Origin of the sequence: Pseudogulbenkiania subflava DSM 22618 (assembly GCF_900177275.1) — a bacterium.
Taxonomy (GTDB): Bacteria; Pseudomonadota; Gammaproteobacteria; order Burkholderiales; family Chromobacteriaceae; genus Pseudogulbenkiania; species Pseudogulbenkiania subflava.
The window spans coordinates 110512-223652 of sequence record NZ_FXAG01000001.1 but is presented as its reverse complement, the minus strand read 5'-3'; the positions used below and the strand labels follow the sequence as shown (position 1 = coordinate 223652).

Annotated in this window: 106 protein-coding genes and 1 pseudogene (2 of these 107 only partly in view); 69 read left to right on the top strand and 38 right to left on the bottom strand. The window is 66.3% G+C overall.

Features of this window, described 5'->3' with window-relative positions; translation table 11 throughout:
• The 3 genes from B9N72_RS01060 to edd all read right to left on the bottom strand — a co-directional run.
• Window positions 1-89, bottom strand: partial view of a response regulator transcription factor gene (locus B9N72_RS01060; protein WP_085274602.1) — the 5' end (the start) only. 595 nt of this gene lie to the left of the window's left edge; 89 of the gene's 684 nt are visible here — the first part of the coding sequence; its start codon is at window positions 87-89; the stop codon falls past the left edge of the window.
• Between the two features lie 169 nt (window positions 90-258).
• Window positions 259-885, bottom strand: coding sequence for a bifunctional 4-hydroxy-2-oxoglutarate aldolase/2-dehydro-3-deoxy-phosphogluconate aldolase (locus B9N72_RS01055; RefSeq protein ID WP_085274601.1), 627 nt, complete (start codon window positions 883-885; stop codon window positions 259-261).
• A 5-nt stretch (window positions 886-890) separates the two neighbouring features.
• Window positions 891-2726, bottom strand: a complete 1836-nt coding sequence (gene edd / locus B9N72_RS01050; protein WP_085274600.1) for a phosphogluconate dehydratase — start codon at window positions 2724-2726, stop codon at window positions 891-893.
• Between the two features lie 254 nt (window positions 2727-2980).
• Here edd and zwf point away from each other — a divergent pair, with 254 nt between their 5' ends.
• The 5 genes from zwf to pgi all read left to right on the top strand — a co-directional run bounded on the left by zwf (window position 2981) and on the right by pgi (window position 8938).
• Complete coding sequence (gene zwf, locus B9N72_RS01045) at window positions 2981-4453, top strand: glucose-6-phosphate dehydrogenase (RefSeq protein WP_085274599.1); 1473 nt, start codon at window positions 2981-2983, stop codon at window positions 4451-4453.
• A gap of 339 nt (window positions 4454-4792) precedes the next feature.
• Window positions 4793-5470: a 6-phosphogluconolactonase gene (pgl, locus tag B9N72_RS01040; RefSeq protein ID WP_085274598.1), complete on the top strand. Its 678-nt coding sequence runs from the start codon at window positions 4793-4795 to the stop codon at window positions 5468-5470.
• Window positions 5451-6434: a glucokinase gene (locus B9N72_RS01035; RefSeq protein ID WP_085274597.1), complete on the top strand. Its 984-nt coding sequence runs from the start codon at window positions 5451-5453 to the stop codon at window positions 6432-6434. The genes pgl and B9N72_RS01035 overlap by 20 nt, the downstream gene beginning before the upstream one ends.
• Window positions 6427-7278: a transcriptional regulator HexR gene (gene hexR, locus B9N72_RS01030; protein ID WP_085274596.1), complete on the top strand. Its 852-nt coding sequence runs from the start codon at window positions 6427-6429 to the stop codon at window positions 7276-7278. Before B9N72_RS01035 ends, hexR begins: the two co-directional genes overlap by 8 nt.
• Window positions 7279-7288: 10 nt before the next feature.
• Window positions 7289-8938, top strand: coding sequence for a glucose-6-phosphate isomerase (pgi, locus tag B9N72_RS01025; protein ID WP_085274595.1), 1650 nt, complete (start codon window positions 7289-7291; stop codon window positions 8936-8938).
• Window positions 8939-9203: 265 nt separating this feature from the next.
• Here pgi and B9N72_RS01020 read toward each other — a convergent pair whose 3' ends face one another.
• Both B9N72_RS01020 and B9N72_RS01015 read right to left on the bottom strand, forming a co-directional pair.
• Window positions 9204-9527 carry an MGMT family protein gene (locus tag B9N72_RS01020; RefSeq protein WP_085274594.1) on the bottom strand — a complete coding sequence of 108 codons (324 nt, stop codon included), beginning with the start codon at window positions 9525-9527 and terminating at the stop codon, window positions 9204-9206.
• On the bottom strand, window positions 9527-10177 hold the full coding sequence (locus B9N72_RS01015) for an MBL fold metallo-hydrolase (protein WP_085274593.1): 651 nt from the start codon (window positions 10175-10177) through the stop codon (window positions 9527-9529). The genes B9N72_RS01020 and B9N72_RS01015 overlap by 1 nt, the downstream gene beginning before the upstream one ends.
• Before the next feature lie 178 nt (window positions 10178-10355).
• Between B9N72_RS01015 and siaA the strand changes: the two genes are divergently transcribed.
• Genes siaA through siaD form a run of 4 tightly spaced genes read left to right on the top strand, consistent with a single transcriptional unit; the run spans window position 10356 to window position 14124 of the window.
• Window positions 10356-12380 (top strand): biofilm regulation protein phosphatase SiaA, encoded by a 2025-nt coding sequence (gene siaA, locus B9N72_RS01010; RefSeq protein ID WP_085274592.1) that lies wholly within the window; start codon window positions 10356-10358, stop codon window positions 12378-12380.
• Window positions 12381-12389: 9 nt separating this feature from the next.
• The gene (siaB, locus tag B9N72_RS01005) at window positions 12390-12932 is read left to right on the top strand and encodes a biofilm regulation protein kinase SiaB (protein WP_085274591.1); all 543 of its coding nucleotides are present in this window, start codon (window positions 12390-12392) and stop codon (window positions 12930-12932) included.
• A 10-nt stretch (window positions 12933-12942) separates the two neighbouring features.
• Entirely contained in the window at window positions 12943-13320 is a 378-nt protein-coding gene (gene siaC, locus B9N72_RS01000) for a biofilm regulation phosphoprotein SiaC (RefSeq protein WP_085274590.1), read from the top strand.
• A gap of 15 nt (window positions 13321-13335) precedes the next feature.
• Window positions 13336-14124, top strand: coding sequence for a biofilm regulation diguanylate cyclase SiaD (siaD, locus tag B9N72_RS00995; protein WP_085274589.1), 789 nt, complete (start codon window positions 13336-13338; stop codon window positions 14122-14124).
• A gap of 395 nt (window positions 14125-14519) precedes the next feature.
• Here siaD and B9N72_RS00990 read toward each other — a convergent pair whose 3' ends face one another.
• From B9N72_RS00990 to B9N72_RS00960, 7 genes are all read right to left on the bottom strand, one after another.
• Window positions 14520-15482 (bottom strand): PA2778 family cysteine peptidase, encoded by a 963-nt coding sequence (locus tag B9N72_RS00990; protein WP_085274588.1) that lies wholly within the window; start codon window positions 15480-15482, stop codon window positions 14520-14522.
• 3 nt (window positions 15483-15485) lie between these two features.
• The gene (locus B9N72_RS00985) at window positions 15486-15881 is read right to left on the bottom strand and encodes a PA2779 family protein (RefSeq protein ID WP_085274587.1); all 396 of its coding nucleotides are present in this window, start codon (window positions 15879-15881) and stop codon (window positions 15486-15488) included.
• 194 nt (window positions 15882-16075) lie between these two features.
• Entirely contained in the window at window positions 16076-17320 is a 1245-nt protein-coding gene (locus B9N72_RS00980) for a maltoporin (protein ID WP_085274586.1), read from the bottom strand.
• A gap of 349 nt (window positions 17321-17669) precedes the next feature.
• Window positions 17670-17954, bottom strand: a complete 285-nt coding sequence (locus B9N72_RS00975; RefSeq protein ID WP_085274585.1) for a GIY-YIG nuclease family protein — start codon at window positions 17952-17954, stop codon at window positions 17670-17672.
• Between the two features lie 168 nt (window positions 17955-18122).
• A complete protein-coding gene (ccsB, locus tag B9N72_RS00970) occupies window positions 18123-19265 on the bottom strand; it encodes a c-type cytochrome biogenesis protein CcsB (protein ID WP_085274584.1) in 1143 nt (380 codons plus the stop codon).
• Window positions 19265-21289 (bottom strand): cytochrome c biogenesis protein ResB, encoded by a 2025-nt coding sequence (locus tag B9N72_RS00965; protein WP_085274583.1) that lies wholly within the window; start codon window positions 21287-21289, stop codon window positions 19265-19267. Before B9N72_RS00965 ends, ccsB begins: the two co-directional genes overlap by 1 nt.
• Window positions 21290-21359: 70 nt before the next feature.
• Window positions 21360-21977, bottom strand: a complete 618-nt coding sequence (locus B9N72_RS00960; RefSeq protein ID WP_085274582.1) for a c-type cytochrome — start codon at window positions 21975-21977, stop codon at window positions 21360-21362.
• 92 nt (window positions 21978-22069) lie between these two features.
• On the opposite strand from B9N72_RS00960, the gene yihA reads away from it, so the two are divergent.
• Entirely contained in the window at window positions 22070-22693 is a 624-nt protein-coding gene (gene yihA / locus B9N72_RS00955) for a ribosome biogenesis GTP-binding protein YihA/YsxC (RefSeq protein ID WP_085274581.1), read from the top strand.
• A gap of 210 nt (window positions 22694-22903) precedes the next feature.
• Here yihA and B9N72_RS00950 read toward each other — a convergent pair whose 3' ends face one another.
• The 3 genes from B9N72_RS00950 to B9N72_RS00940 are packed head-to-tail and all read right to left on the bottom strand — an operon-like array spanning window position 22904 to window position 25031.
• A complete protein-coding gene (locus B9N72_RS00950; protein WP_085274580.1) occupies window positions 22904-23779 on the bottom strand; it encodes a septal ring lytic transglycosylase RlpA family protein in 876 nt (291 codons plus the stop codon).
• A gap of 37 nt (window positions 23780-23816) precedes the next feature.
• Window positions 23817-24281 carry a tRNA (uridine(34)/cytosine(34)/5-carboxymethylaminomethyluridine(34)-2'-O)-methyltransferase TrmL gene (gene trmL / locus B9N72_RS00945; protein ID WP_085274579.1) on the bottom strand — a complete coding sequence of 155 codons (465 nt, stop codon included), beginning with the start codon at window positions 24279-24281 and terminating at the stop codon, window positions 23817-23819.
• A gap of 39 nt (window positions 24282-24320) precedes the next feature.
• Window positions 24321-25031 carry a ComF family protein gene (locus tag B9N72_RS00940; RefSeq protein WP_085274578.1) on the bottom strand — a complete coding sequence of 237 codons (711 nt, stop codon included), beginning with the start codon at window positions 25029-25031 and terminating at the stop codon, window positions 24321-24323.
• 399 nt (window positions 25032-25430) lie between these two features.
• On the opposite strand from B9N72_RS00940, the gene bioB reads away from it, so the two are divergent.
• The 8 genes from bioB (at window position 25431) to B9N72_RS00895 (ending at window position 35269) form a co-directional block, all read left to right on the top strand.
• Window positions 25431-26414: a biotin synthase BioB gene (gene bioB / locus B9N72_RS00930; RefSeq protein WP_085274703.1), complete on the top strand. Its 984-nt coding sequence runs from the start codon at window positions 25431-25433 to the stop codon at window positions 26412-26414.
• Window positions 26415-26498: 84 nt separating this feature from the next.
• The gene (gene bioF / locus B9N72_RS00925; RefSeq protein ID WP_085274577.1) at window positions 26499-27647 is read left to right on the top strand and encodes an 8-amino-7-oxononanoate synthase; all 1149 of its coding nucleotides are present in this window, start codon (window positions 26499-26501) and stop codon (window positions 27645-27647) included.
• Window positions 27648-27981: 334 nt separating this feature from the next.
• Window positions 27982-30816 (top strand): EAL domain-containing protein, encoded by a 2835-nt coding sequence (locus tag B9N72_RS00920; protein ID WP_234985853.1) that lies wholly within the window; start codon window positions 27982-27984, stop codon window positions 30814-30816.
• A 97-nt stretch (window positions 30817-30913) separates the two neighbouring features.
• On the top strand, window positions 30914-31570 hold the full coding sequence (locus B9N72_RS00915) for a class I SAM-dependent methyltransferase (protein WP_085274575.1): 657 nt from the start codon (window positions 30914-30916) through the stop codon (window positions 31568-31570).
• A gap of 23 nt (window positions 31571-31593) precedes the next feature.
• On the top strand, window positions 31594-32358 hold the full coding sequence (gene bioH / locus B9N72_RS00910) for a pimeloyl-ACP methyl ester esterase BioH (RefSeq protein ID WP_085274574.1): 765 nt from the start codon (window positions 31594-31596) through the stop codon (window positions 32356-32358).
• Window positions 32355-33269 (top strand): malonyl-ACP O-methyltransferase BioC, encoded by a 915-nt coding sequence (gene bioC / locus B9N72_RS00905; protein ID WP_085274573.1) that lies wholly within the window; start codon window positions 32355-32357, stop codon window positions 33267-33269. Before bioH ends, bioC begins: the two co-directional genes overlap by 4 nt.
• A gap of 301 nt (window positions 33270-33570) precedes the next feature.
• Window positions 33571-34482 (top strand): patatin-like phospholipase family protein, encoded by a 912-nt coding sequence (locus B9N72_RS00900; protein ID WP_085274572.1) that lies wholly within the window; start codon window positions 33571-33573, stop codon window positions 34480-34482.
• A 130-nt stretch (window positions 34483-34612) separates the two neighbouring features.
• Complete coding sequence (locus tag B9N72_RS00895) at window positions 34613-35269, top strand: glutathione S-transferase family protein (RefSeq protein ID WP_085274571.1); 657 nt, start codon at window positions 34613-34615, stop codon at window positions 35267-35269.
• Window positions 35270-35357: 88 nt separating this feature from the next.
• Here the strand turns inward: B9N72_RS00895 and dinB are convergent, their stop codons facing one another.
• From dinB to B9N72_RS00875, 4 genes are all read right to left on the bottom strand, one after another.
• Window positions 35358-36437, bottom strand: coding sequence for a DNA polymerase IV (gene dinB / locus B9N72_RS00890; RefSeq protein ID WP_085274570.1), 1080 nt, complete (start codon window positions 36435-36437; stop codon window positions 35358-35360).
• Window positions 36438-36456: 19 nt separating this feature from the next.
• Window positions 36457-36762, bottom strand: coding sequence for an Rdx family protein (locus B9N72_RS00885; RefSeq protein WP_085274702.1), 306 nt, complete (start codon window positions 36760-36762; stop codon window positions 36457-36459).
• Window positions 36763-37040: 278 nt separating this feature from the next.
• Window positions 37041-39803 (bottom strand): bifunctional diguanylate cyclase/phosphodiesterase, encoded by a 2763-nt coding sequence (locus B9N72_RS00880; protein WP_085274569.1) that lies wholly within the window; start codon window positions 39801-39803, stop codon window positions 37041-37043.
• A 262-nt stretch (window positions 39804-40065) separates the two neighbouring features.
• Window positions 40066-40524: a copper chaperone PCu(A)C gene (locus tag B9N72_RS00875; protein WP_085274568.1), complete on the bottom strand. Its 459-nt coding sequence runs from the start codon at window positions 40522-40524 to the stop codon at window positions 40066-40068.
• A gap of 153 nt (window positions 40525-40677) precedes the next feature.
• On the opposite strand from B9N72_RS00875, the gene B9N72_RS00870 reads away from it, so the two are divergent.
• The 5 genes from B9N72_RS00870 (at window position 40678) to B9N72_RS00850 (ending at window position 44203) form a co-directional block, all read left to right on the top strand.
• On the top strand, window positions 40678-41325 hold the full coding sequence (locus B9N72_RS00870; RefSeq protein ID WP_085274567.1) for a MarC family NAAT transporter: 648 nt from the start codon (window positions 40678-40680) through the stop codon (window positions 41323-41325).
• A 130-nt stretch (window positions 41326-41455) separates the two neighbouring features.
• Complete coding sequence (locus tag B9N72_RS00865; protein ID WP_085274566.1) at window positions 41456-42310, top strand: AraC family transcriptional regulator; 855 nt, start codon at window positions 41456-41458, stop codon at window positions 42308-42310.
• A 43-nt stretch (window positions 42311-42353) separates the two neighbouring features.
• The gene (locus tag B9N72_RS00860; RefSeq protein ID WP_085274565.1) at window positions 42354-43055 is read left to right on the top strand and encodes an AzlC family ABC transporter permease; all 702 of its coding nucleotides are present in this window, start codon (window positions 42354-42356) and stop codon (window positions 43053-43055) included.
• Window positions 43052-43366, top strand: a complete 315-nt coding sequence (locus tag B9N72_RS00855) for an AzlD domain-containing protein (RefSeq protein WP_008954684.1) — start codon at window positions 43052-43054, stop codon at window positions 43364-43366. The genes B9N72_RS00860 and B9N72_RS00855 overlap by 4 nt, the downstream gene beginning before the upstream one ends.
• 291 nt (window positions 43367-43657) lie before the next feature.
• The gene (locus B9N72_RS00850; protein WP_085274564.1) at window positions 43658-44203 is read left to right on the top strand and encodes a hypothetical protein; all 546 of its coding nucleotides are present in this window, start codon (window positions 43658-43660) and stop codon (window positions 44201-44203) included.
• An 8-nt stretch (window positions 44204-44211) separates the two neighbouring features.
• Here the strand turns inward: B9N72_RS00850 and rodA are convergent, their stop codons facing one another.
• From rodA to B9N72_RS00825, 5 genes are read right to left on the bottom strand one after another with little or no spacing between them, the layout of a single operon-like run.
• On the bottom strand, window positions 44212-45306 hold the full coding sequence (gene rodA / locus B9N72_RS00845) for a rod shape-determining protein RodA (RefSeq protein ID WP_085274563.1): 1095 nt from the start codon (window positions 45304-45306) through the stop codon (window positions 44212-44214).
• Window positions 45287-47284, bottom strand: a complete 1998-nt coding sequence (mrdA, locus tag B9N72_RS00840; RefSeq protein WP_085274562.1) for a penicillin-binding protein 2 — start codon at window positions 47282-47284, stop codon at window positions 45287-45289. Before mrdA ends, rodA begins: the two co-directional genes overlap by 20 nt.
• Window positions 47285-47298: 14 nt before the next feature.
• The gene (gene mreD, locus B9N72_RS00835; RefSeq protein WP_014085608.1) at window positions 47299-47802 is read right to left on the bottom strand and encodes a rod shape-determining protein MreD; all 504 of its coding nucleotides are present in this window, start codon (window positions 47800-47802) and stop codon (window positions 47299-47301) included.
• Window positions 47803-47804: 2 nt separating this feature from the next.
• Window positions 47805-48692, bottom strand: coding sequence for a rod shape-determining protein MreC (gene mreC / locus B9N72_RS00830; RefSeq protein WP_085274561.1), 888 nt, complete (start codon window positions 48690-48692; stop codon window positions 47805-47807).
• A 43-nt stretch (window positions 48693-48735) separates the two neighbouring features.
• Window positions 48736-49779, bottom strand: a complete 1044-nt coding sequence (locus B9N72_RS00825; RefSeq protein ID WP_008954690.1) for a rod shape-determining protein — start codon at window positions 49777-49779, stop codon at window positions 48736-48738.
• Window positions 49780-49996: 217 nt separating this feature from the next.
• Between B9N72_RS00825 and gatC the strand changes: the two genes are divergently transcribed.
• The 22 genes from gatC (at window position 49997) to B9N72_RS00715 (ending at window position 73326) form a co-directional block, all read left to right on the top strand.
• A complete protein-coding gene (gene gatC / locus B9N72_RS00820) occupies window positions 49997-50284 on the top strand; it encodes an Asp-tRNA(Asn)/Glu-tRNA(Gln) amidotransferase subunit GatC (protein ID WP_085274560.1) in 288 nt (95 codons plus the stop codon).
• 105 nt (window positions 50285-50389) lie between these two features.
• Window positions 50390-51841: an Asp-tRNA(Asn)/Glu-tRNA(Gln) amidotransferase subunit GatA gene (gene gatA, locus B9N72_RS00815; RefSeq protein ID WP_085274559.1), complete on the top strand. Its 1452-nt coding sequence runs from the start codon at window positions 50390-50392 to the stop codon at window positions 51839-51841.
• Between the two features lie 66 nt (window positions 51842-51907).
• Window positions 51908-53335, top strand: coding sequence for an Asp-tRNA(Asn)/Glu-tRNA(Gln) amidotransferase subunit GatB (gene gatB, locus B9N72_RS00810; protein WP_085274558.1), 1428 nt, complete (start codon window positions 51908-51910; stop codon window positions 53333-53335).
• A gap of 310 nt (window positions 53336-53645) precedes the next feature.
• Complete coding sequence (gene mraZ / locus B9N72_RS00805) at window positions 53646-54092, top strand: division/cell wall cluster transcriptional repressor MraZ (protein ID WP_085274557.1); 447 nt, start codon at window positions 53646-53648, stop codon at window positions 54090-54092.
• Entirely contained in the window at window positions 54089-55051 is a 963-nt protein-coding gene (rsmH, locus tag B9N72_RS00800; RefSeq protein WP_085274556.1) for a 16S rRNA (cytosine(1402)-N(4))-methyltransferase RsmH, read from the top strand. The genes mraZ and rsmH overlap by 4 nt, the downstream gene beginning before the upstream one ends.
• Window positions 55048-55320 carry a cell division protein FtsL gene (gene ftsL, locus B9N72_RS00795; RefSeq protein WP_085274555.1) on the top strand — a complete coding sequence of 91 codons (273 nt, stop codon included), beginning with the start codon at window positions 55048-55050 and terminating at the stop codon, window positions 55318-55320. Before rsmH ends, ftsL begins: the two co-directional genes overlap by 4 nt.
• Window positions 55320-57068: a peptidoglycan D,D-transpeptidase FtsI family protein gene (locus B9N72_RS00790; protein WP_085274554.1), complete on the top strand. Its 1749-nt coding sequence runs from the start codon at window positions 55320-55322 to the stop codon at window positions 57066-57068. The genes ftsL and B9N72_RS00790 overlap by 1 nt, the downstream gene beginning before the upstream one ends.
• The gene (locus B9N72_RS00785) at window positions 57065-58558 is read left to right on the top strand and encodes a UDP-N-acetylmuramoyl-L-alanyl-D-glutamate--2,6-diaminopimelate ligase (protein WP_085274553.1); all 1494 of its coding nucleotides are present in this window, start codon (window positions 57065-57067) and stop codon (window positions 58556-58558) included. Before B9N72_RS00790 ends, B9N72_RS00785 begins: the two co-directional genes overlap by 4 nt.
• Window positions 58542-59903: a UDP-N-acetylmuramoyl-tripeptide--D-alanyl-D-alanine ligase gene (locus B9N72_RS00780; protein WP_085274552.1), complete on the top strand. Its 1362-nt coding sequence runs from the start codon at window positions 58542-58544 to the stop codon at window positions 59901-59903. The genes B9N72_RS00785 and B9N72_RS00780 overlap by 17 nt, the downstream gene beginning before the upstream one ends.
• Window positions 59904-59915: 12 nt before the next feature.
• Window positions 59916-61001 (top strand): phospho-N-acetylmuramoyl-pentapeptide-transferase, encoded by a 1086-nt coding sequence (gene mraY / locus B9N72_RS00775; RefSeq protein WP_085274551.1) that lies wholly within the window; start codon window positions 59916-59918, stop codon window positions 60999-61001.
• Window positions 61002-61010: 9 nt separating this feature from the next.
• Entirely contained in the window at window positions 61011-62378 is a 1368-nt protein-coding gene (gene murD, locus B9N72_RS00770) for a UDP-N-acetylmuramoyl-L-alanine--D-glutamate ligase (RefSeq protein WP_085274550.1), read from the top strand.
• The gene (gene ftsW / locus B9N72_RS00765) at window positions 62375-63532 is read left to right on the top strand and encodes a putative lipid II flippase FtsW (protein WP_085274549.1); all 1158 of its coding nucleotides are present in this window, start codon (window positions 62375-62377) and stop codon (window positions 63530-63532) included. The genes murD and ftsW overlap by 4 nt, the downstream gene beginning before the upstream one ends.
• A gap of 401 nt (window positions 63533-63933) precedes the next feature.
• Window positions 63934-65004: an undecaprenyldiphospho-muramoylpentapeptide beta-N-acetylglucosaminyltransferase gene (gene murG / locus B9N72_RS00760; RefSeq protein WP_268808228.1), complete on the top strand. Its 1071-nt coding sequence runs from the start codon at window positions 63934-63936 to the stop codon at window positions 65002-65004.
• Window positions 65005-65047: 43 nt separating this feature from the next.
• Complete coding sequence (gene murC, locus B9N72_RS00755) at window positions 65048-66439, top strand: UDP-N-acetylmuramate--L-alanine ligase (protein ID WP_085274547.1); 1392 nt, start codon at window positions 65048-65050, stop codon at window positions 66437-66439.
• A gap of 54 nt (window positions 66440-66493) precedes the next feature.
• The gene (locus B9N72_RS00750; protein ID WP_085274546.1) at window positions 66494-67405 is read left to right on the top strand and encodes a D-alanine--D-alanine ligase; all 912 of its coding nucleotides are present in this window, start codon (window positions 66494-66496) and stop codon (window positions 67403-67405) included.
• On the top strand, window positions 67395-68123 hold the full coding sequence (locus B9N72_RS00745; protein ID WP_085274545.1) for a cell division protein FtsQ/DivIB: 729 nt from the start codon (window positions 67395-67397) through the stop codon (window positions 68121-68123). The genes B9N72_RS00750 and B9N72_RS00745 overlap by 11 nt, the downstream gene beginning before the upstream one ends.
• 42 nt (window positions 68124-68165) lie before the next feature.
• A complete protein-coding gene (ftsA, locus tag B9N72_RS00740; protein WP_232503556.1) occupies window positions 68166-69380 on the top strand; it encodes a cell division protein FtsA in 1215 nt (404 codons plus the stop codon).
• A 112-nt stretch (window positions 69381-69492) separates the two neighbouring features.
• On the top strand, window positions 69493-70683 hold the full coding sequence (ftsZ, locus tag B9N72_RS00735; protein WP_085274544.1) for a cell division protein FtsZ: 1191 nt from the start codon (window positions 69493-69495) through the stop codon (window positions 70681-70683).
• A 100-nt stretch (window positions 70684-70783) separates the two neighbouring features.
• Window positions 70784-71695 carry a UDP-3-O-acyl-N-acetylglucosamine deacetylase gene (gene lpxC / locus B9N72_RS00730; protein WP_200810860.1) on the top strand — a complete coding sequence of 304 codons (912 nt, stop codon included), beginning with the start codon at window positions 70784-70786 and terminating at the stop codon, window positions 71693-71695.
• Between the two features lie 37 nt (window positions 71696-71732).
• Complete coding sequence (locus B9N72_RS00725; RefSeq protein ID WP_085274542.1) at window positions 71733-71915, top strand: hypothetical protein; 183 nt, start codon at window positions 71733-71735, stop codon at window positions 71913-71915.
• A gap of 234 nt (window positions 71916-72149) precedes the next feature.
• Window positions 72150-72623, top strand: a complete 474-nt coding sequence (moaC, locus tag B9N72_RS00720) for a cyclic pyranopterin monophosphate synthase MoaC (RefSeq protein WP_085274541.1) — start codon at window positions 72150-72152, stop codon at window positions 72621-72623.
• 7 nt (window positions 72624-72630) lie between these two features.
• Window positions 72631-73326: a ParB-like protein gene (locus tag B9N72_RS00715; RefSeq protein WP_085274540.1), complete on the top strand. Its 696-nt coding sequence runs from the start codon at window positions 72631-72633 to the stop codon at window positions 73324-73326.
• A 45-nt stretch (window positions 73327-73371) separates the two neighbouring features.
• On the opposite strand, the gene B9N72_RS00710 is transcribed toward B9N72_RS00715, so the two are convergent.
• From B9N72_RS00710 to B9N72_RS00700, 3 genes are read right to left on the bottom strand one after another with little or no spacing between them, the layout of a single operon-like run.
• Entirely contained in the window at window positions 73372-74292 is a 921-nt protein-coding gene (locus B9N72_RS00710; RefSeq protein ID WP_234985852.1) for a DMT family transporter, read from the bottom strand.
• A 40-nt stretch (window positions 74293-74332) separates the two neighbouring features.
• Window positions 74333-74848, bottom strand: coding sequence for a CNP1-like family protein (locus B9N72_RS00705; RefSeq protein ID WP_085274538.1), 516 nt, complete (start codon window positions 74846-74848; stop codon window positions 74333-74335).
• Complete coding sequence (locus B9N72_RS00700; protein WP_085274537.1) at window positions 74845-75624, bottom strand: NRDE family protein; 780 nt, start codon at window positions 75622-75624, stop codon at window positions 74845-74847. Before B9N72_RS00700 ends, B9N72_RS00705 begins: the two co-directional genes overlap by 4 nt.
• Before the next feature lie 128 nt (window positions 75625-75752).
• On the opposite strand from B9N72_RS00700, the gene B9N72_RS00695 reads away from it, so the two are divergent.
• The 9 genes from B9N72_RS00695 (at window position 75753) to oppF (ending at window position 87850) form a co-directional block, all read left to right on the top strand.
• Window positions 75753-75983, top strand: a complete 231-nt coding sequence (locus B9N72_RS00695; RefSeq protein ID WP_008954716.1) for a sulfurtransferase TusA family protein — start codon at window positions 75753-75755, stop codon at window positions 75981-75983.
• Between the two features lie 102 nt (window positions 75984-76085).
• Complete coding sequence (gene pyrC, locus B9N72_RS00690) at window positions 76086-77114, top strand: dihydroorotase (protein ID WP_085274536.1); 1029 nt, start codon at window positions 76086-76088, stop codon at window positions 77112-77114.
• A gap of 307 nt (window positions 77115-77421) precedes the next feature.
• Window positions 77422-78516 carry an efflux RND transporter periplasmic adaptor subunit gene (locus tag B9N72_RS00685; protein ID WP_085274535.1) on the top strand — a complete coding sequence of 365 codons (1095 nt, stop codon included), beginning with the start codon at window positions 77422-77424 and terminating at the stop codon, window positions 78514-78516.
• A 5-nt stretch (window positions 78517-78521) separates the two neighbouring features.
• On the top strand, window positions 78522-81554 hold the full coding sequence (locus tag B9N72_RS00680) for an efflux RND transporter permease subunit (RefSeq protein ID WP_085274534.1): 3033 nt from the start codon (window positions 78522-78524) through the stop codon (window positions 81552-81554).
• A gap of 304 nt (window positions 81555-81858) precedes the next feature.
• Window positions 81859-83481, top strand: coding sequence for a peptide ABC transporter substrate-binding protein (locus B9N72_RS00675; RefSeq protein WP_085274533.1), 1623 nt, complete (start codon window positions 81859-81861; stop codon window positions 83479-83481).
• A 508-nt stretch (window positions 83482-83989) separates the two neighbouring features.
• A complete protein-coding gene (oppB, locus tag B9N72_RS00670) occupies window positions 83990-84910 on the top strand; it encodes an oligopeptide ABC transporter permease OppB (protein WP_085274532.1) in 921 nt (306 codons plus the stop codon).
• A gap of 13 nt (window positions 84911-84923) precedes the next feature.
• The gene (locus B9N72_RS00665) at window positions 84924-85841 is read left to right on the top strand and encodes an ABC transporter permease subunit (protein ID WP_085274531.1); all 918 of its coding nucleotides are present in this window, start codon (window positions 84924-84926) and stop codon (window positions 85839-85841) included.
• A gap of 13 nt (window positions 85842-85854) precedes the next feature.
• Window positions 85855-86859: an ABC transporter ATP-binding protein gene (locus tag B9N72_RS00660; RefSeq protein WP_085274530.1), complete on the top strand. Its 1005-nt coding sequence runs from the start codon at window positions 85855-85857 to the stop codon at window positions 86857-86859.
• Between the two features lie 4 nt (window positions 86860-86863).
• A complete protein-coding gene (oppF, locus tag B9N72_RS00655) occupies window positions 86864-87850 on the top strand; it encodes a murein tripeptide/oligopeptide ABC transporter ATP binding protein OppF (protein ID WP_085274701.1) in 987 nt (328 codons plus the stop codon).
• A 58-nt stretch (window positions 87851-87908) separates the two neighbouring features.
• On the opposite strand, the gene B9N72_RS00650 is transcribed toward oppF, so the two are convergent.
• Entirely contained in the window at window positions 87909-88340 is a 432-nt protein-coding gene (locus B9N72_RS00650; RefSeq protein ID WP_456107091.1) for a transposase, read from the bottom strand.
• Between B9N72_RS00650 and B9N72_RS21315 the strand changes: the two are divergent.
• From B9N72_RS21315 to B9N72_RS00625, 6 genes and pseudogenes are all read left to right on the top strand, one after another.
• Window positions 88312-88452 (top strand): annotated as a pseudogene (locus B9N72_RS21315) (tRNA threonylcarbamoyladenosine dehydratase); the annotation flags it as partial. The gene B9N72_RS00650 and the pseudogene B9N72_RS21315 sit on opposite strands and share 29 nt — an antisense overlap.
• Before the next feature lie 214 nt (window positions 88453-88666).
• Entirely contained in the window at window positions 88667-90523 is a 1857-nt protein-coding gene (locus B9N72_RS00645) for a M24 family metallopeptidase (protein ID WP_085274529.1), read from the top strand.
• Window positions 90524-90620: 97 nt separating this feature from the next.
• A complete protein-coding gene (locus B9N72_RS00640) occupies window positions 90621-91226 on the top strand; it encodes a helix-turn-helix domain-containing protein (protein WP_085274528.1) in 606 nt (201 codons plus the stop codon).
• Window positions 91227-91241: 15 nt separating this feature from the next.
• Window positions 91242-91577: a hypothetical protein gene (locus B9N72_RS20505; protein ID WP_143477721.1), complete on the top strand. Its 336-nt coding sequence runs from the start codon at window positions 91242-91244 to the stop codon at window positions 91575-91577.
• A 152-nt stretch (window positions 91578-91729) separates the two neighbouring features.
• On the top strand, window positions 91730-92479 hold the full coding sequence (locus B9N72_RS00630; protein ID WP_085274526.1) for a substrate-binding periplasmic protein: 750 nt from the start codon (window positions 91730-91732) through the stop codon (window positions 92477-92479).
• 176 nt (window positions 92480-92655) lie between these two features.
• Window positions 92656-93399, top strand: a complete 744-nt coding sequence (locus tag B9N72_RS00625; RefSeq protein WP_085274525.1) for a M48 family metallopeptidase — start codon at window positions 92656-92658, stop codon at window positions 93397-93399.
• Window positions 93400-93596: 197 nt separating this feature from the next.
• Here B9N72_RS00625 and B9N72_RS00620 read toward each other — a convergent pair whose 3' ends face one another.
• Both B9N72_RS00620 and B9N72_RS00615 read right to left on the bottom strand, forming a co-directional pair.
• The gene (locus B9N72_RS00620) at window positions 93597-94382 is read right to left on the bottom strand and encodes a tRNA threonylcarbamoyladenosine dehydratase (RefSeq protein ID WP_085274524.1); all 786 of its coding nucleotides are present in this window, start codon (window positions 94380-94382) and stop codon (window positions 93597-93599) included.
• 236 nt (window positions 94383-94618) lie between these two features.
• Window positions 94619-95500 carry a LysR family transcriptional regulator gene (locus tag B9N72_RS00615; RefSeq protein ID WP_085274523.1) on the bottom strand — a complete coding sequence of 294 codons (882 nt, stop codon included), beginning with the start codon at window positions 95498-95500 and terminating at the stop codon, window positions 94619-94621.
• Window positions 95501-95596: 96 nt separating this feature from the next.
• Between B9N72_RS00615 and B9N72_RS00610 the strand changes: the two genes are divergently transcribed.
• The 7 genes from B9N72_RS00610 (at window position 95597) to B9N72_RS00580 (ending at window position 102579) form a co-directional block, all read left to right on the top strand.
• Window positions 95597-96529, top strand: a complete 933-nt coding sequence (locus B9N72_RS00610; protein ID WP_085274522.1) for a DMT family transporter — start codon at window positions 95597-95599, stop codon at window positions 96527-96529.
• A complete protein-coding gene (locus B9N72_RS00605) occupies window positions 96466-96669 on the top strand; it encodes a 2-hydroxymuconate tautomerase family protein (protein WP_014085639.1) in 204 nt (67 codons plus the stop codon). The genes B9N72_RS00610 and B9N72_RS00605 overlap by 64 nt, the downstream gene beginning before the upstream one ends.
• A 116-nt stretch (window positions 96670-96785) precedes the next feature.
• Window positions 96786-97019: a hypothetical protein gene (locus B9N72_RS00600; protein WP_085274521.1), complete on the top strand. Its 234-nt coding sequence runs from the start codon at window positions 96786-96788 to the stop codon at window positions 97017-97019.
• 329 nt (window positions 97020-97348) lie between these two features.
• Window positions 97349-98377 (top strand): low-specificity L-threonine aldolase, encoded by a 1029-nt coding sequence (gene ltaE / locus B9N72_RS00595; protein WP_085274520.1) that lies wholly within the window; start codon window positions 97349-97351, stop codon window positions 98375-98377.
• A 111-nt stretch (window positions 98378-98488) separates the two neighbouring features.
• A complete protein-coding gene (locus B9N72_RS00590) occupies window positions 98489-99265 on the top strand; it encodes an alpha/beta hydrolase (protein WP_085274519.1) in 777 nt (258 codons plus the stop codon).
• 66 nt (window positions 99266-99331) lie between these two features.
• Window positions 99332-101491 carry a prolyl oligopeptidase family serine peptidase gene (locus B9N72_RS21310; RefSeq protein ID WP_085274518.1) on the top strand — a complete coding sequence of 720 codons (2160 nt, stop codon included), beginning with the start codon at window positions 99332-99334 and terminating at the stop codon, window positions 101489-101491.
• Between the two features lie 272 nt (window positions 101492-101763).
• The gene (locus B9N72_RS00580) at window positions 101764-102579 is read left to right on the top strand and encodes a hypothetical protein (RefSeq protein WP_085274517.1); all 816 of its coding nucleotides are present in this window, start codon (window positions 101764-101766) and stop codon (window positions 102577-102579) included.
• Between the two features lie 69 nt (window positions 102580-102648).
• On the opposite strand, the gene B9N72_RS00575 is transcribed toward B9N72_RS00580, so the two are convergent.
• The gene (locus tag B9N72_RS00575; protein ID WP_085274516.1) at window positions 102649-103176 is read right to left on the bottom strand and encodes a YfaZ family outer membrane protein; all 528 of its coding nucleotides are present in this window, start codon (window positions 103174-103176) and stop codon (window positions 102649-102651) included.
• Between the two features lie 61 nt (window positions 103177-103237).
• The gene (locus tag B9N72_RS00570) at window positions 103238-103867 is read right to left on the bottom strand and encodes a YceH family protein (RefSeq protein ID WP_085274515.1); all 630 of its coding nucleotides are present in this window, start codon (window positions 103865-103867) and stop codon (window positions 103238-103240) included.
• A gap of 215 nt (window positions 103868-104082) precedes the next feature.
• Between B9N72_RS00570 and B9N72_RS00565 the strand changes: the two genes are divergently transcribed.
• Window positions 104083-104856, top strand: coding sequence for a TlyA family RNA methyltransferase (locus B9N72_RS00565; protein WP_085274514.1), 774 nt, complete (start codon window positions 104083-104085; stop codon window positions 104854-104856).
• 81 nt (window positions 104857-104937) lie between these two features.
• A complete protein-coding gene (locus tag B9N72_RS00560; protein WP_085274513.1) occupies window positions 104938-105252 on the top strand; it encodes a hypothetical protein in 315 nt (104 codons plus the stop codon).
• 277 nt (window positions 105253-105529) lie between these two features.
• Here B9N72_RS00560 and B9N72_RS00555 read toward each other — a convergent pair whose 3' ends face one another.
• From B9N72_RS00555 to rng, 6 genes are all read right to left on the bottom strand, one after another.
• On the bottom strand, window positions 105530-106879 hold the full coding sequence (locus tag B9N72_RS00555; RefSeq protein WP_085274512.1) for a glutamine synthetase family protein: 1350 nt from the start codon (window positions 106877-106879) through the stop codon (window positions 105530-105532).
• Window positions 106880-106957: 78 nt separating this feature from the next.
• On the bottom strand, window positions 106958-108673 hold the full coding sequence (locus B9N72_RS00550; RefSeq protein ID WP_085274511.1) for a tetratricopeptide repeat-containing response regulator: 1716 nt from the start codon (window positions 108671-108673) through the stop codon (window positions 106958-106960).
• A gap of 34 nt (window positions 108674-108707) precedes the next feature.
• Complete coding sequence (locus B9N72_RS00545; protein ID WP_085274510.1) at window positions 108708-110855, bottom strand: UvrD-helicase domain-containing protein; 2148 nt, start codon at window positions 110853-110855, stop codon at window positions 108708-108710.
• Between the two features lie 149 nt (window positions 110856-111004).
• Complete coding sequence (locus B9N72_RS00540; RefSeq protein ID WP_085274509.1) at window positions 111005-111847, bottom strand: isopenicillin N synthase family dioxygenase; 843 nt, start codon at window positions 111845-111847, stop codon at window positions 111005-111007.
• 206 nt (window positions 111848-112053) lie between these two features.
• Window positions 112054-112836 (bottom strand): serine O-acetyltransferase, encoded by a 783-nt coding sequence (cysE, locus tag B9N72_RS00535; RefSeq protein ID WP_085274508.1) that lies wholly within the window; start codon window positions 112834-112836, stop codon window positions 112054-112056.
• Window positions 112837-113024: 188 nt separating this feature from the next.
• Window positions 113025-113141: the 3' end of a ribonuclease G gene (rng, locus tag B9N72_RS00530; protein ID WP_085274507.1), read on the bottom strand. It continues 1380 nt past the right edge of the window; the window shows 117 of its 1497 coding nt (coding positions 1381-1497); its start codon lies beyond the right edge, outside the window; its stop codon occupies window positions 113025-113027.

Sequence of the window (113141 nt, the reverse complement as noted above, 5' to 3'; positions counted from 1 at the left end):
GCGTGCGCGGTGTCGAAGCCGAGCTGGGTGAGGCGGGTGAGCAGGGCGTCCGCCAGGACGGCGTCGTCTTCGGCCAGAAACAGTTTCATGCGTGCTAATACCCCGGTCGCTCTGAGAGATCACGCTGCGATGTTAGAAGTTGCGGCGGCGCTTGGCGAGGGGGAGAGTGGCCGCCGCTGACATGGCGCATAAAAAAAGGGCCTGTCCGGGAGAGTCGGCAGGCCCTGCAAGGAAGCAACAAGCAACAAAAACGGGGGGTCAGCGCACCGCCAGCGCGCTGGCTTCGCGGGCCAGCTGGGTGATGCGTTCCCAATCCTGGGCGGCGAGGGCGTCGGCCGGGGTCAGCCACGAGCCGCCCACCGCCAGCACGTTGGGCTGGGCCAGGTAGGCCGGCGCATTGCTGGCGTCGATGCCGCCGGTCGGGCAGAAGCGCAGCTCCGGCAGCGGGCCGGCCAGCGCCTTGAGCAGTTTGATGCCACCCACCGCCTCGGCCGGGAACAGCTTGAGGATGTTGAAGCCTTCGTCCTGGGCGCGCATCGCCTCGGACGGCGTGGCCACGCCCGGGATGAACGGCACGCCGGAGGCGCGCGCGGCGGCGGCCAGCTCCGGGGTCAGGCCCGGGCTGAGGCCGAACTGGGCGCCGGCGTCGAGCGCGGCTTCCAGGTGGGCGCGGGTGCGCACGGTGCCGGCGCCGACCAGGGCGTCAGGCACTTCGTCGCGGATGCGGCGCATCGCGGCCAGCGCGGCCTTGGTGCGCAGGGTGATTTCCAGGGTGCGGATCCCGCCGGCGACCAGCGCACGGGCGAGGTCGACCGCCACCGCGGCGTCGTTGACCACGATCACCGGCATCACCGGGCTTTGGCGTAACAGAGTCAGTGCATCCATTGCTTTCAATCTCTCCACAGGGGGTGGTGGAAGGTCATCGCGCCGTGTTCGGCGACGTCGGCCAGGGTGCGCATGCCGGCGAACAGTTCGCGGCCGACGCCGAAATCGTTGCTTTCCAGGTTGGCCGAAACCACCTCGCGCGCGGCCCATTCGGCCTCCGCCACCAGGGCGGTCAGCTCGCCGCTGTTGGCGTCGACGCGCACCAGGTCTCCGTCGCGCAGCTTGGCGATCGGGCCGCCGGAAACGGCCTCGGGCGAAACGTGGATCGCCGCCGGCACCTTGCCGGAGGCGCCGGACATGCGGCCGTCGGTGACCAGGGCCACGGCAAAGCCGCGCTCCTGCAGCACCGCCAGCGTCGGCGTCAGCTTGTGCAGTTCCGGCATGCCGTTGGCGCGCGGACCCTGGAAGCGGATCACCGCGACGAAGTCGCGCTCCAGCTCGCCACGCTTGAACGCGGCCAAGAGTTCGTCCTGCTCGTGGAAGATCACCGCCGGCGCTTCCACCACGCGGTGCTCCGGCTTGACCGCTGAAACCTTGATCACCGAGCGGCCGATATTGCCCTTGAGCACGCGCAAGCCGCCGTCGGCCGAGAACGGTTCCGAGGCAGGGCGCAGCACGCCGCTGTCGTGGCTGGTGGTCGCTGCCGGACGCCATGCTGCCACGCCGTTATCGAGCCATGGCTCCTCGGTGTAGGCGCGTAGACCCTGACCCATAATGGTGGTGACGTCCTCGTGCAGCAGGCCGGCGTCGAGCAGTTCGCGGATCAGGAAACCCATGCCGCCGGCGGCGTGGAAGTGGTTCACGTCGGCCTTACCGTTGGGGTAGACGCGCGCCAGGAGCGGAATCACCGCCGACAGCTCGTCGAAGTCGTCCCAATTGATGTCGATGCCGGCGGCGCGGGCGATCGCCACCAGGTGCAGCGTATGGTTGGTCGAACCGCCGGTGGCCAACAGGCCGATGATGCCGTTGACCACGGCCTTCTCGTCGACGATGCGGCCCACTGGGGTGTAGTGCTCGCCGCCGGGGCAGATCGCCACGGCACGGTGCGCGGCGGCGCGCGTCAGCGCTTCGCGCAGCGGCGTGCCCGGGGTGACGAAGGCGGTGCCCGGCAGGTGCAGACCCATGATCTCCATCAGCATCTGGTTGGAGTTGGCGGTGCCGTAGAAGGTGCAGGTGCCGGGACCGTGGTAGCTTTGCGCCTCCGATTCCAGCAGCACGTCGCGGCCGACCTTGCCCTCGGCGTAGAGCTGGCGGATGTGCGCCTTCTCGTCGTTGGACATGCCGGTGGTCATCGGCCCGGCCGGCACGAACACCGCCGGCAGATGGCCGAAGGTCAGCGCGCCGATCAGCAGGCCCGGCACGATCTTGTCGCACACGCCCAGGTAGAGCGCGGCGTCGAACATCTGGTGGGACAGCGCCACGGCGGTGCTCATCGCGATCACGTCGCGCGAGAACAGCGAGAGCTCCATGCCGGCCTGGCCCTGCGTCACGCCGTCGCACATCGCCGGCACGCCGCCGGCGAACTGGGCGGTGGCGCCAGCCTTGAGCGCCTCGTCCTTGATCCAGGCCGGAAACGCCTCCAGCGGCTGGTGCGCCGACAACATGTCGTTGTAGGCCGAGACGATGGCGAGGTTGGGCCGGCTGGCCTCCTTCAGATGAATCTTGACCGTGTCCGGCATGGCGGCGAAAGCGTGCGCCAGGTTGGTACAGGACAGCTGGGTGCGCTCCACGCGGCCGCGTTTGGCGGCGGCGTCGAGATGCTGCAGGTAGGCCGCGCGGCGCGGCTGGCTGCGGGCAACGATACGGGCGGTGACGTCGGCGATGACGGGATGTAAGGCCATGGTGTAATCCCGGTGGGTAATGTGCGATGAATGGTAGTTTTACTACAGTCAAAATGCAATACGTTGCAGCGGGTTTCTCGGTGCGGCTGTGGTGCAAATGCTGAAAACCATTGCTTATAAAGGATTTTCGTTGATTTTCATGTTGCTTTGCAGCATCGAAATTGTTGTCTTTGGCCGCGTAATTGCCGTAGACAGCGGCACATCGAATGGTAATATAACTACATCACAACCCACTGTGCGAGAGAACACTCAGGATGGACAACGCTAATCTGCACACCCCGGCCTTCGACATGGTGCTGTTCGGGGGCACCGGCGACCTGGTCATGCGCAAACTGCTGCCGTCGCTGTACCAGGCTCATGCCGCCGGCCTCTTGAACGAAGAAGGCCGCATCCTGGCGCTGGGTCGCCGCGACATGGCGCGCGAAGACTACCTGGCTATGGTGGAAAAGAGCGCGCGCATCCATATCAAGGAACACTTCTCCGACGCCGCCTGGCAGGGTTTTCTCGCGCGCGTGGACTACCTCAAGGTAGACGCCGCTACGCCGGAACACTACCCGGCGCTGGCCGAGGTGCTCCAGCAGCACAGCGAGCGTGTCGCCGTCTGTTACCTCGCCACCGCGCCGGACCTGTTCGAGGGCATCTGCGACAACCTGGCGGCGGTCGGCCTGAACCACGACAAGGTGCGCGTGGTGCTGGAAAAGCCGCTCGGCCACGACCTGGAATCGTCCAACGAGATCAACGAAGCGGTGGCACGCCACTTCAAGGAAGAACAGCTCTACCGCATCGACCACTACCTCGGCAAGGAATCGGTGCAGAACCTGCTGTCGATCCGCTTCGCCAACGCGCTGTTCGAACCGCTGTGGCGCCGCGAGTGGATTCACGACGTGCAGATCACCATCGCCGAAGAACTCGGCGTCGGCACGCGCGGCGACTTCTACGATAATACCGGCGCGCTGCGCGACATGGTGCAGAACCACCTGTTGCAGCTGCTCTGTATCGTGGCGATGGAACCGCCGGCCAACCTCGGCGCCGACGCAGTGCGCGACGAAAAGCTCAAGGTATTGAAGGCGCTGCGCCCGTTCAGCGAACAGGACGTTGCCAACAAGACCGTGCGCGCCCAGTACAAGGCCGGTGCTGCCGGTGGCCAGCCGGTGGTGGGCTACCTGCAGGAGCAGGGCATCCCGGCCAGCAGTCAGACCGAGACCTTCGTCGCCATCAAGGCCGAGATCGACAACTGGCGCTGGGCCGGCGTGCCGTTCTACCTGCGCACCGGCAAGCGCATGCAGGAACGTCTGGCCGAGATCGTGATCAACTTCCGCGACGTGCCGCACCACCTGTTCCCGAGCCCGCTCGGCAGCCATACCGCCAACCGCCTGGTGATCCGCCTGCAACCGGAAGAAAGTATCCGGCTGTACTTCCTGTCCAAGGAGCCGGGCGACACCCAGCGCCTGCAGCCGGTGCACCTCAACCTCGACTTCCACGAATCGTTCAAGGTGCGCCGCGCCGACGCCTACGAGCGCCTGCTGCTCGACGTCATCCGCGGCAAGCTGGCGCTGTTCATGCGCCGCGACGAGCTGGTCGAGGCCTGGCGCTGGGTGGAACCGATCATGGACCACTGGCAGCACAGCACCACGCCGCCCAAGCAATACACCGCCGGCAGCTGGGGCCCGGCCGCCTCCAGCGCGCTGTTGTCGCGGGATGGGGTGTCGTGGCACGAGGAGAGCTGAAATCCCATCCCATTAGGTGGCTGCGCCTTCGCATCTTGAGCGCCGGCAGTGCTCGGAATCCTCATGGACCATGTGTCCATTCCGGTTCCTGTGCGCTGGCGGCACTCAACCTGCCTTGGCTCGCTCACCTACTGGGATAGACTTTAAGAAGTTGCCAGCTATTTAGAGCCGCTAACAAAACCCAGTGCAACGGTCTTGGCTAGGCGCGTGTCCGCAGAAAACGAGGCGTAGCCGAAGTTTCTGCGAAGCTACATGCAAGTAGTACGGCAAGGCCGCGCAACAACGCCAAGAGGGTTTTGTTAGCGGTTATTAAAGAGTGAAATAAAGAAGAGACGACACATGCAATGGTTTGAATTCGACTCCGCGCCTGCCGCCGCCGCCGCGTTGGCCGAGGCGGTGAGCAGTGCGCTGGCTACGGTGATCCGCGAACGTGGCGAAGCGGTGCTGGCGGTGTCCGGCGGACGCTCGCCGGTCGCCTTCCTGCAACGCCTGGCCCAAAGCGACCTCGACTGGTCGCGCCTGACGGTGACCCTGGTGGACGAGCGCCTGGTGCCGGAAGACCACGCCGACAGCAACGCCGCGCTGGTGCGCCAGCACCTCCTGACCGGAGCCGCCTCCGCCGCACGCTTCCTGCCGCTGGCCATCGTGCCCGCCGACGCTACCGCCAGCCTGGCTGCCGCGCGCGCCGCTTACCGCCAGCCCGACGTCACCGTCCTCGGCATGGGCGACGACGGCCACACCGCCTCGCTGTTCCCGGATGCCGCGGAACTTGCCGCCGGCCTTGCCCTGCCTTCGGACGAACGGCTGATCGCGGTCACCCCGCCGGCCGCGCCGCACCAGCGCCTCAGCATGACGCTGGCCGCGCTGCTGGCCTCCGGTCGGCTGTTCCTGGCGATCCAGGGTGAGACCAAGCGCCGGGTCTTCGAACAAGCGCGGCAGGCCGTCGACGACGCGCTGCCGATCAGTCATGTCCTGCACCACACGGAGGTACCGCTCGATGTTTACTGGGCGTCCTGATAGCTTTCCCTGGCTGGTCGCCGATATCGGCGGCACCAATGCCCGTTTCGCGCTCTACACCGGCGGCGCCGAACCGGAACAGATCAAGGTCCTGGCCTGCGCCGACTACCCGACGCTGGAAGCGGCGGTGCGCGCCTACCTCGCCGACACCGGCGCCACGGTGCGTCATGCCTCCATCGGCATCGCCAACCCGGTCACCGGCGACTGGGTGCAGATGACCAACCACCACTGGGCGTTCTCGATCGAGGCCACGCGCCAGGCGCTGGCGCTGGACTCGTTCCTGGTGATCAACGACTGGGCGGCGATGGCGCTGGCGCTGCCGCACCTGCCGGCCGATGCGCTGATCAAGGTCGGTGGTGGCGAGGCCGTGCCCGGCGCGCCGTGTGCGCTGATCGGCCCCGGCACCGGACTCGGCGTCTCGGCGCTGGTGCCGCACGCCCACGGTGCCACCCCGGTGCCGGGCGAGGGCGGCCACGTCAGCTTCGCCCCGTTCGACGAGCGCGAGGCGCAAATCTGGCACTTCGCGCGCGCGCGCTACGGCCACGTCTCGGCCGAGCGCCTGCTGTCCGGCCCCGGCCTGGTGCTGATCTATCAGGCGCTGGCCGCGCTGGCGGGCGAGGAAGCCGAAGACCTGCGCGCCGCCGACATCTCCGCCCGCGCCCTGTCCGGCGAGTGTCCGCGCTGCCGTGAGACCCTGGACGCCTTCTGTGCCATGCTCGGCACCGCGGCGGCCAACCTTACCCTGACCCTGGGTGCGCGCGGCGGCGTCTACCTCGGCGGCGGCATCGTGCTGCGCCTGCTCGACTACTTCCAGAGCTCGCCGTTCCGCGCCCGTTTCGAAGACAAGGGGCGCTTCTCGGGCTATCTCGCCGCGGTGCCGGTGTATATCATGACGCACGCCATGCCGGCGCTGTTGGGCGCCACCGCGGCGCTGGCCGCGCACCTGGAGGAGCAGCATGCTTGAACGAATCCGCAATCAGCTGGGCAGCCTGTCGGCGGCCGAACGCAAGGTCGCCGACCTGGTCCTGGAACAGCCCTATACCATGATGCAGGCGGCGGTGGCTGACATCGCCGCCAGCGCCGGGGTGAGCCAGCCTACGGTGATCCGCTTCTGCCGCTCCATGGGGTGTACCGGCCTGCCGGATTTCAAGCTCAAGCTGGCGGGCAGCCTGGTCACCGGCGTGCCCTATGTGCATTCCAGCGTGCGACCGGAGGACCCCACCTCCGAGATCGCCGCCAAGGTGTTCGACAACACCGTGTCGGCGCTGATCAAGTGCCGCAACGACGTCAACCCGGTAGCGGTCAACACCGCGCTCGATCTCCTGGCCAATGCCAACCGCATCGAGTTCTACGGCCTGGGCAACTCCGGCATCATCGCCGCCGACGCCCAGCACAAATTCTTCCGCTTCGGCATTCCCACCGTCGCCTACGCCGACACCCACACCCAGATCATGGCGGCCTCGGTGCTGGGCGAGGGCGACGTGCTGGTGGCCATCTCCAACTCCGGCCGCACCGTCGAGCTGCTTGACGCGGTCGAGGTGGCGCTCCACGCCGGCGCCAAGGTGGTGGCGATCACCGCCAGCGGCTCGCCGCTGGCGAAGCAGGCCACGGTGACGCTGGTGGCCGACGCCCCGGAAGACACCGAGACCTACAGCCCGATGATCTCGCGCATCGTGCACCTGGTGCTGATCGACATCCTCGCTGTCGGCGTGGCGCTGCGGCGCGGGCCGGGCGTGATCGACCAACTGGAAAAAACCAAGCTGAGCCTGCGTCCGAAACGGCAGGGCAGCCGGCACGAAGACTACTGAGGGGGATGGCATGAGCGAACTGACCCGACTGCCCGCCTGGCAACAGCTGTGGGAGCACTTTGCCGAAGCGAAGCAGCTGCACATGCGCGAGCTGTTCGAGAGCGACCCGGAACGCGCCGAACGCTACGCGCTGGAAGTGGGCGGGCTGTTGCTCGACTACTCCAAGAACCGCCTCACCGACGACACCCTGCAACTGTTGATGCAGCTGGCGCGCGAAGCCGGCCTGCCGGCGCGTATCAAGGCCATGTTCAAGGGCGAGAAGCTCAACGTCACCGAGAGCCGCGCCGTGCTGCACGTGGCGCTGCGCAACCGCACCAATGCGCCGATCCTGGTCGACGGCGACGACGTCATGCCCAAGGTCAACCGCGTGCTGGAGCGCATGGGGCGCTTCGCCCACGCCGTGCGCTCGGGCGAATGGCTGGGCTACACCAACCAGCCGATCACCGACATCGTCAACATCGGCATCGGCGGCTCCGACCTGGGCCCCCTCATGGTGTGCAGCGCGCTGCGCCCGTACGCCCACCCGCGCATGAACATGCACTTCGTCTCCAACGTCGACGGCGCCCAGCTCAAGGAAACGCTCAAGCGCGTGCACCCCGAGACCACGCTGTTCGTGATCGAGTCGAAGACCTTCACCACGCAGGAAACCCTGACCAACGCGCTGACCGCGCGCGACTGGTTCGTCCAGCGCGCGCGCGACGAGAAGGCGGTCGCCAAGCACTTCGTCGCGGTGTCGACCAACCAGCAGGCGGTGGCCGACTTCGGCATCGACCCGGCTAACATGTTCGAATTCTGGGACTGGGTGGGCGGACGTTACAGCCTGTGGTCGGCGATCGGCCTGCCGATCATGCTCTACCTCGGCGAAGAGAACTTCGTCGAGCTCTTGAACGGCGCGCACCTGATGGACCAGCACTTCCGCAACGCACCGCTGGAAGCCAACATGCCGGTGCTGTTGGCGATGATCGGGGTGTGGTACATCAACTTCTACGGCGGCGGCTCGCACGTCATCGCCCCGTACGACCAGTACCTGCACCGCCTGCCGGCCTTCATCCAGCAGCTCGACATGGAGTCCAACGGCAAGCAGGTGATGCTCGACGGCAATCCGGTCGATTTCGAAACGGCGCCGATCATCTGGGGCGAGACCGGCATCAACGGCCAGCACGCCTTCTTCCAGCTGTTGCACCAGGGCACGCACATCTCGCCGATCGACCTGATCGCCTCGCTGGAGAACCGCTCCAGCCTGCCCGGCCACCACGAGATCCTGCTCGCCAACGTGTTCGCCCAGGCCGAGGCCTTCATGCGCGGCAAGACGGCGGACGAGGTGCGCGAAGAACTCACCGCGCAGGGTGTGACGGGCGAGGCGCTGGAAAAGCTGGTGCCGCACAAGGTGTTCGGCGGCAACCGCCCCACCAACACCCTGCTCATGAGCCGCCTCGATCCGCGCAACCTGGGCTCGCTGATCGCGCTCTACGAGCACAAGATCTTCGTGCAGGGCGTGATCTGGCACATCAACAGCTTCGACCAGTGGGGGGTGGAGCTGGGCAAGCAGCTCGCCAAGACCATCCACGCCGAGCTCTCCGGCAAGAGCGGCCCGGCGCCGCACGACAGCTCCACGGCGCGGCTGATTGCGGCGTACAAGCAGGCCAACGGGCGTAACTGACCGCCTATCCCATTAGGTGGCTGCGCCTGCGCATCTTGAGCGCCGGCAATGCGCGGAATCCTCATGGACTCCGTGTCCATTCCGGTCCCTGTGCGTTGGCGGCACTCAACCTGCTTTGGCTCGCTCACCTACTGAGATAGGCTCCAAGCCTTACCTGTGTAGGTTGGGCAGAACATCGTGAAGCCCAACAACACGTTGCCCCTAGCACAAACGCCACCATCAACACGGTGGCGTTTTGCTTTTCAGAGGTTGGCCGAAGCCGGGGTCAGTCCTGCTCGTCCGCCGTCGGCCAGCCATAGCGCTTAAGATCGACGCGGCCGGACGCCGTCAGTTCGACCCCCTCGTATTCCAGCAGCAGGCGCTGCTGGTCGGCACCCGGCGTGCCGGGGCGGGCGATGCGGCCGCCGGCACCCACCACGCGCTGCCACGGCGCGCTGACGCCGTCCGGCAGATGGCCGAGCAGGTGCCCGACGTGGCGGGAGTGGCGCGGCCAGCCGGCCAGTTCGGCCAAGGTGCCGTAGGTACTGACGCGGCCTGGCGGGATGCGCGCCACCAGCGCCAGCACCGCGCGTGCGAACTCCGGCGGCATCAGCGGTAGCGCGCGTCGGCGACGAAGGGGTTGTGGCGCTTCTCATCGCCGATGGTGGTGTAAGGGCCGTGGCCCGGCACCACCACGGTCTCGTCCGGCAGCACGAACAGCTTGCCGCGGATGGCATCGATCAGCTGCTGATGGTTGCCGCGCGGGAAGTCGGTGCGCCCGATCGAGCCCTGGAACAGCACGTCGCCGGCGATCAACAGGCCGGCCGCCGGGCTGTAGAACACCACGTGGCCGGGGGTGTGGCCCGGGCAGTGCAGCACCTCCAGCGTTTCCTCGCCGAGCGTCACGGTATCGCCTTCCTCCAGCCAGCGGTCGGGCGTCACCGCCTCGGCCGGCGGGAAGCCGAACATCTGCCCCTGGTTCGGCAACTGATCGAGCCAGAAGCTCTCCTCGCGCTGCGGCCCTTCCACCGGCACGCCGAGCCGGCGCGCCAGCGGCATGGTGGCCCCGGCGTGGTCGATGTGGCCGTGGGTCAGCAGGATCTTGACCACCTTGAGGTCGCGCGCCGCCACCTCGGCCAGGATACGTTCGATGTCGCCGCCCGGATCGACGATGGCGGCGTTCAGGGTAACGTCGCACCACAACAGCGAGCAGTTCTGGGCGAACGGGGTGACGGGAACGGTGTGCAGTTTCAGGCTCATGGGTGGGCGGTGATGACGTCAAATGGCAATGATGCATTGTGCCATGGCGTCAAGTAGCAGGGTACCGGCCCGGGTGACATGTCATACCAATTGTGCATGACGCCGGATAGCACCCTGGCGTAACATGCGGCATTGGCCGTCGACGATGCTGTGACGGTAATCTGCGGAGTAGTGTCACTTGAGCTTGAGATGGAAATCGGCGCTGGCGCTGGCCGCGTTGTTCGCCGTGCTGTTGGTGCTGGCGCTGTTTGCCGGCAACCTGGCGGTGCATTCGATCCGCCAGCATTACGGCGCCGCCTTCGCGCGCGACCATGCCCTGCTGCAAAAGCAGACCCTGGTGACCCAGTTGTCGCGCGAGCTGGCGCTGTCGCAGCGCCTGGCCGGGCTGGAAGCCACGCGCGACTGGCTGCGCGACGAGCAGGACTCGGCCAAGCGCCGGGCCTTCTTCCGTGAGGCCGAGAATTTCCGCGAGGCCTTTGCCGACCATTCCTTTTCCGTCATCGCCGACCGCTCGCTCAACTACTATTTCAGCGACGACAAGCAGGCGGCCAACGCCGCCGAGCCGCGCTACCGCCTCAAACCGAACGACGCCGAGGACGGCTGGTACTTCGCCACGCGCCAGAACGTGCGCGACTACGCGCTCAACGTCAACGTGGACGGCAAGGTGCGCGTCACCAAGGTGTGGTTCAACGTGATGATCCGCGACGGCGACGAGGTGCTCGGCATGGCCGGCACCGGCCTCGACCTGTCGCGCTTCCTGCGCGACCTGGTGGCCTCGCACCAGCGCGGCGTCAGCAACATCATCGTCAACGGCCAGGGGGTGATCCAGGCGCATCCGGACGCCCGCCTGATCCAGTACGCTTCCGTCTCCTCCCTGAATTCCGCCAAGACCGTGTACCGGTTGATCCGCACCGAGGAGCAGCCCGGCCTGGCCGGCGCCCTGGCCGCGCTCAAGGCCACGCCGGAGGGCACCCAGACCGCCAGCGTCACGCTGCAAGGCCAGCCGCGGCTGCTGGGCATTTCGTACATCCCCCAGCTCGACTGGTACGTGATCAGCGCGGTCGACCTCTCCACCGCCGCGGTGCTGGACGAACGCCTGCTGGCCACGCTGGCGGCAGGCGGCCTCGTGGTGTTGCTGGCACTGGGGCTGCTGGTCATCTTCGGCCTCGACCGCCTGGTGCTGAACCCGCTGGCGCGCCTGCACCGCTCGGTCGCCCAGCTCTCCGCCGGCGACTACCACATCGAACTGCGTTCGCGCCGCGACGACGAACTGGGCGACCTGACGCGCGCCTTCAACCACATGGCGGGTGAGATTCGCGTCCACACCGAGAAGCTGGAACAGCGCATCGAGGAGCGCACGCGCGATCTGGCCCAGGCCAACGAACAGGTGCTGCAGGCGCACCGTGCGATGCAGGACAGCATCCGCTACGCCAGCCTGATCCAGAACGCCATCCTGCCGCACGGCCCGCTCAGCGAACTGTTGGGCGAGCAGCACTTCCTGCTGTGGAAGCCGCGCGACGTGGTCGGCGGCGACTTCTTCGTGTGCCGTACCGGCCCCGGCCGCTGCCTCTTGGGCGTGGTCGATTGTGCCGGTCACGGCGTGCCCGGCGCTTTCATGACCATGATCGCGCAGACCGCCTTCGACGTCGCCGTGAGCGAACTCGGCCTCGCCGACCCGGCGGCGCTGCTGGAACGCATGGATCAGGTGGTGCGCGCCATGCTGCGCCACGAAACCGGGGCGCGCCATCTTGCCACCAGCATGGACGCCGGGTTGTGCGCGGTCGACCTGATCAACAACACGTTGACGTTTGCCGGGGCACGGCTGTCGCTGCACTGGAGCGACGGCGCGCAGGTCGGCGAGGTGGCCGGCGAGCGCGGCGGTATCGCCGACCGCAAGCCGACGCCGTTCCGCAACCACGTCATGACGCTGCGCCCGGAGGTCAGTTACTACCTCACCACCGACGGTTTCCTCGACCAGTCCGGCGGCGACAAGGGCTTCGGTTTCGGCCGGCGCCGCTTCGCCGAGCTGCTGCGCCACCACGCCCAGCTGCCGGTGGCCGAGCAGCACGAGGCGTTCCAGCAGTGCCTGGCCGAGTATCAGGGCGAGCGCGCCCAGCGCGACGACATCACGGTGCTGGGGTTCCGTTTCGGTCGGCAGGGTGAGGCCGATCAGCCCGCGTCGCCGGGCGATTACGACAGATAAGGAGAGTCCATGGAGCAGGTCGATGTACTATCGCTGAGGGCAGCCTTCATCCAGCAGGGCATCATGCTGTGTTTCAACGGCCCGTTCTCGGCAATGTTGATCGAAGAGATCGGCCAGGCCCTGCGCAAGCACATGCAGGGCTTGCAGGAATCGCAGTCGGCGGTGACCGACGTGTTTTCGGTGTACATCGAGCTGACCCAGAACATCCGCCATTACACCGCCCTGCGCGGCCTGGAGGGGGCCGACGCGCACGCCACGCTGATCGTGTCGCGCTCGGAGGACGGCCGCTACGTGGTCAGCGCCGGCAACGTGGTGCTGCCCGCCGACGGCGACGCGCTGGTGGAGCGCATCGCGGCGCTGGCGCGGCTCGACAAGGCCGGGCTCAAGGCCGAGTACAAGAACCAGCTGCGCCAGCCGCGCGATCCGTCCGCCAAGACCGGCGCCGGGCTCGGCCTGATCGACCTGGCGCGCCGCGCCTACGAGCCGCTGCAGGGCTCGCTCACCGCACTGGATGGCGGTTTGGCTTTTTTCAGTTTACGCGTAGTGATTTGACGAGGTTGACATGCAAGATCTGATCGTCGAGGGGACCGGTTCGATTCCGGCCATCCGGGCAGACTGGGAAGCAGGATGTGTGGTGATGAAAGGTGACTCCTACCCGGAAAACGCCTTCGAACTGTACCAGCCGGTCATCGACTGGATCGAGGCCTTCCTGGCACGCGAGGACCGCCCGCTGCGGCTGCAGCTGCAACTGCTCTACCTCAATACCAGCAGCATCCGCGCCATGATGGACATGCTCGACCAATTGCAGGGCGCATTCGACGGCGGCCGCACGGTCGGCGTCGAATGGCGCTACGAGCGCGAGAACGAACGGGTGGCCGAACTGGCCGAGGAGTTCCGCGAGGACTACACCTTCCCGTTCGATATCCTCGCCCACGACTGAACCCGCGGAGCCGCGATGAAACAGCACGAGGAGCTGGAAAGCCGCATCGAAACCCTGCTGGCAGACCCGGCCTACGCCGGCCATCCGCTGCACGAGGCGCTCGCCTCGCTCTTCGAGTGCTATCGCGAGCAGACCCGGCAGATCGAGCGGGTGAGTCGCATCGCCGACCGCTACCAGGATGCCGAGCGTGACCGTGGCCTGAGCTACGCCGCGCGCTATCAGCGTCAGCTACGCCAGGTCGAGAAGATCGTGCGCATCAGCGACCGCTATCAGAACATGCTGCGCGACATGAACCAGCGCCTGCACTGGCTGTCGAGCCGCGACGAGCTGACCGGCCTACCCAACCGCCGCCATGCGTTGGTCCGCCTGCGCGAGGAATTGCAGCGGCTTGGCCGCAGTGGCGGCCAGTTCTGTCTGACGCTGGCCGACGTCGACCACTTCAAGAGCATCAACGATGGCTACGGCCACGACGTGGGCGACCGCGTGCTGGCGGCCATCGCCCATGGCCTGTCCGAAGGGGTGCGCGACTACGATGTCTGTGCGCGCTGGGGCGGCGAAGAGTTCCTGCTGCTGTTCCCGCATTCCAGCATCGAGGAAGTGCAGAGCGTGCTGGGGCGTCTGCGGCGCCAGGTGGCGGTCCAGAGTGGTGAGCTGTTGCCGGCCGGCGCTGCCGGACTGACGCTGTCGTTCGGGCTCACCCTCTGCAGGGACGCCGCCGAACCGCTCGACGCCATCCTGCAGCGCGCCGACCAGGCGCTGTACCAGGCCAAGGGGCAAGGGCGGGATTGCGTCGTCATCGGCTAAGAACCTGTTCCCGATCAGTCGCGAGCAGCCCTCAGCGGGGTGAAGAGCAGCGCAGGAACCGGAATGGTCTGGAGTACATGAGGATTCCTGATCGCAGAGCACATGCGCCCCGATCAGGGAGGCGCAGCAAGATCGGGAACAGGTTCTAAGCGCCCCGCATCAGCGGCTGCCCCCGTCCATTTCGGGCACCGGCGCACGGCGTGCCTTCTCGCACCGGGCCACCCCCGCTTCCAGCTGTTTAGATTTACCTTGTGATCGATCGGCACGCCGGGATTGGCCCGGTAATGCGGCGCCCTCCGGGACGCCGTGCCCCTTCCGGCTCCGGTCGTCCCCAACCTTCTTAAGGCCCGCTTGCCGGGCGATTCTCGACGTCTGGACCCGCTCCGGCAGTCGTCCTAGCGCACGCCAGGCTTGGCCGCCTTCTTCTCGATCTCCTGCAAGGTGGCGCGTGCTGTCTCCTGCCACGGCCCGCCCAGCGCCAGCGCCCGTTCGGCGTGGCGGCGTGCCTGTTCCAGCTCGCCCTGATCGGCCAGCACCACGGCCAGATTGTTGTGCGCGGCGGCGTTGTCCGGCTGCGCCGCCAGCGCCTGTTCCAGCGCGCGGCGCGCGGCGGGCAGGTCATGCATGGCGTAGGCGGTGTTGCCCAGGCCGATCGCAAGCATCGGGTTGTTCGGCCAACGTTTGAGCGCCGAGGCATAGCCGCTGCGCGCATCGGCGCGCGTGGCGAGACGGTCGAACGCCACCAGCGCCGCCGTCGTGCCGGCCTCGTCGGCGCTGACCGGCAGCGTGTCCGGCGGCAACACGGCCACCGCCCAGTGCTCGCTGCGCGCCCAGGTGTTCTCGAAGGCGGTCAGACTCATCAGTTGGCGCCGGAAGGTGCCGGAGCGCAGCACCATCTCGTCATGCTCCAGGTTGTAGCCCACCACCACCGCGTAGTGCCACGACGGCCACCACGACAGTCCCAGATTCTGCATCACCAGCACCGGGTGGCCGGCGCGCACCTCGTCGAGCAGCGCGTCCAGCCGTGGCGGCAGCACGGTCGCCACCCGGCCGTGGCGGCGCGCCGCCGCCAGCATCTCGATCTGCAGGCTGCCCTGACGTGCCGGCACGTAGACCTGGTTGGTCAGCTCGTCTGGCGCCACCGTCTTGCCGGACGCCGTCAGCACCGTGGCCAGCGCCGCCGGGCCGCACTGGTACTCCTCCTGCGGGAAGAACGGCGTGTCGGCGAGCTCGATCTGGCGCGGCAGGTCGGTGCGCGCCAGTTGCTGCCGCGCCACCGGGGTGGCGCAGGCGGAGAGCAGCAGCACGGCCGCCAGGAGCAGGCCACGCCACGGCGGAATCGACCAAGAGCGCGCCATCGTTTAGCGGATGGAGCGGGTGAACGGGAAGATCTTGGTGAGGCCGAGGATGTCGGTCAGGAGCAGCACGAAGAACACCAATAGCACGGCGCCGACGATGTCGCCGCCGGCCGGAGCCTTGGCGGCTTTCTCCGCCAGCAGCGCGGCGTCCTTGTCGCTCAAGGCGGCGATGCGTTCGCGGGCCTGCTCCGGCGACACGCCCTGGCGTTCCAGCTCGGCGACGACGTCGGCGCGGCTGAGGGTTTCCAGGATGCGGGCGCGGTTGGCGTCGCCGGCACTGGTGGCAGCCTGATTGAGCTGTTCCACGCCGATCATTGCCGCCTGGGCGGATTGGGTGATGCCGACGAAACCGATCGACAAGGCCAGCGAGGTGGCGATAAAGGTTTTGCGTGCGAGCATGGTGTGTCCTTTGCAGATGTGGGGCGACAAAGGTGAGAGCGGGGGCAGGCCGGATAAGTTCTTTAACAGATATGCACGCGGGGAGAGGAAGTCAACCCGGGCACTCCGCCGGGCTGTTCGATCCGTCAAATGAAAACCGCCCCGGGGCACGAGGCATCCCGGGGCGGTTGCGCGGCGTCAGGCCGGTCGGCGGCTTACCACCAGCTTTCCACCTGCAGGCCGACGGTGGAGCCGTGGCGGCGTGAGCCGAACACGCCGCTGCTCGACAGCGGGTCGTTGGCGTTGTCGCCGGCGGCATCCTGGGCGGCCTGGTTCCACTGCGCGTAGGTGTAGAACAGGCGCAGCTCCGGGCGGCTCCAGAACGACTTGCCCATGGCCAGGGTCGGCGCGATGGTGAACTTGGTCAGGGTGCGGGTCGGGCCGCTGGCCGGCTGTACCCGGTCATGACCCAGCTCGGTCACCAGCTTGAAGTGCTCGGTGAAGGCGTAGCTCGGGCGAATGCCGAACGACATCCACTTCTGCGTGCCGCTGTCGGTGCGATCTTGCTGGTACAGCCCCACCAGCTGGCCGCCGAAGTTCGGCGTGGCTTGCCAGTCGAAGGCGTCCAGCACGCGCCAGCTCTTGTCGCTGCTGTCGTTGGTGATCGGGCCGACGGTGCCGGACAGGCTGGTGCCGCTGCCGGTGCCGTACTGCAGCGCGAGCTTGTTCTTGCCGCCCAGCACGCCGCTCTGGACGTGCTGCACGGTGTACGCCCAGCCGCTGTGCGGGTCGACCTTCTGGCCGTTGATGTCCACCTTGCCGGACGGGTCCATGTAGCTCACGCCGAGTTGCAGCTCGCCGCCGGGGTTGACGTCGATGCCCGACAGTTGCAGGTCGTGGCGGTTGGAGTCGTACTGCTGGAAGATGCCGTCGTTGCGGAAGAAGGCGTAGCTCAGCTTGAGCTTGTCGCCGATGGCGAAGTTCTCCAGACCGGCGCCGAGACCGCTCGGGTTCCAGTAGAAGAAGTCATTGATGTGCACGTCGTTACGACGGTAGAAGATGCGGCCGGCCCACAGGCGCGCGCCCGGCAGGCCGGGAATGTTGGTCAACTGCAGGTAGGACTGCGGCAGGCGGATGCTGCCGTTGTTGCCCTCGCTGTTGTGGAAGGTCGGGGTGCGGTCGTTTTCGTTGTACAGGCTGACCATGGCCAGGCCTGACAGTTTCATGCCGCTGTCGAACTGGACCAGATCCTGCTCGCCGGTCAGTTCGCTGTAGATTTCGCATTCGTTGCCCAGACGGTACTTGCTCTGGGCGCCCGCCAGCTTGAAGCAGGCCTGGCTGTCGCCATCGCTGCTGCCGACGCCGGCGCGTACGTATCCGTGAAAATCGAAGGCCTGCGCCGGGGCGAGGGCGCCGGCCAGCAGGGCTGCGCCTAGCAGGCTTGCCGAGATGTGCTTCATGATGTCTCCTGATTGTAGTTTTGCTACTTATTGTGTGGTGCTTCACCCCTCCCGGCTCTGATGGCCGGTGCGTTGCCGTGGGGTGGTCCGTCATCGCGGCGAGGTGATGCGTCCCCGTGGTGCGATGAGATCCGGTGCTTAGGCGGATTTCAGCGCGGCCGTCCTCGGTGGCGGGTCTTTGCCACGGTGCGGAATGCCACCGTCGCGATCGTGCCACGGCGGGGCACCGAGGTGTGTTGGATCATGACAAAACTTTATGTTGTCGCAAAATTACATTGTAAGAAATTGTAAGGAAATGTCGTTTTTCTTCCACGCCCGGCAGGGGCGGGGAGTGCGACGAGGGGGGAAATCAGCAGGGGAGGTGGTCCGGCGTGGCGTCGGCTGGGGTGCCGTGCGCCGCGCACAGGGCGCGCTTTTGTGCCGCGGTGAGCTGCTTGACGGCGTATTCGGCCTTGAGCGCGGCCGACTTGTCGTCGAATGCCAGCACCAGGGCGATGCGTTCGGGAGGATGCAAGCGGGTGTAGCGCGCGCCCTTGCCGGCGGCGTGCGCGGCGTAGCGTCGCGCCACGTCGGTGGTGATGCCGGTGTAGAGACTGCCGCCGCGGCATTGCAGCATGTAGAGAAACCAGCTCATTCGGGGTTGCCAGGACAAGACTCCGCTACGCTAGCGCAGCGTGGCGTTTTGGCCAAGCGCTTGGGCCGCCCGTCGCGCCCATCGCTCACACGACAACGCCCGGCACGGGGCCGGGCGTCGGGGGAGAGGAATGGCCGCGGCGGGAGGGCTTCGGCCAACCTTCAAAGATTACAGCGTGCCGTAGGAGTGCAGGCCGGACAGGAACATGTTGACGCCGAGGAAGGCGAAGCTGGTGACGAACACCCCGATCACCGCCCACCACGCCAGCGGCGTGCCGCGCCAGCCCTTGACCAGACGCACGTGCAGCCAGGCGGCGTAGTTGAGCCAGACGATCAGCGCCCAGGTCTCTTTCGGGTCCCAGCTCCAGTAGCCGCCCCAGGCATCGGCGGCCCACATCGCCCCCAGGATGGTGGCGATGGTGAAGAACAGGAAGCCGACCGCGATCGCCTTGTACATCACCTCGTCCAGCATCTCCGCCGAGGGCAGCTTGTCCTTCAGCCAGCCGTAGCGCACCAAGAGCTGGGCGATGCCGAGCATGGCGGCGATCGAGAACGAGCCGTAGCCGACAAAGTTGGCCGGCACGTGGATCTTCATCCACCACGATTGCAGCGCCGGGATCAGCGGCTGGATCTCGTGTGCCTGGCGGTCGAAGGTGTACCACAGGATGAAGCCCACGGCGGCCGAAATCACCAGCAGCACGAAGGCGCCCATCTGGCGCGCGGCGAACTTGGCCTCGTAGTACAGGTACATCAGCGCGGTGATCAGGCAGAACAGCACGAACACTTCGTACAGGTTCGATACCGGGATGTGGCCGATATCGCTGCCGATCAGGTAGCTCTCGTACCAGCGCGTCAGCATGCCGGCAAAGCCCAGCACGGCCGCGCTCCAGGTCAGCCCGCTGCCCATGCGGCCGAGCAGCGCCGAGCGTGTCAGGAGGCCCATCCAGTACACCGCGGTGGCGAGGAAGAACAACGTGCACATCCACATGATGGCGGACTGGCTCGACAGCACGAAGCGCAGCCAGAACGCGCTCTGGCCGCGCGCCAGGTCGCCCTGGTAGAGCTGGATCGCCAACAGCGCGATGGCGCCGGCGAGCGGCAGGAACAGGCGCCAGGCCTTCCAGAACCAGCCCAGCGCGATCAGGCCGACAGTGCTGCCGGCCAGGATGCCCTGCTCGTAGACGTCCATGTAGGCGCCGTAACGGTAGTAGGTGACCCCGGCCGCCACCACCAGCAGCGCGGCGAACAGCCAGTCCGCCAGGTTCAGCCGCTGCCACAGCGGCCGTTCGTCAAAGGAATAAGCGAGTTCCATCAGGCACCCCGTACAAGCTGTTGAATGGCGTCGCGGTGACGCCGGAAATCCTCGTCCAGATCGCGGTTGTGACGATTGGAGGTCATCGCCAGCCGCACCCGGCCATTGCCCAGCCTAATCCACAGTCGCACTTCGCGGATATAGAACATCAGTACGATACCGATCACCAGCATCAGCGAGCCCAGGTAGACCAGCGTCTTGCCGGGCGAGCGCGTCATCTGCAGACCGGAAGCTTGGACCTGGGTAAAGCCGTCGAGTTGCAGGAACACCGGCACACCATAGTCGTTGAGGCTGCTCGCCGCCACCAGGCTGTCGAGCAGGAAGCGGTAGTGGCGGCCGTCCTGCGTCAGCGGCTTGGCGCCGGCGCGTTCGTTGGCCACCGCCATCACGTCCACCACCGCCCCCTGCAGGATCTTGATATAGGTCTGCGCCACCGCCTGGCGCTTGTCCGCCGGCACGCGCTGGTCCAGGAACTGCTCCAGCGCGCTGAAGCCGCCTTCGCCGAAGCGCGCCAGAATCCACTTCACGCTCTCCTCGAACTGCTGGCGCATCGCCGGGCTGATCGCCGATCCCTGCATCGCCTTGGCGGTGCTGCGCCGCGCGATCTCGTCGTACAGCGCCGGGTTCTTCAGCGCCGCCCTGAGGCGCATGAAGGTGTCGATCTTCAGGTCGTCGTCGAGCGGGAGGCGCAGGTACTGGAACGGCTCCGCCACCGTCTTGCGCATGCCGGCGATCAGGTAGCTGGCACCGTCCTGCTCGATCGGGGACATGTAGTGGTGGTACTCGCGCGCCTGGCCCTGCTCGTCGCGCAGCTTGAAGGTGATCGACGGGCCGACGTTCTTCAGGTTCTTGTCGCGTTTCACCTCGCGCGCGTCGTGCATGCGCTCAGTCAGCGACTTGGCGCCCTCGGCCTTGCTGCGCTCCATGTTCTCGATGTTGAACTGGCGGAATTCGCCGAACTCCAGCTGGTACGCCTTGCCGTTGGCGCGCAGCGGTTGCGAACTCAGCGACACGCCCTCGATCTTGGCCGGCGCCATTTCGGGCGACGCCAGGTTCCACGCCTTGAAGTTGAGCGGCGAACCGCCGTCGCCGAAGCTGGCCTGGTAGATCGCCACGCCGTCGACGATGAGCGGGTGGTTCACTTTCACCGTGGCCGGCGTCTCCTTGCCGGTGGCCTTGTCGGTCACCACGATGTCGCTGGCGAACAGCTTGGGCATGCCGTTGCTGTAGTAGTCGACGTGGAATTTCTTCAGCGTGACGATGAACGGCAACTCCTGCACCAGGTAGCCGTTGCCGGAGTTGATGAACACCACGTCGGCGCTCTTGTTCTCGGCCACCGTGACGTTGCCGCGGAACGACAAGTTGCGGGTGGAGAGCCGGCTCTGCTCCGGAATCTGCGATTGCGGCAGGTCGCGCGTTTCCGGCACCACCCGGCCGAACAGCTCGCCCAGTTTCAGCGGCAGGTTGCCGTCCAGCAGGCCGCCCAGGCAGATCACCACCATGGCGATATGGGCGAAGAAGTAGCCCAGCTTGTTGGCGGCGCCCTTCTTGGCGGCCAGCACCAGGGTGCCGTCGTCGCGGCGGTGCTGGCGCAGGCGGAAGCCCTTGGCCGCGAGGTAGCCTTGCAGTTGCTCCGGCGAGGCGTTGGCCGCCTCGAACTCCTCGCTGTGCTGCATGGCGGCCAGCGAGCTGTCGGTGGCCTTCTCGCGGAACGCCTTCATGTCCTTGATGAAGCCGGGGCCGTTGCGCAGGATGCACAGGCTGGTGGAGATCACCAGGAAGGCCAGGATGGTCAGGAACCAGGCCGAATGGTAGACGTCGTACAGGCCCAGCCAATCGAAGGCGACGAACCAGAACTGGCCGAATTCGAAGGCGTAGTTGGGGTAGGGCTCGTTCTGCTTGAGCACGGTGCCGATCACCGAGGCGATGGCGATGATGGTCAACAGCCCGATGGCAAAACGCATCGAGCTCAACAGCTCGTACAGGGAATAACTAAAGCTGGCGTGGCGGCTTGGTTTTTTCATGGGTTTCACATACAAAAAGGGAAGCCGTCAAGGCTTCCCTTTTGAGTAAGGCATGAGGCGGAAGTTGCGCTTAGCGCAGGCCGGAGATGTAGTCGGCCACTGCCTTCATCTCGGCATCGCTCATACGGGAAGCCACGTCCGACATGGTCGGATGCTGGCGGTCGGTGCCGGCCTTGAAATCGTTCAGCTGCTTGAGGATGTAGCCGGCGTGCTGGCTGCCTACGCGCGGGAACTGGTCCGGCATGCCGGCGCCGTTCGGGGCGTGACAGGCCATACAGGCCGGAACGCCGGTGACCGGGTTGCCGACGCGGTACACTTTCTTGCCCAGCGCCTGCAGGCTCTTGTCCGCCGCTTCGCGCGGCTTGATCTTCTGCTGGCTGAAGTAGGCGGTGACGTTCCACATGTCGTCGTCGGACAGCGGCGCCGCCATGCCCATCATGATGGGGTTCTTGCGGGTGCCGGCCTTGAACGCCTTGAGCTGACTGTACAGATACTTCTGGTGCTGACCGGCCAGCGTCGGGTTGGCCGAAGCCACGCTGTTGCCGTCCGCGCCGTGGCAGGCGGCACATACCTGATCGACGATCTGCTTGCCCTTGACCGGGTCGCCCTTGCCTACCGGGGCGGCGGCGGCCAGTGCACTACCGGCCAGGGTCATGGCAGCCAGCGCCAACAGCATCTTGCGTTTCATGGTCGCTCCTCAGAGAGAGATTTCGTAAATATCTGTAAAAGTGGCAATTTCAAACCTGTTATTCTATACCAACTGCTTACACCGTTACTACTATGACGATTTTCCAGAACGCGCGCTTTTATACAACCGTCAACCACCTGAAGGATTTGCCGCCCACTCGCGCCGAGGTGGCCTTCGTGGGGCGTTCCAACGCCGGCAAGTCGAGCGCCATCAATACCCTGGCCAATCGTACCCGTCTGGCATTCGTTTCCAAGACCCCGGGGCGGACCCAGCACATCAATTTCTTCGACTTGGGCGAAGAGCGCTATCTCGTCGACCTGCCGGGCTACGGCTACGCCGAAGTGCCGGAGGCGGTGCGCACGCATTGGGTCGCCTTGCTGGGGCGTTACCTGCAGACCCGGCAGAGCCTGGTCGGCCTGATCATGATCATGGACAGCCGTCACCCGCTGAAGGAACTCGACTGGAAGATGCTGGAGTTCTTCCGCGAGACCGGCCGGCCGGTGCATATCCTGCTGTCGAAAAGCGACAAATTATCGCGGATGGAACAGCAGAAAACCTTGGCCTCGGTCAAAAAAGCGTTGGCCGACTACCCGGCGGTGAGCATCCAGCTGTTCTCGAGCCTGAAGAAGACCGGCGGCGAGACGGTGGAAGAGGTGGTGGAGCGCTGGTTCGATGCCTACCTGGCACAGGGGCAGGACGAGATGCCGTCGGCGTGACGGAACTTTGCCCTGGGTGGCAAGCCTAACCGGCAGGTGATCTCACCTCCCGCTTGCCTCCCTGAGCGGGTGCCTTTTGCTGACACTAAAGGCTGTTTACCCCGGCACCCAGGTGCCGGGGTTTTTTATTGCCGGCACCCGGCCGGGGACGCCAGGCAAACAAAAAGGCAGGGCGGGCGCCCTGCCTTCGGATCGGTTTCCCGCGCGGTGTCAGATGCCGCCGCTGATCACCGTGCTCTCCACGTTCAGCGCTTCGGCCACGGTACGGGCGGCCTTCTGCGAGCGGAACGGTCCCAACTGCACGGTGTAGCGGCCGTTGCGGTTGACGATGCCGAGCTTGGCATCGTTCTTGGCGTCCAGTTCCTTCTCGATCTTGCTCATGCGTGCCTCGGCCTGGGCCAGGCGGCTGTAGCTGCCCAGTTTCAGGTAGCTGTCGTCGCCGCTGGCCTTGAGCGCACGGCTCGGTGCGGTGGCGGCGGCGGTATCGTCATTACCATCCGGCCATACGCGTTCCACCTTGATCGGTGCGCTGCCCTGATGCACGAAGCCCAGCTTGTAGGCGGCGGCGTAGGACAGGTCCATCAGGCGCCCCCTGTGGAACGGGCCGCGATCGTTGATGCGCACGATCACCGCCTTGCCGTTCTTCAGGTTGGTGACCCGGGCGTAGCTCGGGATCGGCAACGTCGGATGGGCCGCGGTCATGGCGTACATGTCGTAGGGCTCCCCCGAGGTGGTATGGCGGCCATGGAACTGCTTGCCGTACCACGAGGCGCGCCCCTGAGCCTCATAAGGCTTGTCGCTGGTGTCCGGGTGGAAGCTCATACCCAGCGCCGAGTAGGGCAGGTTGGCCGCCTTGATCAGCGGCTCGTCCTGCGGCACGGCATCGGGTACCAGAGCCAGGTTGGCCGGAATGCGGTCGGCCGGACCATCTTGTTGGAAGTACTTGCCGGTGTTGCTGGCAAGCGGCTTTTTGGTCGAGCGGATCGACGCTTGTTGACTGGTTGCGCTGGCGTTTCTGACGGTGGAGCAGGCCACCAGCGCGAGACTAATAAACACTAGCCACAGCCATCGGAATACAGGTTTCATTAGACCTCCCTATGCTGTTGGGCCAACAGGTGAACGCTCAGCTTCCTCCCGCAAAATCGTTCTGCCGCCACGCTTCGAACACCATGACGGCGACCGCGTTGGACAGATTCATGCTGCGTGACTCGGGTTGCATCGGCAGGCGGACACGACGGTCGGCTGGAAATGAATCCAGGACTTCCTGCGGCAGGCCACGCGATTCGGGGCCGAACAACACTACATCTCCGGGTCGGAAAGCTGTCTGGTCATGCCGCGTCGCTCCCTTGGTGGTGGCCGCGAAGATTCGGCGGCCGGAGAGGGCGGTGCGGCAGGCTTCCCAATTCTCGTGGACGACCAGGCGAGCGTACTCGTGGTAGTCGAGACCGGCGCGACGCAACTTGGCGTCGTCCAGTGGGAAACCCAACGGTTTGACCAGGTGCAGTTCACAGCCGGTGTTGGCACATAATCGAATCACATTGCCCGTGTTGGGCGGTATTTCCGGCTGAAAGAGAACAACTGTGAACATCGTTGGCAGGCGGATTGTTCCAAGGAATCAAAAAGTTGGTCAAGTTTTTAGGCTGATTGCCCGTGCCAGCACCCAGGCTTCGACCCGTTTCGCCCCCTGTTTTTTGAGGGTGGCGGCGAGCGCGGAGAGGGTGGCGCCGGAGGTCGCCACGTCATCGACGATGGCGATGCAAAGCCCGTCCAAGCAGCGTTTTACGCCAAATGCATGTTTCATGTTGCGGTGCCGTTCGGCACGGTCAAGCGTGGTCTGACTGCGAGTGTTGTATTTTCGCCAACACAGGTTGGCGTCAAACCGTGCTTGCATTGTAGCAGCGAGTGCTTGTGCCAGCTCGTGACTTTGGTTGAAACCGCGTGCGGCAAGTCGTTCTTTTGCCAGTGGAACGGGTACGATCAGGTCGATGGCAGGGGCGGAAAGCGGGGCTTTTTCGGCCAGCAGACGGCCCAGCGCACCGGCCATTTCCAGCCGTTTTCCGTACTTGAAGGCGTGAATCAGGCCGTCCAGGGGGTAGTCAAAACGGTAGGAAACGTGTAGCGCGTCGAAGGCCGGCGGATGGCGCTGACACGCCCCGCACAGACTGCCGGCGGCGACCGGTTCGGCGCAGTGCGGGCAGCGTTCCGCCGGCAGGCGCGGCAGGCTGGCGTGACACGGCGGGCACAGGCCGTGGTGTGTGCCGGGGGTGCCGCATAGCAGGCAGGGTTGATTAAAAAATAATCTATTGTCAATTAATCGGCCAAAAAGGTTTGACAGCATGGCGACCCCGCGACAAGATGCGTTCAACAAAAATCTAGGGCGTGTCATCCATTGTTTCCCATCCCCCGCGCCGGAGCCTGTTTTTACGCGCGGCAAGGCACGAGGCGCGATGTTTGGTTATTCCAAACAAGTGCCGAGAAACGCCGCGGCGCGTAAAAACAGGCCCGGCCCGAAGGGGGGCGCCGCGAAAACGGTTATGCGGCGTTGCCGGCCTTGGCAAGGGGGGCGCCATTGCCTGCGCCTTGCCTGACCGCTTTCGCGGCAGCAACGCGGAGGGGGAAACAATGGATGACACGCCCTGGTGATCTTCACCCTATGTCAGCCGCCGCCGGGCGGGAAGAGAGCGCGGTCGATCGCGCTTCCCCGCCGACGCCGTGCCGGCGCTACGGAATAGAGCCCATGCAACCGTCTACCATCGCATTCCAACGCCCAGCCACCCCGCATCCCGAGTCCGCTACCTGGACCGTGGACGAAATCGAGGCGCTGCTGGCACTGCCGTTCATGGAACTGGTGTTCCGTGCTGCCGAAATCCACCGCCAGTTCTTCGATCCGACCAAGGTCCAGCTCTCCACCCTGGTGTCGATCAAGACCGGCGGCTGTCCCGAGGACTGCGGCTACTGTCCGCAGTCGGTGCATCACGATACCCCGGTGGAAAACCAGCCGATGATGACGGTGGACGAGGTGGTCGAGGCCGCGCGCCTGGCCAAGCAGAACGGCGCCGGCCGTTTCTGCATGGGGGCTGCCTGGCGGGGTCCGAAGGACGCCGATCTGGACAAGACGCTGGATATGGTGAAACGGGTCAAGGCGCTGGGTCTGGAAACCTGTGCCACTTTCGGCCTGTTGAAGGATGGCCAGGCGGAAAAGCTCAAGGACGCCGGCCTCGACTACTACAACCATAATCTGGATACCGCGCCGGAGAAGTACGGCGACATCATCCAGACGCGCGAGTACGAAGATCGTCTGGACACGCTGGGCAAGGTGCGCGGCGCCGGCTTGTCGGTATGCTGCGGCGGCATCGTCGGCATGAACGAGACCCGTACCGACCGGGCCGGGCTGATCGCCCAGCTGGCCAACCTCGCACCGCAGCCGGAGTCGGTCCCGGTCAACAATCTGGTCAAGGTGACCGGCACGCCGCTGGACGGCGCCGAGCCGCTGGACTGGACCGAATTCGTGCGCACCATCGCGGTGGCGCGCATCACCATGCCGAAGAGCTACGTGCGTCTGTCGGCGGGCCGGCGCGAGATGCCGGAGGCGATGCAGGCGCTGTGCTTCATGGCGGGCGCCAATTCCATCTTCTATGGTGACAAGCTGTTGACCACCGGCAACCCGGATGTCGACGCCGACCGTGCGCTGATGGAGAAGCTGGACCTCACTCCGCTCTAAGCCGTTCTTCCCATGCACAACGTTGGCCGAAGCCGTGCGGATCAGATGCCGCCGCCTTCGGCCATGCCTTTATATGGAGTTGCCATGCAGCCACAGCAACTGTCCGCCGCCCTGGCGGAACTGGACGCCAGCCACAGCCGGCGGACCCGACTCATGCTGGAGAGCCCACAGGGGCCGCTGATCCATGTCGACGGACGCGATTACCTGGCGTTTGCCAGCAACGATTACCTGGGGCTGGCCAATCACCCGGCGCTGATCGAGGCGACCCGTGAAGGTCTCGCGCGCTGGGGGCTGGGCGGCGGCGCCTCGCACCTGGTCGCCGGACATTTCGGTGCGCACCAGCAGGCCGAGAACGAACTCGCCGCCTTCGTCGGCACCCCGGCCGCGTTGCTGTTCGGCTCCGGCTACGCCGCCAACCTGGCGGTGATCACCAGCCTCATGGGGCGCGATGACGCCGTGTTCGCCGACCGGCTCAACCACGCCTCGCTGAACGATGCCTGCCTGCTGTCCCGCGCTGCCTTCAAACGCTTCCGCCACAACGATCTCGACCATCTGGAAAGCCTGCTCAAGAGCACGCCGGCCAAGAGCCGGCTGATCGCGGTCGACGCGGTGTACAGCATGGACGGCGACGAGGCGCCGCTGGCCGAGCTGCTGACGTTGGCCGAGCGCTACGACGCCTGGCTGTATCTGGACGACGCGCACGGCTTCGGTGTGTTCGGCGACGGTCGCGGCAGCATGGCGGAGCAGGGTATCGCCGGGGAGCGGGTGATCTACATGGCCACGCTAGGCAAGGCCGCCGGCGTCGCGGGCGCTTTCGTCGCCGGGTCGGCGGAGCTGATCGACTGGCTGGTCAACAAGGCGCGTACCTATATCTTCACCACCGCCCAGCCGCCGGCATTGGCCGAGGCGGTACGGACCAGTCTGGGGCTGATTGCCGGCGAGCCGTGGCGACGCGAGCGACTCGCACAGCATATAGAAATGCTACGGCATACCCTTTCTGGCGTTAAATATCCATTACACGCTTCCCGCAGTCCGATCCAGCCGCTTATGATAGGCGGCAACGAGCAGGTCATGACATTATCCGCCCGGTTGCGCGAGGCAGGTCTGTGGGTGCCGGCGATCCGCCCGCCCACCGTGCCGGAAGGGAGCGCCCGATTGCGGATTTCGCTGTCGGCCGCGCACGAGGCCGGACAGGTGCAACGTCTGGCTGAGGCCATCGTCGCCATGTCATGAGGTTTTAGAGCCTGTTCAAGGTCTTTTTGCGACGGCGGCCGGGCACTGCCGGATGCAGCGCTAGAAGAGAGTCCCTCCGCAGTGTCATTCACTGCCAGGGACGAACGACAACGCGATGCGCCGGCAGTACTCGGCCCCGAAGGGATGGCCCGGTAAACGGCCCTCTGCGGTGTTGGACGGCTTGACCTTAGAATGACTAAGGCCTGCGCCGTCCGCCTAGCAGCTGACCATTTGCCGGGGCAGCGCAGCCGGAAAAAGACCCTGAACAGGCTCTCTAGGGGGCACCTGCCGTGTTTTGCCGGATATCCCGGCCGATACCTACTACGATAATGACATGAATAGCACGGTAGACTATCTCTATGCGCCGCAGGCCGCCGCCGAGGCGGCCCTGGCCCTGTTAGGTGTGCACCAGCGCCCGCTGCAGGTGGCCGTCTGGGCCAAGGTCGGCACGGTGTGGCAATGCCTGGCGTGGCGCGGTGCCGTCGACGGCTTGGTGTCCCCTGATGAGCTGCAGCGGGGACGGCTGCCCGGGCCCGATGGCGGGGCCGAGCCGCTGAAGAGCGGCAGCGAGCTGTTGGGCTGGCTGATCTGGCGCGGCCCGCGCCCGGACAACTGGTCTCCCGTGGCGCTGCTGCTCACCGGCCACTTGCTGGCCGCGCGCTTGCATTCGGATCAGGCCATCTCCCGCATCACCCACGAAACCATGCTCGAGATGAGCCGGCTGGCCAGCGAATGCGCCAGTCTGGAGGCTTTTCTGCCGGGCCTGCACCGTCTCCTCGGGCGCCTGCTGGATGCCCGCAACTTCTATATTGCGCTGTTGGACGAACAGGCCAACGCGCTCAGTTTTCCGCTTTATGCCGATCTGCGCGAGCCTGCCAGCGAGTGGCCGCAGCCGGAGCAGCGCTTCCCGATGGGCGGCCAGCCGCCGTCGCTCACCGCCTATCTGATGGCCGGTGGCAAGCCGCTGGTGCTGTCGCGGCGTATGCTGGAAACCCTGCAGCAGAACGGCGACATCCAGATTCACGGGCCGATACCGGAGAGCTGGATGGGGGTGCCGCTGAACAATATCGCCGGCCAGCCGATCGGCGCGGCGGCGCTGCAAAGCTACCAGGCCGGGCACAGCTACAGCCCGACCGAGCAGTCGCTGTTCCAGTTCGTCGCCCTGCATATCGGCCACGTGCTGGCGCGCGTGATGGTGCGCAACCAGCTGGAGCAGCAGGTGTGGTTGCGAACCTGCGAGCTGGAAGGGGCCAACACCCGGCTGCGCAACGAAGTCGCCGAACGCCAGCTGGCCGAGAAGCGTCAGGGTGTGCTGTTCCTGATCGCCGAACTCTCCAATACCAGCCTGTCGCTGGAGGCCTTCCTGGGCGGCGTGCACCGCCTGCTGGGAGAGTTGCTGCCGGCGCGTAATTGCCTGGTGGCGCTGTACGACAAAGATCACGACCTGATTTCCTTCCCCTACTACCAAGACGAGCGCTGCCCGTCGCACAAGGCGCGCAAGCCCGGCAAGGGCTACATCGAGCAGGTGCTGTACAGCGGCCAGGCGCTGCAGGTGAACTCCTCGCGCGCCAGCGGCGACGATGCCACGCTGCCGCGCAGCTGGCTGGGGGTGCCGCTCTACCACGGCCACGAGCTGCTCGGCGTGCTGGCGGTGCAGAGCTACGACGAGCAGGTGCAGTACGGTTTCCGCGAGCAGGAGCTGCTGGAGTTCGTCGCCAACAACATCGGTGCCGCGCTGGCGCGCATCCATGCCATGGAAGCGCTGCAGGCGGCCTACCTGGAGCTGGAGGAGAGGGTGCGCGAGCGCACCAGCGAGCTCGACGCCGCCAATGCCCAGCTCGAGTTCGACAGCCTGCACGACCCGCTCACCAAGCTGCCCAACCGCACCTACTTCGCGCGCGCGCTGCGCCGCAGCTGGGAGGCCTACGTCAACGGCAGCGGCGAGCGCTTCGCCGTGCTGTTCATCGACCTCGACCGCTTCAAGCTGGTCAACGATACGCTGGGCCACCTCGCCGGCGACCACCTGCTGTTCGAGGCCGGCGCGCGCATCCGCAGCTGCCTGCGCCACAGCGATTTCGTGGCGCGGCTGGGGGGCGACGAGTTCGCCGCGCTGCTGTTCGGCATCGAGGCGCCCGGCTGCGAGCAGACCGCGCGCATGATCGTGGGCGAGTTCGACCGTCCGGTGGTGCTGATGGGGCGGGAGGTGTTCACCACCGCCAGCGTCGGCGTGGTGATCGCCGACAAGTCCTACTATCAGCGCTCGGAAGACGTGTTGCGCGACGCCGACCACGCCATGTACCGCACCAAGCAGCAGGGGCGCCACGGCTACACCCTGTTCAACCACGAGCTGCGCCTCAACCAGGCCGACCAGCTGGCGCTTGAGTCGGAGCTGCGCCGCGCGCTGGAGGTGGACGACCAGCTCACGCCGTTCTTCCAGCCCTTCATCGACGCCAAGAGCGGCGCGTTGCAGGGCTTCGAGGCCCTGGTGCGCTGGCAGCACCCGACGCGCGGCCTGATCTCCCCGGCCATCTTCCTGCCCATGGCCGAGGAGAGCGGCCTGATCATGCGCGTGGACCGCTACATGATCGAGGCAGCAGCGCGCCAGCTGCGCCAGTGGATGGACGAAGGGAGACTGACCGACGGGGTGTCGCTGCACATCAACCTGTCTTCGGCCAACTTCCACGACCCGGAGTTGCTGAACTGGATGCAGGCGCTGATCCGGCGTTACGCGTTGCCGGCCGGCATGCTGCATCTGGAAGTGACGGAAAGCGCGCTGATCGACGTGCCGGACGTGGCGGCCGAGGTGATCCAGGGGCTGCACAACATGGGCGTGCGGCTGGCGCTGGACGATTTCGGCACCGGCTATTCGGCGTTGTCCTACCTGCACCGCTACCACTTCGATGTGCTCAAGATCGACCAGTCCTTCGTCGCCGACCTCGACCAGAAGCAGGAGTCGGCCGCCATCGTGCGCGCCATCCTGGCGTTGGCCGAAGCGCTCGACCTGGACGTGGTGGCCGAGGGGGTGGAAACCGGCATGCAGCTGCGCACACTGCGCGACATGGGCTGCAGCAAGCTGCAGGGGTTCTACTTCGCCACTCCGGCACCGGCCGCGCGCATCGACTGGGACCGCCTGGCCGGTTTCGCCAGCAGCTTCCGCCAGGTTGCCTGAGCCCGGATGATGATCCGCCGCGAGGGCTTTACCGTACGTCGATCCGAGGCGCAGATGGCCGTAGCAAGAGAGTGCGCCTCGGGATATCGAGCCAGCCATGAGCGGTGAGCCGGGGCGCTTCCCCAGGCCGGAGGGCGGCGCCGGGTTTGCCACCCGCTACAACCGCTGGCGCTACAACCTCTACGCCCCGGTCTACGACCGCGTTGTCGCCGCGTTCTTTGCGCCGCGCCGGCGCCGTGCCATTGCGCTGTTGGCGCCCCGCCCGGACGAACGCATCCTGCTGCTCGGGGCCGGCACCGGGCTTGACCTCGACTACCTCCTGGGCTGCCGCCGGCTGACCGCCATCGACGTCTCCGACGGCATGCTGGCGCGGCTGCACCGCCGGGCCGCCCGGCTTGGCCTCGAGGTGGAAGCGAGCGTGATGGACGGCCAGCGGCTGGCGTTTCCCGACGCCTGCTTCGACGCGGTGATCCTGCACCTGATCCTGGCGGTGATTCCCGACCCGGTGGCCTGCCTGCGCGAAGTCGAGCGCGTGCTCAAGCCCGGCGGGCGCGTCGTGGTGTTCGACAAGTTTCTGGCCGACCACCAGCGACCCGTCTGGTGGCGTGCGGCAGCCAATCAGCTCACCCGGATCATCGCCACCGATATCAACCGTCAGCTCGGCGTCATCGTCAGTCCGACCACTTTGCACATCGAGCATGACGAATCGGCCGGGATGGGTGGTTTCTTTCGCATCGTACTCTTGCGAAAATAGCGTTTTCCCTCATCTGAACTCGCATGAGTCTGTACATTGAATCGCTCGGACGCGGCCCGGACGTCGTCATGCTGCACGGCTGGGGCCTGCACGGCGGCGTGTTCAGCCGCGTCGCCGAGCGCCTGGCCGGGCGTTATTGCCTGCACCTGGTCGATCTTCCCGGGCACGGCGCCTCCGCCAGCCGTCATCCCTTCGACGCCGACGATATCGCCGACCTGTTGGCGGCGCAGTTCCCCTGGCCGGTGCACGTGGTCGGCTGGTCGCTCGGCGGCCTGCTGGCCCAGCACTGGGCGGCACGCCACCCCGAGCAGGTAAAGAGCCTGGCGCTGATCGCCACCAGTCCGCGCTTCGTCAAACAGGACGGCTGGCCGTACGCCCAGGACAAGAAAGCCATCGAGGGCGTCGGCACCAGCCTCGACAGCGCCTTCGAGCAGACCCTGGAGCGTTTTCTGGCGCTGCAGATGCTGGGCGCCCCCGGCGCCCGCGACACGCTCAAGGCGCTGCGCGAGGAGCTGTTCGCGCACGGCCGGCCGCAAGGCCTGCTGCCGGCGCTGGAACTGCTGCTGATGGCCGACGCGCGCGCGCTGGCGCCCGCCATCCACTGTCCGGTCGGGCTGTTCTTCGGCGCCAAGGATGCCATCACCCCGATCGGTGCCGGGCGCTGGCTGGCCGAGACGCTGGCCGATGCCACCCTTTACGAATTCCCGCAGGCCTCGCACGCCCCCTTCCTGTCGCACGAGGAAGAGTTTGTGACGAAGCTTGCCGCCCACCTGGACCAACACGCATGAGTGAAGCGTTTTATACCGACAAGTCCCGCGTGCGCGCCGCCTTCGAGCGCGCCGCGCCGAGTTACGACTCGGCCGCGGTGCTGCAGCGCGAGGTGTCGGATCGCATGGCGGCCCGCCTCGACTACATCAAGTTCAGTCCCAAGGTGATCCTCGACGCCGGCAGCGGCACCGGCTACGGTTCGGCCGAGCTGCGCCGCCGCTATCCCGAGGCGCGCGTCATCGAACTCGATCTGGCCGCCACCATGCTGCTGGCCTCGCGCGAGAAGCAACAGACGGGTGGCGGCCTGCTGGGCAAGCTGTTCAAGCGTGCCCAGCCTTGGCAGCTGTGTGCCGACGTCGAATGCCTGCCACTGGCCGACGCCAGCGTCGACATGATCTGGTCCAATCTGGCGATCCAGTGGGTCAACATTCCAGACGGCGTGTTCGCCGAATTCCAGCGCGTGCTCAAGCCGGAAGGCATGCTGATGTTCTCGACGCTGGGGCCGGACACGCTGTTTGAGCTGCGCCAGTCCTTCGCCGGTGTGGACGGCGCCACCCACGTCAACCAGTTCATCGACATGCACGACCTGGGCGACGCCCTGCTCAAGAGCGGCTTCGCCGAGCCGGTGATGGACATGGACAAGATCGTGCTGACCTACCCGCGCGTGCGCGACGTGATGCAGGACCTGAAGGCCATCGGCGCGCACAATGCCACGGCCGGGCGCGGGCGCGGCCTGATGGGCAAGCACAGCTGGCAGAAGGTCGAGGCGGCGTACGAACTGCGCCGCCAGGACGGCGCCTTGCCGGCCACCTACGAAGTGGTGTACGGCCATGCCTGGAAGGGTGAAACCAAGAAGAAGGCCAATCTGCTGCCGGATGGCCGCCAAGTGATCGAATTCATGAAACCCGGCGAGCGTCCGGGCGTCAAATAGGGCGGGCTCTGTGTCGGAAGGGTTGTTTCCGCCCCAGCGTGTCGACGTCCCCTTGCGAGCGTAGCGAGGCTCCCTTGCAGGGCAAGGGCGGACTGCGTGCCAATCTATCGCTGGGCCAATCGAAGATTGGCACGCAGAGATTGGCTCAGCGAGGGATTGGGAATAGATGATGGGCTGCGGAATCGACGACCGAGGTGGAAAGGCCCGGCTTTGCCGGGTCCTGTAAGAACGCATCAAAGCATGTTGTCAGCAGCCTGTCGGGCGGTCTTGCCGCCCGTTTGTTTTGAATATGAGGTAAAGGATGATTGCACGTCGAACCCTGCTCCGGCTCGTGCCACTGCTGGCGCTGGTCTCTCTGAGCGCCTGCTCCGTGGTGGGGCCGGCCAAGCCCGAGGTCGCCGTGCCGGCCAAGCCGCTGCCCAAGCCAAAAATCGCCCTGGCACTCGGCGGTGGTGCGGCCAAGGGTTTTGCCCATATCGGCGTGATCAAGGTGCTCGAGTCGCATGGCATCGTGCCCGACATCGTCACCGGCACCAGCGCCGGGAGCGTGGTGGGCAGCCTGTACGCCGCCGGTTACAACGGCCTGCAGCTGCAGAGCATGGCGATCAAGCTGGACGAGAGCAATCTGACCGATTTCACCTTGTCCACCAGCGGTTTCATCAAGGGTGACAAGCTGGCGGCCTTCGTCAACCAGGCCGTGGGCAACCGTCCGCTGGAAAAACTGGGCAAGCCGTTCGGCGCGGTGGCCACCGAGCTCGACAGTGGCCAGCGCGTGGTGTTCCGCCAGGGCAACACCGGCCAGGCGGTGCGCGCCTCGGCCAGCATCCCCAACGTGTTCCTGCCGGCCGTGATCGCCGGCAAGCGCTACGTCGACGGCGGCCTGGTCAGCCCGGTTCCGGTCAGTGCTGCACGCGAGATGGGGGCCGACTTCGTCATCGCGGTGGACATTTCCGCCCGGCCACGCGCCGGTTCGGCCACCGGTTTCCTGTCAATCTTCGACCAGAGCATCAACATCATGAACGTCACCGCGCTGGCGCAGGAGCTGAAGCAGGCCGACGTGGTGATCCGGCCACAGGTGCAAAACATGGGTTCGACCTCGTTCGAAGATCGCCACCAGGCCATCCTCGAGGGCGAAAAGGTCGCGCTGCAGGCGCTGCCGCTGATTCAGAAGCTGGTGCAGCAGAAGTCGGTGGCGATGGCGGCCGCCCGCTGAGGGCGGTGGGGTGGCGCACGCGGCTCGCCCGCCTGGGCAAATGGCTTCATAATGACTGCTGCATGGCCGCGGTCGCGGCCATGGGCATCACCGCTGTTTCCACTCGCCCGCCCGACGACAGGAGAATCCGATGATCACGCTCTACGGTGTCGCCCTCTCTCCGTATTACAACAAGGTCAAGATCGCCCTGATCGAAAAAGGGGTGAACTTTCGCGAGCAGCCCGCCGCGCCGGCGCAGACCCCCGAGGTGCTGGCGTTGAGCCCGATGGGCAAGATTCCCTACGTCGATATCAACGGCCACGCCCTGGCCGAATCCGGCGCCATCCTGGAGTGGCTGGAAGATGCCTACCCGACCGCCGCGCTGTTGCCGCCGACGCCCAATGGCCGGGCTCACGCCCGCGAACTGGCGCTGTTGCTGGAGCATTATGTGCTGACACCGGCCAAGCCGTTGTTCGACCATGTGCTGTTCGGCTCCGCGCTGGGCGAGGCCGAGCGCGAGCGTGCCGGTGGCGCCATCGAGTCCGGCATTGCTGCCGTGATGCGTCGCGCGCGGCTGACGCCGTGGCTCAGCGGGGCCGAGTTCAGTCATGCCGACATCAGCGCCGCCGCGCTGTTGCCGTCGGTGTCGCTGGCGTGTCGCCGTACGCTCCAGCGCGACCCGGTGCAGGCGGTGCCGGAGCTGGCGGCCTACCTGAAGGCGCTGGCGCAGCGCTCGAGCGTGGCACGCACCTGGCAGGAGCGCGACGTCGCCGTCGCCGCGTTCCAGGACGCACGGCAGGGCGGCTGAGCCGCCACAGCTCCTTACTTCCCGCTGCCGAGCCGTGCCCGGGCGATCCCGCCCGTTGACGGTTCGGCTTCGGCCAACCCTGGCCTGCTCAGCCGGCCTGCTCGTCGCCATGAAACAGCGCCAGCTGACGCGGTTCGGTGTCGTCCGCGGCGAGCCGCACGCCCACCCCCAGCAATCTGACCGGTTGCGCCCCGCGGGCGTGGCCGACCTGCAGCAGCGCCGCCAGCGTGTCGCTACTCAACTGCTGCCCGGCCTGCTCCACCGTGGTCTGACTGAAGTCGGCGAACTTGAGCTTGACGCTCAGGCCGCGGAACGCAGGCTGGCCCGCGCGCTCCAGCCGGTGCGCGAGGCGCTCCAGCAGTTCCGGCAATTTGGCCAGGCAGGCAGCGAGGTCGGGCAGGTCCACCGCGTAAGTTTCCTCCACGCTGATCGACTTGCGCAAACGCTCGACGCTGACCGGGCGGGGGTCGATGCCGCGTACCAGGGCGTGCAGGCGCTCGCCGAAGCGGCCGAAGTGACGCACCAGTTCCGCCAGTTCCCAGCCGCGCAAGTCTTCACAATGCCGCACCCCGAGAGCGTGCAGACGTGACGCGGTGACGGCACCGACGCCGGGAATCTTCTCCACCGGCAGGGCGCGGACGAAGGCGTCGACGTCCTCGGGCCGGATCACGAACTGGCCGTCCGGCTTGTTCCAGTCGCTGGCAACCTTGGCGAGGAACTTGTTGGGGGCGATGCCGGCCGAGGCGGTGATGCCGACCTCGTCGCGGATGCGCCGGCGGATCGCCTCCGCCATCAGCGAGGCGCTGCCCTGGCAGTGCGGCCGGCCGCTGACGTCGAGGTAGGCCTCGTCGAGCGACAGCGGTTCGATGAGCTCGGTGAAGTCCTGATAGATCGTCAGGATCTGCTGGCTCGCCGCCTTGTAGCGGGCGAAATCGGGCGGCACGATCAACAGCGACGGGCACAGGGTGAGGGCGCGCACCGAGGACATCGCCGAGCGTACGCCGTAGCGCCGCGCCAGGTAATTGCAGGTGGCGATCACGCCGCGGCTGTCGGGCTGCCCCCCCACCGCCAGCGGGATGTCGCGCCAGGCGGGCTGGTCGCGCATCTCCACGGCGGCGAAGAAGCAGTCGCAGTCGACGTGGATGATCTTGCGTTGCGGCAGGGCCATGCTGCGGCCAACCTCGCGGTCAGAGCGGCGGGGTCGGCACGGCGTCGCTGTGGCCGAGCGATTTGTCCGGGGCGACACGGTCGCGTACCCGCTGCTTCAGTTCCTTGATGTCGGGAAAGCCGCCGTCGGCCTTGCGGTCCCACAGTTGCTCGCCGTTGAGGGTGATGCGGAACACGCCGCCCGAGCCCGGCTGGAGCGCCACTTCGGCCAGTTCCTTCTCGAAGGTGGTCAGCAGTTCCTGAGCCATCCACGCGGCGCGCAGCAGCCAGCGGCAGCCGGTACAGTACTGGATGGCAAGGCGGGGGAGTCGATCCGGGGTAGTCATGGTGGGCGTATCGGGGTGATGGAATACGCCGTACAGCATAGCGGAAAGTGCTGTCTTCAAGGAGGGAAAGCCGCCGGTCCCGCGAGTCGCTTTATTGTATGACGGGCCCTTGGGGCCCGCTCCTCCATCTTAGACTTCTGTCGGGTGCAAACTTGACGCTGCGGTATATGTGGGGACCGGCGGTTTTGATTCCCTCGGCGAGTGTGCCCATTAATGGGGCATCGGTAAAGCGAAATGGCCTTTCGACATTTTTTGTTGCACTGCAATGTGTCACATAACTACAACGTTGTCGGCGTTTGCTGGCCGTTCGACGCCGCGACGGCGTTATGCGACAGGTAACGGCTCATGGCGTGCTGCTCCAGCGGCTTGCTCAGGTGGAAGCCTTGCGCGTAGTCGCAGCCGATCTCGGCGAGGAAGGCCAGTTGCCGTTCGTTCTCGATGCCTTCGCCGGTGATCATGGCGCCGAGCGAATGCCCCATCGCCACGATCATGCGCACGATGGCGGCATCCTGGTGGTTGTCCGGTACCTGATCGAGGAACTGCTTGTCGATCTTGATCTTTTCCGCGGGGAAGCGGCGCAGGTAGCTGAATGAGGCGTAGCCGGTGCCGAAGTCGTCGATCGCCAGGCTCACCCCCAGCGCCTTGAGGCGGCGGATATTGTCCTCGATGCTGCCCGACTGGCGCAGCGCCAAGGTCTCGGTGACTTCCAGCTCCAGGGCCGAGGGGGGGAGGTGGGCGGTGGCCAGGATGCCCGCGACCAGATCGGCGAAGTGCGGGTCTTCCAGTTGCAGCAGCGAGACGTTGACCGAGATGGTGAACTCGGGCTGTCCCCCCTGCCGCCACTTGGCGGTCTGCTGACAGGCTTCGCGCAGCGCCCACTCGCCGAGCGGTACGATCACGCCGCTGTCCTCGGCCAGCGGGATGAACTCGCCGGGGGAGATGAAGCCGTGCTCGGGGTGGTGCCAGCGCAGCAGTGCCTCGGCGCCGCGCGTGCGGCGGGTTTTCAGGTCGTGGTAGGGCTGGTAGCAGAGGAACAGCTGGTGCGTGCCGATGGCCTGGCGCAATTCGTTGATCAGCAGGTGGCGGCGGTGCCAGTCGGTGCTCATGTCTTCGTGGAAGCGCACCCAGCCGCCCTGGATCGAATTGCGCGAAATCTGCATCGCCAGCTCGGCGTGTTCCAGCAGGCGCAGCGGTTCTTTGCTGTCTTGCGGCGACAGCGCCAGTCCGGCGCTGACGCGCACGCCGATCAGCTGGGCGTTGACGTCGAGCGGCAGGTTGAGCGTTTCGTTGATGGCGGTGACGCGGCGGTTGATGTTGCTTTCGTCCTTGCCCAGCAGGATCAGGCAGAAGCGGTTTTCCGCCACCCGCGCCACCAGTTCGCCCGGTTCGGCCAGGCGCGCCAGGCGCTCGCACAGCAGCAGGATGACCTGGTCGCCGGTGTCGTGGCCGTACAGTTCGTTGAGGTTGGGCAGGGCGTCCAGCGCCAGGATCAGGCAGCCGAACACCGGGTTCTCGCTGCGATTCTGCGCCAGTTCGTCTAGCTGCATCAGCAGCCGGGCCCGGTTGGGCAGGCCGGTGAAGCGGTCGTAGTAGGCGTGGCGGTGCAGTTCGCCCTCGGCCTGCAGCCGTGCGCCCGATTCCATCATCAGCGCCACCACGTCGGCGCTGGAGCAGACGAAGTTGATCTCGTCGGGATGCCAGGCCTCGCGTTTGTTGCGGTCTTCCACGCAGATCACGCCGTAGTGGGTGCCGGCCAGCGTGACGGCTGCGTCCAGCATCGAGCAGATGGTGTGTTCCAGCAGGTAGTCCCGCATGCTGGCCAGGCGCGGGTCGCTCGTGGCGTTGCTGGCACTGAGGTAGCGCTCCCGGTGCAGCGCGGAGAAATAGTCGGGGTGGGCGGAGAAGTGCAGCAGGGCGCCGGCGAAGTGGTGATCGGCGTCGCGGTCGATGCCGATCAGACACTCCAGCTCCTGGAGATCGGGCTGGTAGCGCCAGACGCTGACGCGGGAGACGTCCAGGGTGGCGGCCAGTTTCTGGCACAGCAACTTCAGGTAGGCGTCGAGCGGGTCGCTCTTGTCTTCGCGTTCGGCAACCAGTTCGCGCAGCACTTGCCCCTGGCTGATCAGGCGTGCGGTGGTGCGCTGGTGGTGCAGCGTCAGCTGGCGCGATACCCGCAGCAGCAGCAGCGCGATGGCGACCAGCACCAGCAGCAGCAGGAGCGCGCGTGGCAGCAGTGCTGTTTGCAGATGGCTGCCGGGCAGCTCCTGCTGCCAGGTGAGGTAAGCCAGTGTCTGCCCTTCCGGACCTTGTACCGCGAGCGCCCCGGGGGGCTTGGCGGCGGCGGTGAAGTCAACCTGCAATTGCTCCAGGCGCAGGTCGCCTGCGATGTCTTCCAGCTGCGCAGGACCGATGTCTTTGGCAAACAGCAAGTAGCGTGCCGGGAGGGCGGCGTCCGGTTCCGTGGTTTCCGGCACGATGCGCTGCAGCGCCAGCATCAGCAGACGCGGTTCAGTCTGGTGGGTGAGCGGGTTGGGTACGGTGTCGCGGAAAAACGCGGTGGGGTAACCTTCGTTGCCGAGCGGCTCGAAGCGGGCGGCCATCTGCACCAGGTGCTGCCATTGCCGGGCGCTGAACGGCAGCGTCAGGTTCGGCGTTTCCTCGATGGCGCCGTTGCGCACGGCGTACAGCGGCTTGCCCTGGGCATCGGTGATGACGCTGAGCTGGATATCGAGGGTGCGGTAGATCGATCCGGTGAGATTGGTGCGTAGCCAGGCGATATTGAGAGAGGGGCCGCTGACCGCGTGGTACATGTCGTCCCAGGCGTTGTATTCGGTCAGGTTGTGGCCCAGCGTGTTGCGCTGTTTGAGCAGGTTGCGCTCGAGCAGTTTGCCGGTCAGCTGGAGATAGCCCCGATCGCTTTGCGCGATGGTGCTGTCCAGCAGGCGCCAGGTGCCGACCAGCCCCAGTACCATGAGCAGCGTCATGAGCAGGGTTGGGTTGCCTAGACCGTGTGCTAGTCGCATCAGTAGGCGTCGCAGCATGGATATCCACTCTTGATGTGTAAGCACATGTGAATAATAAGACGCTTTTATTTAACAGTAAAAGTCGTTTTTACCCGATTCGGCTTCATGGTCAGCGCAATGTCATTTTTTTGATACGTTGACTGTAGCAGGGCTACCTGGGAGGGGGGAGCGAAGGTGGTGGGCCGGGCCGCGGGCGATGGGGGGAGGAGAGGGCCATGTCGGGACACGGCGGGGGCGTCGGACGCCGTGCGGGCGTCACGACGCGGTGGGCGATGCCACTTCAGGGGGTGGGCATCATGCCTTCTTCGATCTTGACCTCGACCTCGATCGTGCCGGCGCGGGCGAAGCGCAGCGTCAGAGGGAAGCGTTCGCCAGCCTTGAGCGGCGCGGTGAGCCCCATCAGCATGATGTGCGTCCCGCCCGGTGTCAGCGCGATGCCGCGGCCGGGGGGCAGTTCGATCCCTTCGGGCAGCGCGCGCATGCGCATGACGCCGTGATCGTTGAGGTTCTGGTGCAATTCGGCACTGGCGGCGCGTGGGGTGCTGACCGCGAGCAGGCGGTCGGCGCTCTTGCCCTGGTTGTCGAGCTTCAGGTAGACCGCGCCGCTGCTCATCATGGCCGGCATGGCGCGGCTCCACGGGTGGCCGATATGCAGTGTGCCGAGCACGTAGTGGTGGGCCAGTGCCGGTAGGGCGAGCAGGCCGAGCAGGAGAGCGGTCAGGATGCGGGGGTGTTTCATGGCTGGTATGGGTGCGGTCTCGAAGAACGAACCGTAGCATAGCGTCGACCGGGCGTGGCTGCGACAGATTGTCGCAGTGGCGTGCCACGCCGCGCTGGCAAGCCGGCCGCAAGCGGGTAGAATGGCGACCCCCGATATTCCCGGCTGTTTTCCATGCTGAAAGACCTGTATCTGCAGTTTCTGTTTGGCGGCCTGATCAGTCTGATCACCATCACCAACCCGCTGTCGAAGATTCCGTTGTTCATCACGCTGACGCGCGACATGAGCGACGAGGGGCGGGCGCATCAGGCGCGGCGCGCCTGCCTGTTTGCCGCCGGCATCATGCTGGTGTCGCTGCTGGCCGGCAACCTGATCCTGGCGCTGTTCGGCATTTCCTACGGCGCCCTGCGTATTGCCGGCGGTCTGGTGGTGGCGGTGCTGGGTTACCGCATGCTGTTCCTGTCGCAGGACCCGGGCATGGCGCCCAAGACCTCGGACGGCAAGGAGGATTACGCTTTCTTCCCGCTGGCCATGCCCGGCATCAGCGGGCCGGGGACCATCGCCGTGGTGATCGGCATCGCCACCGAGATCGCCGAATTGCACGGCGTGCCGGCCAAGGCGCTGGCGATGGCGATGACGGTGCTGGCCATCTTCCTGACCTGCCTCGGCACTTGGCTGGTGTTGCGCTCCTCGACGCTGATCGCGGAGAAGCTGGGCCGTTCCGGGCGCGAGGTGATGACGCGGCTGATGGGCTTCTTGCTGATCTGCGTCGGCGTGCAGTTCATCGGCTCGGGGGTGCGCACCTTCCTCGCCGGTTCCTGAGGCGGCGCGCTGGGCATCACGACCGCCCCGTCCACCGGCGGGGTTTTTTGTCGCCGCGAGTCGCGGTTTCGGCCTGTCGCGTTGGCGCGCTTGCCGTCATAATCGACGTATCGTTCCCGACGCCCCCGCCATGAGTCATTCCGCCGCCGAGTATGCCCGTTTTTTCCGCGCCGACGACATCGCGCCGCTGGAGTGCCTGGACGCGCGCTACGTCGAGCATGTGTTTGCACCGCATTTCCACGAGGAATACGTGGTCAACACCCTGATCCAGGGCTCCCAGCGCTATCATTACCACGGTAGCGCGCATCAGGCCGGGCGCGGTCAACTGATCGTGATCAATCCGGGCGAGGTGCACACCGGCGAGGCGGGCGAGGAGAATGGCTGGGCCTATCGTGGTTTCTATCCGTCGGCGGCCTTCATGCGCCGGCTGGCGCAGGAAATCAGCGGCCGAGCCGATGCGGTGCCGTATTTCCGGGCCACCGTGCTGCACGACGCCGATCTGGCCGAGCGGCTCAATCAGCTGCATCTGCTGCTGAGCGCGAGCCAGGACCGGCTGCAGCGCGAGTCGGCGCTGTACACGGTGTTCTCGACGGTACTGAGGCGGCACATGAGCGTCGCCAGCCAGCCCTTGGCATCGCACCCGGTCGCGGTGGAGCGGGTACGGGCGCTGCTGGCCGACCGCCTGGCGGACAACCTGTCGCTGCAGCAGCTGGCGGACGCCGTCGAGCTGTCCCCCTATCATCTGAACCGTCTGTTCCGGCAGCACCTCGGCCTGCCGCCGGTGGCGTGGCGTAATCAGCTCAGGGTGGCGCGGGCGCGCACGCTGCTGGGGCGCGGCTGGCGGCCGTCCGATGCCGCCGCCGAGTTGGGCTTTGCCGACCAGGCGCATCTGACGCGGGCTTTCCGCCATGCGCTGGGCGTGACCCCGGCGGCCTACCAGCGTGCCGTCGGCGCAAGATCGTTCAAGACCGGCGACGACGCTTGAGCCAGACTGGGATCGTCACCCACTTCCCTCGCGATCCCATCCGATGAAACCTTTCGCTCTGGTTCTGGCCGGTGCCCGCGACAGCCTGCCGATGCTGGTCGGTGCCGCGCCGTTCGGCGTCATCTTCGGCACGCTGGCGGTCGGTGCCGGGCTGTCGGCCGGCGCCACGCTGGCAATGTCGGCCTTCGTCTTCGCCGGCTCCTCGCAGTTCGTCGCGGTCAGCCTGATCGGCGCCGGCGCGGCGCTGCCGGTGATCTGGCTCACCACCTTCGTCGTCAACCTGCGCCACGCACTGTACAGCGCCACGCTGCTGCCCTACGCGCGCGACTGGAACGCGCGCTGGCGCTGGCCGCTGGCGTTCTGGCTCACCGACGAGACCTTCGCCGTGGTGGAGCATCGCTTCCGTTCGCAGGGGGCGGCTGGCGGGCAGTGGTACCAGCTCGGCTCCTCGCTGGCGATGTACCTCAACTGGTTCCTGTGGAGCGTGGTGGGGGTGTGGCTCGGCAAGGCGGTGCCGGGTCTGGCCGGCTGGGGACTGGACTTCGCCATGGTGGCGACCTTTACCGCCATCGTCGCGCCGCAGCTGAAAAAGCGTCCGGCGCTGGCGGCGGCGGCGGCGGCCGGCGCGGTGGCGCTGCTGGCGCGCGGCCTGCCCTACAAGCTCGACCTGATGCTGGCGGCGCTGGTCGGCGTGCTGGCTGGGGTGGCGTGTGAAAAGTTGGCCGAAAGGAGGGTGGCGGCATGACGATCTGGCTGACGATTGCCGGCATGGCGTTGCTGACGGTGCTGATCCGCGCCAGTTTCCTGGTGTTCGGCCAACGTTTGAGCTTTCCGGCCTGGCTCAACCGCGCGCTGCACTATGTGCCGGCGGCGGTGTTGACCGCACTGGTGGTGCCGATGGCGCTGGCGCCGCAGGGCACGCTCGACCTGTCGCCGGCCAATCCCTACCTGGTCGGCACGCTGGTGGCCGGCGCGGTGGCCTTGCTGACCCGACGCACGCTGCTCGCCATCGTGGTTAGCTTCGCGCTGTACGGCGCGCTGCGCTGGCTGGGCTGAGGGCTCGCCGCTCGCTGCCGTACGCGGCCTCCCCGTCGGGGAGGCCGCTTTGCTTTGCCTCCCGCGCCGGGAGATGCACTTCATTCGATTCCGTGATGAGCAATGGAAAAATTCTAACTTGATGGAATATCACCGGCGCGGCTACCCTGTTCGATCGTCCCGTCGCGAACCGGCGGGGGCATGGAGAGGAGGCGAGCAAGGCGGGGTGGGCCGTGAGCGGGACGCCGAGCTGGCCGGGCCGCGCGGGATGGACTGGTCCAACCTCTCTACGGGGCAACGAGGAAGATGGGCATGAGCAAACTACTGACTTTTTTCACCGAGCGGGTGCACAGCCTGTATTTCAGCGGCTTCCCGATTCATCTCACCGAACAGGGCGAGTTTTTTGGCACCTTCATCAAGCACCGCCTGGAAAGCCGCTTCCAGCCGCAGGAGGATGGCAGCGCCGTGGCCCTGACGCAGTGCCTGAGCCCGGCCGGACAGCCGGTTGGGATCGAGCGCTTGCTGGGCCTGTGCCAGGCCAGTCAGTCGCCGTTGGTGCTGGACCGTTTCGTGCGCGCCATCCACCTGCTCAATTACCTGCGCCTGGACTGCCCATGGCACACGCTGTACCTGCCGGTGTCGCTGACCCTGGTGGCCGGGGTGGAAGCCGAGCACGGCAAGGTGTTCCGTGACATCCTCAACCGGCTGGGGCTGGAACAGCGCTTCGGCATCCTGCTGCCGGAGGCGCTGCGCCAGCAGCCGGAGCGGTTGGCGGCCATCGGCGGCAACTATCGCCGTCACGGCTTCGTCACGGCGCTGGCCGGCGCGGATGGCCGGGTGAGCGTACTGGAGGGCTGAGGTCGGCTTCAGCGCCGCGTGTTGCCGATGCTCATCAGCATACCGAGCCCCAGCATCAGCGTCAGGGTGGCGGTGCCGCCGTAGGAAACCAGCGGCAGCGGCACGCCGACCACCGGCAGGATGCCGGCCACCATGCCCATGTTGACGAAGGCGTAGACGAAGAACGACATGGTGATGGTGCCGCCCATCAGGCGCCCGTACAGGGTCTGGGCGCGCGCCGTGATCATCAGCCCGCGGCTGACGATCAGCAGGTAAAGCACCACCAGGATGACGTTGCCGATCAGGCCGAACTCCTCCGAGTACACCGCGAAGATGAAGTCGGTGGTGCGCTCCGGGATGTAGTCGAGGTGGGTCTGGGTACCGTTGAGCCAGCCCTTGCCGAACGGCCCGCCCGAGCCGATGGCGATCATCGACTGGATGATGTGGTAGCCGGCGCCGAGCGGGTCTTCCATCGGGTCGATCAGCGTCAGCACGCGTTTGCGCTGGTAGTCGTGCATCAGGTTCCATACCACCGGCAGGCTGGCGGCAAACGCCACCGCGCCGCCGATCAGCACCTTCCACGACAATCCGGCGAAATACAGCACGAAGAAGCCGGCCGCCATGATCAGCGTGGCGGTGCCGAGGTCGGGCTGCTTGAGCACCAGTCCGCCGGGAATCACGATCAGCGCCATGGCGACCAGGTAATGCCACCAGCGCAGGCTCAGCTCGAAGCGCTGGAAGAACCACGCCACCATCATCGGCAGCGCGATCTTCATGATTTCGGAGGGCTGGATGCGGGTGATGCCGAGTTCCAGCCAGCGCGTCGAGCCGTTCACCGTCACCCCCTTGAAATGCACCGCCAGCAGCAACAGCACCCCGAGCGCGTAGAGCGGCGGCGCGAAGTTCATGATCGACTGTGGACGCATGCGCGCCGCGCCCCACATCACCACCAGGCCCAGCACGGTGTAGACCAGCTTGTTGTCGATCTTGTCGAAGCTCTGGTTCGAGGCCGAGTACAGCACCAGCATGCTGAGCACGAACACCAGGCCGAGGAACAACATCAGCCAGCCGTCCAGCGGTTCGCGCACGAACTGCCAGAGGCGTTTAAGGAGCGGGGTTTGCATCGTGGCCCTCCTGCTCTTCGGCGGCACGCTCGGCCTGGGCCCGGGCGATCTCCGCCGCGCTGCGGGTTTCCGTCTTCACCGTCTGCAGCTGGCCGGAGAGGTCGGCCGGCACCTTGCCGGTGAGGTAAAAATCGGTCAGGGCGCGCGCGATCGGGGCTGCCGCCGCCGCGCCGAAACCGGCGTTCTCGACGATCACCGCCAGGGCGATCTTGGGCGCCTCGACCGGGGCGAAGGCGACGAACCAGGAGTGGTCTCGGTAGCGCTCGGCCAGGGCGCCGGCATTGTACTTGGCACCCTGCTTGATCTGCACCACCTGCGCCGTACCGGTCTTGCCGGCCATGGTGTAGGGCAGGTTGACGCCGATACGCGCCGCGGTGCCGCCCGGCTGCAGCACGGCCTGCATGCCGCGCTTCACGTACTCGAAATGGGCCGGCTTGAACGCCAGGCGCCGCACCGGGCTGGTATTGATCGGGGTCGCCTTGCCATGCCGATCGTCCACTACCTGCTGCACCAGATGCGGGTTGAACATCGCGCCGTCGTTGGCCAGGGTGGCGACGCCGTTGGCCATCTGCAGCGGGGTGTAGGCGTTGAAGCCCTGGCCGATGCCGATGCTGACCACGTCGGCGGGGTACCAGCGCCCCACCTCCGGGCGGTACTTGGCGAAGCGCTTGGCCTTCCATTCCTTGGAGGGCAGCACCCCGGCGGCCTCGCCGTCGAGGTCGATGCCGGTCTTGCTGCCTAGCCCGAACTGCGACACCACCGGATGGATGCGGTCGATCCCCATGTCCCACGCCAGCTTGTAGAAGAAGGTATCGCTCGACACCTGGATCGCCTTGGCCAGGTTGACCATGCCGTTGCCGGAAGGTTTGGAGTCGCGGAACTGGTGGCTGCTGCCGGGCAGGGTGAAGTAACCCGGCGCCGGGCGGATGTCGTTGGGGCCGATGGCGCCGGTCTCCAGCGCCGCCATCGCCATGAACGGCTTGAAGGTGGAGCCGGGCGGGTACAGGCCGCGTAACGCACGGTTGACCAGCGGCTTTTCCCAGTTTTCGTTCAGCTCCTTCCAGGTCTGGCTGTCGATGCCGTCGATGAACAGCGAAGGATCGAAGCCGGGCTTGGACAGGAAGGCCAGCACGCCGCCGTCGCGCGGGTCGATTGCCACCAGCGCGCCGCGGCGCTTGCCGAACAGCTTGTCGGCGAGCTCCTGCAGGCGGATGTCGAGCGCTAGGTGCAGGCTCTGGCCGTTGATCGGCGGGGTGCGGCGCAGGGTGCGGATGGCGCGCCCGCCGGCGTCGGTTTCCATTTCCTCGAAGCCGACGGTGCCGTGCAGCTGGGTCTCGTAGGTGTATTCCAGCCCGGTCTTGCCGATATAGGTGGTGCCGCGGTAGTTGGTGGTCTGGTCGTCCTCTTCCAGCCGTTCCACGTCGTGGGTGTTGATGCGCCCGATATAGCCCAGCACGTGGCTGGTCAGTTCCTTGAACGGGTAGTCGCGGAACAGCCGCGCCTTGACCTCCACCCCAGGGAAGCGCCAGGCGTGCGCCGCCATGCGGGCGGCTTCCTCCTCGCTCAACTTGGCCTTGAGCGGGATGGCCTCGAAGTTGCGCGATTCCGTGCGCAGCTTCTTGAACAGCTTGAGGTCGCGCGGGGTGACGTTGACCAGCTTGGAGAGCTCGGCCACGGTGGCGTCGAGGTCGGGCATCTTGCTCGGGGTGAGCTCCAGCGTGTAGGCCGAGTAGTTCTGCGCTAGGATCACGCCGTTGCGGTCGACGATGAGGCCGCGGTTGGGCAGGATCGGCACCAGCGAGATGCGGTTGTTCTGGGCCAGCGTGGAGAAATGCTCGTGCTGCATCACCTGCAGCCAGACGAAGCGGCTGACCAGGAGCAGGAACAGCAGCACCATGATGGCGTAGGCCACCACCAGGCGCAGCTGGAACTGGCCTTCTTCCGCCTGGGTGTTCTTGAAACGGGTGGGACGGGACATGCCGGGCGCTACCACTAGACCGAATGCTGCCGGTACGGCAGCAACAGCAGCTTGGTCAGCAGCGGCCACAGCAGCGCGCCGACCAGCGGCGGCAGGAAATAGCTCCAGCCGACGAAGGCGGCGCCGGTGATCATGCGCGCCACCACCATGATGGTCTGGTTGGCCAGCATCAGGGCGAGCACGGCCAGCGCCTGCTGGCCGAGGTTGAACATCACCAGCTGGCGCTGCTGGCGCAAGGCCAGGTAGCTGGTGATGGAGTAGGCCAGCGCATGTTGGCCGAACAACCCGGCGGTGGCGGCATCCGCCACCAGCCCCAGCAGGAAGGCGCTGCCGATGTTGACGCGGCGCGGCTGGTTGATCACCCAGTACAGCAGCAACAGCCCGATCAGGTCGGGCAGCCAGCGCGTTGAACCCGCCGGCAGCGGGATCAGCTCGACCAGCACGGCGATGACGAAGGTCAGGAAGATGAAGCGGCGCTTGACCGGCTTCAGCAGTTCTTTGGGGCGCTCAAACGGCATGGTTACTCCGTGCGGCGGGGCGGGGCGGCGTCAGGTGGCGGCGGTGGCGCGGCCGGCACGTGCTGCTTCGGGTTCAGCACCAGCACGAAACGACTCTCCTGCACCCCGCCCACCACGCTGGTGGACAGCCGGGCGAAGGCGGCGCCGGTGTTGCGCTCGATCTTGCCGATGCGCGCTACCGGCAGTCCGGCCGGGTACAGGTCGTCGATGCCGGAGGTCACCAGCAAGTCCTTCTCCTGCACGTCGGCGTGGTTCGGCAGGTAACGCACTTCGACACCGCCGCCGTAGCCGTACAGGATGGCGCGCGCGCCGGTACGCTCGATCATCACCGGCACCATGTGGTTCTTGTCGATGATCAGCGTCACCTCGGCGGTCAGCGGCTGCACCCGCGTCACCTGGCCGATCAGCCCCTGGCTGTCGATCACCGGTTGGCCCGGACTGATCTGGGCGTCCGCGCCCTTGTCGATGATCAGCTTGTAGGAAAACGGGTCGCGCCCGGTGTAGAGCACCTCGGCCAGCTGGCCGCCCTCGGCGCGCGACGACTTGAGCTCATTGAGCTGGCGCAGTTCGCGGTATTCGCGCTCCACGGTGGCCAGGCGCGCGAGCTGCGCCGACATCTGCAGGCGCTGGCTCTTCAGCGTGTCGTTCTCGGTCTTCAGCTCCGCCTGCGCGGTGAAGAAGTCGATGACGTGGCGCGCGCCGGCAAACGGCACGTTGACCGCGCGCTGTACCGGGTACAGCGCCACCGAGAGCGCTTCGCGCACGTGCTCCATCAGGCCGTAGCGGCTGTCGCCGATCAACAGCGCGATCGACAGCAGCACGCACAAGGCGAGACGCACCGCCGGGTGCGGGCCCTGGCGGATGAAGCTGGGATTGTTGGCAAAGTCCATCTGGCAGGACGTCCGGCCGGTTCAGGCCGGACGCGAATCCGGTTCAGGGTACGTTGGTGAAGATGGTGCCGATCTTGTCCATCTTTTCCAGCGCCTTGCCCGAGCCGCGCACCACGCAGGTCAGCGGCTCTTCGGCGACGATCACCGGCAGACCGGTTTCCTCGGCCAGCAGGCGGTCGATGTCCTTCAAGAGCGCGCCGCCACCGGTCAGCACCATGCCCTTGTCGGCGATGTCGGCGCCCAGTTCTGGCGGGGTCTGCTCCAGTGCGATCTTCACCGCGGAGACGATCTGGTTCAGCGGTTCGGTCAGTGCTTCGAGGATCTCGTTGGACGATACGGTGAAGGCGCGCGGAATGCCCTCGGCCAGGTTGCGGCCCTTGACTTCCATTTCCTTCACTTCGGCGCCCGGGAAGGCCGAGCCGATGGTCTTCTTGATCTCTTCGGCGGTGGTCTCGCCGATCAGCATGCCGTAGTTGCGGCGGATGTAGTTGATGATGGCTTCGTCGAACTTGTCGCCGCCGACGCGCACCGAGTTGGAGTACACCACGCCGCCCAGCGAGATCACGCCGACCTCGGTGGTGCCGCCGCCGATGTCCACCACCATCGAACCGGTCGGCTCTTCCACCGGCAGGCCGGCGCCGATCGCGGCGGCCATCGGCTCTTCGATCAGCTCGACGCGGCGCGCGCCGGCGGCCAGCGCCGAGTCCTTGATGGCGCGGCGCTCGACCTGGGTCGAACCACACGGCACGCAGATCACGATGCGCGGGCTGGCGGAGAAGAAGCGGCTCGGCGTCACCTTCTTGATGAACTGCTTGAGCATCTGCTCGGTGACGGTGAAGTCGGCGATCACGCCGTCCTTCATCGGGCGGATCGCCTGGATCGAGCCCGGGGTACGGCCGAGCATGCGCTTGGCTTCCAGGCCGACGGCCAGGATCGATTTCTTGTTGGTCGGGAAGTCGCTGTGAATCGCCACCACCGACGGTTCATCCAGCACGATGCCCTTGCTGCGCATGTAGATCAGGGTGTTGGCGGTGCCGAGGTCGATGGCGAGGTCGTTCGAGAAGTATCCGGTGAGGGAACGAAACATGGGGTGGTCCTGGTTCAGTGTTCGTGTTGTCGGGACGAGCCCGCAATGGCGCTAATGGTCGTGGTCTAGCGGCTTCTCCTCGTCGCGGGAAGGACGGCATGAACCGTCAAAATGACCCCCGGCTAAACGGTGTGGCGAAGCGTCGAATCTTGGGTGAATCAAACAGTCTATGATACCCTATCAGCCTTGAATTATTAAAGGTTTTAACGAGGACACCATGTCGCTGACGCATCAGGATGTCGCGCGGATCGCCAAGCTGGCCCGCATCGCCGTAACCGACGAAGAAATCGTCGCGGTGGGCGCCCAACTCAACAATATTTTCAGCCTGATCGAACAGATGCAGGCCGTCGATACCGATGGCATCGAGCCGATGGCCCATCCGCAGGACGTGAGTCTGCGCCTGCGCGATGACGTGGTGACCGAATCGGACCGCCGCGCCGCCTTCCAGGCCATCGCCCCGCAGGTCGAGAACGGCCTGTTCCTCGTTCCCAAAGTCATCGAATAGTTCCAAGGCGAATTTTGGAATAACCAGAGATTGATTCCGGCACGGTTGGTTCCCGGCGCGCGCGTTTCGGCCAACCTTCCGAGCTTATCGAGATTTTACGACACCATGATTAACGCCACCCTCAAGGCGCTGTCGCAGCAACTGGCGGCAAAAGCCGTGTCCAGCGAGGAACTCGCCGGGCTTTACCTCGACCGCATCGCGGCGCTCAACCCGACGCTCAACGCCTTCATCAGCGTCGACCGCGACAAGACCCTGGCCGAAGCGCGTGCCGCCGACGCCCTGCGTGCAGCCGGCCAGGCGGGCCTGCTTGCCGGTGTGCCGATCGCGCACAAGGACATCTTCTGCCAGCAGGGCTGGAAGACCAGCTGCGGCTCGAAGATGCTCGACAACTTCATTTCGCCCTACGACGCCCATGTTGTCGAGCAGTGCCGCGCCGCTGGCCTGGTGACGCTCGGCCGCACCAATATGGACGAATTCGCCATGGGCTCGTCCAACGAGAACAGTTTCTATGGCCCGGTGAAGAACCCGTGGGACCTGGCGGCGATTCCCGGCGGCTCGTCCGGCGGCTCCGCCGCGGTGGTGGCGGCGCGTCTCGCCCCGGTCGCCACCGGCACCGATACCGGCGGCTCGATCCGTCAGCCGGCCTCGCACTGCGGCGTGACCGGCATCAAGCCGACCTACGGCGTGGTGTCGCGCTACGGCATGGTGGCTTACGCCTCCTCGCTCGACCAGGGTGGTCCGCTGGCGCAGACCGCCGAGGACTGCGCGCTGCTGCTCAACGTCATGGCCGGTTTCGACCAGCGCGATTCGACCAGCCTCGAGCGCGCCAAGGAAGACTATAGCCGTGACCTGAACGCGCCGCTGAACGGCCTGAAGATCGGCCTGCCGCGCGAATATTTCGCCGAGGGTCTGTCCGCCGACGTCGCCGGCGTGGTGGATGGCGCCATCGCCGAACTGAAGAAGCTGGGCGCCGAGGTGGTCGAGATCAGCCTGCCCAACACCCAGCTCTCCATCCCGGCCTACTATGTGATCGCTCCGGCCGAGGCCTCCACCAACCTCAGCCGCTACGATGGCGTGCGCTACGGCCACCGCGCTGCCGAGTACAAGGACCTGGTCGACATGTATGAGAAGACCCGCGCCGAGGGCTTCGGTGCCGAGGTCAAGCGCCGCATCATGGTTGGCACCTACGTGCTGTCGCACGGCTACTACGACGCCTACTATCTCAAGGCGCAGAAGATCCGCCGCCTCATCGCCAACGACTTCAAGGCTGCATTCGAACAGTGCGATGTGATCCTCGGGCCGGTGGCGCCCTCCGCGGCGTTCAACCTGGGCGAGAAGTCGGGCGACCCGGTGCAGATGTACCTGTCGGACATCTACACGCTGTCGGTCAACCTGGCCGGCCTGCCCGGCATGAGCGTGCCGGCCGGCTTCGCCGCCAACGGCCGCCCGGTGGGTCTGCAGATCATCGGCAACTACTTCGGCGAAGCCAAGATGCTGAACGTGGCGCACCAGTTCCAGCAGGCGACCGACTGGCACACCAAGGCGCCCGCTCTGTAATCGCGACTAAATGCAAAAGGCTGGCCCTGCGCGGCCGGCCTTGAACCGAAAAGGGATTTTCCAACCATGAAATGGGAAGTCGTCATCGGTATTGAGGTGCACGTGCAGCTCAACACCGCATCGAAAATTTTCTCCGGCGCCTCCACCGCCTTCGGCGCTGCGCCCAACACCCAGGCCTCGGCGGTCGAACTGGCCTTCCCCGGCGTGCTGCCGGTGCTGAACCGTGCGGTAGTGGACAAGGCGATTCGCCTGGGCCTCGCGCTGGACGCCAAGATCAACCAGAAGAACGTGTTCGCCCGCAAGAACTACTTCTATCCGGATTTGCCGAAGGGCTACCAGATCAGCCAGATGGAGCTGCCGATCGTCGAGCACGGCAAGATCAAGATACTGGTCGGCGACCAGGAAAAAGTCATCGGCGTGACCCGCGCCCACATGGAAGAGGATGCCGGCAAGAGCCTGCACGAGGACTTCCATGGCTTGTCCGGAATCGACCTTAACCGCGCCGGCACGCCGCTCTTGGAAGTGGTGTCCGAGCCGGATATGCGTTCGGTGGATGAGGCGCTGGCCTACGTCAAGGTACTGTACGCGCTGGTGACCTGGTTGGGCATCTGCGACGGCAATATGCAGGAAGGCAGCTTCCGCATGGACGTCAACGTGTCGGTGCGCCCGGAAGGCCAGAAGGAATTCGGCACCCGCCGCGAGATCAAGAACCTCAACTCCTTCCGCTTCCTGGAGCAGGCCGCCAAGTACGAAATCCAGTGGCAGATCGACACTCTGGAAGACGGCGGCAAGGTACAGCAGGCCACCGTGCTGTTCGATCCGGACAGCGGCGAGACGCGCATGATGCGCAGCAAGGAAGATGCGCACGATTACCGTTACTTCCCGGACCCGGATTTGCTGCCGGTACGCATCTCCGACGAGCAGATCGCGCGCATCCGTGCCGACTTGCCGGAACTGCCGGGCGCGATGCAGGCCCGCTTCGTGGAAAGCTACGGGGTGTCCGCCTATGACGCGGCACTGCTGACTTCCAGCCTAAAGCAGGCGGAGTACTTTGAAGCCGCGGCCAAGGCCTCTGGCCAGGGCAAGCTGGCCGCCAACTGGGTCAACGGCGAGATTGCCGCGCGCCTGAATCGCGACGGCAAGGAGATCGGCGACTGCCCGATCGACGCCGCGCGCCTGTCCGGGCTGATCGTGCGCATCGCCGACGGTACGCTGTCGTCCAAGCTCGCCAAGCAGGTGTTCGAGGCGATGTGGGACAGCGAACTGTCCGCCGACGCCATCATCGAGCGCGACGGCCTGAAGCAGGTGTCCGACGTCGGCGCCATCGAGAAGATGGTCGACGAGGCCATCGCCGCCAACCCCAAGGCGGTGGAAGAGTTCCGCGCCGGCAAGGAAAAGGCGCTCAATGCGCTGGCGGGCCAGGTGATGAAGGCCTCCAAGGGCAAGGCCAACCCGGCCCAGGTACAGGAAATCCTCAAGCAGAAACTGGCCTGACGGCCGGTGCGGCAGAGGCCGGGCCCAGACCCGGCGACAGGCGGCATGCCACGGCATGTCGCCTGTATTTTTTTGGCCGTTCTCCGCTGTTGTATTCCCCCTTTTCACAGCCTACTTTCAGCGCTTTTTTTAAGCTGCTGATTTAATAGGATTAATCTTGGCATGGTCTTTCTAAGCCCTTGTCTTAAAAGGAGGTTGTGTTCCGGCTCAGGTTGACCCTATGACACTTCTTTCTTATAGTGGCGAAAAGTGGGGTGAAGTGGGTAAAAGTGGGGTGCGCACCCCGAACCAGAGGCTTAATGTCCGAATCATGATTGGTGGCGTCAACGTCGTGTCTCTCGATAGCAAGGGGCGTCTGGCCATTCCGGCCCGGCACCGCGAGACGCTGCTGTCCAGTTTCGGCTCCAAGCTGGTGGTGACGCTGGAAGCGCGCGACCACCTGCTGCTCTACCCCGAGCCCAATTGGCGCCCGGTCGAGGCCCGGCTCCTGGCGCTGCCCGCCGGCAATCCCATGCTCAAACGCTACCAGAAGCTGGTGCTGGGCCATGCCGAACTGCTCGACATGGACAGTGCCGGCCGCATTTTGCTGTCGCCGCGCCTGCGCGGTCTGGTCAGCCTCGACAAGGACGTCGCGCTGGTGGGCATGGGCAACCGTTTCGAACTGTGGGATGCCGCCGACTGGGATGCCCAGACCAGCGACGCCCTGGATATCGACCCCGCCGAACTGTCTCAGCATCTCGGAGATTTCACGTTGTGAGTGCCCCCGTTTTTTCGCACCTTACGGTGCTGCTCAGCGAAGCTGTGGCCGCGCTCGCCGTTCGTCCGGACGGCGTGTACGTCGACTGCACCTTCGGCCGCGGTGGGCACAGCCGCCTCATCCTGTCGCAATTGGGGCCGGCCGGCCGGCTGGTCGCCTTCGACAAGGATCCCGAGGCGATTGCCGTCGGTGAGCGTCTGGCCGCGGAAGACCCGCGTTTCACGCTGGTGCACGAAGGTTTCGAAACGCTCGCGCGCGAGCTCGACCGGCTCGGCATCGCTCGCGTCGACGGCGTGCTGATGGATCTGGGTGTATCGTCGCCGCAGATCGACGACGCCCGGCGCGGCTTCAGCTTCCGTTTCGACGCGCCGCTCGACATGCGCATGGATACCAGCCGCGGCCTGACCGCGGCGGAATGGCTGGCCACGGCCGCCGAAGAAGACATCAGGGAGGTCATCAAGACTTATGGTGAAGAGCGGTTTGCTCGCAAGATCGCAGCAGCCATTGTTGCGCAACGGGAGCTCGCTCCCCTCGAAACCACGCGTCAGCTCGCCCTGCTCGTTGGGCAGAACGTCCGTACTCGCGAACCGGGTCAAGACCCCGCGACGCGCACGTTCCAGGCCATCCGCATCTACATCAACCGTGAGCTGGAAGAGCTGAAAGCGGTGCTGCCGCAGGCGGCGCAAAGGTTGGCCGAAGGCGGCCGCCTGGCCGTGATCAGTTTCCACTCGCTGGAAGACCGCATCGTCAAGAACTTCATGCGGGACGCCAGCAGCGACGCCAAGCTGCCCTCCTGGGTCATGGTGCGCAGCGCCGACCTGCCCGAGCCGCCGCTGCGCACCGTCGGCAAGCCGGTGCGCGCCAGTGACGACGAGGTGAAGGGCAACCCGCGTTCGCGCAGTGCCATCATGCGCATCGCCGAGCGCACCGCCGGTGCCTGGCGCGAGGAGGCGGTGTGAACAAGCTCAATGCCATTTTGCTGGCCATCCTGGTGCTGTGCGCGTGGTCGGTGGTGACCTCGCAGCACGTGTCGCGCCAGCTCTACAGCAATCTGGAGCGCGAGCAGAAGTCGGCCCAGCAGCTGCAGGTCGAGTACGGCCAGCTGCTGCTGGAGCAGAGCACCTGGGGCGCGCACGCGCTGATTGAAAAAACTGCCGCCTTGCGGCTCGGCATGAAGACGCCCGAGCAACGCCAGGTCCAGGTAGTCGCCCCCTCGGGAGGGACCTGATGCGCGTCTACTCGATGCATACGCGTACCCCCAAAGCCAGCCCCGCCCTGCGCATGACGCCAGGGCGTGTGCGTTTGGTGCTGCTGGCTCTGGCGCTGCTGTTCCTGGCCCTGATCGGACGCGCCCTCTACCTGCAGGTGGCGCAGCAGGATTTCCTGCAGAACCAGGGCGAGGCCCGCTTCCGCCGGGCGATGGTGCTGGAAGCCAACCGCGGTGTGATCACCGACCGCAACGGCGAGCCGCTGGCGATCAGCTCGCCGGTGCAGACCATCTGGGCCAGTCCCGCCAGCATGGAGCCGGTGCCGCCGGCCAAGCTGCGCGAACTGGCGCGGCTGCTGGAGCTCGGCCCGGCCGAACTGGACGCCAAGCTGTCCGATCGCAAGCGCGAGTTCGTCTACCTCAAGCGCCAGATCAGCCCGGAACAGGCCGACAAGGTGATGGCGCTGGGCATTCCCGGCATCGCCAAACAGCAGGAATTCCGCCGTTTCTACCCGGCCGGCGAAAGCATGGCCCAGCTGATCGGCTTCACTGGTGTCGATGGCCGCGGACAGGAAGGCCTGGAACTGGCGCGCGAGAAGATGCTGGCCGGCAAGAATGGCCGGCGCGTGGTGCTGAAGGACCGGCGCGGCCACATCATCGAAGACGTGGCGGCCATCGAATACCCGAAAGACGGCCAGACCCTGAACCTGGCGATCGACCAGCGCATCCAGTATCTGGCCTACCGCGAACTGGCGGCGGCAGTCGAGGTCAATAAAGCCAAGGCTGGCAGCATTGTGGTATTGGATGGCAAGAGCGGCGAGCTCCTGGCGCTGGCCAACGTACCGTCGTTCAACCCCAACAGCCGCAAGGAGCTGGACCCGGAACGCCGTCGCAACCGTGCCGTGATCGACATGTTCGAACCGGGTTCGACCATGAAGCCGTTTCCGATCGCCATGGCGCTCAACGCCGGCAAGGTCAATCCGAACATGGTGTTCGACACCAACCCTTACTCGATCGGCCCGGCGCGGGTGCGCGACTCGCATCCGAAGCCGGCGATGACGCTGACCGAGGTGATCCAGAAATCGTCCAACGTCGGAGCCTCCAAGGTGGCGCTGATGTTCTCGCCGGAACAGATGTGGACGTTCTACGACGAGGCTGGTTTCGGCCGCAGCGTGCACGCCGGTTTCCCGGGTGAATCGGCCGGCCGCCTGCGCCACTGGCAGAGCTGGCGCCCGATCGAGCAGGCCACGATGTCGTTCGGCTACGGGGTGTCGGTAAGCCTGCTGCAGATGGCGCGCGCCTACACCATCTTCACCAACAACGGTTCCTTGCTGCCGGTGTCGCTGACCCGGCTGAGCTCACCGTTGCCTGCCAAGTCGATCATTTCCCCGGACGCGGCGCGCAAGATGCGCGAAATGCTGATGACGGTAACCCAGACCGGGGGCACCGGGACGCGCGCCCAGGTGCTGGGCTACAACGTCGGCGGCAAGAGCGGTACCGCGCGCAAGCTGGTCAACGGCGGCTACCAGGCCGACAAGCACCGCGGCCTGTTCATCGGCTTCGCGCCGGCGACCAATCCGCGCCTGATCGTGGCGGTGATGATCGACGAACCCGGCGCCGGCAGTTACTACGGTGGCTCGGTGGCCGGTCCGGCCTTCTCCAACACCATGGCCGGGGCGTTGCGCATCATGGGGGTCGAGCCCGACGCTCCCTCCAACAATTCATTGCTTCCGGTTAATCAGGTACCGGAGATACGAGAAGATACATGAAGAGTCTGTTGACCCCGCTGCCGGACTGGGATCCGGCCGAGCTCGATACCCTGGGGCTGCCGCTCAAGCGTGTCGAGACGGACAGCCGCCGCGTGCTGCCGGGCGACGTGTTCCTGGCGTGCCGCGGCGAGTACGCCGACGGCCGCCAGTTCATTCCGATGGCGCTCGCCAACGGTGCCGCCTGCGTGCTGTGGGATCCGGCCGACGGCTTTAACTGGAACCCGGCCTGGAACGTGCCCAACCTGGCGGTGCCGCAGCTGCGCGCGCGCGCCGGCATCGTCGCCAGCCACGCCTATGGCGAGCCGAGCCGCGCCATGACGGTGATCGGCATCACCGGCACCAACGGCAAGACCTCGATCTCGCACTGGCTGGCGCAGGCGTTCTCGTTGCTGGCGCACAAGGCGGCGCTGATCGGCACCGTCGGCAACGGCTTTTACGGCGCCCTGACCGAGACCACCCACACCACGCCGGACCCGGTGACGGTGCAGCAGAAGCTGGCCGAGTACAAGCGCCAGGGCGCCGACGTGGTGACCATGGAAGTGTCCTCGCACGGTCTCGACCAGTTCCGCGTCAACGGCGTCAGCTTCGCCACCGCGGTGTTCACCAACCTGACACGCGACCACCTCGACTATCACGGCTCGATGGAAGAGTACGGGGCCTCCAAGGCTCGGCTGTTCCATTGGGAGGGGCTGCGCCACGCCATCATCAACGCCGACGACGCCTTCGGCCGCGAACTGGCCGTCGGTATCGATCGCCAGCGCACCCAGACGGTGACCTACGGACTGGAGCAGGGCGACGTGCGCGCGCAGAACCTGTCCGCCACCCTCGACGGCCTGCAGATGACGGTGACCACGCCGTGGGGCGAGGTCGAGCTGCGCAGTCCGCTCTTGGGCCGCTTCAACGCCGCCAACCTGCTCGCCTGCCTCGCCACGCTGTGCGTCAACGGCGTGTCGCTGAAGGACGCGGCGGCGGTGCTGTCTCGCATCCAGCCGGCGCGTGGGCGCATGCAGCGCCTGGGTGGCGGTCACGAGCCGCTGGTGGTGATCGACTACGCCCATACCCCGGACGCGCTGGAGAAGGCGCTGGCCACGCTGGCCGAGATCCGCCCCGCCGGCAACCGGCTCTACTGCGTGTTTGGCTGCGGCGGCGACCGCGACAAGGGCAAGCGCCCGATGATGGGCGCCATCGCCACCCGCATCGCCGACGTCGCGGTGGTGACCAGCGACAACCCGCGCAGCGAAGAGCCGCAGGCCATCATCGCCGACATTCGCACCGGCATGGGCGAGGCCGGCCACGTCGAGGCCGACCGTGCCGCCGCCATCCGCTGGGCGATCGCCGCGGCGTGCGCCGGCGACATCGTGCTGGTGGCCGGCAAGGGGCACGAGGAATACCAGGACATCCGCGGCGTGAAGCAGCCGTTCTCCGATTTCCGCATCGCCGAAGAGGCGCTCACGGCCTGGAGCGAGGTGCACGATGCTGATGCTGTCTGAAGTGGCGCAACTGGCCGCCGGCCGCCTGGCCGGCACCGATGCCGAGGTGACCCGGGTGGTCACCGACAGCCGTGCCGCCGGGCCGGGCGATCTGTTCGTGGCGCTCAAGGGCGAGCATTTCGATGCGCACGATTTCGTCGCCGACGTGCTCGCGAAGGGCGCGGCAGGGGCCCTGGTGCGCCAGGACTTCGCGCTGCCCGGCGCGGCGCTGGTCCAGGTGGATGACACCCGGCTGGCGCTGGGCCGGTTCGCCGCCGGCTGGCGCGCCCGTTTCGAGCTGCCGCTGGTCGGCATCACCGGTTCCAACGGCAAGACCACGGTCAAGGAGATGCTGACGGCGATCCTCGCCGCCCATGCCGGGCGCGACACGGTGCTCGCCACCGCCGGCAATTTCAACAACGACATCGGCCTGCCACTGACGCTGCTCGGCCTGAATGCCGGCCATCGCTACGCGGTGATCGAGATGGGCATGAACCATTTCGGCGAGATCCGCTACCTGACCGGGCTGGCCCGGCCGCGCGTGGCGCTGGTCAACAACGCGCTGCGCGCCCACCTGGGCGGCGGCTTTTCCGGCACGGCCGACATCGCCCGAGCCAAAAGCGAAATCTTCGAAGGGTTGGCCGAAGACGGCGTGGCGGTGATCAATGCCGACGATCCCCACGCCGCCATCTTCCGCGCCGCCGCCGCCGGCCATCGTCTGCTCAGTTTCGGTTTGGGCGAGGCCGATGTGAACGCTCGCGATGTGACGCTGTCCGATACCGCTGCCCATTTCGTCCTGGGCTCGCCGCAGGGGGAGGTGGCCGTCGCGCTGCCGGCGCCGGGGGAACACAACGTGCGCAATGCGCTCGCCGCCGCCGCCGCCGCGCTGGCGCTGGAGGTGCCGTTGGCGGCCATCGCCGCCGGCCTGGTTGGCTTCGCCGGGGTCAAGGGCCGGCTGCAGCGCAAACGCGCCGGCAACGGCGCGACGCTGATCGACGACACCTACAACGCCAATCCGGACTCGATGAAGGCCGGTATCGACGTGTTGCTGCAGGCGGCGGCACCGCGCTGGTTCGTGATGGGCGACATCGGCGAACTGGGCGAGAACGCGCCGGCACTGCACGCCGAGGTCGGTGCCTACGCCCGGGAACGCGGGCTGGATGCCCTGCTCACGCTGGGCGACTTGAGCCGTCACGCCGCCGCCGCCTTCGGCGCCGCGGCAAACCATTTTGATACGCTGGATGCGCTGCTCTCCTATCTCGACAGCCATCTGCCGGCAGATGCCACCGTGCTCGTCAAGGGGTCGCGCTTCATGCGCATGGAGCGGGTGGTCGAGCATCTGACCGGACAACGACAAGAACATTAAGGGAGTGTAGCCGTGCTGCTTTGGCTGGCCGATTGGCTGAAAGATTACATCCGGGCGTTTTCCGTCCTCAACTACGTCACCCTGCGCGCGGTGATGGCGGCGCTGACCTCGCTCGGCATCTCGCTGCTGATGGGGCCGTGGGTGATCCGGCGCCTGACCGAACTGAAAGTGGGGCAGGCGGTGCGTTCCGACGGCCCGCAGACCCATCTGGTGAAGACCGGCACCCCGACCATGGGCGGCACGCTGATCCTGCTGGCGATCGGCGTCACCACACTGCTGTGGGCCGACTGGTCCAACAAGTACGTCTGGCTGCTGCTGGCGGTGCTGTTCGGCACCGGCGCCATCGGCTTCTACGACGACTGGCGCAAGGTGGTGTACCGCGACCCGAAAGGCATTTCGGCGCGCGCCAAGATGTTCTGGCAGTCGGCCATCGCCATCGGTGCCGGGGTGTTCCTGATCACCACCGCCAAGCTGCCGGCGTCGACCGAATTCATCGTGCCGTTCTTCAAGAACATCGTTTACCCGCTGGGGGCGATCGGCTTCTGCATCCTGACCTATTTCGTCATCGTCGGCACGTCCAACGCGGTCAACCTCACCGATGGCCTGGACGGTCTGGCGGCGCTGCCGACGGTGCTGGTCTCCGGCGCCCTGGCGATCTTCGCCTACGTGGCCGGCAACATCGTGTTTGCACGCTACCTCGGCCTGCCGCACATCCCCGGCGCGCACGAAGTGGTGGTGTTCTGCGCCGCCATCTGCGGTGCCTGCCTTGGTTTCCTGTGGTTCAACGCCTACCCGGCGCAGGTGTTCATGGGCGACGTCGGTGCCTTGGCGCTGGGCGCCGCGCTCGGCACTGTGGCGGTGATCGTGCGCCAGGAAATCGTGCTGTTCATCATGGGCGGCCTGTTCGTGATGGAAGCGCTGTCGGTGATGATCCAGGTCGCCTCGTTCAAGCTGACCGGCAAGCGCGTGTTCCGCATGGCGCCGCTGCATCACCACTACGAGCTCAAGGGCTGGAAGGAAACGCAGGTGGTGGTGCGTTTCTGGATCATCACCATGATGCTGGTGTTGGCCGGTCTGACCACCCTGAAACTGCGCTGAGGACTGAAGATGCGCTTCGCCAACCGTCACATCGTCGTCGTCGGGCTCGGAGACACCGGGCTGTCCGCCGCGCGCTGGCTTGCCGCGCATGGCGCGACGGTCACCGTGGCCGACAGCCGTGACAACCCGCCCAACGCCGCGACCCTGGCCGAAAGCCTGCCCGGCGTACGGCTCAAGACCGGCGCCTTCGACGCGACGACGTTTGCCGGCGCCGAGATGCTGGTGGTCAGCCCGGGCGTGGCGGTGGCCACCCCGGCGATCGCCGCGTTCCGCCGCGCCGGCGGCGAGGTGGTGGGGGACGTGGAACTGTTCGCGCGCGCCATCGCCGGCTCGGGCAGCAAGGTCATTGCCATCACCGGCTCCAACGGCAAGAGCACCGTCACCAGCCTGGTCGGCCACCTGTGCCGGCAGGCCGGGCTCGACACCGTGCTGGCTGGCAACATCGGCCTGCCGGTGCTGGATGCCCTGGGCGAGCGCGAAGCCAGCGGCCAGCGCCCGGACGTGTGGGTGCTGGAGCTGTCGAGTTTCCAGCTGGAAACCACCGCCAGCCTGAATGCCGACGCCGCCACCGTGCTCAACATCTCCGAGGATCACCTCGACCGCTACGCCGACCTGCTCGACTACGCCCACAGCAAGACCGCAGTGTTCAACGGCCCTGGCGTGCAGGTGCTCAACCGCGACGACGCCCTGGTGCGCGCCATGGTGCGCCCCGGCCATGTCCAGCGCTGGTTCTCGCTGAAAGAGACGGCCGACTACGCGTTGCGCCAGGACGCCGGGCGCTACTGGCTGACGGTGGCCGGCGAGGCGGTGTTCGACTGCGCCGAGATGAGCCTGCAGGGTCTGCACAACGCCGCCAACGCGCTCGCCGCGCTGGCGCTCACCGAGGCCATCGGCCTGCCGCGCGCGGCGCTGCTGGAGGGCCTCAAGACGTTTACCGGCCTGGCGCACCGCGTCGAGTTCGTCGCCGAAGTGAACGGCGTGCGCTACATCGACGACTCCAAGGGCACCAACGTCGGTGCCACCGAAGCCGCGCTCAACGGCATGACCCGGCCGGTGGTGCTGATCGCCGGCGGCGACGGCAAGGGCCAGGATTTTTCACCGCTGAAGCCGGCGTGCGCGCGCATCGCCCGCGCCGTGCTGCTGATCGGCCGTGACGCCGGCAAGATCCGCGCCGCGCTGGAGGGGCTGCCGCTGCCGCTGCTGGACTGCGCCACGCTGGAAGAGGCCACGCGCGAGGCCGCCAGGTTGGCCGAAGCCGGCGACGTGGTGCTGCTGTCGCCAGCCTGCGCCAGCCTCGACATGTTCAAGAACTACGCGCATCGCGCCCAGGTGTTCATCGACGGCGTGCGCGCGCTGCAAGCGGGGAGCGCCGCATGATCGGCAACAGCGCCCGCCGTTACGCTCCGATCACGCCGTTCGACGAGGCGTTGGGGTGGGCGATCGCGTTGCTGCTGTCGATCAGCCTGGTGATGGTGTACTCGGCGTCGATCGCTTACGCCGAGGCGGATGCGGCGACGCAGAACCGCTATTTCTACCTGATCCGCCACATGATCTTCATGGGTATCGGGCTGACCGGCGCCTACGCGGTGTTCCAGTTCCCGACCGCGTTCTGGCAGAAGTACGCCGGCAAGGTGTTCATCATCGGCGTAGTGCTGCTGGTGCTGGTGCTGATTCCCGGCATCGGCCGCGTGGTGAACGGGGCGCGGCGCTGGATCGGGCTGTTCGTCATCAACCTGCAGCCGTCCGAGGTGATGAAGCTCGCCACCGTGCTGTACGTGGCCGACTACACGGTGCGCAAGTCGCACAAGCTGCACAGCCTGAAGGAAGGCTTCGCGCCGGTGTTCGGTGCCATGGTGGTGGTGGCTTTCCTGCTGTTGCGCGAGCCGGACTTCGGCGCGCTGATGGTGGTGATGAGCATCGCCATGGGGCTGTTGTTCCTGGGCGGCATCAATATGCGCATCTTCACCGGCCTGGCGGCCATGGCGGTGGTGGCGGTGGCGACGCTGATCATCACCTCGCCGTACCGGCTCAAGCGTGTGCTGGGTTTTCTCGACCCGTGGGACGACCCCTACGGCAAGGGTTACCAGCTGTCGCACTCGCTGATCGCCTTCGGCCGTGGCGAGTGGTTCGGGGTGGGGCTGGGCGGCAGTGTGGAGAAACTGTTCTACCTGCCCGAGGCACATACCGACTTCATCATGGCGGTGATTGCCGAGGAATTCGGTTTTGTCGGCCTGCTGGTGGTGCTCGGCCTCTACGCCTGGATCGTGCGGCGCGCCTTCCACATCGGCGTGGAGTCGAAGAAGCTGGAGCGTTATTACCAGGCGCTGGTGGCGCAGGGCATCGGCATCTGGCTCGGCATCCAGACCTTTTTCAACATCGGCGTGAACATGGGGCTGTTGCCGACCAAGGGCCTGACCCTGCCGCTGATGTCGTTCGGCGGCTCGGCGATGCTGCTCAACATGGCGGCGCTGGCGATCCTGCTGAGAGTGGATTATGAAAACCGTCGCATCATGCGCGGCTACAAAGTGTAGCTGCGCATGACAAGCACCGCAGGTGCGCCAGGGCGAAGCCCGTGTGCGACGGTTTCTGCGGAGCTGGCCAAGAGGCCAGCGTAGCTAAAACAGGCGAATCATGAGGGGCTATAAGGTTTAGCCCCTCATGACGCCACGCCAGAGGTGTGGCCAGGTACGAAGTACCGTGTTCGCCTGCTTCTGCGGAGCCCCGTGAGGGGCGAAGCTAAAACTGTCGCATGACACGCACCGCAGGTGCGACAGGGTGAAGCCCGTGTGTGACGGTTGCTGCGGAGCTGGCCTTGGCCAGCGTAGCTAAAATCGCCGGCTTATGCGGGGTTACAAAGTGTCGCCCCGCATAAGCGGCAAGCAACGGAACGATGACCAGGTTGGCCGAAGGCCGGCCGGAAACAAGAAAGACGATGACGAAGCGAACGGTAATGGTGATGGCCGGCGGCACCGGGGGGCATATCTTCCCGGGCTTGGCCGTGGCGCACGAACTGCAGGCGCGCGGCTGGACGGTGTTCTGGCTCGGCGCCAACGGCGGCATGGAAACTCGCCTGGTGCCGCAGCACGGCTTCGCCATCGAGACAGTGAAGATCGGCGGCGTGCGCGGCAACGGCCTGACGCGCTGGCTGCTGCTGCCGTTCACGTTGACGGCGGCGCTGGCCAAGACGCTGGCGGTGATCTTCCGCCGCCGTCCGGACATCGCGGTGGGCTTCGGGGGCTACACCGGCTTCCCCGGCGGGGTGATGAGCCGCTTCCTGTGGAAGCCGCTGGTGATCCACGAGCAGAACTCGGTGGCCGGGCTGACCAACAAGCTCTTGGCGCGCATCGCCAACCGTACCTTGTTCGCCTTCCCCGGCGCGTTTCCCGGGCAAGACGGGCTGGTCGGCAACCCGGTCCGCGTCGAGATCGCCAGGGTACCGGCACCCGAGCCGCGCTTTGCCGGCCGCAGCGGTCCACTGCGCGTGCTGGTGGTCGGCGGCAGCCTCGGCGCCAAGGTGTTCAACGACACCCTGCCGCAGGCGCTGGCGCAGATCCCGGCCGAGCGGCGGCCGCAGGTGGTGCACCAGGCCGGCGCCAAGCAGATCGAGGCGCTGAAGGACAACTATGCCAAGGCCGGGGTGAGCGCCGATTGCCGCGCCTTCATCGACGACATGGCGGCCGAGTACGCCGCCGCCGACCTGGTGATCTGCCGTGCCGGCGCGCTGACCGTGGCCGAACTGGCCGCGGTGGGGGTGGGCAGCGTGCTGGTGCCGTACCCGCACGCGGTGGACGACCACCAGACCGGCAATGCGCGTTACTTGGCCGATGCAGGCGCAGCGCGGCTGCTGCCGCAACGCGAATTCAGCGTCGCGGGCCTGGTGGAACTGTTGACGCAACTGACGCGCGAGGACTGTCTGGCGATGGCCAGGAAAGCGCGTGAGCTGGCCATCGTCGATGCGGCGCAGCGCGTCGCCGACGTGTGCGAAGCCCTGGTACAAGAATGACCGGCCGTTTTCTGGTGAAAGCGGCCCTGACAAGCGAGCAGCAATGAAACACAGAGTCAAACACATCCATTTCGTCGGCATCGGTGGTGTCGGCATGTGCGGCATCGCCGAGGTGCTGCTGAACCTCAGCTATACCGTGTCCGGCTCCGACATGGCGGAGAGCACCGCCACCAAGCGCCTGGTGGCGCAGGGCGCCGAGGTGCATTTCGGCCACGACGCCGCCTACATGCAGGGCGCCGACGTGGTGGTGACCTCGACCGCGGTCAAGGCCGACAACCCGGAAGTGGTGGAAGCCAAGGTGCGCCATATCCCGGTGATTCCGCGCGCCATGATGCTGGCCGAGCTGATGCGTTTCAAACAGGGCATCGCCATCGCCGGCACCCACGGCAAGACCACCACCACCAGCCTCACCGCCTCGGTGCTGGCAGCGGCCGGGCTCGATCCGACCTTCGTCATCGGCGGCAAGCTGACCGCCGCCGGCACCAACGCCAAGCTCGGCTCCGGCGAATTCCTGGTGGCCGAGGCTGACGAGTCGGATGCCTCGTTCCTGCACCTGACGCCGGTAATGGCGGTGGTGACCAATATCGACGCCGATCACATGGACACCTACGAGCACAGTTTCGACAAGCTCAAGCAGGCTTTCGTCGATTTCCTGCATCGTCTGCCGTTCTACGGTCGCGCCGTGCTGTGCGTGGACGACGCCAACGTGCGCGAGATCCTGCCGCGTGTCACCAAGCCGGTGACCACCTACGGTTTCTCCGACGACGCCGACGTGCAGGCGGCCAACGTGCGCGCCGTGGGCGGGCAGATGCACTTCGACGTGGTGGCGAAGAACGGCAACGAGTTGCGCTTCCCGGTGGTGCTCAACCTGCCGGGGCGGCACAACGTGCTGAATGCGCTGTCGGCCATCGCCATCGGCCTGGAGTGCGGCGCCGACGTGGCGTCGATCCAGCAGGGGCTGGCCGAATTCGCCGGCGTCGGCCGGCGCTTCCAGCGCTACGGCGAGGTGGCCTGCCCGTCCGGCGGCCACTTCACCCTGGTCGACGACTACGGCCACCACCCGGTGGAAATGGCCGCCACGCTGGCGGCGGTGCGCGGCGCCTTCCCGACCCAACGCCTGGTGCTGGCGTTCCAGCCGCACCGTTACACCCGCACCCGCGACCTGTTCGAGGATTTCGTCAAGGTGCTGTCGACGGTGGACGTGCTGCTGCTGTCGGAGGTCTACGCCGCCGGCGAGACCCCCATCGTCGCCGCCGACGGCCGCGCGCTGGCCCGTGCCGTGCGCGTCACCGGCAAGGTCGAGCCCTTGTTCATCGAAGCCATCGGCGACCTGCCGCAGGTCATCCTCGACACGGTGCAAGACGGCGACGTGGTGATCACCATGGGGGCCGGCTCGATCGGCGCGGTGCCGGGCAAGCTCGCGGCTCAGGCTTGATCGGACCAAGGTATTAAAGATGCCCGCCGAGCAGCGGGCGCAGAAGGATAGACGATGAAGCAGTACGGAAAAGTGGCAGTGATGATGGGGGGCACCTCGGCCGAGCGCGAGGTGTCGCTGATGAGCGGCGGCGGGGTGCTCAAGGCGCTGCAGAGTCAAGGCGTGGATGCACACGCCTTCGACCCGGCCGAGAAGCCGCTCGCCGCGCTGAAGGACGAGGGTTTCGAGCGCGTGTTCATCGCGCTGCATGGCCCGTTCGGCGAGGACGGCACGCTGCAGGGTGCGCTCGAGACTATGGGTATGCCGTACACCGGCTGTGGCGTGATGGCGTCGGCCATCGGCATGGACAAGTGGCGCACCAAGCTGCTGTGGCAGGGCGCCGGGCTGCCGATTCCGGCCTTCGTGCTGCTCGCCGACGACAGCGATTTCGCCGCGGTGGAGGCCCAGCTCGGCCTGCCGCTGTTCGTCAAGCCGGCCACCGAGGGTTCCAGCATCGGCGTCACCAAGGTGAAGCAGCCGGGCGAATTGCGTGCCGCCTACGAAGAGGCGCGCCGCTACGACAAGCTGGTGATCGCCGAGGCGTTCGTCGGCGGCGGCGAGTACACCTGCGCCATCATCGGCGACAAGGCGCTGCCGACCATCAAGATCGAACCGGCCACCGAGTTCTACGACTACCAGGCCAAGTATTTCCGCGACGACACGGTGTACCGCTGTCCGTCCGGCCTGAGTGCGGAGGTGGAGCAGCGCGCACGCGAGCTGGCGCTGACCGCGTTCAAGGTGCTGGGCGGGCGCGGCTGGGGCCGGGTGGATTTCCTGATGGACGAGGCGGGCGGTATCTACCTGCTCGAGGTGAACACCTCGCCCGGCATGACCAGCCACAGCCTGGTGCCGATGGCGGCGCGGGTGGAAGGCTTGAGTTACGAGGAGCTGTGTCTGGCGATTCTGGACATGGCCCATGTGGGATAACCACCGGGCACTCAGGACCCTGGCGAATCTGCTGCTGGGGAGCTCGGTGATGATGGTGCTGTACGCAGCCGGATTCTGGCTCACCCATTCACCGGTGTTTCCGGTGAAGAAGATCCAGATCCAGGGCGAGATGAAGAGGGTGACGCCGGAGCAGTTGCGTTATATCGCCGAGCACGAGTTGCTGGGCACGTTCTTCACACTGAACATCGACAAGACCCGTGCCGCCTTCGGCAAGCTGCCGTGGGTGCGCGAGGCGCAGGTGCGGCGGCAGTGGCCGGACACGCTGCAGATCGAGGTCGAGGAACACGTGGCGATTGCGCGCTGGGGCGAGAACGGCCTGGTGAACAGCCGCGGCGAGTGGTTCGACGCCGCCAGCGACCAGCCGTTGCCGGTGCTGTACGGTCCCGCCGGGGCGCAGAAGGACATGGTCGCCATGTTGGCGGCGCTCAAGCCGGTGTTGCAGCCGGCCGGCCTCAAGCCGCAGCGGCTGTGGCTGTCGCCGCGCCGGGCATGGCGGGTGGAGTTGGATAACGGGGTGCAGGTGGAACTGGGACGCGGCGACGTGGAAAAGCGCGCCGCCCTGTTCGCCGCCCACTGGAAGGGAACGCTGGCCGCGCTGCCGTACCACATCGAGAGCGTGGACATGCGTTATCCCAATGGATTCGCCGTGCGGATGCCGGATTACAAGGCACCGCCGGCTCACGGACAGAAGCAATAGCAGTTGGAGCGACAGGTGAGCAAACCGAAAGAAAGCAAGAACATGCTGGTTGGCCTCGACATCGGCACGTCGAAGATCGTGGCGATCGTCGCGGAAGTCCTCGAGGACGGACAGCTCAATATCATCGGTATGGGGCAGACGCCGTCGCGCGGTCTGAAGCGCGGCATGGTGGTCAACATCGAATCCACCGTGCAGGCCATCCAGCGCGCGCTGGAAGAGGCCGAGCTGATGGCCGACTGCAAGATCCACGAGGTGTTTACCGGCATCGCCGGCAGCCACATCAAGAGCGTCAACTCGCACGGCATGGTGGCGATCAAGGACCGCGAGGTGATGCAGATGGACATCGACCGCGTGATCGAGACCGCGCGCGCGGTGACCATCCCGCCGGACCACCAGGTGCTGCACATCCTGACCCAGGAATACAGCATCGACGGCCAGGAGGGCGTGCGCGAGCCGCTGGGCATGAGCGGTGTGCGTCTGGAGGCCAAGGTGCACATCGTCACCGGCGCGGTGTCGGCGGCGCAGAACGTCACCAAGTGCGTGCGGCGCTGCGGCCTGGAAACCTCCGACCTGGTGCTGCAGCCGATGGCCTCGGCGCTGGCGGTGCTGTCCGAGGACGAGAAGGATCTGGGGGTGTGCCTGATCGACATCGGCGGCGGCACCACCGACATCGCGGTGTACGCCAACGGCGCCATCCGCCACACCGCGGTGATTCCGATCGCCGGCGACCAGATCACCAACGACATCGCCATGGCGCTGCGTACCCCGACCAAGGAGGCCGAGGACATCAAGATCCAGCACGGCGTGGCGCTGGTCAGCCTGGCCGATCCGGGGCAGATGATCGAGGTGCCGGGGGTGGGCGAGCGCGGACCGCGCCAGATGTCGCGCTCCACCCTGGCCGAAGTGATCGAACCGCGCGTCGAGGAGCTGTTCCAGCTGGTGCAGCAGGAACTGCGCCGTAGCGGCTTCGAGGAAATGCTGTCGTCCGGCATGGTGCTGACCGGTGGCGCCAGCCTGATGCCGGGGATGGTCGAGTTGGCCGAAGAGGTATTCCACCTGCCGGTGCGCATCGGCGTGCCGAAGTACGTCGGCGGCCTGGCCGAAGTGGTGAAGACGCCGCGCTTCTCCACCGGGGTCGGCCTGCTGCTGCACGGCAAGGAACAGATTCACAGCAGTTACGTGGGAAACAAGACCGAGTCCGCCGGGCTGGGGCAGATGATCTCGCGCATGAAAGCATGGTTTGCCGGCAACTTCTAAGGGCCTGGCCACGCCTGCCGACTTCGGGTCGGCGCGTGGCGGGGCGGGCCGGTGCAGTACGGGCAAGTAGTCAATCGTTTGGGTTAGCTCATCTTTATTGAGGAGAGGGAAAATGAGCACGATGGTATTCGAAGTAATGCAGGAGACCGCCCAAGAGGCTGTCATCAAGGTGATCGGGGTCGGCGGCGGCGGATGCAACGCCATCGACAACATGATCGACAACAACGTGCGCGGCGTCGAGTTCATCTGCGCCAACACCGACGCGCAGGCGCTCAAGCGCAACCGCGCCTCGCAGAAGCTGCAGCTGGGCAACAACCTGACCAAGGGTCTGGGCGCCGGCGCCAATCCGGAAGTGGGCCGCAGCGCCGCGCTGGAAGACCGCGAGCGCATCGCCGAGATGCTGCGCGGCTCCAACATGGTGTTCGTCACCGCCGGCATGGGCGGTGGTACCGGCACCGGCGCGGCGCCGGTGGTGGCCGAAGTGGCGCGCGAGCTGGGCATCCTCACCGTGGGCGTGGTGACGCGTCCGTTCGACCATGAGGGCAAGCGTCAGAAAGTGGCGCAGAACGGCATCGAGGATCTGAAGAAGCACGTCGACTCGCTGATCGTCATCCCCAACGAGAAGCTGATGGAAGTGCTGGGTGAAGACGTCACCATGCGCGAAGCGTTCCGCGCCGCCGACGACGTGCTCAAGGGCGCCGTGGCCGGCATCGCCGAAGTGATCACCTGCCCGGGTCTGATCAACGTCGACTTCGCCGACGTGCGTACCGTGATGGGCGAGATGGGCCTGGCGATGATGGGGTCCGCCTACGCCTCCGGCATCGACCGCGCCCGCGTCGCCGCGGAACAGGCCGTGGCCAGCCCGCTGCTCGACAACATCACGCTGGAAGGTGCGCGCGGCGTGCTGGTGAACATCTCCACCGCCCCGGGTTGCCTGAAGATGAGCGAATACCGCGAGATCATGGGTATCGTGCGTCATTACGCCGACGACGAGGCGCAGATCAAGTTCGGTACCGCCGAAGTGGAAGACATGCCGGAAGACACCATCCGCGTGACCCTGATCGCCACCGGCCTGGGCAGCGCCAAGAAGGCCGCCCCGCGCGAGGAGCGTCCGGAGTACATCAAGATCGTCAAGACCGGCACCGACGACCGCGTCGGCGACACGCTGAACTACGACGACTTCGATACCCCGGCCATCATGCGTCAGCGCGGCCGTCGCACGCCGACCTCGACCGACTTTTCCAATCCGGAAGTGAGCGAGTCGTATGACATCCCGGCCTTCCTGCGCAAGCAGGCCGACTGATTGTCATAAGCTATCGATGTGGTCTGAGCAATCAATAAAGTGCAGCTTTCGGCTGTGCTAGAATGCTTGCGTCCGGATAGCAGGTAGGAAGTCACTGATGATATTGCAGCGCACGCTACGACAAGCGATTAGCGCCACGGGCGTCGGCTTGCATTCCGGCGAGCGGGTGAAGCTCACCCTGCTGCCTGCCGCGCCCGACAGCGGGATCGTATTCCGTCGCACCGACTTGCCCGGGTCGGAAGACGTGAAGGTGGATCCCTCGCTGGTGAACGACACGCGCCTCTCCTCCACGCTGGTCACCCCGACCGGCGTGCGTGTCGGCACCATCGAACACCTGATGTCGGCCTTTGCCGGGCTCGGTATCGACAACCTGGTGGTGGAGGTGACCGCCGCGGAAATGCCGATCATGGACGGCTCCGCGGCCCCCTTCATCTACCTGCTGCAGTCCGCCGGCATCGTCGAGCAGACGGTGCCCAAGCGCTTCATCCGGGTACTGAAGCCGGTCGAGGTGCGCGAGGGCGACAAGTGGGTGCGTCTCGAGCCGTACGACGGCTTCAAGGTCGAGCTCGCCATCGAGTTCAACCATCCGGCGTTCAACCGCGCGCCGCAGACGGTGGAGATCGATTTTTCCCGGCGCTCCTACATCGACGAGATCAGCCGTGCCCGCACCTTCGGCTTCATGCACGAGGTCGAGTACATGCGTCAGCACGGCCTGGGCCTGGGCGGCAGTCTCGACAACGCCATCGTCATCGATGACGAGTACGTGCTCAATCCGGAAGGCCTGCGCTTTCCCGACGAGTTCGTGCGTCACAAGATTCTCGACGCCATCGGCGACCTCTACATCGTCGGCCATCCGCTGATTGCGGCGTTCTCCGGGTGCAAGTCCGGCCACGCCCTCAACAACCAGCTGCTGCGTAGCCTGCTCGCCACCCCCGGCGCCTGGGAGTACGTCAGCTTCAGCGATCCCGCCGAGGTGCCGTCGAGCTTCCACCGCCTGCCCGAGGTGGTGTGATGGCGGCCCCGGCCTTGCCGCGGAGCGGGCGCGGCTGATGCTGTGGGTGCTGCGCTTGTGGCTGTACGGCGCCATCCTGGTGCTGGGCTGGGCATTGATCAGCTACGCGCTGACGCGCAACCGCGACTACCTGCAGCGCGCCGGCCGTCTGATCCGCTGGTCTGGTCTGTTGGCGGGGGCGATTACCTTCTTCTGGCTGATTGCGCGTTTCTTGCGCTAGCGCCACACTCTCGGCTCTAAGAGCCTGTTTACGATCTCGTGAGCTAGAGCGAGACATGGCAAAAACGGCTGAGGAAGCGGAGTTTACCCGTGGTAAATGAGCATTCCGAAGACGTTTTTAACGCCGTATCGCCGACGCGCAGCAGATCGTAAACAGGTTCTAACCGGCTGCGCCAAGCCTTCGGCCAACCTGGCCGCGCGCTGACCGGCCCCTTCCCATTCCCAGGAGACCCCCGTGTCCGAACTGACCCATTTCGACTCCCAGGGCCAGGCCCATATGGTGGACGTCGGCGCCAAGAACGAGAGCCGCCGTCGTGCCGTGGCCGAGGGCGTGATCCGCATGCTGCCCGCCACCTTCGCGCTGATCCGCGACGGCGGCCACCAGAAGGGCGATGTGCTCGGCATCGCCCGCATCGCCGCCATCATGGCGTCCAAGCGCACTGCCGACCTGATTCCGCTGTGCCATCCCATCGCGCTGACCCGGGTCGGCACCGAATTCACCCTGCTCGAAGCGGATTCGGCGGTGCGTCTCGAGGTGACGGCGGAAACCGTCGGCCGAACCGGCGTCGAGATGGAAGCGCTGACCGCGGTCAACGTCGGCCTCCTGACCATTTACGACATGTGCAAGGCGGTGGACCGCGGCATGGAAATCACCGGCGTGCGCCTGCTGGAAAAAGAGGGCGGCAAGTCGGGGCACTGGAAGGCGTGAGAGGCGGATGAAGACCCTGTTACTGTGGCTGGCGCTGCTGCTTGCCGCACCGCTGGCCGCGGCCGAAGACGCCTGCACGCCCGACACGCCGGTGGGTGCGGTGTGCCAGCTGGCGATCGGAGCGCTGCACCCGACCCAGCCCGGCATCGGTCTGCTGCAGGTGCAGCAGGACCTGGCGCATCTCGGCAAGAAGCCGCTCGCCAAGCTGCACAAGTACATGCTCAAGAAGCGCATCCCGGTGGTGATCGGGCCGGACGCCGGCTATTACCTGGTGGACGGCCATCACCTGACGCGCGAGCTGTGGGCGCTGGGCCAGCGCGAGGTGCCGGTGGTGATCGAGGGGCGGTTGGATAACCCGGCGACGTTCTGGCCCGAGATGCAGGCACATCACTGGGCCTGGCTGGCCGACCAGCAGGGCAGGCCGGTGCGGCCCGAGACGTTGCCGCGCCGCATCCAGGACCTGCCTGATTATCCCTACCGTTCGCTGGCGGGGTTTGCCCAGCGTGCCGGGTTGTTCGACAAGGGCGACGAGGTCTATTTCGTCGAGTTCGCCTGGGCGCGTTACCTGGGCGAGCGGCTGCACTGGGCGCCGGTGACGCGCGCCACGCTGGTGGAGCGGCTGCGCGAAGCCGCCCGGCTGGCGTGTCTGCCGGACGCCGCCGGCCTGCCGGGCTACCCCGGGCGGGCATGCCCCCAGCCATGAAGACGCCTGCCGCCGGGCTGGCGCGGCAGCCCGGCGGAGGCCGGCTCAGTCGTGCAGTTCGGTCAGCTCGGTGCGCTTGGGGTCGGCCTCGCGGCTGACCAGCAGCACCGCGCCCAGGATCAGCAGTCCCCCCAGCGCCTGCGACAGCCCGATCGGCTCGCCCAGCAGCCCCCAGGCCAGCAGCAGGGTGACGACCGGCTCCACCGTGGAAACCAGCGAGGCGCGCGTCGCGCCGATTTTTTCCAGTCCGTTGAGAAACAAGGCCACCGCCGCCACGGTGCAGATCAGCGCCATCATCACGATCGCCAGCCAGCCGCGCGCCGAGTGCGGCGGCCCCCAGCCCTGCCAGGTGCTTTGCAGGACATAGCTGGCGGCGGCGGACAGGATCACCACGCAGGTCGCGGCGAGCGGGTGGGTGCCCGCGGTGAAGCGGCTGCCGATCAGGATGTAGCAGGAATAGATCAGGGCCGCCCCCACGCCCAGCAACAGCCCGAGCGGGCGCGCCGAGAATTCCAGGCCGATGGTCACCGCGAGGCCGGACAGGGCCAGCAGCAGGGCGATCAGGCGCAGGCTGGTCAGGCGCTCGCCCAGCAGCATCGACAGCAGCAGCACCAGCACCGGGTAGAGGTAGAGCAGCAGTGCCACGGTGCCGGCCGAGGCATGGTTGAGCGCGTTGAAGTAACACGCCGACATGCCGGCGTAGCCCACCGCACCCATCACGATCAGCGCCAGCAGCGCACGGCCGGTTGGCCAAGGCAGGCGTTGCAGCGCCACCCAGGGCAGCAGCACCAGGCCGGCGATGACGAAGCGCAGCAGCAGCAGGGTGGTGGTGGTGGTGCCGTCGGCGTAGGCGAAACGGGCCAGGATGGCCATGGTGCCGAAGGCGACGGCGGAAAGCAGGACCTGAATCAGGCCGATCAGCGAGGGAGGCATCAGGGCAGCATGGGGAAACGACGATCCTGCCATGCTGCCGGTTTTTCAGCGTGCTGTCATGTGGTTGGCCGTCTCAACGCCACGGCGCCTTGCGCATCAAGGCCACCGCTTCCTCGGTCGTTTTGGGCGCCCAGTTGTCCTGGCACAGGTTTTCGTGCAGGCGGCGGTGCAGCAAGTCGCCGTATTCGATGTTGCGCCATACCGGTTTCATCGATTCGATCCAGCGCTTGTTGATGGTGTCGCCGAAGGCGTAGCTGCGAACCTGCTTCTGCCGGCATTGCAGGCCTTCCGCGCTGAGGTTGACTGCGCCGGATGGGCTCACCACCTTGACGACGTAGCGCACCAGTTGCCCATCCGCCACGCTCACGCTCTTGGCATCGACGAAGTACTGGTTTTGCAGCGTGTGGTGCACGAAGAAACCGACCCAGTCGGCGTCGGCCGGGTAGGCGGGCAGGGTGTAGCTCCCTTCCTCCCACGGTTTTTCGTCGTCGAAGGCGTAGGTGGAATACGAGCGTTTGTTGTCGCCGGCATGAGCGCTGGCAGCGAGCGTGCCGGCGCTCAGCGCCAGCAACGTGATCAATCGTTTCAAAGGGGTCTCCTGGGGGACTGGAGCGGGCGCAGGCTGTAGTGCCGTCGTCCGGCCTCGCGGCCGGCCATGCTCCAGGTCAATTCCGAAAAGTGTACATCGCCGCGCCCTGCCACGGTCAACAGCATGGAGCTGCGCGTGCCGTAGTCGCGGCCATGGATGAAGATCGGGGCGAGCCGCTTTTCCATGGCCAGCCCGACCCCGCTGTTGGGCAACTGCTCCACCGGCGGCATATGGTCGTCGGCCAGCCAGTGGAAGGCCTCGGCCTCGGATGGCGGGCGGGCCAGGCCGCGCAGGGCTTCGGCCAACCTTTGCGCCTTGGGCCATGGCGTGTCCAGCGTGGCGTTGGACAGGGTGTGGATGCCCGGGGTGAGACGGGTGAGGCGCGCGCCGCGGCTGTGGAAATGGTAGAGGTCGTCGAGCTGGCCGAACAGCAAGTTGAACGGGGCGTAGCGGCCGTGCTCGGCCTTGAGCCAGGCGGCGAACGCCAGCGCGCTGTCCTCGCCGGTGACGAAGCGTGCTACCAGCTCACCCCGCGTACGCTCGCCGCGGCGTGCCAGGCCCTCGCGGATATTGGTGATGGCGGCGAAGCGGCCGCGCTTGTCGAGCGCCAGCCAGCTGCCTCCCGCCTGCAGATCGCGTCCGCCCAGCGTGTCCGGATGTTCCGGTGCCCACCAGTCGAGCGGCGCGGACGGGCGCGCGTAGTATTCGTCACGGTTGGCGAGCAGCACCAGCGGGCCGAGGGCGGCGGTCTTGTAGGCGAAGGCGATCAGGCACATGGCGAGAATCCGGAGCGGCGGGCGCGGGGCCGAAGCGCTGGCTCAAGGCGGAACCAGGCTTGGGGCCGTGCCCAACACGGCGTAAAATAAGCGGATTATTGTAACGTGAATGGCGCGGAGAAGCCGCTATGCAGCCAGACAGACTGATCGACCTTTCCGGACTGAATTGTCCGCTCCCCATCCTGCGCTCGAAGAAAGCCCTGGCCGAGATGGACAGCGGTACGGTGCTGGAAGTGATCGCCACCGATCCCGGGGCGCCGAAGGACTTCGAGGCGTTCTGTCGCCAGACCGGCAATGCGCTGCTGGCTTCGGAAACCACGGCGGAAGGCAAGTTCCGCATGGTGATCCGCCGCAAGTAAGCGTGTCTGGCGTAAGTGTCATACCATAACGCCAAGTCGACACCCTGAACCACCCGCGTCCGGTGCCCGAGAAGGCCGGACCCGACCGAGAAAGACCTGCCCGTGAAGCTGACCCTGACCCGCCCCGATGACTGGCACCTGCACGTACGCGACGACGCCGCGCTGGCGGCGGTGCTGCCCGATACCTGTCGCCAGATGGGCCGCGCCATCATCATGCCCAACCTCAAGCCGCCGGTGACCACGGTGGAGGCCGCCGCCGCCTACCGCGAGCGCGTGCTTGCCGCGCGCCCGGCCGGCAGCGCCTTCGAGCCGCTGATGACGCTGTACCTGACCGACAACACCTCGGCCGAGGAAGTGAAGAAGGCCAAGGCCAGCGGTTTCGTGCACGGCGTCAAGCTGTACCCGGCCGGCGCCACCACCAACTCCGATGCCGGCGTCACCAGCATCGACAAGGCCATGCCGGCGCTCGAGGCGATGGCCGAGATCGGCCTGCCGCTTTTGGTGCACGGTGAAGTCACCGACCCGGCGGTGGACGTGTTCGACCGCGAGGCGGTGTTCATCGAGCGCGTGTTCCAGCCGCTGTTGGCGCGCCTGCCTGAACTGAAGGTGGTGTTCGAGCACATCACCACCCAGGACGCCGCCGAGTACGTCGCCGCCGCGCCGGCCAACGTCGCCGCCACCATCACCGCGCATCATCTGCTGATGAACCGCAACGCCATTTTCGTTGGCGGCATCCGTCCGCATCACTACTGTCTGCCGGTACTGAAGCGCGAGCTGCATCGCCAGGCGCTGGTCAAGGCGGCGACCTCGGGCAGCACCAAGTTCTTCCTCGGCACCGACAGCGCGCCGCACGCCCGCCACACCAAGGAGAACAGCTGCGGCTGCGCCGGCATGTACACCGCCAACGCCGCCATCGAGCTCTACGCCGAGGCCTTCGAGGCAGCCGATGCGCTGGACAAGCTGGAGGGCTTCGCCAGCTTCCACGGCCCGGCGTTCTACGGCCTGCCGCGCAACGCCGGCACCATCACGCTGGTGAAGGAGAGCTGGACCGTGCCCGCCACCCTGCCTTACGGCGATCAGGAGCTGGTGCCGCTGCGTGCCGGCGAGAGCATCGGCTGGAAGCTGCTCTGAGCGTTTGTCCCCTGTTGATAGTCCCTTTTGAGCGTAGCGAGGCTCCCTTGCAGGGCAAGGGCGGACTGCGTGCCAATCTTCGATTGGCTCAGCGAGGGATTGGGAATGGATTGGGAGGCTGCGGAATCAACAACCGTGATGGAGAGGCCCGGCTTTGCCGGGTCCTGTAACAACGCATCAAAGCCCTTTGTCAGCAGCCTGAAACCCGGACTTGTCCGGGTTTTTTTTATGCCTGTCACGAGTGCGGCCGAAATGAACCATACTGTGCTTATCAATACCGGCAAATCACGCGGGGTGAGCATTCACGATGCGCGTTCGGGTTTATATGGCGCTGGCCTTGCTGCTGGCCGCTGCATGCGGTCGGGAGCCGGCGGGCAAGGCAGCGGGCGACGGCGACAAACCGGCGCTCAACATTAGTACGCTGACGGTGGTGCCGCGCGAACTGGACGAGACGCTGCGCGTGTATGCCGAAGTCGAGGCCGCGGTGGCGCCGGAAGTGGCGGCCGAGGTCAGCGGGCAGGTCACCGCGGTGCTGGTGGAGGAAGGGCAGGCGGTGACGGCCGGCCAGCCGCTGGCGCGGCTCGATGCCGCCAATCTCGTCGATGCCCGGCGCATGGCCAATGCCGAGGTCGAACGCCTGCAGGCGCTGGTGATGCAGCAGATGTCGCAGGTCAAGCGCGACAGCATGCTGGTCGAGCGCGGCTTCATCTCGCCGTCGGCGATGGAGTCGTCGTCGTCGGCGCTGGCGGCGCTGCAGCAGCAGCTGGCCGCGGCCGAGGCGGCCGCCGCGATCAAGGCGCGCGATGCCGGCAAGGCGGTGATCGTGGCGCCGCTCTCCGGGCAACTGGAGGCGCGCCTGGTCAACGTCGGCGATTTTGTCGGCGTCGGCAAGGTCTTGTTCCGCATCAATGCCAGCGGCGCACGCCGCGTCCGGCTGGCGGTCGGCGGCGAAGCCGGCCAGCGCTTGCAGCCCGGGCAGGCATTGCGCCTGAGCGATGGCACGCGGCAGCGCGAGGTCAGGCTGAGCGAGGTGCGCGCCGGCTTCGACGTCGCCAGCCGGGCCCGCGTCGCGTACGCGCCCTTGCCGAGCGACACCGCGTGGCGTGTCGGCGATGCCCTCGACGGCGAGCTGACGTTGGCCGAAAAAACCGCGCTGGCGGTGCCGCTGCCGGCGCTGGTCGAGCGCCCCAAGGGGTCGGTGGTGTACGTGGTGCAGAAGGGCAAGGCGCGTGAACGGGCCGTCGCCACCGGGCTGCAAGCCGGCGACTGGGTCGAGATCGTCTCCGGCCTCAAAGCGGGGGAGACGGTGGCGGTGGACGGCGCCGGCTTCCTGAGCGACAAGGCCCGCGTCAAGCCGACGGGCACGGCTGACGGCCAAGCGCCGGCCTCGGGCGGAGGGTAAGCCAGGTGCGTCTGATCGAACTGTTCGTGCGGCGCCATGTGCTGGCCTTCGTGCTGTCGGCAGTGGTAGTGCTGTTCGGCGTGGTGGCCTACCAGCGCATCGGGGTGGACCGCTACCCGGCGATCGAGCAGCCGGTGCTGACCGTGAGCACCCGCCTGCCCGGTGCCTCGCCGGAGGTGATCGATCAGAGCGTGACCCAGGTCATCGAGGCCGCAGTCAACGGCATACCGGGGGTCGATATTCTCGATTCCACGTCCTACACCGGGCGTTCCTCGGTGACCATCCTGTTCGATCTCGACAAGGACATCAACGTCGCCTTCGCCGAGGTGCAGAGCAAGATCGAGCAGGTGCGGCGCAGCCTGCCCGAACAGGCGGAATCGCCGGTGATCAGCAAGACCGACGACAACGCCTCGCCGATCCTGTTCCTGGCGCTGACCGGCAACCGCACCGAGCGCGAGCTCTATCTGTTCGCCAACAACGTGCTGAAGAAGCAACTGGAAACCATCGACGGCGTCGGCGAGGTCGGCATCCGCGGGCGGGGCGAGCGGGTGATCCGGGTCGAGCTCGACCCGGTGCAGCTGGCCGCCTACAAGCTGACCGCCAAGGAGGTGCAGACCGCCTTCGCGCGTGAGCACCGCCAGGAAGCCGGCGGCTACCTCACCGACGGCCCGCGCGAATACCTGGTCGACCTCGACCAGGAGTTTCACAGCGTGTCGGCGCTCAAGGGGCTGGTGATCGGCTGGTACGGCCAGGCGCCGGTCAAGCTGGGCGAGGTGGCGCGGGTGATCGACGGCGAGGCCGACGTGCGGGCCCTGAGCCGTTTCAAGGGGCAACCTTGCGTCACCATCGGCATCGTGCGCATCCCCAACACCAATACCGTGGCCATCGTCGATGCGGTGCTGAAGCGGCTCGACACCCAGATCCGGCCGACGCTGCCGCCCGGGCTGCGGCTCGATATCGCCGGCAACTCGGCCGACTTCATCCGCGAGATGGTGCGCGCGCTGCAGGAGCACCTGCTGGAAGGCACGCTGCTGGCGGCGCTGGTGGTGTGGATGTTCCTGCGCAACTGGCGCGCCACGCTGATCGTGGCGCTGGCGATCCCGGTGTCGCTGCTGGGCGCCGCCGCGGTGATGTATTTCCTCGGCTATACCTTCAACGCCATTTCGCTGCTGGCGCTGCTGCTCCTGATCGGGGTGGTGGTGGACGACGCCATCGTCGTGCTGGAGGCGATCCACCGCCGCGAGGAAAACGGCGAGGACCCGGTGCCGGCGGCGATCCATGGCGCGCGCGAGGTGGTGTTCGCGGTGGTGGCGGCAACCCTGGCGCTGGTGGCGATCTTTCTGCCGGTGGTGTTCCTGTCGAGCACCGTCGGCCGCCTGTTCAATACCTTCGCCGTGGTGGTGTCGTGCGGGGTGCTGGTGTCGCTGCTGGTGGCGGTGACGCTGACGCCGATGTTGTGTTCGCGCTTTCTCAAGGCCCAGCCGCGCCACGGTCGGGTCTTCCGCGGTTTCGAGCAGGTGTTCGAGAGCCTGGAGCGGGTCTACAAGGTGATGCTGTCGTGGACGCTGCATCACCCCTGGAGCGTGCTCGTCGCCGCCATGCTGCTGGTGGTGGCCGGGCTGACCTCGCTGAGCCAGCTCAAGGTCGAGTTCTACCCCAAGGAGGATGAAGGGCGCTTCCAGATGTCGGTGAAGGTCCCGGTCGGCGCGAGCCTGGCGTACAACGACGACCGTACCCGCCTGATCGAGAAAAAACTGGCCCAGATTCCCGAAGTGGACGCGGTGCTGGCGGTGGTCGGCGGCTTCAGCGGGCGCAACGCCTACGATACGCGCATGGTGGTCAGGCTCAAGCCGCGCGCCGAACGGCGGCGCAGCCAGGACGCGGTGATGAAGGCGGCGCGCAAGACGGCGCGCAGTGTGCCGGGGGTCAAGGTCACCGCCTATCCCTACCCGCGCGCCGGCGAGAGCAGCGGCGGCCAGTTCAAGTTCAACGTGGTGGGGCCGAACCTGGACCAGGTCGGGCGGCTGGCGGACGACTTCGCCAACCACCTGGCGCGCTACCCGGCGCTCGGCAGCTTCGACCGCCGTGCCGAAAACCGCCTGCCGAAGCTGACGCTGGCGGTGCGGCGCGAGGCGGCGGCGCGCGCCGGGCTGTCTACGGCCGACCTGCTGGATGCGCTCAACCTGCTCACCAGCAGTGCCAAGATCGGCAATTTCTCCGATGGCGACGGCGAGCGCTACGAGGTGCGGCTGCAGGCCGCGGACTATGCCTTGAGCCGACCGCAGGATCTGGAGGCGGTGTATCTGCGCAACGCCAGCGGCACGCTGGTGCCGCTCTCCAGCGTGGCGCAGGTGCAGCACCGTCTCGGCCCGACCCAGATCAGCCGCATGGGACAAATGTACTCGGTGGGGCTGACCAGCTCGCCCGATCTGCCGCTGGCCGACGCCATGCAAGTGGTGCGGCGCGAGGCGGCAAGGTTTCTGCCGCCGGGCTACCGCATCGAGTTCCTCGACGAGGCGCGCGAACTCGACCGCACCGGCGGCGAGCTGGTGGCGGTGTTCGTGCTGGCGTCGCTGATGCTCTACCTGGTCCTCGCCGCCCAGTTCAACAGCTTCCGCCAGCCCGCCTTGATCATGCTGGCCGAGCCGCTGGCGCTGGTGGGCGGCCTCTTGGCGCTGTGGCTGACGGGGCAGACCCTCAACGTCTACTCGGTGATCGGGCTGGTGCTGCTGATCGGACTGGTGGCCAAGAACGGCATCCTGCTGGTGGACATCACCAACCAGTACCACGTGCAGGGGCTGACCGTGGACGAGGCCCTGCGCGTGAGCTGTCCGATCCGGCTGCGCCCGGTGCTGATGACCACGCTTACCGTGATCCTGGCGATGCTGCCTGCCGCGTTCGGCCTCTCCGCCGGGGCGGAAACCAACGGTCCGCTGGCGGTGGCGGTGATCGGCGGGCTGATCTTCTCCACGGTCCTGACGCTGTTGATCATTCCCTGCGGCTACCTGTTGCTGGAGCGGCACGGGCTGCGCCATTGAAGTTGCCCATCAAGCTCGCTTCCCCTCCCCGATTGATCATGCAAACAGTTGATATTGAATGAGCTATTCAATTTAAATTGAAGGAAATCGGCGTATTTTTGCTTATAACAAATGAACATAGAAATTGCTTTTTTCTGAGTAGATGTGATGAAAAATCTGTGAAATACTCCGGCAACCAATTCGAGGGTGGGTTCGATATTCCAGCACCCCGGGGCGTAATAGCCGGCCATTCGCATGCAGTGCGATAAACGGCAACGCGATCCACAGCCCGCTCGTTACGGGGCGACAACAGGAGAAATAGTGCATGAGAAAAACGATGATGCTTCACGCCATGTCGGTATCGGTATCGCTGGCACTGGTCGGTGTATCGGGTGTGGCGCTGGCGGCCAAGGTGCCGGCTGGGGTGCAACTGGACGCCAAACAGGAACTGGTGCGCAACAACGGTTCCGAGACCGAGTCGCTGGACCCGGCGCTGGCCGAATCGGTCGGTGCCAATAACCTGACCCGCGACCTGTTCGAGGGCCTGACCGCTACCGACGCCGATGGCAAGGTGATGCCGGGCGTGGCCGAATCGTGGAAGCAGAAGGACCCGACCACCTGGGTGTTCAGCCTGCGCAAGAACGCCAAATGGTCAGACGGCTCCCCAGTGACCGCTGACGACTTCGTGTATGGCATCCGTCGTTTCCTCGATCCCAAGACCGCCTCCCCGTACGCCACCACCTACGGCATCTTCCTGCTCAACGGCAAGGAAGCTGCCGAGGGCAAGAAGCCGACCAGCGAGGTCGGCGTGAAGGCGCTGGACAAGTACACCCTCGAGATCAAGACACCGTACCCGGTGGCCTTCATGGCGGAGCTGGTGTCCAACAACCAGCTCGGCCCGCAGCCCAAGGCCGCCATCGAGAAGTTCGGCAAGGACTGGACCAAGCCGGGCAAGCTGGTCAGCAACGGCGCCTTCATGCTGAAGGACTGGCAGGTCAACAGCAAGATCGTGCTGGAAAAGAACCCGCAATACTGGGACGTCAAGAACGTCCAGTTGAACAAGGTGACCTATCTGCCGGTGGAAGACGGCTTCGCCGACGTGAAGCTGTTCCAGTCCGGCGAGAACGACTGGGTGTACCAGCTGCCGCCGGGTACCTACGACAAGTACAAGGCCGAATACCCGAAGGACATCCGCAACGCGCCGATGCTCGGCCTGCGCTACTACGGCTTCAACAACAAGGACCCGCTGCTGAAGGACGTGCGCGTGCGCAAGGCGCTGTCGATGGTGATCGACCGCGACATCCTGTCCAAGAAGATCACTGCCGACGGTCAGGCCCCGGCTTACAGCGTGATCGTCAAGGGCACCGCCGGCGCCGACGTGACCAGCTACGACTGGGCTGGCTGGCCGATGGCCAAGCGCGTGGCCGAAGCCAAGAAGCTGTTGGCCGAAGCCGGCGTGCAGCCGGGCGCCAAGGTCAAGTTCGCCTACAACACCAGTGAATACCACAAGAAGATGGCGATCTTCGCCGCCTCGGAGTGGAAGACCAAGCTCGGCCTGAACACCGACATGGAGAGCATGGAATTCAAGGTGCTGCTGAAGAAGCGTCATGACGGCGAGTACCAGATCGGCCGTAACGGCTGGGTGGCCGATTACAACGACGCCACCACCTTCCTCGCCCTGGTGCAGTGCGGCAATGACCAGAACGACAACTTCAACTGCAACCCGAAGGCTGAAGAGCTGATCAAGCAGGGCAACCAGTCGCTCGACCCGGCCAAGCGCAAGCAGTTCCTGACCCAGGCCACCAAACTGATCATGGACGACTACCCGGCGCTGCCTCTGCTGCAGTACACCGTGCCGCGCCTGGTCAAGTCCTACGTTGGCGGCTACTCCACCAAGAACCCGATGGACCGTTATCGCAGCAAGGACCTGTACATCATCAAGCACTGAGCTTGTGAATAAATCTGCTGCGCGCCCCGATCCCGGCCCTGCGATGCTCGCCGTACCATTTGTACGGCTGTGCTTCTCGAACCGGCCTCATGGCGCTCGCAACGATTTCTTTCACAAGCTCTGCGAGCCCGCTTCATCAGGCAACGGTCCTGCTGATGGGTTCTACGCTTGAGATGAGGTTCAGGGGGGCTTCCAAGCCTCCCGACCGGCTTGCCGCCCCGTCTGACGGGGTGGTGGCCGGTTTCCGTCGACGCGATTCCCCCTTTCCTTCGTTCCTCCCCCACGACGCGGCCGGTCACGGCCGGGTGCCGGGCGGACGTGGGGCAGGGGCGCGCGACGCGTGTATTTAGAAACTGTTCAGGATCTGTCGCGAGCGGTCCTCAGCGGGGCGAACAGCAGCGCAGACACCGGAGTTGACATAAGGTCAATGAGGATGTCGAGCAGCGCATGAGCCCCGATCAGGGACGCGTAGCAGGATCATGAACAGGTTCTCAAGGAGATTTGCCCCATGTGGTCTTACGCTTTCCGCCGCGTGCTGATGACGATCCCGACTCTGCTCGTCGTCATCACCGTCTGTTATCTGATGCTGCACGCCACCCCTGGCGGGCCGTTCGACGGCGAACGCAAGGTATCGGAGGCCGTGCTGGCCAACCTGCAGGCCAAGTACCACCTCGACATGCCCCTGTGGCAGCAATACCTGTACTACCTGAAGAGCCTGCTCTCGGGCGATCTGGGCGCCTCGTTCCGCTACGCCGACTGGAGCGTGAACGACCTGGTGGCCAAGGCCCTGCCGGTGTCGGCCACGATCGGCGGCGGCTCGCTGCTGATCTCGCTGGTGATCGGCGTCGGTCTCGGCATCGTCTCCGCGCTGCGCCAGAACAGCCTGGTCGATTACCTGGTGATGCTGATCGGCAACATCGGCAGCGCCTTCCCGTCGTTCGTGATCGGCCCGGTGCTGATCATGGTGTTCGCGATCTGGCTCGGCGTGGCGCCGGCCGGCGGCTGGAACGATTTCGACGTGCGCTACATGCTGCTGCCGATGGCGCTCTTGACCTTCATTAACGTCTCGACCATTGGCCGCGTGATGCGCGGCAGCCTGATCGAGGTGCTGAACAGCAACTTCATTCGCACCGCGCGCGCCAAGGGCCTGCCGCTCTCCACCATCGTGTTCCGCCACGCACTGAAGCCGGCGCTGCTGCCGGTGGTGTCGGTGCTGGGGCCGCTGGCAATCTCGTCGATCACCGCCGCCGTGGTGACCGAGTCGGTGTTCTCGATTCCCGGCATCGGCAAGCTGATCGTCAATGGCGCCGCCAACCGCGACTACACCCTGGTGCTAGGGCTGGTAGTGCTGGTGACCGTGGTTGCCGTCGTGCTGAACCTGCTGGTCGACCTGGCCTACGCGCTGCTCGACCCGAAAATCCGTTACTGATCGAGGAATCGTGATGCTGTTCCAACGCAAACAATCGGCGCTGGCCGCGGTACTCGACGGCGCCGTCGCCGCGGCACCGGTCGAGGGGCGCAGCCCCTGGGTCGACGCCCGCCACCGCTTCCTGCGCAACAAGGCCGCCGTGGCGAGCCTGGTGATTCTGACCCTGATCACGCTGGCCTGTATCGTCGGGCCGCTGGTCCTGCCCAACGCCTTCGACGGCACCGACTGGGACGCCATGAGCGTGGCGCCGACGCTGAAGGGCGGGCACTGGTTCGGCACCGACGAGCTGGGGCGCGACCTCTTGGTGCGCAGCCTGATCGGCGGGCGCATCTCGCTGATGGTGGGGCTGATGGCGACCATCGCCTCGGTCACCATCGGCATCGTCTGGGGCGCCACCGCCGGCTTCTTCGGCGGCAAGGTCGACTCGCTGATGATGCGCCTGGTCGACATGATGTACGCCGTGCCCTACCTCTTGATCGCCATCCTGATGGTGACGTTGCTGGGGCGCGAGTTCTACCTGGTGGTGCTGACCATCACGGTGTTTTCGTGGATGGACATGGCGCGCGTGGTACGCGGCCAGACGCTGTCGATCCGTTCCAAGGAGTTCATCGAGGCGGCGCGCGCCATCGGCGTGCCGACGCGCCAGCTGATCTTCCGCCATGTGGTACCCAATCTGCTGGGCATCGTGGTGATCTACACCACGGTGACGGTGCCGGGCGTGATCCTGACCGAGTCGGTGCTGTCCTTCCTCGGCCTCGGGGTGCAGGAGCCGATGACCAGCTGGGGCGTGCTGATCGAGGACGGTGCCGGGGTGATGGAGACCACGCCGTGGATCCTGCTGTTCCCGGCCGGGCTGCTGTCGCTCACGCTGTACTGCGCCAACTACGTCGGGGACGGCCTGCGCGACGCGCTGGACCCGAAAGACCGCTGAGCCGGAGAACGAGATGTCAATTTTGCAAGTGAAGGACCTCGGCGTGCGCTTCGCCACGCTGGACGGTCAGGTGCAGGCGGTCAACGGCGTCAGCTTCGACCTCGCGCGCGGGCAGACCCTGGGGATTGTCGGCGAATCCGGTTCCGGCAAGAGCCAGTCGGTGCTGGCGATGATGGGGCTCTTGGCCAAGAACGGCCAGGCCAGCGGCGAGGCGCTGTACCAGGGCAAGAACCTGCTGACGATGACGCCGCGCGAACTCAACCGCATTCGCGGCGACCGCGTGTCGATGATCTTCCAGGACCCGATGACCTCGCTCAACCCCTACCTGACGGTGGAGCGGCAGATGACCGAGGTGCTGCAGCTGCACAAGGGCATGAGCCGCAAGGAGGCCAAGAAGCGCGCCATCGAACTCTTGGAGGCAGTACGCATCCCCGACGCGGCGCGACGCATCGACATGTACCCGCACGAGTTCTCCGGCGGCATGCGCCAGCGCGTGATGATCGCCATGGCGTTGCTGTGCGAGCCCGAGGTGCTGATCGCCGACGAGCCGACCACCGCGCTCGACGTCACGGTGCAGGCGCAGATACTGGCGCTGCTCAAGGACCTGCAGCGCGATTTCGGCACTGCCATCATCATGATCACCCACGACCTGGGCGTGGTGGCGGGGCTGTGCGACCGCGTGATGGTGATGTACGGCGGCCGCGTGATGGAACAGGGGCCGGCCGACAGCATCTTCTACCAGCCATCGCACCCGTACACCATCGGCCTGCTCGGTGCGCTGCCGCGTCTCGACCACGATGGCGACGAGCTGATGAGCATTCCGGGCAACCCGCCCAATATGGCCAATATGCCCAAGGGCTGTCCGTTCTCCGAGCGCTGCGGCCATGCCAGCGAGCGCTGCGCCAGTGAGCTGCCGGCGCTGATCCCGGGCGGCCACCGGGCGGACGTGCTGCGAGCCTGCCACAAGCCGGCCGAACAACTGATCCCGACGATGCACAAGGAGGTGGCCCGTGCCTGAGTCCATCGCAAAGCAGCCGATCCTGTCGGTGCGCGACGTCAAAGTCCATTTCCAGGTCAAGGGCGGCGACAAGGCCTGGCCGTGGACCCCGAAGAAAGTGTTGAAGGCGGTCGACGGCGTCAGCTTCGATTTGTACGCCGGCGAGACCCTGGGCGTGGTCGGCGAGTCCGGCTGCGGCAAATCGACGCTATCGCGCGCCATCCTCAATCTCATTCCTGCTACCGGCGGCGAGATCGTGTGGATGGGCAAGGACCTGCGCAAGGGCTCCGAGCGTGACTGGCACGCGGTGCGCCGCGACATTCAGATGATCTTCCAGGATCCGCTGGCCTCGCTGAACCCGCGCATGACCATCGCCCAGATCATCGGCGAGCCGCTGCGCGTGCATCGCCCCGAGCTGTCGGGCGACGAGGTGCTCAAGCGCGTCAAGGCGATGATGGCCAAGGTCGGCCTGCGCGAGCAGATGATCAACCGCTATCCGCACGAGTTCTCCGGCGGCCAGTGCCAGCGCATCGGCATCGCCCGCGCATTGATCCTCGAGCCCAAGCTGATCATCTGCGACGAGCCGGTGTCGGCGCTCGACGTGTCGATCCAGGCCCAGATCATCAACCTGCTGAAGGAGCTGCAGCGCGAGATGGGGCTGGCGCTGATCTTCATCGCGCACGATTTGGCGGTGGTCAAGCACATCTCCGACCGCATCCTGGTGATGTATCTGGGCCGCGAGATGGAGCTGGCGGGCAAGCAGGCGCTGTACGCCAAGCCAAGCCATCCCTACACTCGTGCGCTGCTGTCGGCGATCCCGATCCCCGATCCGGCGCTGGAGCGCGCCAAGCAGATTCAGCTGCTGGGCGGCGACCTGCCGAGCCCGCTCAACCCGCCGTCCGGCTGCGTGTTCCGCACCCGCTGCCCGCTCGCCGAGGCGCGCTGCGCCAGCGAGGTGCCGACGCTACGCCGGCTCGACGCGGCGACGCAGAGTGCCTGCCTGTTGGCCTGAACCGGGCTTCGGCCAACGACACAATGCCCCACGCATCGGCGCGGGGCATTTTTTGGGCTCATCGCGCCTTTCCGGGGAAGGCGGCCTTGATTTTGAGGAAGGAGTAGGCATTGTCGCGGTAGCCGTAGGCCATTCGCTTAATGACCTTGATGCGGTTGTTCACCCCTTCAAGCAGGCTGGCATGCATTGGGAAGTATGCGCTGGCCAGGATGCCACGCAAGTCGCGCCGCAGGTTCCTGGCAAACCGCATCAGCGGAGCCAATCCATTCTCACAGGCTTGTCGGTACCAGGCTCGCCAGCGGCGCCAGCCTTCATGCACGCTTGGCGCGTACCAGGCCGTCTTGAGCGCATCTTTAAGCACGCAGACCATTGCCAACGGCTGGTTAGCTGCCGGCAACACCTGTAGCGCAACCTGCTGCCCCTGCTTGAGGTTCTCCGCATTTACGTGCGCACCGGGTAAGAAGTTGCGCGTACAGTGCGTGTATTCCACCGAACAGCTCACCTATCCGCCATCCGGCGCGGGCTGCGACGTCGATGTCATGCATGGCCCGCAGGGGTTGTCATGCGCCGGCTTCGGCGCCTGCATGGTGGAGGCCGCCAGCTCGGCCTGTTCGCGGTGGCCGAGGTGCTGCGTGGGCTGGCGAAAACGGCGGCAAGCGCTAGTTCTGCCTAGGTGGCGGCCGTTGCCCGCCCTTGCTCACTTGACAAAAATTTTAGTGGTACTTAAATTTCAGGCGAGGCTAAATTTAACTGTGACTTAAATTTTTGACCGCGGATTGACGCCACGAGCACCAATACGCCATTCGAGGAGCCACCATGCCCACCCGCCTGCAGTACAGCTTTGCCAACGAAACGCCCTACCAAGCCGACGTGGCCGCCAACCAGGCCGCGCTCGAAGCGCTGATGATCGAACACGGCCTCGACGCCCTGCTGATCACCTCGCAAGACCGCTACATCTCGGAATACACGCCGACGCCGAACAACCCGCGCTATGCGCTGACCGGCTTCGACGGTTCGGCCGGCGACGGCATCTTCCTGCGCCGCGCGGTGGCCGAACAACTGGGCCTCAAGGCGCCGTTCGTGCTGTTCGTCGACGGCCGTTACCATCTGCAGGCCGACCAGCAGACCCACCCGGAGCAGGTGCAAGTGGAGAAGCTGTCGCTCGGCATCGGTATTTGGGTAGGCATCGCTAGCTGGCTGCAGAACCACCGTTCGGCGATCCGCCAGCTTGGGTTCGACGCACAGCGCCTCAGCGTGGCGCAGCGTGTCGGTCTCACGCGCGATCTGGCCGATTGCGGCTTCGCCTGGGTGAGTCTGGAGAGCGGAGAAGTGGACTGTGCCATCCGCCTGCCGGGCTGGCAGATCGACCGGCCGATCCGCCGTGTTCCGCAGAGTGCCACCGGGCGCAGCGTGGCGGACAACTTCGCCCGCCTCGGTGCCGAAGCGGTGGCACGTTACGGCAGCGCCACCACGTGTTTCGTGAGCGGCGGCGCCGATGACTTGAGCTACTTGCTCAACACGCGCGGCTACCATCTGCCCAATTCGTCCTCGCAGCTCGGCTATCTGTTCGCCATCGGCGAACAGGTGGCACTGTTCCTGCCCGAGGGCTGCGAACGCTGCGAGGTGGAAGAGGACCCGGCCAGCCCGTTCACGGTGATCCGCAACGACCTACCCGCGCTCGAGCGCTTCCTCGCCCGTTTCCCGGTCACCCAGGTGTGCTATCAGGCCAGTCGCGTCAACTGCGCTCTGGCGGCGCTGACGCAGCGCGTATGGCCGCAGGCGGAGCAGGACGGCTCTTTCGATGCGGTTGAGCGCCTGCGCACGGCCAAGACCGATGCGGAACTGGCGGCCATTCGCTCTGCCTTCGCCAAGAGTTCGCTCGCCATCGCCCAGACCATGCGCTGGGCCAAGTACGGCGAGGCCGGACAGCGCCATACCGAGCACGACCTGGCGGTGAAGATCAGCGAGGCTTACATCGAGCAGGGCGCGCTCGGGCTCAGCTTCACCTCAATCGCAGCGAGCGGCGAGATGGGCGCGGTGATGCACTACGGCAAGGCGAGCCGGGAACGCGAGTTGAAAGAGGGTGAGATGATCCTGCTCGACAGCGGCGCCTATTACGCCGAAGGCTTTGCCACCGACTGCACGCGCGTGGTGCTTCGCTCCACCGTCAAAGACACCCAGGTGCAGGCGTGGCAGAAGGAGATCTATACGGTCACGCTCAAAGCCTGCGTGGCCGGGATGCGCGCGCGGTTGCCGGCGAGCACCACCGGGCATGAGGTGGACAAGCTGGTGCGCGATGTGGTGAAAAACTACGGCTACGACTTCGCGCACGGCACCGGCCACGGCATCGGCATCCACGTGCACGAGGAGGGTATCCGCTTCCGTCCGTGCGTGGAGTACACGTTGACGGCCAAGGCGGTGGCCTCGATCGAGCCGGGCATTTATCTGAACGGCCAGGGCGGCGTGCGCATCGAGAACGTGGTGATCGTGCAGCCGCAGCCGGAGGCACCCGAGCAGCGTTATTTCGAGAGCATCGTGTTCGTCGGCTACGACTGGGACCTGGTGGACTTGGCGTTGCTCACGCCGGACGAGCGCGAGTATCTGACGGCCTACGAGCAGGAGTGCCAGAGCCGCGGTACCGCGGTGACACCGTGCCCGCTGCTGGCGAACTGAGCCTGCGTGTGCCGAGCCCGGCTGGGCCGGGTTCGGCAGCGGGCAGGTCTGCGGCGCGGTACAATCAGCTGTATCGACATCGCAGCGAAAGATCCGCATGACCAACCAGCTTCTTGGGCAGCGCCTGCGCCGCTACCGGCGCGAGGCCAACAAGACTTTGCTCGAAGTGGCCAGTGCGGCGGGCGTTTCGGTCGGCTTTTTGTCGCAGGCCGAGCGCAACCTCACCGGCGTGTCGATCTCTTCGCTCGCCAATATCGCCAAGGCGCTCGACGTGCCGCTGAGCGCGCTGTTCGAGCAGCCGGCGCAGCCCGCGCCCGATTCGCACCAGGGCCAGCGCGAGGCCTACACGATCGAAAATCAACCGCAACGATACGAGCGCCTGTCCACCTCGTTTCCCGGCAGCATGCTCAACGCGGTGAAGATGATCATGCCGGTCGGCTACTGCTCGGAAGTGGTATCGCACGAGGGCGACGAGTTCGTCTATGTGTTGACTGGCGTGGCATGCTATGTGGTGGAAGGGCAGGAATATCGGCTGGCGACCGGGGATTCCTTGCATTTCGACGCGCATCGGCCGCATAGCGTGGCTAATGCCGGAGATGGACCGGTCGAACTGATTTCGGTGGGCACCATGAGGCTCTTCGACGATATCGAGACGTTCCCGGGACAAGGGGCCGGTGCTGCTGCCGTTTCGGGCAGCGGCTGAGGGGCGCTGCCTTTATTGCCGCGCGTCGTTGTAAGCCTGCACTGTGGCGCGCCTGGCTTCGTCGATGTGGTGTATGTGCCGCTGCAAATCGCACACCCATGGATCGTCTTCTTGATGGGTGGCATCGCGCCGGGCCTGATCCAGGAACTCCATGGCCTTGTGGAAGCGGTCGGCACCGCGTGGACTACCATCCACCGGCATTTGCCACTGTGGGTCCTTGCCATCGCTGATCGCGGCGTGCCACATCTCGCCAAGTGCCGCGTCGATGGCGCGCAACGCGGCGCGCTCGCCGAGGTGCCGACGCTACGCCGGTTCGACGCGGCGGCGCAGAGTGCCTGCCTGTTGGCCTGAACCGGGCTTCGGCCAACGACACAATGCCCCACGCATCGGCGCGGGGCATTTTTTGTCATATGCTTATAAATTTCACGTGAATTTCATCTGAAATCGTTTCCAGATGCTGGCATGATGAGGGGTTCGAATCCCTCCTTGGAGAACGTCGGACCATGAGAGTGTTCTGTTGGATGCTGTCGCTGCCGTTGTGGCTACTGGCGAGCGGCCACGTCGTGGCGGCGGCCGAGCTGCACGTCGCGGTCGGTCTGGCCAAGCCGCCGTATGTGGAAGAAGGCGGGCAGGGCGGGATGGAGGTGGAGATCGTGCGCGCGGCGTTGCAACAGGCCGGTTTCAAGCCGGTGTTCGAGGTCTACCCGCAGGCGCGCGGGCTGATGCTGCTGCAAAGCGGCCATATCGACGCCATGTTGACGCTGGCGCCGGATTCTCCGGTCGACGCCTTCCGTTCGGCGCCGGTGTTGTATTACCGCAACCGCGCCATCGTGCTCAAGTCATCCGGGATCCGGCTCAACAGCGTGGCCGACCTGGTACGCCACAGCGTGGCCGGCTTCCAGAACGCCCGGCTGGTGCTGGGGCCGGATTTCACCGCGGTGACCGCTGATCATCCGCGTTACACCGAACTGGCCGATCAGCAAATCCAGAACCGCCTGCTCTACCTGCACCGGGTCGAGGTGGTGGTGGGCGACAGCCTGGTGTTTCATCAGAATAATCGCGCGCTGGGGAAGCATCTCGACACCTCGGCGGAGCTGGTCGAGTTCGATCTCTTCCCGCCGTCGCCGCGCTCGGTCGGCTTCCTGAGGCAGGAGCAGCGCGACGCCTTCGATCGTGCACTGAAGACGCTGCAGCGCAGTGGCGAGGTGGCGCGCATCGTGGCGCGTTACCGCGCCGCCTACGGTTTCGATTGAGCCGCACCGCGCGGCTGGGCAGCATCAGCCTGTCCGGCGTGCGGCCCACCTGCGCCCTCCTATCGCTCGATGTTCCCTACGGCCGTGATCGCGCTCAATTTATGACAAGGTCTTTACCTGGGGTGGCCGCAAGCGTAGTATTCGGCTGCTTTTAAATGACAAATGGTTTTTTGGGAATGAAGAAACTCGCACTGGCGGTGCTTGCCGCCACCGTACTGTCGGCCCAGGCACAGGCCTTCGACCTCGGCTCCATGATCAGCGCCGGCACCGACCTGATGAAATCGGCCACCCTCAGCGACGCCGACGTGAAGGCGCTGGCCAGCGAATCCAGCGTGGCACTGGACAAGAAGAACCAGGTGGCGCCGGCCTCCAGCGCTTACACCAAGCGCCTGGCCAAGATGGTCAAGGGGCTGGACAGCGAGGACGGCACCAAGCTCAACTTCAAGGTCTACCTGACCAAGGACGTCAACGCCTTCGCCATGGCTGACGGCACCGTGCGCGTCTACAGCGGCCTGATGGACAAGATGAGCGACGACGAAGTGCGCTTCGTCATCGGTCATGAGATCGGCCACGTCAAGCTCGGCCATACCAAGAAGGCGATGCAGCTGGCCTACGCCTCCTCGGCGGCGCGCAAGGCGGCGGCCGGCAGCGGCAACGCGGTGGCGGCCGAATTGTCCTCCTCCGAGTTGGGTGCGTTTGCCGAGGCCGTGGCCAACGCCCAGTTCTCGCAGTCGCAGGAAAGCGATGCCGACAGCTACGCCATCGGCTTCCTCAAGCGCCACAACTACAATGTGCAAGGCGGCCCGGCCGCGCTGCGCAAGCTGGCCGAGCTGTACGGCAACGACAGCAGCCTGCTGTCCAGCCATCCGGCCCCGGGCGACCGCGCCGCGAAACTGGACAAGCAGCTGCAGGCCCTGTGAATCGGGCTCTGAGCCAAGCAAAACGCCCTGCCAGTGCAGGGCGTTCAGGCTGCTGACAACGTACCTTGTTCAGATTCTGCCGGACCCGGCAAAGCCGGGCCGCTCCTGACAAGTTATTGAATCCGCAGCCTTCCTGTTTACACAACAATCTCAACGCCCTGCTGTGCAGGGCGTTTTTCATGGTTGGCCGAAGCGGCTCAGGCTTTGCGCGCCGACTTGGCCAGTGCCTTCAGCGCGTGGGCGGCGGCGGCGAGGCCGAAGCTGGCGGTGACCGCCATGCTGGCGCCGAAGCCGGCGCACGACAGCCCCTGCGGGCCGCGCTCGCCGACGTCGCAGCTGGGCGCATCAGGGTAGACCAGCTGTTCGGTGGAGAACACGCAGGGCACATGGAGCTTCTTGCCCGCCTCGCGCGGGAAGCCGTGGTGGCGGCGCAGGTTGTAGCGCAGCTTGGAGAGGAGCGGATCGTAGGTGACCTCGCCCAGGTCGGCCACGCGGATCAGCGTCGGGTCCATCTGGCCGCCGGCGCCGCCGGAGACGATGAAGGGCTGGCGCCGTTTCACACACCAGGCCGCCATGGCGGTCTTCACGCGCAGGTTGTCGATGGCGTCGATGACGAAGTCGTAGCCGCGCCCCAGCATCGCCTCCAGATTGCCTTCCTCGACGAAATCCTCGATTTCCTCCACCTCGCACGCCGGGTTGATGGCGCGCACCCGTTCCGCCAGCACGCTGACCTTGGCGCGGCCGTAGTGGGGATCGAGCGCCGGCAGCTGGCGGTTGGTGTTGGATTCCGCGACGTTGTCGAGATCGATCAGGGTGAGCTTGCCGACGGCGCTGCGCGCCAGCGCCTCGACGGCCCACGAGCCGACGCCGCCGACGCCGATCACGCAGACGTGGGCATGGCGGAAGCGTTCCAGCGCCGCCTCGCCGTAGAGGCGGGCGATGCCGCCAAAGCGGCGGTCGAGATCGGCATCGGACGGGTTCATCAACATCTCCGGGGCAGGCGTCAAAGCGGCGAAGGATACTGCATGTGGAGTTGGCGGGCCAGCCGCTGGAGCCGATTTCATTAGGCGGCTGGGCCTTTACATCTTGAACGCCGGTAGTGCTCGGAATCCTCATGTACTCCGTGTCCATTCCGGTGCCTGTGCGCTGGCGGCACTCAACCTGTCTTGGCTTGCATGCCTACTGAACCAGGCTCTTGGCGTGGCATGGCGCCGACAGTTCAGGACGGCGCGGTTTCATCCTCGAGCAGATACTCGGCGAAGCGCGCGATCACCGCGCGCGGCTGGCTGCGCTTCCAGACCAGCAGCGTGGGCGCGCGCGCCGTCGCGAGTGGGAGGCGGTGGCGTGCCAGCGCGGCCTGGCCGGCGTACTGGTCGAGCAGCTTTTCCGGCACCAGCGCCACGCCCATGCCGGCGGCGGCGCAGCCCAGCATGGCGTGGTAGGAGGACAGCTCGACCTGGCGTTGCGGCAGGCGGCCGGCGCTGGCGAACCAGTCTTCCAGCCGCTGGCGATAGCCGCAGCCGGGCTGGAACGCCAGTAGCGTGTCCTGGGCGACATCGCGGGCATCGCGCACCGGCGGATGGTCGAGTGCCGTCACCAGCACCAGCTCTTCCACCCCGATGACGCGGCTGTCGAGCCGGGGATCGAGCCCGCCGCCCACCGGCTCGGCCACCAGCGCCGCGTCCACCTCGCCGCGCAGCACGCGCTGGCACATCGGCAGCGAGGGGCCGGTAGAGAGTTCCAGCTCGACCTCGGGGTAGTCGCGGTGGAAGCGGCTCAGCGGCAGCGGCAGTCGGGTGGCTGCGGTGTTTTCCATCGAGCCCAGGCGGAAGCGCCCGGCCAGGCGCTGCCCGGCCAGGTCGTCGCGCGCGGCGGCGGCCAGCCCGAGCAGCTGACGGGCGTAGCCCAGCAGGCGTTCGCCGTCGGCGGTGAGCACCAGTTGGCGCCCCTCGCGCTCGAACAGGTCGACACCCAGGTCCTGTTCCAGCTTGCGGATGCGGGTGGTGATGTTGGACTGCACGCGGTGCAGCCGCTCGGCGGCGCGGGTGACGCCGCCGGCTTCCACCACGGTGCAGAACACGGTGAGGTCGGAAAGATCCATCTCGATACGAGAACGGTTAAGAAGTAATTATTCATTTTACCGCATGGCTGCCGTCGCGCTACCTTGTCGTGCATGAACAGGGTGCAGGAGGGGGAGATGCGTCGCGGAATGCTGTTTGCCATATTGGCCGTGTTGATCTGGAGCGGCTTCATCGTGGTGTCGCGGCTGGGCGGCAAGAGCGCGCTGACGCCGTACGACATGGTGGCGCTGCGCTTCGGCGTCGGCGCCGTGCTGCTGCTGCCGTTGTGGGCGTGGCGCCGCACCCGGCTGCTGGATGGGCGGCTGCTGCGCCTGGGGCTGATCGGGGCGCTGGGCTACGCACTGCTGGCGTACTGGGGCTTCCGCCTGTCGTCGGCGCTGCACGCAGCGGTGCTGCTACCGGGCTTGCTGCCGTTCCTGGTGCCGCTGCTGCTGTGGTGGCTGCTGGGCGAGCTGCCGGCACCGGCCAAGTTGGTCGGTTTGGCGCTGATCGCTGCTGGCGTGGGCTGCGTGGCGGTGGAGAACTTCGCTGGTGCGGCGAGCGGCTGGGGCGATGTGCTCTTGGTCGGCTCGGCGCTGTGCTGGGCCTGGTACAGTGTGACGGTGAAGCGTTACGCCATCCATCCGCTCGACGCCACCATCGGCAGTGCACTGTGGGCGGCACTGTGCTTCATGCCTGTCTATTGGTTGTTGCTGCCGTCTGGCCTCGCCGCCGCACCCTGGGGTGCCATCCTGCTGCAGGCGTTCTACCAGGGCGCGTTGGCGGTGGTGGTGACCATGCTGCTCTATCTTTATGCCGTGGAGCACATCGGCGCGGCGCGCATGGGGGCGATGATGGCGCTGGTGCCGGCCCTGTCCGGCGTGCTGGCGCTGTGGCTGCTGGCGGAACCGTTGTCCGGCTGGCTGTTGGCCGGCCTGGTGCTGAGCAGCGCCGGCGCTTGGCTGGCGGTCCGTCCCCCGTCGTTTTTATCCACAAGGAGCTTTGCATGCCTTACGTCAATATCAAGATTACCCGCGAGGGAGCCACGGCCGAGCAGAAGGCCGAACTGATCCGCGGCGCCACCCAGCTGCTGGTCGACGTGCTGGGCAAGAACCCGGCCACCACGGTGGTGGTGATCGACGAGGTCGATACCGACAACTGGGGCATCGGCGGTGAGACGGTGACGCAGCGGCGCGCGGCCGGGCAGTAGGGATTGCGGCTGGCGCTCGCCGGCTCGGCTGCTATCCTTCTAGGTGAGCCTGTCATGAACGGCACCGACGTTCCGCTGGCGGCTCGTCCCTCCGTTCTCAACGTGGAGACAGACCCATGAAGCAGCAGCCGAGTTTCGACATCGACCTCGACAAACACTACAACCCCACCGTGGTTATCGCCTGCACCCAGTGTGGCCATGAAACGCGCCAGCATCTCGATACCCTGGCGCCGGACCAGGCCGCCGCCTTGCGTTGCGACTGCGGTGCCGACATTTCGCTGGACAGCTCCGCGCTGGACAAGGCGCGCCGCCTGGCGGCCGACATCAAGCAATCCTACCGTATCCATTAGAAGGACCAGCCAACCCAGTAAGCATCGAGAACCTTCCGGTTCTGACAGCCGGCATGCGATGCTGGCACAATCAGGCAAGAGCCTGACTGAGAATTCGTTTCGACGGCGGCCACGAGTCGCCGTCGGTCATTTCACGAGCCGATTCCAGTAGCGAGCGAGCCCCTGCAGGAGGCGCGCCGTCGACGGTGTAGGATGGGGCGCAACGCGCAACCCGGCGGTCGATGGCGATGGGTGCCGGCACCGACGGAGCAAGCGTGCCTTCACCCATCCTGCGCGCCCTCCCGATGCGAGGGGTGGTCGTCTCATGGCCTCGGCTCAGAGGGGATACCATGCAGTGGATTGATGTACGCAGCGACACCGTGACCCAACCGACGCCGGCGATGCGCCAGGCGATGTTCGATGCCGTGGTGGGCGATGACGTCTATGGCGACGACCCGACGGTGCAGGAACTGGAGCGCGTGGCCGCCGAGCGGCTGGGCAAGGAAGCGGCGCTGTTCGTGCCCAGCGGCAACTTCGGCAACCAGCTCGCGCTGCTGACGCACTGTCGGCGCGGCGACGAGGTGATCCTGGGCGACGACTGCCATATCGTCTGGCACGAGACCGGCGGCGCGGCGGTGATCGCCGGGGTGCAGCTGCGTACCATCGCCAGTCCGGACGGGGTGCTCACCGCCGCCGAGGTGGCGAAGCGCATCCGCGTCGGCGACGACATCCACCATCCGCACACCGGTCTGATCTGCCTGGAAAACGCCCACAGCAATGGCCGGGTCATCCCGCTCGCGGCGATGCAGGCGGTGGCCGAGGTGGCCCGGGCCCATGGCGTGCCGGTGCACCTGGACGGCGCGCGCGTGTTCAATGCGGCCACCGCGCTGGGCTGCGACGTGCGCGACATCACGCGCCACGCCGACACCGTGATGGTGTGCCTGTCCAAGGGGCTGGCGGCGCCGGTGGGCTCGATCCTGGCCGGTTCCGCCGAGTTCATCGCCCGTGCGCGCAAGAGCCGCAAGCTGATGGGCGGCGGCTGGCGCCAGGCCGGCGTGCTGGCGGCGCCGGGACTGATCGCGCTCACCGAGATGAGCCAGAGGTTGGCCGAAGACCACGCCAACGCGCGCTACCTGGCGGAGCGGCTGGCAACGCTGCCGGAGGTGACGGTCGATCTCGCCAGCGTAGAGATCAACATGGTGTGGTTCCGCCTTGCCGACTCGGTCGACGTGGCGCGCCTGATGGCGGCGCTGACCGAGGCCGGCATCAAGGCCAATCCGCCCGAAGCCGGCATGATGCGCATCGTGACGCACTGGCAGGTCGGCCGCGCCGAGGTCGAGCGGGTGCTGGCGGTGCTGCAGCAGATCCTGGCGGGCTGAGTGGTCCGCCGCTCCTCGCTGGCCGGGAGGCTTTGGCGATAGAGCAAGAGCCTCTATAAATCATCGGGAAGGCCGCTTTGCCGTCTGCCCGAACCGTTTCCGGAGTGTGTCATGCGCCCTGTTCTTGTCGGTCTGGTCCTGATGGCGAGCGCCTCGCTGGCTGCTGCGGCCGAGACCCTGGAAAGCGTTGCGCCCCGTGACGGGGTCTCCCAGCGCTTCCTGCTGCTCAAGCCGGAGGGGCCACCACTGGCCAGCCTGATTCTGTTCACCGGGGGCGATGGCAATCTCAAGCTGTCGGACGATGGCCGGCTCGGCAGCGGTGCCGGCAACTTCCTGGTGCGCACCCGTGCCCGCTGGGTGGAGCAGGGCTTCACGGTCGCGGTGGTGGATGCCCCGTCCGATCATGCGGCAGAGGGGATGGCAGGGGATTTCCGTGGCTCGCCGGAGCACGCCAAGGATATGGCGGCCGTGATCGACTTTCTGCGTCGGCAGGCCGACGTACCAGTCTGGCTGGTTGGCACCAGCCGCGGCACGACCTCGGCAGCCTCGGTCGCGATCAAGCAACGGGACAAGGTGGATGGCCTGGTACTGACCTCCAGTATCGACCATGGCCGCGGCAATCTGGCGGACTTCAATTTGCAGCGGGTGACCCAGCCGGTCTTGCTGGTGCAGCACCAGCGCGACGAGTGCCAGGAAAGCCGGCTGGACAACCTGCAGCCGGTGGTGGACAAGCTGACGGCTACCCAGGCCAAGGAACTGATCGTGATGGACGGTGGTAATAACCGCGGCGACCCGTGCCAGCCCTGGGCCTGGCATGGTTACAACGGCATCGAGGACCAGGTGGTGTCCCGGGCCAGCGCCTGGATCAAGGGGCATCTGGCCCGGTAGCGGTATTTGGCGGCAAGAGCGTGGGGTGCTACCCTCGGCCCCATTGCAACCTTCGGCCAACCTGACATGCCTGACCACGATCCCCATCGCTGGCTGGAAAGCCTCGACAGCCCCGACGTCGCCCGCTGGGTGGACGAGCAGAACGCGCGCACTCAGGCGCAGCTCGACGCCGACCCGCGCTTTGTTCCGCTCGCGGAGGACATCCTCGCCACGCTGCGTGATACGCGCCAGATTCCGTTCTTCGCCGAACACGCCGGCTGGCTGTACAACTTCCACCAGGACGAAACCCACCCGCGCGGCATCTACCGCCGCACCACGCTCGACGCCTACCGCGCCAACGCGCAGGACTGGCACACCGTGCTCGATCTCGACGCATTGGCCGCGGCGGAGGAGGTCGACTGGTACCTCGACGGCGTGTCGCACTACACGCTGCAACCGACGCGTGTGCTGCTGAGCCTGACCCCGGGCGGCTCCGACGCCACCGTGACGCGCGAGTACGATCTCGAGGCGCAGGCCTTCGTCGCCGGCGGCTTCTCCTTCCCCTACGGCAAGAACCACATCGCCTGGCGCGATCTCGACAGCGTGTTCGTCTGCCCGGCCTGGGAGGACGAACAGCTGAGCCGTGCCGGCTATCCGCGCGAGGTGTGGCTGCTCGAGCGCGGCCAGGCCTGGGACGCCGCCGTGCCGCTGCTCAAGCTACCCGAAGACGCGATGATGGCCGCCGCCTGGCGCTTCCTCGATGCCGGGACGTCGTGCAGCCGTCGTGAGCCAGGGGAGGACAAGGCGGACGGCGCGCAGCGACCGAGACAGTACACAGAGTACGGCGAGGGAGCGAGCACCGCCCAACGCGGTCATCGCCCGGCGCAACAGGCTGAACCCACGCCGTTCGACATCGTCGAAGCCTCCGACTCCTTCTACAGCAAGACCTACTACCATCTTGCCGCCGACCACACGCTGACCGCCTTGCCGCTGCCGCCGAAAAGCGAGATCGAGGCCTACAGCCACGGCGATCTGATCGTCAAACTGGCCGACGACTGGAACGTGCAGGGCCATAGCTACGCCGCCGGCACCTTGCTCGCCGTCGCCTGCGATGCCGCCAGTGGGCAACTGGGCCGCATCGTCGCGCTGTTCGAGCCGGGTGAGCGGCAGTCGGTGGAAATGGTCGAGGCCACGCTCAACCTGCTCGCCGTCATCGTGCTCGACAACGTCAAGAGCCGGCTCGTCACGTTGCGCCGCGCCGGGGGAGAGTGGCAGGAATTCGCCAACCCGCTGCCGCAGGACGGCGTGATCGAGTTTGCCGACCAGCCATGGCAGAGCGATCTGCTCTACTACAGCTACAGCGACTTCCTCACCCCGGCCGGGCTGTACCGCATCGACCTCGCCCGCGATACAGAGCCCGAAGTGCTGCGTCAGCAGCCGGCGGCGTTCGATGCCAGTGGCTACGTCGCCGAGCAGTGGCATGCCAACGCGCCGGACGGTACCGCCATTCCCTACTTTGTGGTGCGCCCGCGCGAGCTGCCGTTCGATGGCAGCGCACCGACCTTGCTGTACGGCTACGGTGGCTTCGAAGTACCGATGATGCCGTATTACATGGATAACTTCGGCCCGCAGTGGCTGGCCAAGGGCGGTGTGTTCGCGGTGGCCAACATCCGTGGCGGCGGCGAATTCGGACCGGCCTGGCATCAGGCGGCGCAGGGCGTGAAGCGGGCGGTGAGCTTCGACGACTTCGTCGCGGTGGCCGAAGACCTGATCGCGCGCGGTGTCACCAGCCCGCGCCGGCTCGGCATCGAGGGCGGTAGTAACGGCGGCCTGCTGGTCGGCGCCGCCATGACGCGCCGTCCCGATCTGTTCAACGCCGTGGTGTGCGAGGTGCCGCTTTTGGACATGCTGCGCTACACCGAGTTGTTGGCAGGCGCCAGCTGGATCGACGAATACGGCGACCCGGAAGACCCGGAAACGCGTGTGCATCTGGCCGCCTACTCGCCCTACCACCAGATCAGCCCCGAGGCGCGCTACCCGCTGGCGCTGTTCACCACCAGCGCCAAGGACGACCGGGTGCACCCGGCGCACGCGCGCAAGATGGTGGCGCGCCTGGCCGAGCACGGCCACGACGCGCTGTTCATCGAGACCGACGCCGGCGGCCATAGCGGCAACACCGGCCAGCAGCAGACCGCGGCCGAACTGGCGCGGGTGCTGGTGTATCTCTACCGTCAGCTGATGGATTGAGAGCTTGTGAATAAATCTGCTGCGCGCCCTGATCCCGGCCCTGCGATGCTCGCCGTACCATTTGTACGGCTGTGCTTCTCGAACCAGCCTCATGGCGCTCGCGACGATTTCTTTCACAAGCTCCGAGAAGGTGACTAAGGAGTAGATATCATCAAATCGAACGCCCTGGCCGATCCCGGGGCGTTGTCGTTGTCGAGCTGGCGTCAGCGGGATGGATTAAATTTTACCCAAAAGGCATAATGACGCGTTTTAACGCAACGTCATCGCACGCCATGTCCAAACCGCTTTTCACCCTAGTGGCCGTCCTGGCCCTGGTCCCGGCCAGCTTCGCCTTTGCCGCCCCGCAACCGGATTTCACCCTCGGCACCGAGCTCTACCACGAGAAGTACGAGGAGGAGGTCGGCGGAGCCAAGTTCATGCAGGAAGAAGCCTGGATGGCCGGCCTCAACGGTTCTGCCCGCTTCTTTCTGGCCGACAATCACGCCGTCAAGTTCAAGGGCCGCTACGCTCAGGGCGAATCGGACTATACCGGCGACTATAACGGCGGTCCGGGCTACGGTTCGCTGCGTATCAATGGGCTCGACCGCTACGTCTACGAACTGCACGGCGCCTACGAATACACGTCGCCGTGGGAAGACCACCCGGTGATCTCGTCGCTCGGCCTCGGCTACCGCAACCTGACCGATCGTCTGGACCAGGGCGGGCCTGGCGGCTACAAGCGCGAATCGGAGTACTGGTACGCCACCCTGGCGTTCGAGTCGTCGTTCTTCCTCGGCACCTCCTACTGGCAGGCGACGCCGCGCGTGGCCTACAACTACCTGCTGCAGGGCAAGCAGCATAGCTACCTGTCGAGCGGAGAGCTGCAGAACGATCAGAACAAGGGGCACGGCTTCGAACTGGCGATGAGCTTCAGCCGCCCGATCAATCTCGGCGCGCGCAGCACCTTGTCGGTGACGCCGTTCTTCCGTTACTGGGACATCAAGAAGAGCGAGAGCATCTATACCCTCAATGGCGGCCTGATCTACGAGAACTACGAGCCCAACAACACCACCAAGGAATTCGGCCTGAACCTGTCGCTGGGTTTCTGAGACCACGGACGGACAGCAAAACGCCCCGGCTTGCCGGGGCGTTTTTCATGCTGACGGAGTGGTCTGCGCTCAGAACTGCAGCCCGACGCCGACATAGGGGCCGTCGGCCAGGGTGCGGTTGCGCTGCGAGTCTTCGCGCTTGACGTCGAAGTAGCGGTAGCCGGCTTCCACGGTGAACAGCGGCACCGGGTTCCAGCGCACGCCGGCGTTGACGTCGTTGACCTCGCGGATGCTGCCGCTGGAGGCGCCGGACGGGGCGAAATAGCCCTGGCCGAACAGGCTGAAGTTGGAGCCGAGATCGAGCGCAGCGCGGCCGCCGAGCGCCGCGGCGGAGCCGTAGCCGTCGGCATCGACGTAGATCGCCTTGGCACCGGCGGCGACGGTCAGCGGGCCGGCCGGAACGGCGAACTCCAGACCGACGCTGGCACTGTCGTCGCCGTGCTTGTTGTTCAGGTAGTCGGCGGTGAAGCCGAGGCCGAGGCCGTTCGGCGTGCGCGACAGCGTCACGAAGTCGTCGCCGGCGCCGAGCGACAGGTTGCCGGCCTGTGCCAGCCCGCTGATGGCCACGAGGCCAAGGAGGAGGGTGGTCTTTTTCATGTGCTCTCCGAAAGGGAAGTTGCTGCGGGGAAGGGAGTAGACCACGCTCGCTCCCCCGGGTTCAACCGCCGAGCAGATCCAGCAGTTCGGCCAGCCGCGTTTTCAGCGCCGCCACTTCGGCTTCCAGCGCCGCGACACGGCCGGCCAGGCCGACCTCGATCGGCGCCGCGGTCCCGGCCGGGACGAGTTCCGGCTCGCCGCTCAACAGGTGCGCCCAGCGTGCCTCGCGCTCGCCCGGCTGGCGCTCCAGCTTGACCACCAGCGGCGGGTACTTGTCGGCCAGCGTCGCCAGCGCGGTGTCGACTTCGTCGACGCCGGAGAAGGCGTAGATGCGGCCGGCCTTGCTGCGGATCTCGGCCGAGGTCTGCGGGCCGCGCAACAGCAGCACGCACAGCGCCGCCACGCGGGCGCCGTCGATGTTCCAGGCGTAGGGCAGGCGGTGCTCGTACTTGGCGACGCGGCTGCCGGCGGGCAGCCGCTCCCCGACCAGCTTTTGCTCCATCAGACTCGCCAGAGCCTGGCTCAGTTCGGCCTCGGACAACTGCATCACCGGTTCGCGGCTGGTCAGCTGATTGCAGGCGGTCAACAGTCCGTTGAGCGTCATCGGGTAGGCGTCCGGGGTGAGCGCCTGCTTTTCGATCAGCGCGCCCAGCACGCGCACTTCTGCCGGCTCGAGTTGGTGAGTGTCCATGGCGGTGCTCCCTTGTTGTCGTTTATGCCAAGGATGATCGCACCAAGCCGTCGCCCAGCCAACCCTCAGTCCGGGCGAACGGCGGGCGATTTGTTTGAGCGGGCGCAAGGAAGCGCAACGTCGCAGGCGGTAATATCGGCCGGAATCCGGCGGCTTGACAGCAGGCGGCAGCGACGCCACCCTGTGCTCTTTTTTTCAGCGTCCATAAGCACATCATGATTCGAGCCGACCTTCTCCTGGTGGAACAGGGCCTTGCCGCCTCGCGCACCGCTGCCCAGAACCTGATCGCGGCCGGGCGGGTGAGCGTCGACGACGACGGACGCTGCGTCGTCGTCGCCAAGCCGAGCCTGAAGCTCGCACCCACGGCGCGCTTGCTGGTGACGCCGGACGAGGCCGACCGTTTCGTCTCGCGCGGCGGCCTCAAGATGCAGGGTGCGCTGGCGGCAGCCGGGCTCGACGTGAGCGGCATGAGCGCGCTCGACGTCGGCCAGTCCACCGGCGGCTTCACCGACTGTCTGTTGCAGTCCGGGGCGAGCCGCGTGGTGGGGGTGGACGTGGGGCACGGCCAGCTCGCCGCCAGGTTGGCCGAAGACCCGCGCGTCACCTTCTTCGAGGGCGTCAACGCCCGTGCCCTGGACCACGCCGCGCTGTTGGTGGCCAACCAGGGGGTGCCGTTCGAGCTGATGGTGTGCGACGTGTCGTTCATCTCGCTGACCCTGGTGCTGCCCTCGGCGCTGCCCCTGATCGGCCCCGGTGGCTACCTGCTGTCGCTGGTCAAGCCGCAGTTCGAAGTGGGGCGCTCCGGCATCGGCCGCGGTGGCATCGTCAAGGACGAAGGGCTGTACGACGGGGTGCGTCAGACCATCACCACGCTGGTAGAACAGCTCGGCTTCGAGGTGCTGAAGTGGTTCGACAGCCCGATCAAGGGCGGCGACGGCAACCGCGAGTTCTTCATCTTCGCGCGCCGGCCGCGCCATGTAGCGCGCTGAACCTCGCTGCGGCACCGATTCGCGCCTGCTTTAAGCTTATGGCATAATGGCAAACGATTGTTCGAAAGGAGACGCCGACTGATGGCCCAATTTCTGTCGATAATGGCGGTCGTGCTGCTGGCCCTGATCGCCTGGGTGGCCCGTTCACGCCGTCCGCCGGTACGGCGCGTGCCGGACGAGGGGCCGTCCTACGCGCGTCATACCCAGACTCGCGCGATCGATCCGCCGTCGCAGATGACCGGGCGCGACTACGGCATCCTGCTGCGCGCCGCGCACGGCGACCGTAGCCAACTGGAAACCTGGGTGCTGGCCGAGCAGCAGCGCGCCACGTCGCCGCTCAGCCGCGACGAAGCGATCGAGCGCCTGGCCGAAAGGCTGCGCCTGTCGCGCAGCTGAGCCTTTTCACGGTCCGACACGACACGGCCCCGCTTCGGCGGGGCCGTGTCGTTTCCGGAGGATGCGCGATCAAAGGTAGGGGCCGCCGCAGTACGGCTCAGAACCTGTTCACGGTCTGTCGCGAGCAGCCCTCAGCGGGGTGAAGAGCAGCGCAGGAACCGGAATGGACTGGAGTACATGAGGATTTCTGATCGCAGAGATTGTCTCAGCGATAGATTGGCACGCAGTGCCCATGAGCCCCGATCAGGGGATGCGCAGCAAGATCGGGAACAGGTTCTCAGGCCAGCAGCCCGAGGTGGCGCCGCTCCCACGGCGTGATCTGGTGCTGGAAGTCGAGCAGTTCCAGCTCCTTCACCGCCAGGTAGGCCTGCACGAACTCGCTGCCGAACAGCTGCTCCGCGCAGGGCGAAGCGCGCATGGCGGCGAGCGCGGCGTCGAGTGTGGCGGGCAGGCTGGCTTCGCCCTGCCTGAACACGTTGCCGCTCACCGGCGAATCCGGCGTCAGGTGCTCGGCGATGCCCAACAACCCGGCGCCCAGGCTGGTCGCCAGCGCCAGGTAGGGGTTGGCGTCGGCGCCGGGCAGGCGGTTCTCGACACGGCGCGCCTCCGCGCCGCAGCGCGGCACGCGCAGCCCGACCGAGCGATTGTCCTCGCCCCAGGCCAGGTTGACGGGGGCGGCCAGTCCCTTGACGAAGCGGCGGTAGGAGTTGGGGTTGGGGCAGAACAGCGGCAGCAGTGCCGGCAGGTAACGCTGCAGGCCGGCGATGAAGTGCAGCAGCAACGCGCTGTTGCCGCCGTCGGCGCGACCGAACAGGTTGTGGCCGTGCTTGTCGACCAGGCTCTGGTGCAGATGCATCGAGCTGCCCGGCTCGCCCGCCAGCGGCTTGGCCATGCACACCGCCGACAGGTCGTGGCGGTGCGCGGTTTCCTTCAGCAGGTACTTGAACAAGAACATCTGGTCGGCCAGGCGCAGCGCGTCGCCGTGGCGCAGGTTGATCTCGAACTGGCTCGGTCCCATCTCGTGCAGGAAGGTGTCGGTGGCGATGCCGAGCCGCTCGCAGCCGCGATAGACCTCGTCGAAGAACGGCGCGAGGTCGTTGCGTGCCGACAGGCTGAAGGCGTCGCCGCCGGCCTCGCGCCGCCCGCCGCGCAGCGGCGGTGACTGGAACGGGGCGGCGTCGCCGTCGTGCGCGGCGAACAGGTAGAACTCCAGCTCCGGCGCCACCACCGGGGTGAGGCCGCGCGCGGCGTAGTCGGCCAGCACGTGCCGCAGCGCGCTGCGTGGCGCCAGCGGCGACAAGGCTCCTCCGTGGTCGACGTTGTCGCAGATCACCACGGCGCGCGGTGTGTCGCTCCACGGGGCACGGCGCAGTGTGGCCAGATCCGGGCGCAGCGCAACGTCCGGGTCCTGTTCGCCGTAGAAGCGGTAGTCGGGATAGGCGCCGGTGCAGGCCTGCACCGCCACGGCGCGGGGAATGCGGACTTCCTGGCCGTGGGCGAAGGCGGGGGCGGGCAGGGTCTTGCCGCGCGGGAAGCCGGTGAGGTCGGCGAACACCAGTTCGACCTCGCACACGCCTTCGGCGCGCAGCCATTCGGCCTGGGCGGCCGGCAGGGCGGTAGCGGACATGATTCGTCCCTTGTGGGGGCGGTGGCCGGGTTTCCGTCGCCACCGCGTCGCGCCGCTAGCGGGCGGCACGCACCGGGGTCACAGCACCCACTGCGGCTTGCCCAGCTTCTCCACCAGGATGCGCCAGGCCTGCAGCAGCTTCTGGAACTTGTTGTTGGCCGGGGCCAGCTCGCGCGCCTTCTTCAACAGCTCGTGGGCACGGCGCATGTGGCTTTCGTGCCAGCCGTGGCGGTGCACGTAGGCCAGCGTGGCGTTGACCAGGTTGAGCATCACCTGCAGGTTGCCCGGCATGTCTTCGTGCGCCTTGGCGAAGCGCTCGATGGCCTGCTCGAACTGGCCGGCCTGGGCGGCGCGCACCGCCTCGTTGTTGAGTTCGATCACCGACTGCACGTTGCTGGCGATGAGCTGGTGGCCGGCCTCCCGTCGGCCGACGTCCTCGAACAGGTCGCCGATCTGGCCCAGCAGGGTCTCGTCGTCGTGGTGGTTGCGCACCAGCGCCTGCATCGCGGCGTCGCCGGCGTCCTGCCGTCCCTGGGCATAGCAGGCGCGGGCGAACTCCATCTGTGCCTCGGGCGGCAGCCCGGCGCCGAGCGTGGCGAAGCGCTCCTGTGCCTCGCTCAGCAGCTGGGCGGCGCGCTGGCGGTTGCCGCTCTTGAGCTGCAGCTGGCTGTCGCAGACGTCCGCCATCCATTCGCCCACTTCGTTGTAGCGGTAGTCGCGGCGCAGGCTGGCGACGGTGCGCGCGGCGGCGCCGTGCTCGCCCTGCGCCATCTGGACGCGCGCCAGCATGGCGTAGTGGGTGGGGTGGCGGTGCCAGGTGTACTTGGCGATTTCCAGCGTCTCGCGGCTGGCGGCCTCGGCGGTGGCGAGGTCGTGGTTCTTCAGCGCCACCTGGGCGAGTTCTTTCTGGCGCCGGATCACCACCGGCGACAGCCGCGTGGCGCTGGCCAGCATCTGCTGCGCCTTGTCCAGTTCGTGGTTGGTCTGGTGCAGCCGGGCGAGCCAGTCGTAGGCTTCCATCACCCGGTCGTTCTCGCGTAGCACCTCTTCGAACAAGAGCCGCGCCTCGTCGTAGGCCTTCTGTCCGGTCAGCGCCTTGGCCAGGCCGAGCTTGGCCCACGGCACGGTCTTGATGCGCAGCACGTCCATGTAGAGCGTGCGCGCGGTGTCGTAGTCGCCGATCTTGAGCGACAGCGAGCCCTTGAGCTTCATGAAGTCGAGCGCGAACTCGCTCTTCTCGCCGATCTTGCGGCTGCAGGCATCGATGGCGGCGAGGTATTCGTGGCGCATCACCGCCTCGTCGACGATGCGGAACGCCTCGCGCCGGCGCATGGCGCGCTCCAGACGCTGCGCCAGCACCTCGCCGGTGAAGGGCTTGAGCAGGTAGTCGTCGGGCGCCTGTTCGGCGGCCGAGATCACGCGCTGGGCGCGGCGCTCGCCGGTGACGATCATGAACACGCACGACTGCTTGATCAGGTTGCGTTCCTTGACCTCTTCGAACAGGTAGAGGCCGTCGTAGCCGTTGCCGAGGTCGTAGTCGCACAACACCACGTCGAACTCGTACTTGGCGAGTTTGGCCAGCGCGTCGCCCGCCTTGCTGGCGTATTCGACCTTCTCGGCGCCGAACGAGGACAGCGTCATCGCCAGTGCGCGCTGCATTTCCGGCACGCTGTCGATGATCAGGAACAGCCGTTTGGCGTAGGGATCGGCCATGGGCTGCTCGGCCGGGCGCGCGCCCTTGTACGCCGAGGCGATGCTGTGGAACGAGGTGGACTGCGGCTTGGGATCGCTCATCGGGGTATCTTCCGGCAACGGTGCACAGCGGCCATCAGGCCGCGCTGAGCTTGGCGTAACGCAGGTCCAGCCATTTCAGGCCGTGTTCGGCGAAGTTGATGTGCAGCCGCACGTCGTCGCCGCCGCCTTCGGCGTCGATCACCACCCCCAGCCCGAACTTGGCGTGCGTCACCGACTGGCCGATGGCGAAGCCCTTGAGGTTGGCCGAAGGGCGGCTCGGTGGCGGCTGGTCCAGCCAGGGCGCACGCGTGTTATGCGAGACCGGTAACGGTTTCACTGTAGCAGACAGCACGTGCAGCAGCTGGCCCGGCACCTCGTCGACGAAGCGCGAGCGGATCGGGTAGCGGCTCAGGCCGTGCAGCATGCGGCTCTGCGCCGAGCTGAGGTAGAGCCGCTTGCGCGCGCGCGTCACTGCGACGTACATCAGGCGCCGCTCCTCTTCCAGGCCCTTTGGGTCGTTGAAGCTGTTCTCGTGTGGGAACAGCCCTTCCTCCAGCCCGGACACGAACACCGCGTCGAATTCCAGCCCCTTGGCGGCGTGCACCGTCATCAGCTGCAGCGCGTCCTGACCGGCTTCGGCCTGGTGCTCGCCGGCTTCCAGGCTGGCGGCGCTGAGAAATTCCACCACCGCCTGTTCCGGGTCCTGCGGGAAGAAGCCGGCGGCGGCGTTGATCAGTTCATCGAGGTTGGCGAGGCGTTCCTCGCTCTCCTTCTTGTCGGCCTCGTACATCGCCTTGAGGCCGGAGTCGTCGAGCAGCAGGCTGACGGTCTCGGCCAGGTTCAGATTGGACGAGCGTGCGCGCAGCTGGTCGATCAAGAGCACGAACTTGCCGAGGCTGGCGGCGGCGCGGCCGCTGCCGGAGGCGCAGGCGGCCTGCCACAGGCTGACGCCCTGCTCGCGGCTGGCGGCCTGGAGCCCTTCCACGGTACGTGCGCCGATGCCGCGCGCCGGGATGTTGATCACGCGCAGCAGCGCGTTGTCGTCGTCCGGGTTGGCGATCAGTCGCAGATAGGCCAGCGCGTGCTTGATCTCCTGGCGTTCGAAGAAGCGCAGGCCGCCGTAGACGCGGTACGGCAGCTTGGCGTTGACCAAGGCGTGCTCGAGCGCGCGGCTCTGCGCGTTGGAGCGGTACAGCACGGCGATGTCGGCCAGGTTCCAGCCGTCGCGCTGGAGCGCCTTGACCTCGTCGCAGATGAACTCGGCCTCGTCGCCGTCGGAATAGGCGTCGTAGAGGCGGATCGGTTCGCCCTCGCCGGCCTCGGTCCACAGGTTCTTGCCGAGCCGGCCGTCGTTCTTCTCGATCAGCGCGTTGGCGGCGGTCAGGATGTTGCCGGCCGAGCGGTAGTTCTGCTCCAGCCGCACCGGGCCGTCGATGCCGAAATCGGCCAGCAGCGAGCGCATATTGCCGACCTCGGCGCCGCGGAAGGCGTAGATGCTCTGGTCGTCGTCGCCCACCGCGAACAGTGCGTTGTCGCGCCCGGCCAGCAGCTTGAGCCAGGCGTACTGCAGGCGGTTGGTATCCTGAAACTCGTCGACCAGGATGAAGCGGAAGCGGCTCTTGTAGTGCTCGGCCAGCGCGGCGTTGCGCGACAGCACCTCGTAGCTTCTGAGCAGCAGCTCGGCGAAATCCACCACGCCCTCGCGCTGGCACTGCGCGTCGTAGGCGGCGTAGAGCTCGATCAGCTTCTTGGTGTAGGCATCGTGAGCCGACAGCGTGTCGGCGCGCACGCCGGATTCCTTGTTGCCGTTGATGAAGTTCTGCACTGCGCGCGGCGGGAATTTTTCGTCCGAGACGTCGAGGCTTTTCAGCAGGCGCTTGATCGCCGCCTGCTGGTCGGCCGAGTCGAGGATCTGGAAGGTGCTGGGCAGGCCGGCGTCGCGGTAGTGGGCGCGCAGGAAGCGGTTGCACAGGCCGTGGAAGGTGCCGATCCACATGCTCTTGACGTTGACCGGGATCATCGCGCCCAGGCGCGTCTGCATCTCGCGCGCCGCCTTGTTGGTGAAGGTGACGGCGAGCACGCCGGCCGGGCTGACCTGGCCGGTCTGGATCAGCCAGGCGATGCGCGTGGTCAGCACCCGCGTCTTGCCGCTGCCGGCGCCGGCCAGCACCAGCGCGCTCTTGGCGGGCCAGGTGACGGCGGAGAGTTGTTCGGGATTGAGACCGGTGAGCAGATCGGACATGGGGGGCGGCAATCATCTAAAACGCCGATTTTACCCCAGCGCGCCGCCGCCCGTACGGACGGATCGAAACGCCTCGCCACGGTGGCGGTTGCGGACAAGAAAGGTTGGCCGAAGCCCGGCTTCGGCCAACCTTGGGGCATCGTGACGCCCTAGCCCTTCACCCCCAGTTCGCGCAGCCGCTCGGCCAGATAGCTGCCGGCGCTGTAGCGCTCCGACAGCACCACTTCGTCGCGCGGGTGCAGGAACAAGGGCAGCGAGACGCGGTTTTGACGCGCGGCGGGGCCTGTCGGGTTGATCACGCGGTGCAGCGTGGACGGAAAATAACCGCGCGAGGCCTCCTGGAGCATGTCGCCGGTGTTGATCACCAGCGTGCCGAAATCGCATGGCACGTCCTGCCAGTGGCCGTCGCGTCCTTGCACCTGTAGCCCCGGCGCATTGGCGGCGGGCAGGATGGTCAACAGGTTGATGTCGCCGTGTGCGGCGGCGCGCAGGGCGCCAGCCGGCTCGTTGCCGGTCAGCGGCGGATAGCGCAGCACGCGCAGCAGCGTGCCGCGGCTGTTCGCGATCATTGTCGACAGCGGCTGGCTGTAGTGCGCGGCGATGTCGGGTGGGGTGTGGCGCTCCACCCAGCCCAAGAGCTCCGCCGCCAGCGCGCTGGCCACGGCGTAGTAGCGCAGGGTGTCGTCGCGCAGCTCGGGCGGAATGCGTCCCCAGGGGTAGACGTGGTAGTACTCCTTGAGGTCCTTCTGGGTATGGCCCTTGGCGGTCTCGGACACCGCCGTCGAGAACCAGCCATCCTGCGTCTCGGGCGAGAAGGCGTAGGCGTGCTTGGCGTCGCCGTCGAAAAAGGCCAGCCAGCGCCGGTACAGCTCCGTCACCCGCGCCTCCGGGATCGGGTGATGGCTGAGCACGGCGAAACCGGTCTCGTGCAGCGAGCGGGTGAAGCGTTCGGCGGCGTCGGCGGCGCGGTAATCGACTTGCTGGACGTTCATGCGATGTCCCTGTGGTAAAGCCTACTTCAGTAGTCGAGCGAGCCAAGGCAGCGTGAGTGCCGCCGGAGCACAGGCACCGGAGTGGACATGAGGTCCATGAGGACTCCACATCGCCGAGCGAATCCCTGCCAATCTGCTATTTGCCCAGCGATGGATTCGCTCGCTCAGAGCGCCGCCGGCGCCCAGAAGGCGCCGCCGCCTGACGATTACACCCGCTGGTCCATGTCCAGCCCCGGCGTGCCCGGCCCGGGCGAGCCCACCACCTTGGCCGGCACCCCGGCCACGGTGCTGTGCGGCGGCACGTCGTCCAGCACCACGCTGCCGGCGCCGACCTTGGCGCACTCGCCGACGTGGATGTTGCCGAGGATCGCCGCGCCGGTGCCGATCAGCACGCCGTCGCCGATCTTGGGGTGGCGGTCGCCGCGCTCCTTGCCGGAGCCGCCCAGCGTCACGCCGTGCAGGATCGAGACGTTGTCGCCGATCACCGCGGTTTCGCCCACCACCACGCCGGTGCCGTGGTCCAGCATCACGCCCTGGCCGATGCGCGCCGCCGGGTGGATGTCGGCGCCGGTCACCTCGGAGATGCGGTTCTGCAGGAACAGCGCCAGCGTCTGTCGTCCCTGCTGCCAGAGCCAGTGCGTCACGCGCTGGCTCTGGATGGCGTGAAAGCCCTTGAAGTACAACAGCGGGGTGGAATAGCCCTCGCAGGCCGGGTCGCGGTCGTAGCAGGCCACGATGTCGGCGCGCATCTTCTGGCCGATGCCGGGGTCGGCCTCGAGCGCCTCGCGGAACAGCTCCATCAGGGCGCGCGCGTCCATCACCGGGCTCGAGAGCTTGCTCGACAGGTGGAACGCCAGCACGTCTTCCAGCGTGTCGTGGCGCAGCACCGTCATGTGCAGGAAGCTCGCCAGCAGAGGCTCGGCCTGCGCCGCGGCTTCGGCCTCCTTGAAGACGGCAAGCCAGATCGGGTCGTCGTAGTTTTTGCTCATGCTTGTCTCGTTACAGTGTTTGCGGCGGCATTCCAAAAAGCATTGGGAACGAGAACGCGAAGGCAAGTGAGCGGGGCCGCAGACAGTACAGCGAGTACAGCAAGGGCTCGCTGAGCGAATCTTAAGATTCGCATGCAGTCCGCAGCAACGCTGCCAACAAAGTTATCGTTTCCAAGGCGCATTTGGAATCACAGCAGCACCACGTCGAACTGCTCCTGCGGATAAGTGGTTTCCACCGACAGCGAGATCGGCTTGCCGATGAAGTCCACCAGCATCGCCAGGCTCTGCGATTCCTCGTCGAGGAA

Bases quoted from the DNA above. Each gene is read 5' to 3' on its own strand.
- B9N72_RS01055 (WP_085274601.1), bottom strand. From the start codon at position 885: ATGGATGCACTGACTCTGTTACGCCAAAGCCCGGTGATGCCGGTGATC.
- edd (WP_085274600.1), bottom strand. From the start codon at position 2,726: ATGGCCTTACATCCCGTCATCGCCGACGTCACCGCCCGTATCGTTGCC.
- zwf (WP_085274599.1), top strand. From the start codon at position 2,981: ATGGACAACGCTAATCTGCACACCCCGGCCTTCGACATGGTGCTGTTC.
- pgl (WP_085274598.1), top strand. From the start codon at position 4,793: ATGCAATGGTTTGAATTCGACTCCGCGCCTGCCGCCGCCGCCGCGTTG.
- B9N72_RS01035 (WP_085274597.1), top strand. From the start codon at position 5,451: ATGTTTACTGGGCGTCCTGATAGCTTTCCCTGGCTGGTCGCCGATATC.
- hexR (WP_085274596.1), top strand. From the start codon at position 6,427: ATGCTTGAACGAATCCGCAATCAGCTGGGCAGCCTGTCGGCGGCCGAA.
- pgi (WP_085274595.1), top strand. From the start codon at position 7,289: ATGAGCGAACTGACCCGACTGCCCGCCTGGCAACAGCTGTGGGAGCAC.
- B9N72_RS01020 (WP_085274594.1), bottom strand. From the start codon at position 9,527: ATGCCGCCGGAGTTCGCACGCGCGGTGCTGGCGCTGGTGGCGCGCATC.
- B9N72_RS01015 (WP_085274593.1), bottom strand. From the start codon at position 10,177: ATGAGCCTGAAACTGCACACCGTTCCCGTCACCCCGTTCGCCCAGAAC.
- siaB (WP_085274591.1), top strand. From the start codon at position 12,390: ATGGAGCAGGTCGATGTACTATCGCTGAGGGCAGCCTTCATCCAGCAG.
- siaC (WP_085274590.1), top strand. From the start codon at position 12,943: ATGCAAGATCTGATCGTCGAGGGGACCGGTTCGATTCCGGCCATCCGG.
- siaD (WP_085274589.1), top strand. From the start codon at position 13,336: ATGAAACAGCACGAGGAGCTGGAAAGCCGCATCGAAACCCTGCTGGCA.
- B9N72_RS00990 (WP_085274588.1), bottom strand. From the start codon at position 15,482: ATGGCGCGCTCTTGGTCGATTCCGCCGTGGCGTGGCCTGCTCCTGGCG.
- B9N72_RS00985 (WP_085274587.1), bottom strand. From the start codon at position 15,881: ATGCTCGCACGCAAAACCTTTATCGCCACCTCGCTGGCCTTGTCGATC.
- B9N72_RS00980 (WP_085274586.1), bottom strand. From the start codon at position 17,320: ATGAAGCACATCTCGGCAAGCCTGCTAGGCGCAGCCCTGCTGGCCGGC.
- B9N72_RS00975 (WP_085274585.1), bottom strand. From the start codon at position 17,954: ATGAGCTGGTTTCTCTACATGCTGCAATGCCGCGGCGGCAGTCTCTAC.
- ccsB (WP_085274584.1), bottom strand. From the start codon at position 19,265: ATGGAACTCGCTTATTCCTTTGACGAACGGCCGCTGTGGCAGCGGCTG.
- B9N72_RS00965 (WP_085274583.1), bottom strand. From the start codon at position 21,289: ATGAAAAAACCAAGCCGCCACGCCAGCTTTAGTTATTCCCTGTACGAG.
- B9N72_RS00960 (WP_085274582.1), bottom strand. From the start codon at position 21,977: ATGAAACGCAAGATGCTGTTGGCGCTGGCTGCCATGACCCTGGCCGGT.
- yihA (WP_085274581.1), top strand. From the start codon at position 22,070: ATGACGATTTTCCAGAACGCGCGCTTTTATACAACCGTCAACCACCTG.
- B9N72_RS00950 (WP_085274580.1), bottom strand. From the start codon at position 23,779: ATGAAACCTGTATTCCGATGGCTGTGGCTAGTGTTTATTAGTCTCGCG.
- trmL (WP_085274579.1), bottom strand. From the start codon at position 24,281: ATGTTCACAGTTGTTCTCTTTCAGCCGGAAATACCGCCCAACACGGGC.
- B9N72_RS00940 (WP_085274578.1), bottom strand. From the start codon at position 25,031: ATGCTGTCAAACCTTTTTGGCCGATTAATTGACAATAGATTATTTTTT.
- bioB (WP_085274703.1), top strand. From the start codon at position 25,431: ATGCAACCGTCTACCATCGCATTCCAACGCCCAGCCACCCCGCATCCC.
- bioF (WP_085274577.1), top strand. From the start codon at position 26,499: ATGCAGCCACAGCAACTGTCCGCCGCCCTGGCGGAACTGGACGCCAGC.
- B9N72_RS00920 (WP_234985853.1), top strand. From the start codon at position 27,982: ATGAATAGCACGGTAGACTATCTCTATGCGCCGCAGGCCGCCGCCGAG.
- B9N72_RS00915 (WP_085274575.1), top strand. From the start codon at position 30,914: ATGAGCGGTGAGCCGGGGCGCTTCCCCAGGCCGGAGGGCGGCGCCGGG.
- bioH (WP_085274574.1), top strand. From the start codon at position 31,594: ATGAGTCTGTACATTGAATCGCTCGGACGCGGCCCGGACGTCGTCATG.
- bioC (WP_085274573.1), top strand. From the start codon at position 32,355: ATGAGTGAAGCGTTTTATACCGACAAGTCCCGCGTGCGCGCCGCCTTC.
- B9N72_RS00900 (WP_085274572.1), top strand. From the start codon at position 33,571: ATGATTGCACGTCGAACCCTGCTCCGGCTCGTGCCACTGCTGGCGCTG.
- B9N72_RS00895 (WP_085274571.1), top strand. From the start codon at position 34,613: ATGATCACGCTCTACGGTGTCGCCCTCTCTCCGTATTACAACAAGGTC.
- dinB (WP_085274570.1), bottom strand. From the start codon at position 36,437: ATGGCCCTGCCGCAACGCAAGATCATCCACGTCGACTGCGACTGCTTC.
- B9N72_RS00885 (WP_085274702.1), bottom strand. From the start codon at position 36,762: ATGACTACCCCGGATCGACTCCCCCGCCTTGCCATCCAGTACTGTACC.
- B9N72_RS00880 (WP_085274569.1), bottom strand. From the start codon at position 39,803: ATGCTGCGACGCCTACTGATGCGACTAGCACACGGTCTAGGCAACCCA.
- B9N72_RS00875 (WP_085274568.1), bottom strand. From the start codon at position 40,524: ATGAAACACCCCCGCATCCTGACCGCTCTCCTGCTCGGCCTGCTCGCC.
- B9N72_RS00870 (WP_085274567.1), top strand. From the start codon at position 40,678: ATGCTGAAAGACCTGTATCTGCAGTTTCTGTTTGGCGGCCTGATCAGT.
- B9N72_RS00865 (WP_085274566.1), top strand. From the start codon at position 41,456: ATGAGTCATTCCGCCGCCGAGTATGCCCGTTTTTTCCGCGCCGACGAC.
- B9N72_RS00860 (WP_085274565.1), top strand. From the start codon at position 42,354: ATGAAACCTTTCGCTCTGGTTCTGGCCGGTGCCCGCGACAGCCTGCCG.
- B9N72_RS00855 (WP_008954684.1), top strand. From the start codon at position 43,052: ATGACGATCTGGCTGACGATTGCCGGCATGGCGTTGCTGACGGTGCTG.
- B9N72_RS00850 (WP_085274564.1), top strand. From the start codon at position 43,658: ATGAGCAAACTACTGACTTTTTTCACCGAGCGGGTGCACAGCCTGTAT.
- rodA (WP_085274563.1), bottom strand. From the start codon at position 45,306: ATGCAAACCCCGCTCCTTAAACGCCTCTGGCAGTTCGTGCGCGAACCG.
- mrdA (WP_085274562.1), bottom strand. From the start codon at position 47,284: ATGTCCCGTCCCACCCGTTTCAAGAACACCCAGGCGGAAGAAGGCCAG.
- mreD (WP_014085608.1), bottom strand. From the start codon at position 47,802: ATGCCGTTTGAGCGCCCCAAAGAACTGCTGAAGCCGGTCAAGCGCCGC.
- mreC (WP_085274561.1), bottom strand. From the start codon at position 48,692: ATGGACTTTGCCAACAATCCCAGCTTCATCCGCCAGGGCCCGCACCCG.
- B9N72_RS00825 (WP_008954690.1), bottom strand. From the start codon at position 49,779: ATGTTTCGTTCCCTCACCGGATACTTCTCGAACGACCTCGCCATCGAC.
- gatC (WP_085274560.1), top strand. From the start codon at position 49,997: ATGTCGCTGACGCATCAGGATGTCGCGCGGATCGCCAAGCTGGCCCGC.
- gatA (WP_085274559.1), top strand. From the start codon at position 50,390: ATGATTAACGCCACCCTCAAGGCGCTGTCGCAGCAACTGGCGGCAAAA.
- gatB (WP_085274558.1), top strand. From the start codon at position 51,908: ATGAAATGGGAAGTCGTCATCGGTATTGAGGTGCACGTGCAGCTCAAC.
- mraZ (WP_085274557.1), top strand. From the start codon at position 53,646: ATGATTGGTGGCGTCAACGTCGTGTCTCTCGATAGCAAGGGGCGTCTG.
- B9N72_RS00790 (WP_085274554.1), top strand. From the start codon at position 55,320: ATGCGCGTCTACTCGATGCATACGCGTACCCCCAAAGCCAGCCCCGCC.
- B9N72_RS00785 (WP_085274553.1), top strand. From the start codon at position 57,065: ATGAAGAGTCTGTTGACCCCGCTGCCGGACTGGGATCCGGCCGAGCTC.
- B9N72_RS00780 (WP_085274552.1), top strand. From the start codon at position 58,542: ATGCTGATGCTGTCTGAAGTGGCGCAACTGGCCGCCGGCCGCCTGGCC.
- murD (WP_085274550.1), top strand. From the start codon at position 61,011: ATGCGCTTCGCCAACCGTCACATCGTCGTCGTCGGGCTCGGAGACACC.
- ftsW (WP_085274549.1), top strand. From the start codon at position 62,375: ATGATCGGCAACAGCGCCCGCCGTTACGCTCCGATCACGCCGTTCGAC.
- murG (WP_268808228.1), top strand. From the start codon at position 63,934: ATGACGAAGCGAACGGTAATGGTGATGGCCGGCGGCACCGGGGGGCAT.
- murC (WP_085274547.1), top strand. From the start codon at position 65,048: ATGAAACACAGAGTCAAACACATCCATTTCGTCGGCATCGGTGGTGTC.
- B9N72_RS00750 (WP_085274546.1), top strand. From the start codon at position 66,494: ATGAAGCAGTACGGAAAAGTGGCAGTGATGATGGGGGGCACCTCGGCC.
- B9N72_RS00745 (WP_085274545.1), top strand. From the start codon at position 67,395: ATGTGGGATAACCACCGGGCACTCAGGACCCTGGCGAATCTGCTGCTG.
- ftsA (WP_232503556.1), top strand. From the start codon at position 68,166: ATGCTGGTTGGCCTCGACATCGGCACGTCGAAGATCGTGGCGATCGTC.
- ftsZ (WP_085274544.1), top strand. From the start codon at position 69,493: ATGAGCACGATGGTATTCGAAGTAATGCAGGAGACCGCCCAAGAGGCT.
- B9N72_RS00725 (WP_085274542.1), top strand. From the start codon at position 71,733: ATGCTGTGGGTGCTGCGCTTGTGGCTGTACGGCGCCATCCTGGTGCTG.
- B9N72_RS00715 (WP_085274540.1), top strand. From the start codon at position 72,631: ATGAAGACCCTGTTACTGTGGCTGGCGCTGCTGCTTGCCGCACCGCTG.
- B9N72_RS00710 (WP_234985852.1), bottom strand. From the start codon at position 74,292: ATGGCAGGATCGTCGTTTCCCCATGCTGCCCTGATGCCTCCCTCGCTG.
- B9N72_RS00700 (WP_085274537.1), bottom strand. From the start codon at position 75,624: ATGTGCCTGATCGCCTTCGCCTACAAGACCGCCGCCCTCGGCCCGCTG.
- B9N72_RS00695 (WP_008954716.1), top strand. From the start codon at position 75,753: ATGCAGCCAGACAGACTGATCGACCTTTCCGGACTGAATTGTCCGCTC.
- B9N72_RS00685 (WP_085274535.1), top strand. From the start codon at position 77,422: ATGCGCGTTCGGGTTTATATGGCGCTGGCCTTGCTGCTGGCCGCTGCA.
- B9N72_RS00675 (WP_085274533.1), top strand. From the start codon at position 81,859: ATGAGAAAAACGATGATGCTTCACGCCATGTCGGTATCGGTATCGCTG.
- oppB (WP_085274532.1), top strand. From the start codon at position 83,990: ATGTGGTCTTACGCTTTCCGCCGCGTGCTGATGACGATCCCGACTCTG.
- B9N72_RS00665 (WP_085274531.1), top strand. From the start codon at position 84,924: ATGCTGTTCCAACGCAAACAATCGGCGCTGGCCGCGGTACTCGACGGC.
- B9N72_RS00660 (WP_085274530.1), top strand. From the start codon at position 85,855: ATGTCAATTTTGCAAGTGAAGGACCTCGGCGTGCGCTTCGCCACGCTG.
- B9N72_RS00645 (WP_085274529.1), top strand. From the start codon at position 88,667: ATGCCCACCCGCCTGCAGTACAGCTTTGCCAACGAAACGCCCTACCAA.
- B9N72_RS00640 (WP_085274528.1), top strand. From the start codon at position 90,621: ATGACCAACCAGCTTCTTGGGCAGCGCCTGCGCCGCTACCGGCGCGAG.
- B9N72_RS00630 (WP_085274526.1), top strand. From the start codon at position 91,730: ATGAGAGTGTTCTGTTGGATGCTGTCGCTGCCGTTGTGGCTACTGGCG.
- B9N72_RS00625 (WP_085274525.1), top strand. From the start codon at position 92,656: ATGAAGAAACTCGCACTGGCGGTGCTTGCCGCCACCGTACTGTCGGCC.
- B9N72_RS00620 (WP_085274524.1), bottom strand. From the start codon at position 94,382: ATGAACCCGTCCGATGCCGATCTCGACCGCCGCTTTGGCGGCATCGCC.
- B9N72_RS00615 (WP_085274523.1), bottom strand. From the start codon at position 95,500: ATGGATCTTTCCGACCTCACCGTGTTCTGCACCGTGGTGGAAGCCGGC.
- B9N72_RS00610 (WP_085274522.1), top strand. From the start codon at position 95,597: ATGCGTCGCGGAATGCTGTTTGCCATATTGGCCGTGTTGATCTGGAGC.
- B9N72_RS00605 (WP_014085639.1), top strand. From the start codon at position 96,466: ATGCCTTACGTCAATATCAAGATTACCCGCGAGGGAGCCACGGCCGAG.
- B9N72_RS00600 (WP_085274521.1), top strand. From the start codon at position 96,786: ATGAAGCAGCAGCCGAGTTTCGACATCGACCTCGACAAACACTACAAC.
- ltaE (WP_085274520.1), top strand. From the start codon at position 97,349: ATGCAGTGGATTGATGTACGCAGCGACACCGTGACCCAACCGACGCCG.
- B9N72_RS00590 (WP_085274519.1), top strand. From the start codon at position 98,489: ATGCGCCCTGTTCTTGTCGGTCTGGTCCTGATGGCGAGCGCCTCGCTG.
- B9N72_RS21310 (WP_085274518.1), top strand. From the start codon at position 99,332: ATGCCTGACCACGATCCCCATCGCTGGCTGGAAAGCCTCGACAGCCCC.
- B9N72_RS00580 (WP_085274517.1), top strand. From the start codon at position 101,764: ATGTCCAAACCGCTTTTCACCCTAGTGGCCGTCCTGGCCCTGGTCCCG.
- B9N72_RS00575 (WP_085274516.1), bottom strand. From the start codon at position 103,176: ATGAAAAAGACCACCCTCCTCCTTGGCCTCGTGGCCATCAGCGGGCTG.
- B9N72_RS00570 (WP_085274515.1), bottom strand. From the start codon at position 103,867: ATGGACACTCACCAACTCGAGCCGGCAGAAGTGCGCGTGCTGGGCGCG.
- B9N72_RS00565 (WP_085274514.1), top strand. From the start codon at position 104,083: ATGATTCGAGCCGACCTTCTCCTGGTGGAACAGGGCCTTGCCGCCTCG.
- B9N72_RS00560 (WP_085274513.1), top strand. From the start codon at position 104,938: ATGGCCCAATTTCTGTCGATAATGGCGGTCGTGCTGCTGGCCCTGATC.
- B9N72_RS00555 (WP_085274512.1), bottom strand. From the start codon at position 106,879: ATGTCCGCTACCGCCCTGCCGGCCGCCCAGGCCGAATGGCTGCGCGCC.
- B9N72_RS00550 (WP_085274511.1), bottom strand. From the start codon at position 108,673: ATGAGCGATCCCAAGCCGCAGTCCACCTCGTTCCACAGCATCGCCTCG.
- B9N72_RS00545 (WP_085274510.1), bottom strand. From the start codon at position 110,855: ATGTCCGATCTGCTCACCGGTCTCAATCCCGAACAACTCTCCGCCGTC.
- B9N72_RS00540 (WP_085274509.1), bottom strand. From the start codon at position 111,847: ATGAACGTCCAGCAAGTCGATTACCGCGCCGCCGACGCCGCCGAACGC.
- cysE (WP_085274508.1), bottom strand. From the start codon at position 112,836: ATGAGCAAAAACTACGACGACCCGATCTGGCTTGCCGTCTTCAAGGAG.